The sequence below is a fragment of the Sporocytophaga sp. genome (genome assembly GCF_017745095.1).
In the GTDB taxonomy this organism is placed as follows: domain Bacteria; phylum Bacteroidota; class Bacteroidia; order Cytophagales; family Cytophagaceae; genus Sporocytophaga.
This window is the reverse complement of sequence record NZ_JAGHZZ010000008.1, coordinates 171,501-286,843: the sequence shown is the minus strand read 5'-3', so window position 1 is coordinate 286,843 and position 115,343 is coordinate 171,501. Positions and strand designations below refer to the sequence as shown.

Below are 115,343 nucleotides of genomic sequence, written 5' to 3'. Positions count from 1 at the left end.
AATACCGATGTCCTACAGGTGCTTAAAAACTTTGAAGAGCAGAAAATATTACATAGATATGAAACAGGGGAGGTAGATGACAATGGTTTCAGAAATCTTATCCGAAAGGAATTCGGAAGCCAGTTGTCCGATGAACAGATCGACAATGCCTGGAATGCATTGCTGCTGGATATCCCTCAGGAAAGGATAGATTTGATCTTAAGACTGAAAAACAGATACAGGATATTTATCCTGAGCAATACGAACGCGATTCATATTAAAGGAGTAAATGCTATATTGGATAAAACAACAGGTATCTCAAATCTTGACAAGATTTTTGAAAAGGTGTATTATTCTCACGAGGTCTTGTTAAGAAAGCCAGATGTAGCGATTTACGAATATGTGTTGAGGGACAAAGATTTAAAAGCCTCTGAAACAATCTTCCTGGATGATAATTTAGATAATATAAAAGCATCTGAAAGGGCGGGAATTACCAGTTTATGGGTAAATCCTCCATTGACGATTTTAGATTTATTGAAAGATGCATAGAGAAAAAATAAAGACATACCTGATTCAATTTTTCCTGTTTGTTACAACTTTAACCACTACAACTTTAGCAGGTTATACATTTACCTCTTCAAAGTCTTCAAGCTTTGAAGCAATCTTGCAGGGTTTGTATTTCTCAATCCCTTTTCTTGGAATCCTTACTATTCATGAGTTTGGGCATTATATCACAGCCCGATTATATAAAGTAAAAGTAACGCTTCCTTACTTCATACCCTTTTTCACTTTTATAGGCACTCTGGGAGCTTTTATAAAAATGAAAAGTAAATTGAGATCTAAAAAGGAGATCTTTGATATCGGTATTGCCGGACCGTTGGCTGGATTTGTTGCTGCTCTAATTATATTGTGTTATGGCTTTACACATTTGCCTCCTCGTGAACATATTTTTACTATACATCCTGAATATCAAAAATATGGTCTTGAATATGAAAAGTATGTATACAATCCTGAAAATAAGGATCCGGAAAGCATTTCTTACAAGATAGGTGATAACCTGTTGTTCCAGTTTTTTAAAAAATATGTTGCTGCCGATCCTTCATTAGTGCCAAATACATATGAACTGATTCATTATCCATTTCTTTTTGCGGGCTTTTGGGCTTTATTTTTTACAGCACTTAATTTGCTTCCAATAGGGCAGACAGATGGAGGCCATATTTTGTATGGACTGGTAGGCGCTAAAAGACAAAGGCAGATAACACCTGTAATTTTTACTCTGTTTGTCTTTATAGGTGGACTAGGAATTTTTTCTAATGATAATATTTTTGGAAGTTATGTTCCCTTAGGTTCATTTGAAAACTTTATAGGATTTGCACCTTTCTATCTATTTTTGCTCTATTTAATATTTTCAAAGGTCAGTGAAAATAAGATCACTAATTTTTTAATTGCTACAGTTGTTTTTACTCTACATTTCTTCCTAAGCATACTGATGCCATCTCTTCAGGGGGCTGTAGGCTATCTGGTATTCGCTTTGTTGTTTGGGCGTTTTCTGGGGATATACCATCCACCGGCTGAGATAGAAGAACCATTAAGTACTTCAAGAAAAATATTAGGCTGGGTAGCTTTGATTATCTTCATAATCTGCTTTTCTCCCCAGCCTATAATGGTTGAATAGTATTTTATTTGTTAAGTAGAACCTTTTTAACTGTCAAGGCATTGCCGTCAGTAAGGTGAAGTAGGTACAATCCATTGTTCAGATGACTGATATCCATCAGGTTTTCTGAGAAGACATAATTATCGTAAATCTGTTCAGCCATCACTCGGCCTGACAAGTCATATAAAGTAGCTTTTGATATTTTACCATAAATATTAATCAACCCTGTGCTTGGGTTTGGGAAAACATTAGCTTCAAGCTCTTGCACAGGAGGTTTATTCCCAACAGGAAATCCTTTTCCAAAGACTGGTCTAATCATGATAGTGCCTGGAGCCTTGTCAAAATTCTGCCACTCATTTCCAAGGTTCACAAACGTATGACTCTGGTTATCATTATTCTTATCAAAGCCAATTCCTAATTGATATGTATTCCCAAAATTCTGACGATATCCAACGTAGAAGGAATCAGTTAGCAATACAGGATTTGCAAGATGATACCTTTTGTATGTATTAAGACTTGTGTATTCAATGATAATATCTTGTGATGTTAGAACTTCTTCATTGTTTTTACCAATAGTTATGGATTTCCATACATTCAGCACCAGAGGCTGTTTGTCGAATGAGAGTCCAACTCGGGGAAAGTATATTTCAATATCCGTAATGGTATCAGGTTTGGTTAACCCGAATTTCAGTGCGAATCTAGATCCGGCAGAGTTAGATCCTACATAAAACTCAGCTGTGCCATCATCATAAGCATAATAATCAGATAATGCTGTGCTTTTGCAAATGCTGTCATTTACCCTGAAATCAATTCCATTCTCAATAGTATCTTTAGAATGTATTGCAAAGCATTGATTAATGAAAACAGGTTCAGTTGTCTCTGTTACATTGATATCATCAAGATCCCATGCAATTGTAGCCTGAGCAAAGGGGCCGATCAAAGCACCCTGCAAGTTTCTTGTCTGAAGAATGTTTTGAGTTGTTTTATCAATGGCATAACTCGTATATGTAGGAGTTCGAGTAATACCCAAGTTGTGAACACGAACATTGCTTGACGATGCTTTTGCACTTCCTCCACCAGCTACGAACTGATTTACCGGCATTGACTGATAATTTTTAAGCAAGGAGGTAGGTAATGTAATTGGAGCTGCGTCTGGATATAATGTATCGCTTTGAGTTCTGTTAGAATCCAAGATGATATAATCAATATTCCAGATATCGAAAGACCCGCTTTGTCTTCCGTAAGAAGTAAAGCGGAATTGGAAGCCACCATGAAAGAAGGAGGAATCTTTTATCGGAATAATTTTCTGAAAGAAATTTGATTTGTCTGCGATCGGAGGCTTATTAGACCAGACTGTCTTCCATTTCTCTTCCGCATTTTTAAATTCAAGTCTCAGTGAATCAATTTTATTGTCTGAAGGATCTCCGAAACCAGAGTTTTGCCAGTAGAAACTCAGCATGACAGAGTCTGCTGGGGTTAATGATTTAAGATTTATCGGTTTTGATGTCAGGTCGTCTGTTTTTCCCTCTGCAGTTGGTATAGAAAAGTTATAAGGCATTCCTTCTGCATTGAGGCCATCAAAGGTTGCAACTTTTACACTAGGAGGATTCATGGCATAATCCTGAGAGATAAAAGTGCCGCTACCCGACATCCATCTGGAAAGGTCGGGAGAAGTAGTTATATTCTGGGAAAAGTCTTCGAAGAAAGGTAAAGAGAGCGTATCATTAATAGCAGCCACTCTTAAGTTTTTATTTAATCCTCTTGAAGGATCGTATTCGAGGGGGCGGATAAAAATCTGCCCCCAAGTATTTTCATTGAACAGGAAAAAAGTAAAAAGAAAATAAAAAAATGGAGATCTTATAAAGCTTTTTAGCATATAGATAATTTTAATGAGTTATAGTAGTCGGTTGACCCGCTACCCATACATCAACGATTTCTCCGATTTTTAATTTTTCTCCTGCTGCAGGTTTTTGTCTGATTACAGTTCCTTCAGGCTCTGTAGATTCAGGATCAGATTTTTCCGAAATGGAAAGTCCGGTTCCGGAAAGTAAAACTCTTGCCTCATCAAGTGGCATTCCAATAAGATCAGGTATTTCTTTTTCTTCAGTACCTGTGCCATTTCCAACCATTAATGTTACTTTGGTTCCTTTTGATACTGGTGCTCCGTGCTCAATATGTTTTCCGTCAACTATTTGGTCTATTACCACATTTGAGTATGGGCTTGGTACATATTGTGTTCCGGCAAGAACAAGATCATAACCTTTAAGCATCATTTCAGCACTTTTCAAAGAAAGGTCTACAAGGTTAGGCATTTTAACCTTTGGAGGATTCAATGAACTAACAGAAATATAAATCTTTCTGCCATCTTTCACTTTTGATCCTTCCAGTGGGTGTTGGGAAAGTACAGTATGTGGCTTAGATCCGCTTACATAAGTAGAGTCATTGATCTGATATCTCAGATTTCTGGAAGAAAGAAATTCGTCAAGCTCGGCAACAGTCATTCCGGTTAGTTTAGGCACTGTTATACTTTCCCCATGCTTGGTAGCAGAAGGAAGATAGAAGTAAAAGAACATAGCCAACAGTCCGAAAAATAATGTTGCAATAATGATCACATGAATAACTATGTGCTTCCAGGAGTTTGCTTTAAAAATCATTTATATTAAAACTTTTCTGTTATTTCTTTCGATTCCGAATGTAAGTATTTTGTCAATGAAATCATAAGGCTTATAGCCATTGATCGCCGTCTGATGGAAAATACAGGTCGCAGGTGTCATACCTGGCAACGAGTTTACCTCTATAACTATTGTCTCTGCTCTGTTATCATCGTAAATTTTAACGAAAGCATCGATACGGGCATATCCCTGAATGTTAAGAATTTTTGCTGCTCTTTGAAGTTCAGCTCTCACCTGAGAAGAAATATATTTTTGAGCTTCAGGATCTTTGCTGTACCTGGCAGGTGTTATATTCTGACCTTCACCAGCAAGGAATTTTTCTTCAAGTGAAAGTACATCTCCTGTAGCCAGCGTTTCACTTGGCTCAAACATTTCATACTCAATTTCCCCGCTTGCATTAAATTTGGTTAGTAAACCTCCTGTAACTTCAAGGAAATGTTTTGCATTGCCTTTACTTACAAGATCTTCTATCAGAAAATAGTTTTTGCAAGGAAATTCTTCATTGTACTTCAGTTTTAAAGTTCTTGAAGACTCTGAATCTCTGAGATCATCCCATGCAAAGATCAATTTTGCATAAGCTGTCAATTCTTCAAGGTTATTGATCTTTTTTACAGCAGAGCTACAACCATCGTCAGCTGGTTTTGCAATAATAGGATATTGGAAAGTGCTTTCGATTTCTTTAATAAGGGTTTCATAATTATTAGCCCAATCATTTTTGAATACAAGTTTATGATTGGCAACCTTTACGCCATTCTCTCTGAGAAGTTTATTGGTCTCATACTTATTTATGGTGATCTGAGAGCTTTGTACTCCTGATCCATTGTATGGAACCCCGAATTTCTCAAGGTTACTTTGTACAACTCCGTCTTCTCCTGGTCTTCCATGCAATGCTATGAATACCGAATCAACTTTCTCCGCCAGCTCAGGATAACTGATTTCTCTCGGCTCAAGTATGGCATTACCAGCATATTTAACAGTGATATCTTTTGCCTCTGTGATCACTTTCTGAATCACAGGATGCTTGGATTTTGAATCTGCTGAAAGGACCTTATCTCTGATATCATCTGCATTGTCTTTCAACATGATGTTTACAGGGATGAGATAAAGCTTGTGAGATTCTTCATTTCCTGTAAGGAAAATCGGAACAGGCTCGTATTTCTTGCTGGAAGCTAGTTTCTCAAATATATTTCTTCCGCTTTCTACTGAAATATGTCTTTCAGAAGAATAACCACCCATGATCACTGCAACTTTTGTTTTCTCTGAAGCAGCAGTATTCAATCTATGAAGGTTTGAGTCAAGCGCATTTAATAATTGCTTAAATGCAAAAGTCTTCTTACCTGTTTTAATTCTTTCAGCAAGTGATGTCCTGATAATATAGGTCAGGAATTGAGATGGATTTAATCCTATCTCGGCAGCCTGATGGAAAAAGAAACTTGATGGAAGCATTCCCGAAGTAGTATTCGGATCGTTCAGGAAAATTTCTCCTTCCTGATTGATGAACCCATCCAGACGTGCATAAACGTTGAAGTTTAATTCATTGAAAAGACGCTCGCATGCTGTTCTGATTCCTTCGATCTGATTGGTGGAAATGTCAATCGGGGTAACTTTTCTACTCATACCTGGAAGGTATTTAGAGCGATAGTCAAATACGTCGTTACCTTTACGAATTTCTGTTGGAGGCAAAGCTACTGCTTTACCTTTATCGTCCTGCACTACAATACAGCTGAACTCTTTACCGCTGATGAAACCTTCAATTACAATTTCTTCTTCGTTGTCAAGGCTTTCAAGGATCAGAGTGGAGTCTGACTGACTGAAATGAGCGTTAAGATAGTTGTATAGATTTTCAGGATGGTTGATCTTATTACCGCTCATCATAACCGGCAGACCAATACCATCACGTATATCTGTTAATGTTCTTATGAAATTGATTTTGCCTTCTTCTGAAAGGCTTGTCCAGTCCTGTTTTGAAACAGGTTGTATGAAAAAGCTTCTGTAAACTGCTTTCTCAAATGCCTGATGATCTTCCTTGCTGATTACAGAGATTCCGATAGAAGATCCCTGGTAAGGAGCTTTTACCACAAATGGAAGTCCGAGCTCATTTCTAAATTGATGAAAAAAAGAGGATTTGTCTGATTCATTTAACCAATCTTCTTTTTTCAGATAAAGATTTCTCGGCCCCGGAAATCCTGCATTTTTCATCAGTTTCTTCTGAACGATCTTGTTGATTCCGATAGAAGAAGGAAGTATGCCTGATCCTGAATAAGGAATATTATACCACTCTAATAGTCCTTGAATGTTCCCGTCCTCACCGTATGGACCGTGAAGTGCGAGGAATGCAAAGTCAAAGAGTTTGGAAAATTCATCAGGTTGGATTCTTCTTCCTACCTGGCGGATAACGTTTTCTCTTTCCTCTATGCTTAAATCCCCCAGAGATTCAATATATATTTGAAATCCGTGTTGAGTAGGGGGAAGATGGTTAAACGGAGGGAAGAAATCTCTGATAGTACCTTTATATATATATTGCCAGTCCAGCAGTATAAAATCACCTACACTGTCAACAAAAACTGGAACAGCTTCAAATAAATTCTTATTAAGGTTGTCATAAACGGTACGTCCACCTGCAAAGGAAATTTCTCTTTCTCTTGACTGTCCGCCAAAAAATATTCCTATTTTCATGATATAATCCTTCTTTTTACCGGTTAAAGTATATTTTGGGTTTGTTGTATAAAAATTAATACCGACAGTAAAGCGGTATTATTGTTTTGTAATAAGTTGAATATCTACTAGTACACCGTTGAAGGCATTACTGCATGTGGGTCATCCGGAGCTGTGATATTAACCGCAACCACACTGGTAATTTCCGGAACAGCTTTTTTGATTGCCTCTTCAACTCCTGCTTTTAATGTCATAGTTGACATTGGGCAGGAACCGCAAGCGCCGAGAAGCTCAAGTTTAGCAACCATTTTTTCTGTTACTTCTATCACTCTTACATTACCTCCGTCAGCTTCCAGGTATGGTCTGATGCTGTTTAAAGCAATTTCTACTTTTTCAATTAATCCGGAGTTTGGTGCTGTAGTATTCATTTTATCTTATATAAGCCTTTTAAACTTAACGTTTTAAACTTTAATTTCTACTCTTTGAGTAGCTTCTGAACTTGCATTTCTGATTGCAACCTGTTGGGCCAATGTTTCTGCCAGTTCTCTGAATGCTTCTGCAATCACGTCATTTTGCATAGCTGCAGGCTTTCCATTGTCTCCACATTCTCTGATTCCCTGCACCAAAGGTATCTGTCCTAGTAAAGGAACGTTATTATTTTCGGCAAATCCTTTGCCTCCGTTTTCCCCGAAAATAAAATATTTATTATCAGGTAATTCAAGAGGGGTAAAATAAGCCATATTTTCAACAACTCCCAAAACAGGTACATTAATTTGTGGTTGTCTGAACATTCCTAATCCTCTCTGTGCATCTGCCAGCGCAACTTTCTGAGGTGTAGTTACAACTATGGCACCCGTTACGGATACTGTCTGTACAAGAGTGAGGTGAATGTCGCTGGTTCCAGGAGGCAGGTCTATCAAAAGATAATCAAGCTCTCCCCATTTGCAATCTGAAAAGAACTGCTTCAATGCTGAACTTGCCATAGGTCCTCTCCATACCATTGCATGGTCCGGAGGAGTAAGGAAGCCGATTGACATCAATTCTACACCGTATTGCTTTACCGGAATGATGAAGTTTTTACCATTTTCCTGAATCACACTTGGACGTACATCTTCCAGATCAAACATGGTTGGCATAGATGGTCCGAAAATATCTGCATCGATCAAACCAACTTTAGCGCCTAACTTGGTAAGTGCTATGGCAAGATTGGCTGTAACAGTAGATTTACCAACACCACCTTTGCCGGAGGATATGGCAATAATATTTTTTACTCCTGGAAGCATTGGACCAGCACTAGTTCTAGCCGATGTAACATCTGCAGTCATATGAACTTCAACTTTTGCATCAGCGGAAACAAGTTTATGGATTGCATCAATGCAAGAAGATTTGATAAGCTCTTTGAGCGGGCAGGCAGGAGTTGTTAAAACTACAGTAAATGAAATTTTATTTCCGTCAGTCTGAACATCCTTAATCATGTTCAAGGTAACAAGATCTTTTTTCAGATCCGGTTCCTGAACTGTAGATAAGGCTTTAAGAATTTGTTCTTTAGTAAAAACCATCAATTAATAATCCTTCTGTTGTATCTGTGCAATTTACTCAAAAATGCTCAATTGTCTTAACAAAACTATTTCCGAATAAGTTGTCTTTCCCCTTAAATAATTGAGTATTTATTCTTTTGGTGAAAATAATACTACATTATTTTTTACAGGAGGAATACTTTTAAGATAGGCGTACAGTGCCTTCAGGTCTTCTTCCTTCATTCCTGCATACATGGTCCAGGGCATATTTGTATTAAAACGACCTTTATGAACAATCATATTCCTTGCAGCTGAATCCGTGTAAGCTTTAAATCTTTTTACAAACTGTTCTTCTGTCCAGTTACCTATTCCTGTTTCTTTATCCGGAGTAATATTCGCCGATCTCACAATTCCACCATAGGGAAGAGGAAATTCAAATCCTCCGGCATCTGTCATACCTTCGATTTTACGTCCTTTATCTTGTTTGGTATGACAGTCAGTGCAGGCAGCTGCGGTATAAATATATTTTCCATAAGCAACCACATCAGTTGTGTCAGGAATTTTATGAAAATCAGGTTTTTGAGGAATGGTATTGATGATGAAGTTCATTGGGAAATCTGCTTTGGACTCAGGAGCTTGTTTACCTTCTGGTTTTAATGTTCTGAGGTAAGCAATTATACATTTGATGTCATCTTCATCCATTTTGCCGTAAGCAGGGTGGGGCATCACAGTAAATAAGGCTTTTCCGTCTTTAGAAACGCCACTTGTAATTGCTCTGAAAATTTCTCCGTCTGTCCAGTTTTCAAGGCCAACAGGTGAAATGTTTTGCGCATAAAATGTACCCGGAAACCCTAATTTCTGGTTGAATTCTGCCCCTCCACTGCCCAAGGTGCCTTCAACCATAGGACCGGCAAACTTATTCCAATCTCTTTCAGAGTGACAATCCATGCAAACAGATACATAGTTGGCCAGATATTTACCTCTCTCAACTTTCGCCGGACTCATATCTACTTTCATTTCAGGGGCAGGACCTACATTGGGTAAGGCAAATTTCATGTATATAAGTGCACCGATCAGGAGAATAAAAACTCCGGCAAAAATAAATAGGAGTACTTTAAAAAGTTTTATCATATAGTATTAATCTAGTTTAAAGATAATCAAACCAAGCCCAGGTTACTTTTCCACATTAAATTAAGGGAAAGTGTGAATAAACTGTTAGTAACATGTGGAATCTGAAAAAGTATCTTCATATACAATCAATTTGATCAATTCAGTCTTTTTATTAAAAATGTTAAAATGTTATTAACCGGATAATATAAAGTGTTGTTTCGATGCCTCAGTTAAATTTGTTAAATTTAATACCTCATAATTTTAAGGCAGAATGGCAGTTTCCAAGGAGATCCTCGACAAGATTAATGAAAGTATTGATATCGTAGAAGTTATCGGGGATTTTGTCACACTCAAGAAGAAAGGCCATTACTATAGTGCCTGTTGCCCTTTCCATAATGAAAAAACACCCTCTTTTGCAGTAACTCCAGCAAAAGGTATTTATAAATGCTTTGGTTGTGGTAAAGCCGGTGATGCCATCCGCTTTGTGATGGACATTGAAGGTCTGAGTTACATTGAAGCGATGAGGTATCTTGCCAAAAAATATGGTATAGATATACCTGAAGGGCCCACTAAAGATGTTGACTTTCATAAGCAAAATGAAAGAGAAAGCCTGCTGATCGTCCTGCAATATGCAAAGAATTATTTCCAGAAGATTTTACAGGAACATGATGAGGGCCAGTCTATTGGTTACAGCTATTTTAAAGAAAGAGGTTTTTCTGACTCTACCATTAAGAAATTTGATCTGGGGTATAGTCTGGAAGAGTGGGAAGGGCTTTTTAAACAGGCTGTAAAAGAAGGTTTTTCTATTGAAATGCTAGAAAAGGCCGGACTGGTTGTAAGGAAGGAAAATGCTAATGATAAAAATTCTGTAAGGCACTACGATAGGTTCAGGGCGAGGGTGATTTTCCCAATCCATAATGTGACAGGGAAGGTGATTGCTTTTGGGGCCAGGATTCTGAAAACTGATAAAAGTCAGCCGAAATACCTTAACTCACCTGAAACGGAAGTTTATCATAAGAGTAAAATCCTTTATGGGATTTATCAGGCAAAGCAATCTATCCGTCAGGAGGATAACTGTTTTCTTGTAGAGGGTTATACTGACGTAATTAGCCTTCACCAGGCCGGAATTGAAAATGTGGTTGCATCTTCTGGTACTTCCCTTACTGAAGACCAGGTACGACTCATCAGCCGCTATACCATCAACATTACCATTCTATATGACGGAGATATTGCTGGGATAAAAGCATCCATGCGCGGTATCGACATGATCCTGGAGCAGGGGATGAATGTGAATGTTGTTACTTTCCCTGATAGCGAGGATCCGGATAGCTATGTCAGAAAACTTGGAGGGGAAGAATTTAAGAAATATATAAAGGCTTCTAAAAAAGACTTTATCAGTTTTAAAACAGCACTTTTCTTAAAAGAAACGGAAGGAGATCCGGTTAAAAAAGCAGGAGTGATCAGGGAAATTGTAGAAAGTATTTCCAAGATTCCCGATGCCATAAAAAGGGCCATATTTTTTAAGCAATGCAGTGCCCTCATGGAGATAGAGGAACAAACCCTCATTTCCGAATATAATAAGATTGTCCTTAAAAAGAACCAGGAAAAGAAGCATGAAGATGCTCCTCCCCCTGACCTGCCACCAGATTTTTTCAATCCTGATTATGAGCTTTTTCAGGAAGAGAAAAAGCCTGAGATGACTTCCATTGAGGCACATGAAAGGGAAATATTAAGGCTTATCATAAATTACGCACCTATAAAACTTGAAGAATCGAAGAGATTGTATGAGTATGTGCTGGAACAGGTAGAAGATATTGATTTTCACACTGATATTTATAGGAGGATGCTCGAGATGGTTAAATCCGAGCATGATAATGGAAATTTGCCTGACAAAGGCTTTTTTATTCAGCACAATGATGAAAAAATAAGGAATGAAGCTGTGGATATGCTGGTCTCAAAATATGATTACAGTCCGAACTGGGAAAAGAAGTTTAAAATCTTTATAACCAAGGAAGAGGATAACCTCGCAGAAATTATTTATTCCTGTGTTTTAAAGCTTAAGAAGCTTAATGTGATGTTCTTGCTGGAGCAAAATAAGGAACAACTGAAAAATAATCCTTCGGAAGAAGAGCAAATTAGGCTGATGATGATCTACACAAACCTGAAAAAGGTTGATATGGAACTTGCCAAGATGCTTGGAAACGTAATCTCGAAATGACATTTAAATCATTTTTTGTATTATTGTTACTGTTAAATTGAATTTTTAACTCTGTCAGGTTTACTTTTGCAGAGTAAAGAGGTAGAAGGCAGCAAATTAAAATCAAAGGCTAAGACTTTTGAAGTTGTCCACACAGAAGCAGTAAATATTTAATTGAGGTTTACTTGAAAATTTTATTCATTAGTCCCCGAGTGCCATATCCTCCAACAGATGGAGGTGCAATTGCGATATACAACACTGTTACCGGAGCAGCAAGGGCGGGGCACGAAGTATATCTACTCTCACTTAACACACCAAAACATTTACAGGAAGGACCTGTAGTTCCTGGTTTAGTATATCAGGAAGCAGTTTTTGTGGATACCAGGTTCTCTTTTTTTAAAGCTGTTAAAAATATTATTAGCGGTAAACTACCTTACATAGCGGAAAGGTTTGTATCTGAAGATTTTTTACAAGCAATCGAAAGACTTTTGAAAAAAAATACTTTTGATATTATACAGTTTGAAGGGACCTATGTAGCCTGGTATGTTGATGTTGTAAAGAAATTCAGTAATTGCCCCCTTGTAATAAGAGCGCATAATGTAGAATATGTAATTTGGGAAAGGCTGGCAGAAAATAAGACCAATCCTATTAAGAGATACCTCTACAATGATATGGTAAAAAAACTCAAAGTACTTGAGAAAGATTACTATAATAAATTTGATGGTATTGCCTCAATCACATACGATGATGGAGAACGGTTAAGGGCGCTTGGAATTAATAAATCTATAAAAGTTGTGCCCTTTGGTGTGGGAATTGAAAAATTTCTTCACAAAGAGGAAGTTCCTAAAAAGCCTTTCACTATTTTCATGCTTGGCTCGCTTGACTGGAGACCTAATCAGGAAGCGGCAATTTGGTTTGTAGAAAATATTTGGCCAGAGTTAAGTAAAGCACTTCCTCAACTGGAGTTGCATATTGCCGGGAAGAATACTCCACCAAAAATTTATAAATTAAAGCAGGATAGAGTCTTTATTCATGGCTTTATAGAGGATTCGCTTAAATTTATGCAGGAATATGACTTAATGGCCGTTCCTTTACTTTCTGGAGGAGGCATGAGAGTTAAAATAATAGAGGGAATGGCTTTGCATAAAGCAATTATTTCCTCTGCAATTGGGGCTGAAGGAATTATGTGCGAAGACGAAAAAAATATCCTTTTGGCAAACACGAAAGAAGAGTGGATAGGGAAAATTAAAAATTATTTTAAAGACACTGAAAAATACCGCAATCTTGGGAATAATGCCGGACGTCTTGTAGAAAATACCTATTCCAATCAAGTAGTGACCAGAACATTTATCGATTTTTATAAACAACTTATTATTAAGAAAAAGGCATGAAAATACTAGTAGCGCTGTCCAGGTTTCCTTATCCGATAGACAAGGGAGATAAACTGAGAGCCTTCTATCAGATTCAGGGACTGAGCAAATATCACGAGGTTCACCTGGTTTGTATTGCCGATAAAACTCCGTCTCCTGCAGAATTTAATGAAGTCAAACAATATTGTAAAACTATTGAAGTAATAGAGTCAAGCAAACTAAAACGCTTGATCAATCTTGGCTTAGGACTTTTTAATAATCTTCCGTTTCAGGTAAATTATTTTAAGTCTTCAAGGATGAAAAATGTGATTGAAAAAGTCCTTAAAACACAATCGATTGATATGTGCTATGTACAGTTGGTGAGGTTGGTTGTCAATATTCCCTTCAGTCTAAATACAAAATATTATCTCGATTACATGGATGCATTGTCTGAAGGCATGTACAAGCGTGTGAAGTTTTCCAGATGGTATGAAAAACCAGTGGTAAAACTTGAAGCGAAAAGATTAAGGGACTTTGAAGCAAAAGCATTCTTTTATTTCAATGGTTATTCCATCATTACCGAGTCGGACGCTACTGCTTTTCCTTCTGATATTAGAAAAAGGATGGATATTATTCCTAATGGTATTTCCAGCGGATTTTTTAATTTCCGCTCTTTCCCGAAAGATAAAAGTTATGATATCATATTTACGGGAAATATGGGATATCATCCTAATATACAAGCATCGAAATACCTGGTAAATCAGATAATGCCCTTATTGAACAAACAAGATATAAAAGTTTGTTTATCGGGAACCAGTCCTTCACTTGAAGTTCAAAACCTTGAAAGTGAAAATGTGATTGTTACAGGTTTTGTTCATGACATCAGAGATTATCTGGCTAAAGCGAAAATCTTTGTAGCTCCGTTGTTTTCCGGATCGGGTTTGCAAAATAAGTTGCTTGAAGCGATGGCAATGGGAATTCCGACAATCACTACCTCTCTGGCTAATTCTGCTTTAGGAGCCAGACCTGGCCAAGAAATTATGGTTTGTGATGATGAGGAATCTTTTGTGAAAGCAATTCAGCATTTGCTTTCAGATCCTGACTACGCAAGAGAAATTGGTGCAAAGGGGAGGCTTTATATCCAGAGAAACTTTAACTGGGAAGTAAGTAATGACATGCTTGAAAAAGCATTTAGAAAAATATTAAATTAATATTCGCAGAATTTTAAATCTGCAAGCTCATATGTCAGAAAAATTAGACACAATAGAAGAAGCAATCGCTGAGATAAAAAAGGGAAATGTAATCATCGTTGTTGATGATGAAGACAGAGAAAATGAAGGGGATTTTATCTGTGCAGCGGAATGCATTACGCCTGAGATCGTCAATTTCATGGCTACCCATGGAAGAGGATTGATCTGTGCTCCATTAATAGAAGATCGTTGCGAGGAACTTGGTCTAGAGTTAATGGTAGGCAGAAATACTGCTCAGCATCATACTCCTTTTACAGTATCTGTTGATCTTTTAGGACACGGTTGTACTACAGGTATCTCTGCAAGTGACAGGGCCAAAACTATTAAAGCGCTTACTGATCCTTCCATAAAGCCTGAAGAGTTAGGTAGGCCAGGTCATATTTTTCCTCTGAAAGCTAAAACAGGTGGTGTTATCAGAAGAGCAGGGCATACAGAAGCCGCTATAGATTTTGCAAGACTTGCAGGGTTTCAACCCGCAGGTGTGCTTGTGGAAATCATGAATGAAGATGGTTCAATGGCAAGGCTTCCGGATCTTAGAAAGGTTGCTGAGAAATTTAAGCTGAAACTTGTCTCTATTAAAGATCTCATTGCTTACAGACTGAAAAATGAATCTTTGATAAAAAGTGAGATTGGGGTAAAAATGCCAACAGAGTTTGGTGACTTTGAATTACTGGCTTTCCGTCAGACCAATACGGAAGATCTGCACCTTGCTTTGGTTAAAGGAACGTGGAAAGAAGATGAACCTGTACTTGTAAGAGTACATAGCTCATGTGTTACAGGTGATATATTTGGTTCATGCCGTTGTGATTGTGGTCCACAGTTGCATAAAGCAATGGAAATGGTAGAGAAGGAGGGGAAAGGTTTAGTCCTTTATATGAATCAGGAAGGACGTGGCATTGGGCTTCTAAATAAGCTGAAGGCATACAAGCTTCAGGAACAGGGAAGAGATACAGTGGAAGCTAATCTTGAACTTGGCTTTAAGATGGATGAAAGAGATTATGGTGTAGGCGCTCAGATCATAAGAGAACTTGGTATCACTAAGCTTAAGCTTATTACCAATAACCCAGTGAAAAGAGCCGGTTTGATAGGTTATGGTCTTGAAATCGTTGATGTTGTTCCTCTGGAGATCAATCCTAACGCTTATAATGAACAATATCTCATGACCAAGAGAGATAAAATGGGACACAATATTCTTAATCCGAAAAAGAAATAAGCATGGCTACAGCAAAGAAGGCAGCTTCGAAGAAAAAGCCTCTGATACTCGTGTCTAATGATGATGGAATTTCTTTTTACGGAATCAGATTGTTAGTAGATATTATGAAGGAGCTTGGGGAAGTGGTTGTAGTAGCTCCAAGCGGTCCGCAATCAGGAATGGGACACGCTATTACTATCGGTAATACTCTTCGTCTGGACGAAACAGACATCTTCAAAGGTGTTAAAGCTTACGAATGCTCCGGGACTCCGGCAGACTGTGTAAAGCTTGCTAAAGACTTTGTTCTTAAAGGAAGAAAACCTGATCTGGTTGTTAGTGGAATCAATCATGGAAGCAATTCTTCTATCAGTGTACTGTATTCGGGAACAATGTCTGCCGCGATGGAAGCAGCGATTGAAGGAATGCCTTCGATTGGCTTTTCTTTGTGTGATTATTCTCCAAATGCGGAAATGGAGCATGGAAGAAAATTCATTAAGCAGATAGCTAAACAAGTACTTGAAAAAGGAATGCCGAAAGGTGTTGCACTTAATGTTAACATTCCTGCCAAATCCAAAGGAAAGATCAAAGGGATAAAAGTCTGCAGACAAGCCAGGGCCAGATGGCAGGAGAAATTCGAAGAGCGTAGAGATCCGAGAGGCAGAAGATATTTCTGGATGGATGGCAACTTTGTAAGCCTTGACAATGGCCATGATACGGATGAGTGGGCACTAAGTAATAACTATATATCTGTAGTGCCTTGTTCATTTGATATGACTGCTCATGAGACTTTAGCTGAGTTGAATGCCAGCTTTAGTAAGATGAAGAAGGCTTAAAGCTAAAAGTGGGTCAAAAATATAACCACATCATAAAGTTCTTCTGTAAATGAAGGGTTAGGATGTGGTAGTTTTTTTACACCTATGCGATTAAGAATCCCATCTGTTCTGAGGCCGGGTATGCTGCATATTTCATTGTTCTTGGTCTGATATTTCTTGTAACAAAGGTTAGAGGATAAAAGTATCATTTAATTAAACTCCAAACTGTCTCAGATGATGATCCATGTGTTTAAAGGTTGCAATACCCCTTTCATTAGTAGATATATTACCAAATGCAGGATGGGTTAAAGTCAGCTCTTTTTTTGTTTTCTGGAAATCTTTTTATCAGATTGATGAACTCAACTCTTTGCTCTTCAAAACAAGAACTATCTATCTTACCCTTTGTATTATGTGTCTCTTCACCTTTAATACCTTTTTTAAAATCAGGAGCAACATATAGTGCTAGGATCCTTAAAAGTAATTGCTTGAAAGTCGTTTTTTCATTACCTCTGCTTTCCTCCAGATTCTGCCTGTTACATGAGTTACAGTGAAGCAACATTTCTGTTGCATTCATTTCGCCCCAGAGGTTGGTACTGTTAGATTTCAACTGACCAGACCTGCTTATGACAGAGTTAGCAGCATTGATATCAAATAAATTCTTTTTCATTAAAAGTTATAGATGAATTAATATTTAGGCTTGTTTCCCTTTTTCATTTTACTCACCCACATATAAAGCGTCCAGATTACTGTAACCGCAAATACAATGATAAGGGGAAGATAATAACGACTAAAAAAGTCATGAAAGTATGAGCCAACAATTACATAAAATGAGGCTATACAAAGTTTGAAAGGAGCAAACTCTATATTTGACCAGGTCGTTTTTCTTGTAAAGAAGTTCATGTCAGTTTTATTTAGTTGGGATAATTATTATCTGAAATTAGAAGCAATACCAATTTGAGGAAAAACAACGTTCTTGATATAATCCATAATATGCAGTTCGGCCTCCAGAATTTTATCTTTTCTTTTTATAAGCTCTGGTCTTACTTCTTCGGCGATTCGTTGTCTTAGTTCATTTTCCTCATTACTATACTCTTCTGACTGAAAAGTGTTATCATAGAGAAGAACACAAATAGATTCGATTAAAATGTCAATTTTATGTTTTGGATATTTTTGTTCATCTATTGCTTTTAATGTCATTGGAAGGTAATCAAGTTTTGCAAGTAATAATTCTTCATCTTGCACCATAAATGTCAGGTTCAAATTATTTCCCCAGATATCCTATAACTCCTGATTCAATTCAGGGCCTTGCCAGCTTGTTGATTGACAATTTTTAGAACCGCATTTTGAACAATCTGCATTCCATATTTTCTGGTGATCAAAAAGATCAAAAGCAGCTTCTAATTTAGTCAGAGGAAATGAATCAATGTTTTTACAATCCTTGCAGGTTCTATCAATTTTATATTCTGCATTGCTGTTTAGATTGAACATAGTCCTGCGTTTGAAAAATTTAATCAGTCAGTTAAAATCCTTTTCATCATTAGAAGGATATTCCATAAAGCAAATAAGTCAGTGCCTTTGTCGGCATGCAAAATGTATTGATTACTTTTTTTGTCTGTAACAGTAAGTTGATGCAATTTATTTTTGTCATGATTTTCTGTTCCCCAACCCGTTGCGATCATTGAATCAATATCTGAAATATCAATATGAGTTGTAGTTAGATTGTCATTAAATATAACTTGTCGTGTGCAGATAAGAGTCCATTCCTTTGTCGGTTTGGTAAAAAATAATATAGGGGGGCCACTGTTTGTTTGATCTACGAAAGCTTTTAGGTCAAGCTGAAGATCACTATTAAGATCTTTAAAGTAGAATGATGATTTTGTAGGCAAATGATAACTATCAGCTTTCCATTTTATTCGATTGATTAAAAAGTCATCTGTTTTTTTCATTTGACAATTTCCTTCATAGGGCTGTAAGAGTTTGAAAAATGTAATTCAATCATAAAAAGAGAGCGTTTCTCAACGCTCTCTAAACTCAGTTATGTTTAATACTCTTCTATCTCAAATTCAGCATCTTTTTCCCAGATCTCCATTTCACAAGGCTTGCAGTTGAATTTGAGTTTATACTCTACTTCTCCGTGTTTCAGCACAAGAGGTTCAGATAGTTTTTCTCCCATTGTCTCTTTATTGTATTTCCAGCATTTACCTAATTCGTATTTCACACAATACTTTGTAACCATTACACGTGACTTGCCAGGATCCCACTGCAACTCGAAAGCTTTTTCAATATCTGTTACTCCATGCCTGTGATAAAATGCTCTGGCCATTTTATTGGACACATTGTATGTAAAATCAAGTTGAGAAACAGGATATGGATGATCTGTTTTGGTCATCTGGAATTCTTCGCGATGATATTCTTTTATTCGGACTTCCATCAATTCATCCAGAACGGTTCTTCTGATTTCATTGATTTTAGAGGTAGGTAGAAACCAGTTATCAGATAAATCAATGTTAATTTCATCGACAACGAATGGTGTGCTTCCTGCTTTGGAAAGATTTTTCTTAATACCTGAAATGGATTCTCCGCTTTTACTGATCTCTTTAGCAGATAGAATGGACGAGCTGCATGTGTGTCCGTCTTCGTCAACTGCAGTCAATTTGAATCCATCATTCGTTTCAGTGAATCTTAGCTTTACACTGATTTTTCTTACTGCACTATCTTCTCTTTCGACTATCTTATTAAACTCTGCATCTGAGTTACGGTAAATCATTGTGCCTTCTTTGATAGGCTTGAAGGTATTTGGAATTACTACATTATTCAAGATTACATTTACCTGAGCTCCATCTGCTTCACCTTGTTCATTTACAAAGTAAAGACCGTCCCCATTGTTTAACAGGTCTGAATTCTCAATGATGTATCCTTTTCCTCTTACTTCAATAAGTTTACCTATCTCTTGTCCTTGAGATTTGGGAGTTTCCCAGGAACCTATTCTTTCTTTTCTGTGATTCAGAAAATAGTCTGTATAGCCTCTGTTGAAGCTTCTGTCCATTTCCGGGACGAAATTATAAAACGTTTTTCCTGAAGAAGCTTTCTTAAACTTGTCATTGTTTTCCAGAAAGGCATCGAGCTTTTGTCTCAAGTAAGAAACATTGTTTTTAACATAGACAATGTCCTTCAGACGACCTTCGATTTTAAATGATGTAATACCAGCCTCAACCAGATTAGGCAGCTGCTCACTAAGATCAAGGTCTTTTATCGATAATAAATGACTGTTTTCTATCAGGGTTTCACCTTTTCCATCAAAAAGTCTGTATGGTAATCTGCAGTTTTGTGCACAAGAGCCTCTGTTGGCGCTACGTTCACCATTGGCAACACTCATGTAGCAGTTACCACTGAAAGAAACGCATAGGGCCCCGGATACGAAAAATTCAAGCTCTACATCCGTAGCATTTCGTATCTCCTTTATCTGGTCCAGATTTAATTCTCTAGCAAGTACGACTTGCTTGATTCCTGCATCTGCGAGGAATTTAACGTGTTTGGGATCTCTGTTATTTGCCTGTGTGCTGGCATGAATGACAATCGGAGGGAGGTCCATTTCCAGGATAGCCATATCCTGAACAATCAATGCATCTACACCGATTTCATATAGTTCATAAATAAGTTCTCGGCAGGTTTCCAATTCATTGTCATATAAGATGGTATTGAGAACGACATAAACCTTTGCCTTGAAAAGATGGGCATATTCCACCAATTGTGCTATATCTTCTACCGGATTGGTAGCATTGCTTCGCGCGCCGAACTGAGGTGCACCAATATATACTGCATCAGCACCGGCATTAATGGCAGCCATGCCCTGATATAAATTCTTGGCAGGAGCCAGAATTTCAACTTTCTTTTTCATATGAACTATAAATTTCCGCAAATTACCCCTGCTTTCCAAGTGAAGAGGGGAGTTTGAAGGTAGATCAGTTGAGAACAAGGGAAAAAGATTAAAAGTTGCTAAATTAACTTTTGAATTTATAAGGTTAAATTATGCTTAAATAAAAATCTGTAATTCAGTTTATTATGATATCTTTATTACTTGTATAATGATGCTAGAGCCTTGAATAACAATGAAATATATTTTACATAGAGGTTCTTCAAAACAATTGAAATCCAGGACGAGTTTAAACATGAAGACTTAACATTTTTAAATCGAGAAGGTACTCAGAAGTCTAGATGTCTTAAAAGACTGGAGTGTAAAAACTATCACAGCAGACAGTTATGATTCGGAAATATTTTTTTAAAATCTTTTTAGCATTAACATCTGTTCTTGTTTTATACTTCGGAGTATTCTTTGTACTTTCTTTAAACTATAAGCATCAGATCCATAAGTTTATTGTCAATTCCATTAATGATAAGATTAAAAAGCCTGTAAAGATCAAAGATATCGACTTATCGCCATTTTCAGGTTTCCCTTATATCTCATTAACACTTCATGATGTTGTAGTTCCTAAATCAGATTCAAGTGAGCGTCCATTATTAAAACTTAAGAAAATGGAGGTCTTACTTGGTCTCCACCGTCTCTTGTTTAAAGATTATAATATAACAGGAATAACGCTTTCAGATGGTATACTCGATGGTCGAGTTGATTCCTTGGGAAATAAAGATTTTGATATTTTTATTAAAAAAGATACTGTTGCTGAGAAATCTCATATTTCAGAAATTAAAATTGATAAAGTAAAACTTAAGAATTTTGAAATCTATTATGAGGATCAGTATAAATCAAAGTGTATTCATCTGATATTGAAGGATACAGAAAGCAGGGTGCATCTAGATTCAAATCAGGTTAATGCTAATTTACGCGGTTCTATACATTCTGAAGAAGTTACACTTCGTCCCGGAACACTCTTTCAAAATGCTGATTTGCTAGCTCATTTTTTAATCAACTATGATTTTAATTCTGAATTGTTATCATTTGATAAAAGCACTTTAGAGGCTAAAAATGATCTATATATTGTCAATGGTAATATTGATTTTTTAAATAAGTCTTTGATGTCTTTGAATATTAAAACAGAGAATGCCAGTGTACAGAACATATTCAGTCTATTACCTGCAAGGTGGACAAAAAGCATTGAAGAATTGAATGTTTCAGGAAAAGTCAATGCTGAGGCTTCTATTGCAATCAATCTGCTGCCAGGACATCAACCCAAATTCAATATAGATTTTTCAGGAAAAGGTTTTTCTATAGCGAATAAATTATTGAATGCAGATGTTCATGATATTTCTTTTCCAACAGCTAATCTGACTTCTGCAGATAGTCAGGGTGCAGAAAAATATAAAATCACTTTTACCGGTTTGAAAGGAGTGATTAACAAAAGTGATTCGATTATGGCGTCACAACTTGCGTTTGAAAACTTTGTTGATCCTGATTTGCATGCGAAAGTGAGCATCAAACTGAGGAGCAAGACACTGTTTGATCTTGTGCACTTTGATCAATATTCTGAAGCAGGAGGAAGCTTTTTCATAAGAGGAACTTATAATGGTAAAGTGAATTATCTATTGGGGAGAACTACTAAAACACCTGTAATTAAAGGAACAGTGAAGCTTCATCGTGTCAATGTGAAGCTGAATAAGGTTTACTTCCCATTTGATAATCTGAATGGTGAAGCTGAGTTTGAGAATGATTTTATTAAGATGAAAAGGCTGGAAGTGCAGTGTGGTAAGACAGATATGAAAGTGAATGGTATTGCCAGAAATTTATTTAATTCAGTTTATAATGACAAACCAGGTCTTGAATTGGATCTTAATTTTGTTTCTGAGCAATTCTACTTCAGTGATTTTACACAGTTCCCAAGGTCTAAGGTAAAGAATGAAAAAAGAAATATCCGATTGGTAGAAGGGAGTAAATTTATCTGGCCATATAATCTCCGCGCAACATTAAAAGGAAAAACATCCAGATTTCAAGCTCATAATTATCAGGCTAATGATATAGATCTGAGCATTCATATGGATAGTAAAAATCTTAGAGTATCAGAGTCTTTGACTTCATTTGGTGGAACAATGCGTTCCGTAACAGATTTCATTCCCAGAAAGAATCACATTCATTGCAATACAGATGTAAGAATCGAAAAGATCAGGATTGATAAGATATTCAGGGCATTCAATAATTTTGGCCAGGAAATAATTTTGTCAGACAATATCAGAGGAATTGTAAATGGAAAGTTTGATACTTATTTCAGAATGAATTCTGCTTTGGAGCTGGATAGTAATTCAGTTTATGTAAAAGGTGATTATGAGATTCATAGACTAGAAATGATCGATGTTGAGCCTATTATGAAATTATCAAAAGTGGGCTTTAAGGAAATGGATCTTCAGCGTGTAACTTTTGATAAAATTAAATCTTCTGTTATTATCAAAAATAATGTGATAGATATACCACGTACATTATTTGTGACCAACATCTTATATTTTTATCTGAATGCAACTATTCAGCCGGATGGAGAAGCTGAGTTTAAAATGCTTGTGCCGGTTAAGAATCTTAAGAAAAATCCGGATACCAGTGACTTAACGAATGATTCCAAAGCAGGATTGTCTTTGCCTCTGAAGCTTAAAGGAAAATCAGGAAAATTGAAGGTTTTGTAGATTTTTGTTTGTCTGATCTTTCAGTTTTTATATCATATTTTCATACCGTCGTCTATTATCATTCTCATATTCGGCGGGGCTTACATAAGAGATAATACTGATATTTGAATATTCATGGATAAACGAAAATATAATCTTATCATTCTATTTGATGCTATAAACATACATTGAAGCAGGAAAGAATTCATGCCCTTCATTTTTTCTGTCATGATCTCCGAGAGCTCCTTTATCTATGTATTGTGTTGTGAATTTACGCTTCTGATCATCTTTTTCAGGATAACTTATCTCTGGGTCTTCATATCTATAACCCCATAGAATAAAGGAAATCCAAATAAAATTATGTATCAGAAATATGAAGATCATTAACGGGATGGTGCACCCCAAGACCTTACTTTCCTGAAATCTTGCCGGAATCCAAAAAGCAATAGAAACTCCTAAAACAAATGGACTTGCTAAAAAAGAAATTAAAATTATCGTCCGCAACCAATCCCACGCAAACTCTATAGGAATCAAGTTTCTTAGATAAAAATACATTATTCCTATTATAAAATATAAAACTCCTAGAAGAGATAATTTGTTGTTCATTATCATTAAGTTGAGATCTGCAAGTTGATAGCTGGGGGCAGGTAATCTCTTTGTTTTATTGCTTATACGAAATGATAAGAAATTCTTTACAAGTTATCTGGTATAAATAAATAAAAATGGTTGTATCGATAGATTTAATCACCAATACAACCATCAAAAAAACTTAATACTTATAACTTACTACTTAGAACTCAACAGGTCTCTGGAATCCCCAGCTTACAGTTCCGTTGTTAATATCCTGAGTCATTACAATACTGAATTTTCCTGGGTTCCACATACATGACTTAGAATAGTGATTATATTCTTCTACGTTTTCCTCTTTACAGGTTCCGAATTGTTTATTGTAAAACTGTTGAATACCAAGATAGATATTAGAAGCCTTTTCGTAGTCGGCTTCGGAGATTGTATAAAAGTAGCTGTACAACGTATCGTTTTTAAGATTGAATTCCAGATCAGTTTTTTTGCCCATCAGATCAAGCTTTACGGATGCTTCTGAATAACCTTGTTTAGCGAGATCCGCGCTACCGCCTTCAGGACGAGAATCTTTCATTGTAGGAAATAATTCTTTGATTTTTTTTAAAGGAGTGCCAAGAGGTAACTCATTGATGACCATTAGATTCTTTTTGTCATCTTTTGTTAAACCTAGATCAATCACTTTTTCCTGTTCTACTTCTTCATGTTTTGGTTCCTCTTTAACTACTGTATCTTTTGGAGGAACAACAACAGTATCCTTAACAACCTCTTTAGTATCATTTTGAGCCTCTTCATGACAGGCAATTAGACCTACCATCAATAGACAGTGCAGGCAAATATTTAATTTAAGCTTCATTTTAAATACTCTTTTCAAAGTCCGAAAATAATGAATAAATCTTAAACAGGGTCTACGTCGCAGACAATAATCGAGTTTCTAAATGCAGTTTCCGCAAGAACTTTGTCTATAGCTTCCTTGATTTTATATTTTATAGCAGGGAGGTTTGATTTATTTCGCTCAAATTTCAGAATTATTTCTTCCAGGTAATAATTTCTTATTTTGTTAATTAAAGGTGGCTCAGGACCAAGAATTTGTTCTTTCGGAATAAAATACTTCAATTTTCCAAAAAGCCTGTCAGCGCCCTTAGAAGTGATTCCTGCATCAGGATCTTTGAACGTGATGCTAATGAGTCGGTAGAAGGGTGGGTAATGAAATTTTTCCCTCTCCGAAATCTCCGTATTGAAGAATCCTGAATAATCCTGCTGAAGCAATTTGCCTATTACAGGATGATTAATGGATGCAGTTTGAAGGATTACAGTTCCAGCCTTTTCTCTTCTTCCTGCACGGCCGCTTACTTGGGTGAAAGTCTGAAAAGCCTTTTCATGCGCTCTGAAATCCGGGAAGTGAATGAGTGAATCAGCATCAAGTATGCCTACGAGATTTACTCTGTCAAAGTCTAACCCTTTGGTTACCATTTGGGTTCCTACCAGAATGTCAATTTTATTATTTTGAAAGTCTTCAATGATCTTCTGGTAACTGTTCTTCTTCCGGGTTGTGTCAAGGTCCATCCTCTGGGTGATGGCATCAGGAAACAGAAGCTTGATATCATCTTCTATTTTCTCTGTTCCCAAACCTACAGTCTTTATTTTATTGGATCCGCAGGCCTCGCAACGCGTAGGAATGCTTTCATGACTTCCGCAGTAGTGACATCTCAGCTCTTTATGATAAAGGTGATAGGTGAGGCTTACAGCACAATTGTCGCATTTAGGAATATGTCCGCAATCTTCACAGGAAATATAGGGTGCATAACCTCTGCGGTTCTGAAACAAGATTACCTGATTTCTTTCATGAAGACTTTTTTCAATCTGATGAGTCAATAGGCTAGTAAAGTCACCATGAAGTTTTCTGTCTCTTTTTTCCTTTCTTACATCTACAGCAATCAGTTGAGGAAGTTTAGCATTTCCAAAACGTTGTGTTATTTCCACCAATCCCCATTTTTTATTCATTGCCTGAAAATATGATTCGACTGAAGGTGTAGCCGAGCCTAATAGAGTTTTAGAATGATGCATTCTAGCCAGCATCAGGGCTGTATCTCTTGCATGGTATCTTGGTGCAGGATCCTGCTGCTTGTATGATGTTTCATGTTCCTCATCGATAATGATCAGGCCAAGGTTATCAAAAGGAAGAAAGATGCTGCTGCGAACACCAACTACAAAAGAGAAGCGTCCTGAGATAATACCTCTCCACGTTTCTACACGTTCGTTATCCGAAAATTTGGAGTGGTAAATTCCCATCTTGTCTCCGAATATCTTGCGCAGACGCTGTACTATCTGTGTAGTAAGAGCTATTTCAGGTAAAAGATATAGAACCTGGCTGCCGCCACTTAATACATTTTTGATGAGCTCAATGTATATCTCTGTTTTTCCACTCCCGGTAATACCATGAAGCAACACGGCTTCTTTTTCACCAAATTGCTCAAGTATGGAATCTTTAGCGCTTTGCTGAGTTTCTGACAAGCGTACTTCAGTGAAAGTATTTTCTTCACTGTCTTCTTCAAATCTTGAAACTACTACTTCATATTCTTCAAAGATTCCACCTTTTACCAAGGATGTATAGGGAGAAAGAGAGCTCTCTTCGATCAGTTGGCTCTTGTTAATGCCATTGGCATTTTTGGCAGGGTTTTCAAGAAACCCAGTAAGCTTGATATACTTTAAAAGAAGATCAGTCTGCTTGGGCTTTTTCTCCAGCTTGGTAAACAGCTCCTGCATATTTCCCTTTTGGTCGTAAGGAGGACAGAGTCTTACCTTCTTTAATATTTTCGGAGTGAATTTTTCTTTTACTTCTTCAAAAACTAAGATGCGATCTTTCTTAATCAATGATTTGATTAGAGAAGAACCGCTTTTTTTTCCGACAATAAGACTCACTTCATCAAAGGTCAAAGCTTCCTTTTTCTCAAGCATTTCAATGATTAGAAGTTCCTTATCTGCAAAAGGTATTTTTTCTTCAAGGTCCTCAAAGTTAGGATTCAGTTGAATTTTTGATTCACTGCTGACTTTAAGTCCTGAAGGTAATGCCGCATTCAATACTTCTCCCGGATGACACATATAGTATTCTGCCATCCACTCAAAAAGCTTGAGCTGGAAGGCATTTACAGAAGGTGTGTCATCAAGAATCTCAATAATATCTTTAGCCTCATATACATCAGGCTCAATAGAATGTACTTTAACTATTATTCCTGTTAAAATTCTTTTCTTTCCGAACTGTACAATAACTCTTGATCCTATGTTTACTTTTTCCCTTTCTGTATCAGGGATATGATAAGTGAAAGGCCTTGGTAAAGGCAGAGGAAGCAGAATGTCTGCAAAGAGCCTGTCTTTTATATTTTCCTTATTAAACTCCACTTACAAATTAACTAGTTTTATTGATCTGTTTCCAGGCGTCGTCAACACTGGTGACTGGCCATTGACACATATTATTATAGCACACGAAAATTCTTGTCTGATCTCCAGTTGCTGGTCGATCAATCAACAGAGGGAGTTCACTTCTTGACGCAGTGCCAGCAAGGATTTTATTAGGATAAAATGTCTTATCGATTTCTTTTCTTAAGTTCAGGTATTCGCTTCCTGAGATAGCAATCTCTGCAGTAGGCTCAATCATTGAGGTTACAAGGCTAGCCCAATTGGAAACCCATGAAGGATCTGTTGTTATTAATTTTTTCATTTTGGAAGCCATGTTTTTTGCAAGATTACCCAAGTCGGATCTTTCAAGTAAGATGCCAAGTTTCCGTAGATTTTGGGCCATGACTGAATTAGATGCAGGAATCACGTTGTCGAAAATTTCTTTTTTTCTGGCAATCAATTTCTCTGCATTGTCAGAAGTGAAATAGAAAAGATTTTCTTCTGCATCATAGAAATGCATCACAACATGCTCAGTCAGTTCCTTGGATAAAGTTAGCCATTGCTCATCAAATGTAGCCTGGTAAAGAGAAATGTATGCATCTATCACCCAGGCATAGTCTTCCAGAAAGCCTTCCTGGCTTACTCTCTCGTCGTTGTAGGTTCTATAAAGAACTTTATCTTTTATGAGGTTATTTTTTATAAAAGAAGCATTTGAAAGAGCAAGTTGAAGATATTCATCTTCATCAAATGCTCTGTAAGCTTCTGCAAGTCCTTTGAGCATGATGCCATTCCAACCAGCAAGTATCTTGTCATCAAGGCCAGGGGAGGGTCTTTTACTTCTGGCTTGTAGCAAAGTCTTTTTCCAATATGCAACTTTTGTCTTTAGATCATCAAGGGGAGTTTCTGAATATTTAGCAATCATTTCATCAGTCACTGCCTTGAATAGTATATTCTGACCGTGTTCCCAATTCCCATTTTCGCTGAGGTTATAGTAAGCTTTCAATAAAAGGATATCATCAGGAATTAACTTTTCAACCTCATCTAAAGTCCAAGTATAAAACTTACCTTCTTCACCTTCGCTGTCTGCGTCTAAAGCTGAATAGAAGCCACCTTCGGGAGAAGTCATTTCTCGCTTCAACCATTCGAATGTCTCACGGACCACTTCTTTGTAGGTTGTATTTTTGGTTAAAGTATACACTTCAGAGTATAGCGCCATGAGCTGTCCGTTATCATACAGCATTTTTTCGAAGTGAGGAGCAAACCATTCCACATCGGTAGAATACCTTGCAAAGCCTCCGCCAATCTGGTCATATATCCCGCCTTTGGCCATTTCATCTAATGTAAGAACCAATTGCCTCAAAGCAAGATCATCCTTCGTCAGATGATAGTATCTGAGGAGAAAGAAGTACAATGTCGGCATGGGAAATTTGGGCTCTTTATCCATTCCACCAAGTGTAGTGTCGAATTGAGCTGACATGGCTTTGTAGCCAGCATTCAGATCTTTTATGCTGAAATCTGATTGATCTTCTGCTAATCCATACTTTTGCAGCTCTGAAGTATTCAATGAGCTGGTAAAAGAATCAGCGGAATCTTCCAGCGCCTTTCTTTGATCTTGAAAAGCTTTTAAAACTTCATTTAAAACATGCTTCCAGTTATCGCGGGGGAAATACGTCCCGCCGAAAAACGGCTTGGCATCAGGAGTAAGGAATACGTTTAGAGGCCAGCCTCCACCAAGGTTCATCTGCTGTATTGCTTCCATGTAGATGTGATCAAGATCTGGTCTTTCTTCGCGGTCAACTTTAATATTAACAAATCCGGCATTCATGATTTCAGCTACCCCGTCATCTTCAAAAGATTCCCTTTCCATAACGTGGCACCAGTGGCATGATGAATATCCGATACTTACTATAATAGGTTTATCTTCTTTTTTAGCCTGTTCCAGCGCTTCATTTCTCCAAGGCTGCCATTGTACAGGATTATATGCATGCTGCTTTAGATAAGGACTGGTTTCCTTAAGCAGCTTATTAGCTTTTTTAGTTGTCGTATCTCCCTGCATATCTCGTATGGCTTTTATTCATTAACAAAAATAAAAAGGAAAACGGGTCATAAAAGCTGTTTTTCCAAAGCCTTGATTTCAGAGTCTACTGAAAAAAGATTTTTAAATTTATTCAACTTATTGATCGTATCTCTGAGAAACTTTTGATGAGCGGCAGAATATGGATTAAATGCTTTGTGATTCAATGCCTTTTGAACCTGGTTCCATTCCACTAAAATGTTATTTGTTTCTTCTGAAAAGTAGCACTCAGAAAATTTTTCCCAGATATAATTTTCAGCCATTGAAGTTGGATGAATCAGGTCATCCTTGTAAAATCGGTAATCCCTCAGGTCATCCATCATTATTTCATATGCAGGAAAGTAAAATACGTCCTTAAATTTTTCAGTAAGCTGATGCACCGCTACCCTCAGAATGGATTTGCTGACGAAGTTTAAGGTGATTGTATCTTTTATGTGCCTCACCGGACTTACAGTTAATAGAATTTTCAGATCCGGATTAAATTTTTTAAGCTGTGGATAGACTTCCGAAAATGCTGAAACGATTTCTTCTGATGTCAAGAGGTTTTTACTGAAATATGAAGAAGGCTTTTTATGGCAGTTTGCAACAGCCTTATTATCCGGTAGTAGTTTGTATATGTATGAAGTACCTAAGGTAATAATGAGTAAATCTACCTTTTTAAGAAAGCCATTCGTTTCATTGATTTGCACTCTTATTTTATCCCAAAGTTCGTTTTTTGTAAGAGCAGAGAGATCAGAGTGGAAATCGTAGTTATACCATATGTCATCTTGCTGGATAAAATAATCCTGGCTAAGATATTGATTGTCAATAGAATTTTGGAGTAAGGAAAAAAGTGATAGCGGGTTAAAAATGGTCCCGAAGGGATTGACCAGACTTTGGAATTTGGCGTCTTTCAGTTTATTTCCAATTACCTCAGCAAAACAAGAGCCTGCTGTGAGTATGGTTGATTGATGGGAGAGCGTGAATCCCTGATTTTCTATCGTTAATTCAGTTCTTAGATTCATAGATGTATAAAAATAAAAAATCCCGGATAGCACTACCCGGGATTTTGAAATATTTTAAGTAAGTGCTTAACCAGCAACAACTTTGAATTTTACTTCATGTTTCACTTCTTTGTGAAGGTCAAGGATTGCAGAATACTCTCCAACTTCTTTAACTTCAGATTTGAAAGTGATTTTCTTTCTGTCAACATTGAAACCTTTGTCTTTCAGAGCGTCAGAAACCTGAAGAACTGTAACAGCTCCGAAGATTTTTCCGCTTTCACCTACTTTAGCAGGGATTGTAAGAACCAAAGCACCGATTTTTTCAGAAAGAGCGAGCGCATCTTTTTTAATTTTCTCAGCTTTGTGAGCAGCTTGTTTCAGGTTTTCCTGAAGCATTTTTTTGTTGCTTTCGCTAGCAATTACAGCAAGTCCTTTTGGGATAAGGAAATTTCTGCCGTGACCAGGTCTAACCTTTACAAGGTCATTCTTGTAACCTAATCCTTTTATATCTTCTTTTAATATTACTTCCATGGATCCAAGAGATTATTTTAGTGAATCAGTTACATATGGTAGTAAAGCAAGGTGTCTCGCTCTTTTTACCGCCTGAGAAACTTTTCTTTGAAATTTAAGACTAGTACCTGTTAACCTTCTTGGTAAAATTTTACCTTGTTCGTTTACAAATTTTAGAAGGAAGTTAGCATCTTTATAATCGATGTATTTGATACCTAGTTTTTTGAATCTGCAGTATTTTTTGCGATTCTCAACTCTGTTTACGGGCTCGTTTACTAGTGTCATTATGCTTTTTCCTCCTGTTTTTCAGCTGATTTCTTAAATTCACCTTTTCTTCTCTTGTTGTTGTAAGCAACAGCATGTTTATCAAGAGATACAGTCAAGAATCTCATCACTCTCTCATCACGTTTGTACTCAATCTCCAAAGTGTTGATTGTAGTAGGCTTCGCGTTGAATTCGATAAGCGTGTAGAAACCTGTAGTTTTGTGGTTAATAGGGTAAGCTAGCTTTTTCAGACCCCAGTTCTCCTCGTTAATGATTTGAGCACCCTGATCTTTCAGAACCTGCTTAAATTTTTCTACGGTATCCTTCATCTGAGCTTCAGACAAAACGGGAGTTAAAATGAATACCGTCTCGTAGTTATTTAATTCCATAATTACTTTTATGTAAAATGATAATTTTTAGGACCGCAAATATACTGAGAATTACCGGAAAACAAAAAAATCTTTAAGGGAGGTTTTATTGTAAAGTGCGTTTTGATGGTAAGTATTTGAAATATAGTATTTTTTACTGGTGTATAAATAGTAAACCCTGACAATTATCTCATCAGGGTTTGTTGCAATTTTTGCTTTAGGCTTTCAGCTTTCAGCTTTAAAACTTATTTCACCAGAAAACTCCCAGTTCCAATCTCTTGACTTTCTGTGTAAATGCGAAAGAAATAAATCCCCGGTCTCAACTCATTTCTTTGGATTGAAACTTCATCTCCCGAGCCATCTTTTTCAAGAAGTTTAATTCCTTTTGAGTCATAGATAGCTGTTTTAAATGAGTTCAAAGCAGGAGAGATCCTTATGACAGAAGATTCTGTGATTGGGTTGGGGAAAAGAATGATGGAATGGTTCGAAGTAACTTTTTGAGTTCCTGTCGTGATAGATTCTTTATACGTTTCCGTTACCTCTTCAGAACTGATCAGAGTAATGGCTCTGTTTGTGATAACAGGTTCATTGTAATCAAAGTAAATTGCTGCTCCATTGGATACGATAGTTTTATCCGCCAATTCATCTTTCAGGTCAATAGTGAAAGAGATAAAGCCTTGACTTAGCTCTTCGCTCTGGCTTTGGTAGGGGAGGTTGATGTTTTCGAAGATCCATTCGATGATTGTTGGATTGGTCTTAATAACCTCCATTGAATATTGATGACTTATTTTAATATTCCTAATTGTGCTTAATTCAAGACTTGAAGGTAATGTGTCAATTACCCTTATGAAATTTGCTTGCCAGGTTCCGGTATTTTGAAATCGAATCATGTACTTAAGTTCTTTCTTACTATTTACATAATCATCAAAATTTATTTTTGTAGGAAATACTTGTTTGTCATTAGGGTCAAAAGATCCTACAATATTAATTTTTGTGATGACTGTATCGTTAACCAACCTTGGTTTGAAACAGGATGTATTAGTGCTTACTGTTGATCTTATATAAGCTGATTCTCCTAACTGAGCATTACAAGAAATGGAATCTGTGATAGATATTTTTAATTCGCCATTGGGATCTACATTGCCTGCTTTAAATGAATACTTATTTCCACTTAAGGAAAAAGGTACAGAAGCGTTTTTAATGACAAATGCTGAAGGTACCTCTAGTGAAACCTCAACGTTTTCAGCTTTTGTGATCCCTAAATTACTGCAAACAATCGTTGAAACTCCATTGAAGCATCGGGCTTTATTTAAAGATATATTAGCATTTAAGATCAGTTTAGGACATAAATCTCTCTTAATGTAAAAATTATTATTGAGGGAATCTGTTTCCTTTTTATTAAAGGAAATAGTTCTGAAGGGATAGCATTCAGAGGTTTGATGTATTTCTACCATCGGGCTAATAGTGTATAGAACTCCAGTGTCAGCAGGGAAAGTGTATTCTCCTATATTATTGGTGAATGTAAAGTAGTTATGGGGTTCTATTCTTATGGCTATTCCTGAAATACCAGCATCTCCGGCATCTTGTAAGCAATTATTACTAATGTCATTGATTATTTTGCCTTTAATATAGTTCGGATAGATCTTGCCGTTTTTATCCCCCCTTGCAAACAACGTATAGCCGATATATCTTTTTTGTGCATAGGTTGTACATGTTGCTATGAATCCCCCATCGGATAAAGGTGTAATCGTTTCAATTTCACTAGTTTTAATAAGAGAGTTCCAAAGTAGATTGGCATCAAAATCTATTTTCGTAATATAGCAATCAATTTTGTCGGCTGAGTAGCCAGCAAAAATAGCATTGTCTGAGAAGGAGATACTATGAAATTTAGCTTTTGAAAAGACTTTTTTCGACCATAATGTATTTCCTTGTTCATCAAATCTAATAATAGTGCCGTCTGAAAATGCCGCTATTAGGTGACCATCAGCAATTGAATTTACAGATATAGCATTAGATAGTTTTTTAGTCCAAAGAGTTTCTCCTTTATTATTATACCGTATGAAATCACCATTGTTAAAGGCTGCAATGAAGCTGCCATCTTTAGTAATTTGGACAAAATTATAAAATGATCCCTCGTACTTTTTTATCCAAACTATATCTCCATTTTCAAAGATTTCAGCAGCTATCAGGTAATTATCTATGCTACCAACTACTAAGTAGCCAGTTGAAGTAGAAAAAACTTCGGCAATTGAAAATGAATATGATTTTGATGAAAGAATTTCACCCCCAGGATTTAGGATTGAAATACTGTTACCGGAGCGTCCGTATGCTATCACTATGTGCTTTTGAATATCTTCTTTAATAGTTGGGTTTGATTTTATAGAAGGAAGAGAAGTATTCCACAGAATATTTCCCAATGTATCTGTTTTTATTAATTTGTAAATTTGATTTTCAGAGCCAAGTATTAGGTACTTATTACTATCTGCTGGATAAATTTCGCTTCCATACAAAGAGGAAAGAGAATTAGAAAAGTTTATTGAGGAAAGAGTATTTCCTAATGAATCAAACTTGCAAAAATTATCTGGTCCAGTAGTTTTATAAATACTTAATCCCTCAAAATTTCCTTTTTGGTCGACTTTAATTGCTGGAAACATTCCTTGTTGATATTTTATGAATCCTTGTCCATTTACCCAAAATGGAATAAAAATCAATAAAAACAGTAGTACTCTTTTCATATAAAAATTAAATTATTTTTTTACTATGTACGAAGTTAAGGAAACGACGCTGCTTCGTTTCTTTTAAATCTTAATTAATCTTACTTTGAAAGCCATAAAAACACAAAACCCCGACGATCATCTCGTCAGGGTTCCTTTATACTTTTAGCTTTAAACTTTCAGCTCAAAAACTTATTTCACTAAGAAGCTTCCTTCTCCAATTTTATGTCCTTCTGAATAAACTTCAACATTATGTTTTCCTGGCTTGTAAGCACTACCTTTAACATAGGTGAAAACAACCTGAGGTTTTCTGTTGTCGAACAATACATCTTGTTTCAAGGTGTAAAAAATCTCTTTGCCTTCAAACTGGAAGCTTCCTCCACCTGTTCCTACATCAAACAATGCGCTTCCATCTGGCTCGATCACTCTCATAATAATCTCTTTTCCTTCCTGTTTAGCAACTTTGTTATCGCCTAAGTAGAATGAAATTTTTAGTTTATCAATGCTCTTAGCTTTAAACTCACCACCATCTTTAACTTTACCTTTTGCTGTGATAGCGTCTATTTGGAAACTTTCTGCTTTTAATACGCTGGCAATTGCCACTTTTTCAGCAAGTTCGTTTTGGGTAACTTTTAGTTTACTAATAGTGTCTAGGTTGGCAACAACTTTATTCTGGTAATCTTTAATGCTTGAATCAGCAACTGCTAGCTGAGCTTTAAGTCTGTCAACTTCTGCTGAAGCTTCACGGGCAATCTGATTTGCTTTGTCTATCTCTTTCTTGATTTTAATGTATTTGCTGTAATTAGCAGCACTTTCATTTTTCAGTTTTACACTTTCCGCTTCCAGACTTCTGATTTGTTCTCCAAGTGTGGCAGTATCCCCTCCAAGTCTTGCAATCTCCTGTTGTTTTAATTTCAGGTCGTCAATTGCTTTGGTCAACTCTGAAGTTGTGCTGTCAATTTTTGCGTTTGCTTCAACAATTTGTTGGTCCTTTACTGCAATATCATTGCTTTTATTGATATTGAGAAAAAGTTGTACGGCATTGATAGCCAATAAGATAATGATGAAAGCAATGATCAAGCCTTTTTTGCTTCCGCTTTTTTGCGTTTCTTTTGGTTCGTTAACTTCGGCCATGATTGTTGGTTAATAGGTGTCTTTTTTGTTAAAGTTTACGTTGTAAAATTAATTATATATTCAATTTTATCAATTTTTTTTTAAAAAAGGGCGTTAATTACAGCTAGATATGAATCTAAATAAAGAATTTTGGGATCAAAGATACGTCTCCAACGACACTGGTTGGGATGCTTCCAATATAACTACTCCGATTAAGGATTATTTTGATCAACTTGACGATAAAGACAAGAATCTCCGCGTTTTAGTTCCCGGATGTGGAAACGCTCATGAAGCTGAGTATGTTTTCCGTTCCGGGTTTAAAAATGTTTTTGTAGCTGATATTTCCGCTTTTCCCCTAGAGAATTTTAAAAAAAGAGTTCCAGAGTTTCCAGCTGAACAACTTTTGCATGTTGATTTTTTTCTTTTAAAAGACTCATTTGATATTATTATAGAGCAAACTTTCTTTTGTGCCCTGGATCCAAAACTGAGACCTGAATACGCAGCTAAAATGGCAGAGTTACTCAAACCCGGGGGCAGACTTGTAGGTGTTCTCTTTAATGATACCTTAAATAATGATAAACCACCATTCGGGGGCACAAAAGAGGAATATATTTCTTATTTTCGTCCTTATTTTGAAATAAAATATTTCGAAACTTGTACTAATTCAATTCCACCTCGTGCGGGTAGGGAGTTGTTTATTTATCTGATAAAAAAATAAAAAGTATATAATGATCAAATCCTTTTTGCCGGAAATCAAACATACTGATTCCGGAAACTTCTTTCTGATTGCTGGTCCTTGTGTGGTAGAAAGCAAAGAAAATGTCTTTGAGGTAGCTGAAAAAGTAATTGCTATTACTGAAAAACTTAAAATTCCATATATCTTCAAAAGCTCATTTAAAAAAGCTAATCGTACAAAAGGTGGTTCCTTTATGGGAATTGGGGATGAGAAGGCATTGGAAATCCTAGCTGAAGTAAAGGCTAAATTTGGCGTACCTGTAGTTACAGATATTCACGAAAGCAGTGATGCAGCATTGGCGGCTAAATACGTAGACATTCTGCAGATCCCGGCTTTCCTTTGTCGTCAGACAGATCTTTTGATTGCTGCTGCGAATACAGGAAAAGTTGTGAATGTGAAAAAGGGACAGTTCCTTTCCGGAGAGGCTATGAAATTTGCAGTAGACAAAATTATAGATGCTGGAAATAAAAAGGTAATGCTGACCGACAGAGGTAATACATTTGGATATACTGACTTGGTGGTAGATTACAGAAACATTCCAGCCATGAAAGAAACAGGAGTACCTGTAATTATGGACTGTACGCATTCACTTCAGCAGCCCAATCAGGCCTCAGGAGTTTCTGGAGGAAAGCCAGAGCTAATTGAGACAATTTCAAAAGCAGCAATAGCAGTAGGGGCAGACGGGTTATTTATCGAAACACACCCCAATCCAAGCGTAGCAAAATCCGATGGCGCTAACATGCTTAAATTAGATTATCTTGAAGATCTTATGATTAAGTTGGTGAGGTTGAGACAAGCATTGTAAGCAAAAAGCTCAAAGCAGGAAGCTAAAAGTAAATAAATCTAACTTTGAGCTTTCTGCTTTGAGCTTATAGCTTCAAAATAAAGTGCTGCTTCGGTTGCTCTTTTCTGAAAAACACCAGGCCAATGTCAAAGAGATCAATAGTGACCACCGTTCTAGGATCTTCTGTTATCTCCTTCCAGGCAAGTTCCATTCCGGGAGACCAGTGGATATCATCAAAAATAAAAAGTGTCTCATTATGGATGTTTTTGATGCACCATTCGAAATACCTTTTGGTGGCTTCATAGGTGTGGTTGGCATCAAAATAAGCAAAGTCTATTTTTTTGATTTTTTCTAACTGTGCGGGTAGTGTGTTGTCAATGTTTCCCTCTATTGTAATGATGTTATCTGATTTGGCAGATTTGAATAGTTTCTTAGCATATTCAGCTGTTTCATGACAACCCTCAAATGAATATATAGTGCCATGCTGAGATGCTTTAGATAAATACAAAGTGGTTAATCCTACTGAGGTACCAAGGTCTATCAAGGTAGAAGGGTGAAAATGATTGGTCAGCCTGAAAAGTAATTCTGAAATTTTGGAGCTTTTACCGGAGTTTTTTGCAATATCATAGACAAATCGCTCTTTGCTCTGGTTCACTTTAGAGCCAGCTCCCAGATCATTAATTTTAAGAGCTGTTCTATCAGATAAAAGATGGTATCGGATCTTATTCAGATCTTCAAAAGCATAATAATGCTTTTTCTTTTTTATGATATCTCTGTAGAGGTTAAAGACAAAAGGACTGTGAATTGAATGTTCGTCTTTGGATGAAAAAAAATATTTTAAATAACTAGTTATAAAAAAGAAAAAACGCTTCACTGAAAAAGTACTCTGTTAGAAAATTAATTTAGTTTATAAGGCACAACCATTACAAATTGCGGAATAACTGCTTTGAATTGCTTTCCGTCTACGATTCTTTCCATAAGATAAGAACCTTTCATTTTTCCCAACTCTGTTTTGAGATTACAACCTGACACATACTCATGAGCCTGGCCTGGTTCTATTACAGGTTGCTGTCCTACAACGCCTTCGCCTTCTACTTCTCTTATAATGCCATTTGCATCATAGATATACCAGTGTCTTTTAAGTAATTGCACTGTGTAATTGCTGAAATTTTCAATTCTGATTTTATAGGTAAAAACAAAATGAGATTGAGAAGGGCTGGAATACTCAGGCTGGTAAGAGGTAACCACGCTGACTTTAAGACCATCTGTGATTTCTGTTACCATATTTTTCTGAGTTTTGAAGTTTTGACTCTTAACTCTAAAGTTAAAGAGAAGTTTTTTTAAATCAATGATTTTGTTTGAAAATCTTTTAGGCTCTGAGCGCTACATCAAAGGCCCTTATTGATGGCTGATAATATCTGTTTATTAAAATTAATTAAGTACAATTTGTCTATTGAATAATCTGATTTTAAATTGAGACTCTAAAAATTTTAGGTTAAAATGGATGTTAAAATAGAGCCTTCCTGGAAGGCAAGAGTTTCCCAGGAGTTTGAAAAACCATATTTTCAGAATTTGGTAAACTTTTTAAAAGAGGAAAGGCAAAACCATACAATTTATCCTCCCGGAAATCAGATTTTTAATGCATTTGAGTGGTGTATATTTGATAATGTAGAGGTTGTAATTATCGGACAAGACCCATATCATGGACCGGGACAAGCAAATGGATTGTGTTTTTCTGTAGCTGATCATGTTGCCCTGCCTCCGTCGTTAAAGAATATTTTTAAAGAAATTAATAGGGATCTGGGCAAGCCGATACCAAAATCTGGTAACCTCGAAAGATGGGCCAAACAAGGGGTACTTTTGTTAAATGCCACTCTAACAGTTCGTGCAAATACGGCAGGGTCACATCAGAAAAAAGGTTGGGAAGAGTTCACTGATGAAGTAATCAGGATTTTGTCCTCAGAAAAGGAACATTTGGTTTTTATACTTTGGGGGGCTTATGCTCAGAAAAAAGGCAGTGTAATTGACCGTTCAAAGCACCTGGTGCTGGAATCTGCGCACCCTTCGCCATTTTCAGCTGAGAGAGGATTTTTTGGGAATAATCATTTTAGCAAAACAAATGAATATTTGAGGAAAATGGGCAAAAAGGAGATTGACTGGTAATTATTAAGTTGTAAGTAATAGGTTTTAAGTTGTAAGAAAGGAAGCTCAAATCTGGATTTAAAGTGTGGAGACTCACATGCTGGCGTCTCCTTATCCATAATCTCAGAATTTTAATTTTTAGGATTGGGGCTAGTTTTTAAAGATACCATAAAAAAATCCCGGATTTTAGGTCCGGGATTTTTTATTATTTAATAATGTTGAAGAATCTGTTCCAGCGTATCTTATCTGTGACACCTCCGTTCTGATCAAGTGAAAGCCAGATAAACAAGGCCTTTCCAACTATGTGATCTGCCGGCACGAAGCCCCAGTATCTTGAATCCAATGAGTTGTGTCTGTTGTCACCCATCATGAAATAGTAATTCTGCTTGAAGGTGTATTCTTTCGCTTCTTTACCATCAATAAACAACTTGTCATCTTCTAATCTTACGTCTTCCAGGTTTTCGTAATTTTTAATCGTGGTTCCGTATAGAATAATGTTTTCAGGTGTTAGCTGAATAGTAGCACCTTCTGCAGGCACCCAAAGAGGTCCGAAGTTGTCCTCGTTCCAGATAAATTTGGATGAGTTTGGAAATATTCTCGGCTCCGGATCACCTGCAGGTCTGATGATCGGCTCTACGCTTTTAATTCCCTGAAAACCTTTAAATACATTAGCTTGCTCCTCTGTGGTAAAGATATAGAACCCATTTTGAACTGGCTGATATTCCGTAACTCCATATTTTCTGAATTCTTTTGAAGAGAATACTTCCGGTGTTTCCATAAAATATCTGTATTGAGATTTTGGAGGATCTGTAACAGGTTTACCGTTAACAAAAACTTTAGCTTTTTTGAGGGTTATAGTGTCTCCCCCAATAGCAATACATCTTTTGATATAGTTGGTCTTCAGGTCAGTTGGATATCCTTCTTCCGGTGGCCAGTTAAATACAACAACATCATTGTTTTTAACCTTGCTGATACCAGGGAGCCTGTATTGAGGCAATTGTATCCAGTCCAGGTAGGAAGGTATATCTGTTCCCCATATTTTCTGATGCGTCAATGGCATCTGTAAAGGAGTTTTAGGGGTTCTGGCTCCATAATGAAATTTACTTACAAATAGGAAGTCACCTACTAGCAATGATTTTTCCATGGAAGGAGTCGGGATAGTAAAAGCTTCCATGAAAATCCACCTGATGAGGGTAGCAGCCACAACTGCAAATACAATTGCGTCAACCCATTCTCTGCTTTTGGATTTCTTTTTTTGTGGTTCTTTTTTCTTTTCCCAGAATTTTAAATTCATACCTTATATGATTTATTAAAAAATAATTTTCTCCTCTTAGTAACTGATTTTTAGCATATCATCCATGCCGAAAACACCTTTTTTACCTACCAGCCATTCAGCAGCTACTACCGCACCTTTTGCAAATCCTTCGCGGGAATGTGCTGTATGTGTAATTTCAATAGTATCAACGGGGGAATTATAATAAACAGTATGAGTGCCTGGTACCGCATCAAGTCTTTTGGATGTGATTCCCAAAAGATTTTTATCTTTTGTCGGTTGGTTTACCCAGTTATTGATTTTTGGAGTAGCATCGATAATGCCTTCTGCTAAGGTAATAGCAGTTCCGCTTGGAGCATCCAGCTTTTGCTTATGATGAATCTCTTCCATGCTTACTTCATATTCAGGGAAAGGATTCATGATTTTGGCAAGTATATTATTTAAATGAAAGAATAGATTAACTCCTACACTGAAATTTGAAGCATAAAAGAAAGCACTTCCATTTTTTCTACAAAGTTCTTCCAGTTCTTTTTTCTTTTCAAGCCAACCTGTGGTTCCGCAAACAACCGGTATACCTTGTTCTATGCAGTATTTTACATTGTTATATGCGCTCTCTGGCTGTGTAAATTCAATAGCAACGTCAACCTGATCTTTGGTTATTGAAGTAAGTGAACTATAGTTTTCAAGATCGATTTTGAAGGGAGCAGTGTGGTTACGACTTATGGCAATTTGCTCAATGGTTTTTCCCATTTTGCCATAGCCCAAAAGTAAAATTCTCATTTATTTTATAGTAAAGTTTAACTTTATTCCTCCTGCAAATTGGGAATAATTATAGGAATATAAAAGCGGATGCACAGATAAAGAAATATCTTCATTAATATCAAACTGCCTAAGGTGGGCATCCACATATGCATCTACAATGTTAAGAGCATAGACCGCTGTAGAAATGATTATAGAAAATTCAAGATCCCTTCTATAAGCATCCCTAGTTACCCTTAATTCATTATCACTAAAGTCTTCATAAGGGGTTCCTACCTGAGTTAAAGCATTTGTAGTATCAGTTGCCCTGAAAGCTACCCGACTGGCATAAGCTGTATTGAATTTGTTGTACTCAGTAGAATTGAAATTTATCCAATAAATAAGTGCAGCAGCCCCTGCATATAAAATAGGAGGTTTCCAGTATCTGCGATTATAAAACTGTCCGGCTCCCGGCAGAACGGTGGAAAGCAAAGCCGCTCTTCCTGGTCTGTAATTGTGTTTGGGTTTTGATTTTTTAACGGGTGCCTGAGAAAGGGTATCATCCTGGGCTGTGGCCCCCATTGTATTAAAAAAAGTTATAACGGTGATTAATACAATGGGTCTTACCAGCTTTAATATCATATCTAAAAATTTAATATATCTAATATCCGATTTAAATCATCAGCATTAACAAATGGGATCTTAATCTCGCCTTTGTTTTGTTTATCACAATTAATATTGATTTTTGTTCCGAAATGTGTAGACAATTTTGTCTGTATATGGACAATTTCCGGATTGAAATATGTCTTCTTGTCTTCACTTTTCGATTCTGAAACTTTTGCTTGGGAGGAAGGCTGAGATATTGATCTTACCAGATCTTCTGTTTTTCTAACTGATAATTCCTCTTCCAGAATTTTTTTGAAGATGCTGAGCTGATCATCGATTCTTTCAATGGTAATCAAGGCTCTTGCGTGACCCATGGAGATCCTGTTGTCTCTTACAGCTGCCTGAATGTCTGGCGGAAGTTTCAGAAGTCTTAAATAATTGGTAACCGTGGTTCTGTTTTTTCCCACACGTTCTCCTAGTTCCTCCTGCTTCAGGCTGCATTCAGAAATTAACCTCTGATAACTTAATGCAATTTCAAGAGCATTAAGGTTTTCTCTCTGAATGTTCTCAATAAGAGCCATTTCCAGCATTTGCTGGTCGTTAGCGGTTCTTATATAGGCAGTTATTTTAGGAATCTGAGCAAGTTTGGTAGCCTGAAGTCTTCTTTCTCCCGAAATTAACTGGTATTTCCCAGGTGAAAGTTGTCTTACTGTAATTGGCTGTATAATACCCTGAACCTTTATAGATTCAGAAAGCTCCTGAAGGGCTTCCTGGTCAAAATGAGTTCTTGGCTGATAAGGATTGACTTCAATGCTGTCAACAGGTATTTCGTTGATTGCACTTTCCGGCGCTTTTTCTACTACTTCTACTTTTCTTTCAGGTTTTGCGGTATCGGAATCCTGAAGCAGGGCTCCCAGACCTCTTCCTAAAACACTCTTTTTTGCTTGAGGTATATTTGATTTCTTATCGTTCATTGAAATCGGGTATTAACTTAATGCGACTTTATTTCTTTCAAGAATCTCCTGAGCAAGGTTCAGATAGCTGATAGCTCCTTTGCTTTCTGCATCGTGAGCAATCACAGGCAAACCAAAACTTGGAGACTCACTGAGTTTAATATTTCTAGGGATAATGGTTTCAAATACCAGATGCTGGAAGTGAGTTTTAACTTCTTCCACTACCTGATTTGATAATCTTACCCTTGGATCATACATTGTAAGTAGAATTCCTTCGATTTCAAGCGCAGTGTTAAGTCTGGTCTGGATGATCTTGATCGTGTTAAGAAGTTTTCCTAATCCTTCAAGTGCAAAGTATTCGCACTGAACCGGAACTAGTATAGAATCAGCAGCGGTCAAAGCGTTTACAGTGATAAGACCAAGAGAAGGTGAGCAGTCTATAACTATGTAGTCGTATCTTTCTTTGGCATTTTTTAAAGATTCTTTCATCTTTTCCTCTCTGTGATCAAGGCTGATCATCTCTACTTCAGCACCTACAAGGTCGATGTGAGCAGGCAGGAGGTCCAGATAAGCTACATTAGTGGTAAGAATAAGCTCATCAGCATTTATTCCGTCAACCATGCACTCATAAATACTTTTTTCAATTGTCTTTGGGTTAAAACTTAATCCTGAGGTTGAGTTAGCCTGAGGATCAGCGTCTACCAATAGGGTCTTAAATTCCAAAGCTGCAAGACTGGCAGCCAGGTTGATAGCGGTTGTGGTTTTACCTACTCCACCTTTTTGATTGGCAATTGCAATGATTTTACCCATTTAAATTAAAATAATTAAGTTTAACTGAATCTCCTATTTCCAATAAAATTAACGCTTTTTCGCCTCATTGTGCAATTATTTTTGCTTCAGGTAATCAATTTATATTTCAGATACTTGTCTGTTTTTTAATTGATTGATTTTCTTTACTTAAGAAAATCAGGCTGAATGAGGATTTTTATGCTTCGAAAATAATGCCGGAATTTAAATCCGGTATTTTTCAAACGAAGCTTTTACTTAGCGGTTGATGTTACAGACATCAATTTTCTTTCAAAATTTTGCTTTATCAAATTTTTAAAAGATATCCAATCTAGCATATTTTCAAAATTTCTGACAAAGTGATTTTTAAAATTAAGATAAAATGAAATTTAGGTAAGCTAATTGTTTATTTTATTATGCACATATTTTGCACTTGGGGGCTGTGGAAAGTATGTGGATAAGTGGAAGTTTGTTGGATGTTAGATAGTTAATTTGAGCTTAAAGCTTAAAACGGAAAGTTGAAAGTAAACAAATCTTCCCAATCTTTCTGACGAAAATATTCAAGGGATTTTAGATATTATTGAATAAAAAGATTTACTGACTATGAAAAAAGCAGAAAATCAAAATATAAGTTTTGACTTTCTGCTTTTTAACTATACGCCTTAAGCTTTTAGCTTTCCGCTTTATTTCTTCTTCTTCTTAATTTCTTCGTCTCTAGCCTTCATAGCTTCCTCTACTCTCTGCATCCATTTAGATTTTTTTCCTCCTGTAGTTGCAAATTTCTTTCTGTTTTCATCTAAAACAGCTCTGATTTTGTCTTCATCAACAAATCTTTTGATGATGAATTGCTGTGCAATAGAAACTAAGTTTGATACAAGGTAATAGAAACTTAAACCTGCAGGGAAGGAGTTAAGAACAAACATAAAGACTACCGGCATAATGTATGAAACTGATTTCATTGGTCCGGTAACTGTACTTACCTGATTGTTTACCCAGGTTAATAGGAGGGTAGAAAGAGTCATCAGGAAGGTAAATAAGCTGAAGTGATTTCCGTAAGTATCGCTTAGACCCCAGATATGAGTGTTCCACGAGAAGATAGAATCGTAAGTGGATAAATCATGCGCCCATAAGAATGGCTCTTGTCTTAGCTCTATTGAGTTCGGGAAGAAGTTGAACATCGCAAGAAGGATTGGAGTCTGTAAAAGTACAGGAATACAACCGCTTAAAGGGTTAATCCCAACTTTTTGGTATAACTGCATCTGCTCTGCCTGCACTTTCTGCATGTCATCGCCATTTCTTTCCTTTATTTCGTCAATTTCCGGCTTCAATACTTTCATTTTAGCCATTGAAATGTATGACTTGTAGCTAAGAGGAAATAATATAGCTTTTAATAAAAAGACGAGAATGATGATGATAACCCCGTAATTTCCTATAAATGTTTCAAAGAAATTAAATACAGGAATTACAATAAATCTGTTGATCAGGTTGATTACAGGCCAGCCCAGATAAACGTTTTTATCATAGTCTGGAGCAGGAACTGCTTTAAGTGTCTGATAATGATTTGGTCCGAAATAGAATTTATATTTTCCTTTTCCGGAAGTTAAATCATTATATGGCAATGATACTGAAGCTTCAAGATGCTTCAAACTTGTTGTATCACCTTGTTTCACATGGCTTTTAACAGCTCCATTTGAAAATTCATTCTCAGCTATAAATCCAGCGTTGAAGAATTTTTGCTTCATGGAAACCCATTTCATTGGCTCACTTAATGTAGCGCTTTCCGGATCATTAGAGGTTTCCTTTAGATGATCAAAGCCATCTTTTACTGTATAATAATTTACAGAAGTAGTAATTCTACTTTGTTTAAGGTCATATTCCACTTTTGGTGCATCTGCTCTCCAGTCAAAAGTTACAGGCTGGTTTAACAGAATACCTTGCATTCCGTCAAATTTCAGATCATAATTAACGAGATATCCTTCAGGTGCAATTGAATAAGTTTGGGAAATAGCATTTCCTGGAGATAAGGTAGCCTTGAAAATTATCTTTGTAGTATCTCCTGCCTTTTGAGTCTCAGCTTGATAAAATAGAGTCGATAAGTCAAGATTCCCAGTTTTAGACGCAGCAAGAAGGGAAATGTTGCTATTCTCTTCACTTATAAGATATAAAGGTTTTTTCTGGTCGGTTAAGTAGTGTTTCAAAAGTACGCTTTTGATTTTTCCACCTTTTGAAGAAAAAGTTACCTTAAGGTCTTTATTTTCAGCTACAACATCTTTTGCTTCTCCGGAAGCCAGATTTGCAAGTTCTCCATAGGCAGCTTTTAATTGCTGTTTTATTACCGAATCAGGAAGTTCTGCTTCTGATTTTTTGAGAATGACCTGAGTAGATTGTTGTTGTTGTGCGTTTGGTTGGGGTTTATCTTTTTGCCCGAAGTACATAAAGTACAATAGCATCATGGCAGTAATTAACACTATCCCCGTAACCTGATTCTTATCCATCTTAAATTATTAATTATCTAAAAATATTTTAGGTTATTATTCTGTTTTAGACTCCTTTTCTTTTGAAAACTCAATTGCTGCTTTTACAAATTTTACAAACAGCGGATGTGGATTTAATACTGTACTCTTCAGCTCTGGGTGAAATTGTGTACCGATATAAAATCTGTGATCCTTTAATTCTATAATTTCTACAAGACCAGTATCCGGATTTATTCCGGATGCAATCATTCCTGCTTTTTCAAACTGTTTCAGATACTTGTTGTTAAATTCATATCTGTGTCTGTGTCTTTCGGTAATTTTGGTTTTACCATACACATGATAAGCTTTACTTCCTTTGGTTATCTCACAAGGATAAGCTCCCAATCTCATAGTTCCGCCTTTTTTAGTGACGTTTTTCTGAGATTCCATCATATCAATAACCGGGTTAGGAGTCTTTTTGTCTAATTCAGCAGATGCAGCGTCTTTAATTCCCACAACATTTCTTGCAAACTCGATAGCCGCACATTGCATTCCAAGACATATACCAAAGAATGGAATATGGTTTTCTCTGGCAAATTTTACGGCTTGAATTTTCCCTTCAATTCCTCTTTCTCCGAATCCAGGTGCTACTAATATCCCATCAAGATTACCTAAAACAGATGGAATAGTTTCGGCAGTAAGATGTTCTGACTGAATCCATTTGATTTTTACCTTACATTCATTTTCTGCACCCGAATGTACGAATGCTTCAGCAATAGATTTATAAGCGTCAGGTAATTCTACATATTTTCCTACAAGACCAATCTGCACTTCATGGGTAGTATTTTTCAGTTTCCCTAGAAAATCTTTCCAGGTGTCGATTTGAGCTTCTCCTTTATGTGGAAGTTTCAGCTTGGTTAACACTCTTTCGTCCAGTTTTTCCTTTTTCATTAATAAAGGAACATCGTAAATCGTTTCAGCATCAAGTGATTCAATTACTGAGTTAACATTTACGTTGCAGAACAGGGCAAGCTTCTTTCTGATTTCTGCAGGGATTGGATGTTCTGAGCGACAAACAAGTATATCCGGTTGGATTCCTGATTCAGAAAGCTGTTTTACAGAATGTTGGGTTGGCTTGGTTTTTAATTCTCCTGCTGTTTTAAGGAATGGAACCAGGGTAAGGTGTATCACGAGAGTGTCATGAGGACCAAGATCCCATCTTAATTGTCTTACAGCTTCTATAAAAGGAAGAGATTCAATATCTCCTACGCATCCACCTATTTCTGTAATGACTATGTCGTAATTTCCTTTTTCTCCTAAAGCAAGAAAGTTTCTTTTGATCTCATCTGTGATGTGAGGAATAACCTGAACGGTTTTTCCTAAAAATGCACCTTCTCTTTCTTTGGAAATTACATTGTGGTAAATTCTTCCGGTAGTGACATTATTTGCCTGAGAAGTATTGATATTCAAAAACCTCTCATAGTGACCTAGATCAAGATCCGTTTCCGCTCCATCCTCAGTTACATAGCATTCGCCATGTTCATAAGGATTAAGTGTCCCTGGATCTATATTAATATAGGGATCAAATTTTTGAATGGTGACGGAAAATCCTCTGGACTGAAGCAGTTTCGCAAGTGATGCGGAGATTATTCCTTTTCCTAATGATGAGGTTACCCCTCCGGTTACAAAGATATATTTAGCAGAAGCCATAAGTACTAAAAAGACTCTATTTTACTTATGGGATACAAAGGTATATGTTTCGTCTTATAAATTTATACAAAACCCTTTTTTTGTGTATTATTTTTTTGAAAAGCTGAGAATCTGAAACTTTAATAAGAATATACCATGAATCCACCTTTTTGAAATGGAAATCCATCAAAATAAGTTCTATCATTCTTACTTTTTGATTATCTTGTGAAGTTGTTTTCTGCAAAAAAGGCACACCAAATCAATTGTTTAACGGATATATTTTGATAGGTTGGATTGTATTTATGCGTGAAAAAATATCATTTACCTGGAAAATTTGTGTTTTACTTTTATTGAGTCTAGGCTCTTTTGAGGCCTTAGGTCAGTGTGCTTTACCAGAATTATATGATTTAACCTATGCAAATCCCAGCTCTTCCCAAACGTGGGTCAATTGTATCGATAACGAAACTGATCCGGATATATACAATCTAGAGTTGATGTCTCCTTATGACATTCAGAATTATACCATTGATTTTGGTGATGGTTCTGCTGTAGTATCAGGTGTATTCTGGCCTTCCAATACTATTCTTTCTCACTCATTTGGTTTGGGAAAATTTACAATAACACTTTCCGAAACCAAAGCAGGCTGTACCAAGAAAACAATAACGGGAACTTTTATTAATGACAGGAAAGCGGGTGCAGCAGCTTTGCCGCCTACCATAGGAGCCAGTACCTGTGCCCCTAATATTCTAACCTTCAAAAACACTTCCACCAACACTTCGGCATTTACAAAATTTGAATGGTCATGGGGAGATGGGACTAAAGATCTGGTTGATGCTTCCAATGCGGGTCAGTTAATGTTGCATACTTACCAAAAAGGAACATCCAGTTGTAATATGATTGTCCGACTCACTGCGACAGGTTTGTGCGATGCATCATTTGCCAGTTACGGTCCTTTTAATTTCTGGGATACTGATTCTGCTATCATCAGTGCGTCTGTGCAGCAAATTTGCGGGGCAGATTCGGTGACATTTAAGGATGTTTCTAAATATAATTGTAATAATAAGCAGGCAAGGAAAATAAAATGGATTTCCTCTGATTTGGGAATTTCAACCCCATGGCTTCAGGCAACTCCTGTAAACAAGTCTCTTAAAGCTTATATTACCGGTGCTCCCGGTACCATTTATAATATCACGCTCCTGGATTCCAACTTTTGTGGAGTAAATCAGACTTCTATGAAAGTAGAAATCATTGATCCTCCTTTTTCTCAATTTAACACTTCAACTTCGGCTATTTGCGCTGGGGATTCAGTTTTTTTTCAAAATACTTCAACTGGTGGAGCAAACAGATTTAGATGGAATTTCGGTGATGGAACGGGCTGGGTAGAAAATAATAATCCTTCACTTTACCATAAATATAACACTGCGGGAAATTATACTATCAAAATGGCTGCAGTTCAGGACAAAGCTCTTGGCTGCTCTGATACTTCTACTTCATCAGTTTCCGTGCTAGGACTTCCACAAGCGAATTTTACTTTTGATAAACCTACAGGTTGTGGAAAGGCCTCTGTTCTGTTTAAAAATATTTCCACAAACGCATCTTCTTTTGCCTGGGATTTTGGTAATGGAATAACGCAATCGGGTAGTGGCCCATGGACTATTGATTTTGAACCTGGTTACTATAGTGTTAAGTTGATAGGGCGTAATAGTCTTAACTGTATTTCTGAAAGAAGTGCCGCAGTAATTGTTCCTCCGGATATTTCTTTTAATATTTCCTCTGACCCAGTTTGTCTGGGAGATATAAATGAGTTTAAAAATCTATCAGATCTATTGCCTGCAGTATCTTGTGCCACAGGATCAATTTTGAGAGAACAATGGGATAATATCACCGGAGCTGCGACTGTTGCCACACTTACAGCCAATGTTAACTTTCCGAATAAGCCGTCCCGAACTTCATTGCTAACCAATTATTTTGAAGGTCCTGTTAATATTGGGGATAATTATGGCTCCAGAATATATGGATTTATATGTCCTCCTGTAGACGGCATATATACCTTCTGGATCTCAAGTAATGGAGATTCTGAGCTTTGGCTTAGTTCAAGTGCAAAGGTTTCTGATAAAACAAAAATAGCTTATGTGTCTGGTACCACTACATTAAGACAGTGGAACAGATATATTTCTCAGCAGTCATTGCCAGTTTTTTTGAAAGCAAATCAGAGATACTACATTGAAGCACTGCACAAAGAAAGTAATCTGGATGATCATTTGTCTGTTGGATGGCAATTACCCGATGGCACTTTTGAAAGGCCAATTCCTGCAAAATATCTTAGTCCATATACGCCGGGAACAGAAATTACATCCTGGTCATGGACCTTTGGAGATGGAGCAGCTGCTTCGGTAAAAGAACCCGTTCATTTATATAATGCTCCCGGAAGTTACGAAGTAATCATTGAGGCTTCTACTGATATATGTAAGAGGAAAGACACAATTTATACTGTTGTTTCATCCTTGCCGGTTCCTTCTTTTGAGTCAGATAATTGGAATGGCTGCACACCCTTTGATGTTAAGATTGCGAACAAATCGCAAAATACTTTTGCATATGATTGGAGTTTTGGAGATGGCTCTCCGGGACTTGTTACTTCAGATAATTTAGATACGATCTCTCATACTTATTTAAATAAAGGGAGCGATGTTCTGGAATTTCCTTTGAAACTTATTGCCAAATCTGATAAGGGTTGTTTGGATACGTTAATACAAAATGTTACTGTTTATCCGGCTCCTGTATCTGATTTCTTGTTCACACCTCAGGTACCTCAATGCAGCCCTTCTATTGTAAAGCTATCTAATAATTCTTCTTTAGCTTCTTCCTTTAAGTGGACAATTCAGGGAAAAGATACTATTGTTAATTCAATGGAGTTCAATCACACTTTTGTGAACAAGACTGGAATAGTGAAGGATGAAACGGTATCGATCAGAGCTATTACGGATCATGGATGTTTTTTAGAAAAGAGTAAAACTATAATTGTATATCCTGAACCTGAGTTTAAAATTATAGCTAAACCTAAGGACGGATGCCATCCTCTAATAGTGGGTTTATCTTCCGAAGGAACACAATATAAGTTTAACTGGGATTTCGCTGATGGTTTTAGTTCCTCTTCATCAACACCCACACACATTTTTAAGAATATAACAGACAGAGATACTTTATTTCGAATATCACTTAATGCTTTATCTTCATTTAATTGCTCAGCAACTGTTTATGACACAGTAATTGTACATCCCAAACCCGAGGCTGATTTTAATGAATCCATTTCTTTCGGATGCAGTCCTTTATCAGTTAGCTTTTCCAATAGCAGTCAGAAGGCAGGATGGTACAAATGGGACTTTGGAGATGGCGTTTTGCTGGATACTTTGTTTGGAGATGTGTCGCACGTATTTGAAAATAAGACGGGTTTGGTTAAAGAGTTTTTTGTAAAACTGATTTCTGGTACTGATAATAATTGTGCAGATACTATGATTAGAAAGATTTCAGTTTTTCCTGAAGTTTATCCTGATTTCGTCGGGGAAATGGAAGGATGTAGTCCTTTCAAGACAAAGTTTGCACCGTCAGGTTCATTAATATCAAATTACAGCTGGGATTTTGGGGATGGCAGTTCTTCATTGGAAACATCGCCAGTGCATATATTCCAGAACCCTAATGGAACAGATACTTTGTTTAATGTTGTCCTGAAAGTTAAATCCGTGCATGGTTGTGATGCAGAAGTGGCAAAGTCAGTTGAAGTCTGGGGAGGTCCTGAAGCAAAATTCACAGTTGCATCAAGCATCATTCAATTGCCGGATTCTGCAATTTATATAACTAACAATAGTGTCGAAGGAGATTTTGATATTAAATGGGATTTCGGTGATGGGAACAATTCTTCTATTAGAGATCCTCAGGTTCACTACTATGGTTTCTATGGCACATATAAACTCAAACTTTCTTTAAATACAGGCAAGTGCACAAGCTCGTTTACAAAAGATATAAATGTATTACCGACTGCGCCAATTGCCAGCTTCATTGGTGAAGGGGAGGGCTGTTTGCCTTTAGAAATATCGTTTAATAATACATCTAAATTTGCAGAACAATATTTATGGGAATTTGGTGATGGTGAAACATCAGTACTTAAAAATCCAAAACATAATTATGGCATTGCTGGCGATTATTCTGTAAGGTTATTAGCAAAAGGATTGGGTGGTGAAAACTATCTTTTGAAAGATTCAATCATACATGTAAGACCTGTGCCGGTTGCTTATTTCATAGCCCAGCCAAAGATAGTTTTTATCCCTGATCCGATTTTTTTTAATAATAAATCTAATAATGCTATAAAATATACATGGGATTTTGGAGATCAGTCATCTTCTATAGAAGTCAGTCCTTCGCATGTATATAAAACATCAGGAAGATATAAAGTAAAGCTTACTGCTGAAAATGAATTCGGATGTGTGAATATTTATGAGTTGGACGATGCTGCAATAGCTGAAGAAGGAGGTTCAATTGAAATTCCGAATGCTTTTACACCAAATCACGGAGGGTCAAATGGAGGCAAAAAAGATGGAAGTGGGCTAAATGAGGTCTTCTATCCACGCTTACATGATGTTACTGAATTTTATATGGGTATCTATAATAAGTGGGGAGAAATGCTTTTTGAAACAAGAGATTCTTCAACTGGATGGGATGGATACTATAAAAATCAGCTTTGCCAGGAAGATGTATATGTGTACAGGATCAAGGTGAAGATGCCAAGTGGGAAGGTGAAGGAGTATGCTGGAGATATTACTTTGATATGGTAACGGAGCTTAATGCTTAAAGCGAAAAGCTGAAAGTTAAAAGTGTAAAGTAGTAAATTTGATGATTTTAAGTTTTAATAAATACTTCAAGTTTTTAAGACTTTCAATTTTAACAAAAGAAATAATAACAAAAACAAGAGGATTTAGAATGCCATTTGCTCAGTCATTTTTGAGCTTTAAGTTTTCCACTTTAAAGTTTAAGCTTTTTGCTTTAAGCTTTAAGCTTTTACCTTTCTGCTTTCTGCTTTCCGCTTTAAGCTTAACCACCTATGCTCAGGATACACAGTTCTCCCAATACTATGCTGCTCCGCTTTATCTCAACCCTGCTTTTGCTGGTGCTACTCATGAAAGCAGGGCGATGTTTAACAACAGATATCAATGGGTAAATTTGCCAAAGCCTTTTATTACTTATGCTGCATCTTTAGATCATAACTTTGAAAAGTTCAGAAGCGGTGTAGGGTTGATGGCTATGCTGGATAAAGCAGGAGCGGGCGCCTTAAAGTCGGCTTCTATAAGCGGTATGTATTCCTTTCGTGTAAATCTGTCGAACAAATTGGTTTTCAGGCCAGGGATACAATTTGGTTATGTTTCACGAAGTATCGATTATTATAATCTGACATTTGGAAGTCAGATTGATGGTGTGCCAGGAATACCATATGATGTAGCTGGTAAAAGTTCGAATATTAATTACTTTGACTTTGGTGCAGGTTTTTTATTTTATAATAATAAATTCTGGATGGGAATGGCATCCAGTCATATCAATCAGCCAGATCAGTCATTGAATACAGGAGGAAACAAACTTCCAATAAAAACAACACTTCACGGAGGGATAAAATTTTTTCTGAAAGAGGGTGTGCACAAGAAAAAATACGGAGAGCAAAAAGAAAGAAGCATTTCTCCGACTTTCGTGTACAAGCATCAGGAGCATTTTGATCAGCTTGATCTTGGATTATATCTCTGTTATGAGCCTGTTGTAACAGGACTTTGGTATAGAGGTATACCATTTAAACGATATAATCAGGAAAATTTTAATCATGATGCAGTCGTAGTGATGGTAGGAGTGAGAACAGACAGATGGGGGATTGGCTATAGTTATGATCTTACTATTTCAAGCCTCACTGCTACAACTTCTGCTGGAGCGCATGAGTTTTCATTGTCATATGTTTTTAAGACCAGGAAAATAGTACGAAGGAAAGATATGGTAATTCCTTGTCCTAAATTTTAACCAATTCAAAGGATGTTTATATTATAACTTTTCTTGATGGGCTTGTATTCCAGTATATTCTGAAAAATTCGACCAAAAAATAAGGAGTAAAAGGAGATACAAGTCTTTAAATTTGTAATTACTACCTATCTTTGAAAAAAATCACCAACAAAAAGAACCTAAATGAAGTCTGAGGAAGAGATTAACCTCTGTATTGAGCAGTTAAAAAAGGGAAATGTGATTGTGTATCCTACAGATACGATATGGGGATTGGGCTGCGACGCAATAAACACTGAAGCTATCAGGAAAATTTACGACATAAAGAAAAGGCCGGATGCCAAAGCAATGATAGTGCTCATTCATGAAATTGGTCAGTTGCATGACTATGTGGTGAATGTACCTGAAATTGCATGGGATCTGGTAGATTTTGCAGAAAGACCCTTGACAGTAATTTATCCGAAAGGAAAAAATGTAAGCCCGGATTTGCTTGGAGAGGATGGAAGTATAGCTATCAGACTTGTAAGAAATGATTTTTGCAATGCCTTGCTGAAAAAATTCAGGAAGCCAATAGTTTCAACTTCTGCCAATATAAGTGGCAATCCTTCTCCGATGAATTTTGCAGGTATAGATGAGGCAGTATTGAAACAAGCGGATTTTGTAGTGGATGTCAAAAATGGAGAAAATATGACATCAAATCCTTCAACCATTGTGAAGTTAGGTCTTGACGGGGAAATAAAATTTATCCGAAAATAATCCGGAGAATATTCGTTAATGAATTTTTCAGAACTTTTAAATGGTAACAAATTATTCAATATTGTTGCCGAAGCTTCCAGAGAACTTGGAGTGGACTCTTATGTCATTGGTGGTTATGTCAGAGATCTCTTGCTGAAAAGACCTTCAAAAGATATAGATATTGTGTGTGTGGGCAGTGGTATAACATTGGCACAGAAAGTGGCTCAGAAGATGGGTGATCTGCCGGTAGTTGTATTCAAGAACTTCGGAACGGCAATGATCAAGATGGAGGTTGGAGAGCTTGAGTTTGTAGGTGCTAGAAAAGAGTCCTACAACAGGAACTCAAGGAAACCTGTAGTTGAAAACGGAACTTTACAGGATGATCAGAACAGGAGGGATTTTACCATAAATGCACTTGCCATTAGTTTGAATGAAAACAATTTTGGTGAGCTGTTGGACCCTTTCAATGGAATGTCTGATCTCAAAAAGAAAATAATTAAAACTCCACTTGATCCAGGCATCACATTTTCTGATGATCCTTTAAGGATGATGAGAGCAGTGAGATTTGCCACCCAATTGGGCTTCGACATAGATCCTAATACCTTTCAGGCTATTATTGATAACAAGGAAAGGATCAATATAGTCTCATGTGAAAGAATTTCTGATGAGCTAAATAAAATTGTTCTGAGCCCTAAGCCTTCTTATGGCTTTAAGCTTCTTTATCATTGTGGCTTATTGGAAATTATTTTTAAAGAACTTACGGATCTTCAAGGTGTGGAATCTGTTGGAAACAGAGCACATAAAGATAACTTTTACCACACCTTACAAGTACTGGATAATGTCGCTGAAAAGAGCAATGACCTGTGGTTAAGATGGGCTGCTATTCTTCATGATATTGCTAAGCCAGCAACGAAAAGGTATGACGAAAAAATCGGCTGGACATTTCACGGGCATGAGGAATTAGGAGCCAGAATGACTCCTCATATTTTCAGAAAGCTTAAACTTCCATTGAATGAAAAAATGAAGTTTGTTCAAAAGCTTGTGCGTCTCCATTTAAGGCCTATTGCGCTGGTAAAGGAGAATGTTACAGATTCTGCTTTACGGAGGTTGTTGTTTGAAGCCGGCGATGATATCGATGCGTTACTGACCCTATGCCGTGCTGATATTACCTCCAAAAATGAAGTGAAGGTAAAGAAGTATCTTACTAACTTTAATTCTGTTGAGCTTAAATTAAAAGAAGTAGAGGAAAAAGATAAGTTAAGAAATTTCAAACCTGTTATTACTGGAGAGATCATTATGGATACATTTAATCTGACTCCCGGGAAAGTCGTAGGAGATATTAAAGACGAGCTAAGAGAAGCAATATTGGTAGGGACTATTAAAAACGAATTTGAAGAAGCTTATCAGTTTATGTTAAAGTTTGCTTCGGATCGATTTAATCTGCAACCAGTAAAATAGTAGAAGTCATTTCAGAGAATGCCAATGATTTTAGAAACTTCATTAAGGAAGTTTTTGGTTAGAATTTCTGTTCTGATACGGATTTCTTTTTCGCCAAATTCCTGTTCCTGTAGTACTTTGATGACCTCAATCATAGTCTGGGCATCTTCGGTTCTGATGCAGCATGCGGCCAGAGCAGGCGATAAGAGTACATTATCATTGGCCAAGCAAAATCTACCTCCAAATAATACGTGCAGTAATTTTAATTTAGTGCCAGTTTCAAATAGACTAAAAACAATATTGATATGGGCATTCGAAATCAATTCACTTAGAGATTCTTCTGAAGGATTGGATATTAGTTCTATAGTATGATCTGAAGCGAATCGCTTTAATTTTTCAGAGGGATTTTTTCCTGCTATAACAAGTGGAAGCAATATGTAAGGAGATAAGTTCTTAATCAGGTATAATGCAGCGATCTCATTTTCATTGACCGAAAGATTACCGTGGTAAAGAACATATTTACCTTTTCCCGTTTTTATGGAAACCTCATTTGCTTTAGAAAAAGCATTGACAAGCTCTACAGTTTTCGAAGGGAAGGCTTTTTTAAAATAAGTATACTCCAGTTCACTTATAGGGAGCAGCACATCTGCATATTTCAATCTTTTTTCGAAATGATATAGTTTGAAAGATTCGATGTGAAAAAATATTTTTTTCAATAAATTACTTTCTGATTTAGCTAAAAGCTTATAATAACGGTGCTCAATATTATGCAGTCTTACAATCTTCTTCCTGTCTTTTAAAGATGGGTGATTGAGCAGGTGAGTTGTGTGTATGCCTTCAAAAAAGATAGGATATTGATCTTGGAGGAGATTATTTAGTAATTCCTGATTGTTTCTTGAGGCCACTATATACGGTTTAGTTGAAAATATGGGTAAGACTGAAGACCGTTTATAATAGAAAACCTTTTCGCACATATCATCCAGTTGTCCTTGAGGAGTCCTTTTGGAAAAGTAGCAATGTAAAATGATTTTTATTCCTGCTTTTTTAAAATTTATAAGCTTATGATAAACATCTATAACTCCCCCATAATCGGCTGGGTAGGGGATATCAAAGGAGATCAAATGAAGATGTTTATCTTCCATTTATTCTAGAAAGAATTACTTTCCAAATTATCTTTTGAATCCAGCAGGACTCTGTCTTTGATTTTTAAGATTCTATTAGGGAATTTATTGATCAACTCATAGTTGTGGGTAGCCATGAGTACAGCTGTGCCACTATTGTTGATTTCCTTGAAAAGATTGAAGATTTCCTCAGCAACTTCTGGATCAAGGTTCCCTGTCGGCTCATCTGCAAAAAGGATCAGGGGTTCATTGATCAGAGCCCTGGCAATAACTATCCTTTGTTGTTCGCCACCGGAGAGTTGATGTGGTAATTTGAAGGAAGCAGCTCCCAGTCCAACACGCATTAATACTTCAGACAAGCGTGCTTTCATAGCAGCATTGTCTTTCCAGCCAGTCGCCTTCATTACAAATAGAAGGTTATCTGAAATATTTCTGTCATGAAGCAATTGAAAATCCTGAAAGATGATGCCAATCTTTCTTCTAAGGTAAGGGATCTTAGCTCTTTTAGTTTTGGTAAGGTCGTATCCTGCAACGTTAATACTTCCTTTTTCAAAGGGAAGATCAGCATATAATGATTTTAACAATGAACTTTTTCCGCTTCCGGTTCTTCCAATTAGATAAACAAACTCACCTTTGCTAATTTCAAATGAAATATTGTCCAGGATAAGTCTGTCTTCCTGATATATACTAAGATCTTTAACAGATACTACAGGTTCGGAGGAAAATGTCATTGCTTATATTTCCAGTTTTTGAAGTTTTCCAAAGGGAAGATCTTTTATTACTTCTTCCAAAAGTTTTTCTTTTCCTTCAAGCCCTGTTTTTTTGGGAAGTTTGACAGGGCGATCTGCCCGGAAATAAGCTACCAAAACGAAGTTTTCGTCTCTTAACTGAATGTAATCTGGAATTTTAGCTTTTCCTTTTACTTTAATAATGTACATTCTGCTGAACTTATTTCCGGCAAGATTCCTGATTAACCATTAAGTTTTTTGTGGTCTGCCAGAAACTTCTGCAAACCTATGTCAGTTAATGGATGATTTAATAAACTTGTAATTACGCTAAGTGGACAGGTAGCTACATCTGCTCCTATTTCAGCACATTTAATGATATGCATTGGGTGTCTTACCGAAGCCGCTAGTACTTCTGTTTGGTACCCATAGTTATCATAGATTTGGACAATCTGGCTGATAAGCTCAAGTCCATCAGTTGAAACATCATCAAGCCTGCCTATAAAAGGAGATATGTAATTAGCTCCCGCTTTTGCTGCAAGAAGTGCTTGTCCTGGGCTGAAGCAAAGTGTACAGTTTGTTCTGATGCCATTTTTAGAGAAATATTTTATCGCTTTGATACCATCTTTGATCAAGGGGACTTTTACAACGATTTTTTCATCGATTGTTACCAGTTCTTCTCCTTCTCTGATGATACCTTCGAAATCAGTAGCAATTACTTCAGCACTTACATCTCCGTCAGTAATATCACAAATAGCTTTATAGTGGGCAAAAACGTTATCTTTTCCTTTGATCCCTTCTTTGGCCATTAAACTCGGATTCGTAGTAACGCCGTCAAGCACCCCAAGTTCATGAGCCTCTCTTATTTCATTAAGATTAGCTGTGTCAATAAAGAATTTCATTATTTGAATTGTTTTTTACAAAGTGAAGGTACAAATCTAAGAATTAATTTCAACCTGAGTATAGGTTTGGAGATAGCCTTAAAACAAAAATGGCAAATCATATATCGCACCGCTCTACCGTCTACCCTTGCTTCCTTCCGGACCTGGGGGGGTTCAACAGGAGCTGGTCGTATAGATTTGCCGGTGCAAATGTATATGAATTAATATTAGATTCAAAAGCTTAAGACAAAATATTAATTTAATTAAAAAATAATTTTTATTTAAACTGAAATACAGATGATTGAGATAGAAAATATTTTTTTCGTTTGAAAATACAGATAAAAGGAAAAGTGCCGGAGACAGGAATCAGAATGAAACCAATTATCTCCGGCATAGGTGAGAAGGAAAATTATCTTACCAGTATATGCTTCATTGTTTTTATTTTCTTCAATGAAGTTGAAGTACCTTTTATTACTGATAATAAACTGTTTTCACAAAGGTGTATTTTTAGCTTTGTCTTCTGTTCCAATCTTTTGTCAAGACCTTTTAGATTACTGCCTCCACCTGTGATATGAATACCTTTTCTATAGATGTCTCCGGCAAGTTCCGGCGGACAAGTTTCAAGTGTTTTTATTACAGACTCTTCGATAACAGATATAGATTTTTCCATAGCAGAAGAAACTTCAGCATAATTAACAGTTACTTCTTTCGGAAGTCCCGTCATCATATCTCTTCCGATTACTGTAAAGTTTGCCGGAGCATCATCTAGCTCCTGAAGAGCAGCTCCTACCTCAATCTTGATTCTCTCGGCGGATCTTTCTCCTATTAAAAGATTATGACTTCTTCTCATGAAGTTCAGAATATCTTTGTTGAGCTGATCACCAGCAATTTTCAATGATTGATTGCATACTACACCGCATAGGGATATAACTGCAATCTCAGTAGTACCACCTCCTATATCTATTACCATGGAACCATGTGGTTCCTCAATATCTATTCCGATTCCCACAGCAGCAGCTATCGGCTCATGTATAAGGTAAAGTTCTTTCACACCTGCGTTTTCGGCAGAATCCCTAACGGCTCTTTTTTCAACTTCTGTTGCTCCGTAAGGAATGCAAATCACCATTTTCTGGGCAGTTTTAATTAAGGACTTTTTACCGTCAAAAATCATTTTGATCATCCCTCTGATCATTTGTTCTGCCGCATGGAAATTAGAAATAACACCATCCTTAAGAGGTCTTATGGTTTTGATGTTCTCCGGAGTTTTTTCATGCATTTCCATAGCTTTTCTGCCAAGGGCAACAAGTTCTCCCGTAATTGTATCTATTGCGATAATAGATGGTTCGTTTAGTACGACCTGGTCGTTTAGCATGATCAGGGTATTAGCAGTCCCCAGATCCATGGCAATTTCATTATGAAAAAGATTTCCGAATAAACCCATAATAATGGTTGGTTATTTATTTTTTGAAGCTTTGTTTGATCTGTCAACATCAATAGTGTTTTTAAAAGTTCATGATGTTTTAAGAAAAAATAAAGATTGGTTTATGATTTGTTAATAACCTTTAGCGATCTCTGTAGTTAAAATGACACTTGTCACATAAATACATTGTGAAAAATAATTATTCCACTCATGCAATTATTGTAAGGTTAAATCTGTTTGTTGAATTATATAAAGCATAACTTAACTCAGACTTTCCTTTTGTATTGATTAAGCAACATGAGATGAAATAAAATCACTGCATTCATTTGGAAAGAAGGTAGAAGTTTCTTTATTAGTACAATGAATTAATTAGCAATTATTTTATTCAGTATTAATAAGTTGTAGTGGATTATACCAAGGAAAAGTTGAACGAAAGAATTAATCCACGGAATTTTCAAACAAGATGAATTTTTTAAAAATATTTGTTGTTAAACCGGAGTAAGTATAAGTAGTATGGTAACAAGTCAAATGAAAAGGAATAATGTAAAGATCCAGTACAAATGTATTAGGACGCCTGATAACAAGCAGCTAAAAGAATTTAAGGAGAACCAGGTATATCGTGGAAGATCCTTTAATGACCTCTTTGAGGTGTCTACAGAATGGGCAAGTCATAAGCCGACTTTTTTGTTGGAGAAAAAAGATTTTGAAAAATATTTTGAGTTGCTGACACCAATAGAAGCAGGAGTATAACATTACTTCATGTTAAGAATTGAATAGAAAACCTGCCAATGAGCAGGTTTTTCTATTTTTATAATATAGTAGATTCCTTTGCTCCGAAATTTTCACTCTCAAACTTTTCTTGGTTTTAAGAAATCAACTTTTAGCTTTCAACTTTCTGCTTTACGCTTTTTTCCTGTATGTTTATAACTTGTTCCGGAAAGGATTTACTTTTTTTGGAAAAACCGGACAACTAATGTTAATTTTACATTATGACTGAAAAAATATTAATTCTGGATTTCGGATCCCAGTATACTCAACTTATAGCCCGCAGAGTCAGAGAGTTAAACGTTTACTGCGAAATTCACCCTTTCAATAAAATTCCTCCTGTTGATTCCAGTGTAAAAGGTCTAATACTATCAGGAAGTCCATGTTCTGTTCGCGAAGTAAATGCTCCGGATATAGATCTGACACCTTTTAAAGGAAAAATGCCTGTCCTGGGTGTTTGTTATGGTGCTCAATTAATGGCCCATAAAGCAGGCAATGATGTATTGCCTTCTAAAATAAGAGAGTACGGAAGAGCCAAACTTGTGAGCATTCACAATACAGACAAGTTGATGAAGGAAATCACACCTGATTCTCAGGTTTGGATGTCTCATGGAGATACAATCTCCGGTCTCAATGACAAATTTGAAATTCTGGCCAGCACAGAGTCTGTGAAGGTCGCTGCATATAAAGTTATAGGTGAACAAACCTACGGAATTCAGTTTCACCCAGAGGTGACTCATTCTCTTGAAGGTAAAGTAATTTTAAGAAACTTCGTTGTACATATCTGCGGATGTAGCCAGGATTGGACTCCAGATACTTTCATCGATTCTACTGTTGCAGAATTAAAAACTACATTAAAAAATGATAAAGTAGTACTAGGCTTATCTGGAGGAGTGGATTCTTCTGTAGCTGCCGTGCTTATAGATAAGGCTATAGGAGACAGACTTACTTGTATTTTTGTCGACAATGGCTTGTTGAGAAAAAATGAGTTTGAGGAAGTATTGGCATCCTACAAACATATGGGATTGAATGTGATTGGGGTTGATGCAAAAGAACAATTTTATTCAGCTTTAAAAGGCCTTTCAGATCCAGAGCAAAAAAGAAAAGCAATCGGAAGAGTTTTTATAGAAGTTTTCGATCAGGAAGCTCATAAAATATCTGATGTTAAGTGGCTTGGGCAAGGCACGATTTATCCAGATATAATTGAGTCGGTTTCTGTTAAAGGACCTTCTGCAACTATTAAATCTCACCACAACGTTGGTGGTCTTCCTGAAAAAATGAAGATGAAAGTTGTAGAGCCTTTAAAAACATTGTTTAAAGATGAAGTAAGGATAGTTGGAAAATCTCTTGGAATAGACAATACTATTCTCGGTCGCCATCCTTTCCCTGGTCCAGGTCTAGCAATCAGGATACTGGGAGACATCACTGCAGAGAAAGTTGCAATACTGCAGGAAGTAGATCATCTGTTCATATCTGGCTTAAAGAGAGTTGGAGAATATGATAAGGTTTGGCAGGCTGGAGCAATTTTGCTTCCTGTTAAATCTGTCGGAGTTATGGGGGATGAAAGAACTTATGAGAACGTAGTAAGTTTAAGAGCTGTAACAAGTACAGATGGTATGACAGCTGACTGGGCTCACCTTCCTTATGAATTCCTTGCGGATATTTCCAGTGAGATTATCAATAAAGTAAAAGGAGTCAACAGAGTAGTTTACGATATAAGCTCAAAACCACCTGCTACCATTGAATGGGAGTAAAATGATCAACCGGATGAAAAAAATCTCTTACGCATTAAGTTTTCTTATTCTATATTTTGTCTCCAATAATGTTTTGGGACAAACGGACTATCAGGGACAATTCCTGATTGGTAAAAACTTCCTTAAGGAAGGTAAATATCAACAGGCAATGGATGTTTTTCTGCCGTTGACTAAGGAAAGTGAAGAAAATAAATTCGAAGCTTATTCTGCTTATTACTATTCTCTTGCGGCTCTAAAAGTTGGCAAGCTGAACGAAGGAAAAGCTATGGTTATGCAGATCAAACAAAGATACCCGGACTGGGACAAAATAGAGGATGTGAATTACCTTTATGCAAACCTTTATTTTGAACAGCAGAGATATTTTCAAGCCGTAAAACTCCTTAGTACTCTTAATTCAAAGGATTTGAAGCAGGATGCGGATAAGCAGAAGAATTTCTATCTGCAGAAAGCTCCAATAGACACTCTCAAAAACCTCCAAAAGTTATTTCCAAACGATGAAGTAATAGCAAAGAATCTTGTTAACAGACTTTCTTATGCTCAGCTGAATGAGAAAGATAAGATGCTGCTGGAATATCTGAGACAGGAATTTAAATTGGAAAAGGAGACTGTTGAAGCTACCAGAGCTTCAGTAAAAAAGCCGGAATATCATGTAGCTGTACTTTTTCCTTTTATGGAGAAGCAATTGAGTCCGGAGACATGGGGCAAAAGCTACCAATATGTCTTTGAGTTGTATGAAGGGATGAAAATTGCAATAGATTCCTTGAAGAAAGATGGCGTTAGTGTTGTGCTTCATCCTTATGATACAGAAAAGGACGATTCAAAGGTTTCGCAAATTTTAAAATCTCCCGAACTTGTCAATATGGACCTTATTATAGGACCTATTTTTCCAGCTAACTATCCTTTGGTAGCTGAATTTGCATTAAAGAATAAGATATCAGGCATCAATCCTCTTTCCAATAATATTAAACTTGTAGAAGGAAATCCATATGTGTTTTTATTTCAGCCAAGTCTGGAAGCTCAGGCGGGTAGGGCTGCCGAAATGGCCGCGGCAAAATTCCCTGTAGAACCTATGGCTGTGGGAACAGGAAAGAAAGCTCACACCGCACCAGAAAGGAAAAATGTATATATATTCTTTGGTCAGGAAAATAGAGATTCATTGCTGGCAACAAGATACAAAGACAGTATTATACTAAAAGGATTTGCAGTGACTCAGTTTGAGAAAGTTGCAAAAGATAAGCTTAAAAACATGCAAAAGCTTTTGTCTGATTCTGCCAAGCTTTTAGGTGTCAATCATATTTTCATAGCTGCAAACGATCAGGTAATTGCTGCTAACTTCATCAGTCAAATGGAGATCAGCAAATTTTCTACACCTGTAATCACAAGGCAGGAATGGTTGCAGTTCCCTCTGCTTACCTTTGAACAGTTTGAAAGGAGAAATGTACATTTTATCAATCCAGACTATATAGATTATGATAGCTACGCAGTTCAAAGTTTCAGAAATACTTTTTTGAAAAAAGCTTATATCATCCCTGAAATCTATGCTTATCAAGGATATGATATGATGAGGTTTTTCGGGAATGCCTTAAAGAATTTTGGTAATGTATTTGGTCCTGGGCTCTCTGCACAGGGCTTTACTAAAGGTTATACCCTATATGGTTTTAATTTTACCAATTCGAATTCTAACCTGTTTGTTCCGATAGTAAAATTTGAGGGTAACAAAATGGTAGTAGCAAATTCTGTAGATCAGATTAAATAAGTATATGAGGACTGAAAAAAGCCACAAACTTTTTGAAAGAGCGAAAAAAGTAATTCCCGGTGGAGTTAATTCTCCTGTTAGAGCATTTAGAGCAGTTGGAGGAAATCCTTTATTTATCAAAAAAGCTGAAGGTGCTTACTTGATAGATGAGGATGATAATAAATATATAGAACTGATCAATTCATGGGGACCAATGATTCTTGGTCATGCCAATAAGGGTATTCAGGAAGCGGTTTGTGAAGCTGTTAAGGACTCACTTTCATTCGGAGCTCCTGGAGAAAGAGAAGTTTTGATGGCGGAACTGATCACTTCTATGATTCCTTCAATTGAGAAGGTGAGAATGGTTAGCTCAGGCACTGAAGCCACTATGGCTGCAGTCAGACTTGCAAGAGGTTATACGAACAGAGCCAAGATTGTTAAGTTTGAAGGCTGTTACCATGGCCACGGAGACTCATTTCTAATTGCTGCAGGAAGTGGTGCGATAACACTTGGTGTACCAGATAGCCCAGGTGTTACTCAAGGCGTGGCCAATGATACACTTACCGCTCCGTTTAATAATCTTAAAGCAGTTCAGGATCTTGCAGCTGCCAATAAAGGGCAGATCGCTGCTATTATCATTGAGCCTGTAGCAGGAAATATGGGACTTGTTGTGCCAGGTAGCGGCTTTCTGCAAGGATTGAGAACACTTTGTGATAACGAAGGCATTGTTTTGATCTTTGATGAAGTGATGACAGGTTTCAGATTATCTAAAGGAGGAGCTCAACAAATTTTAAATGTTAAACCTGACCTTACGACTTTAGGAAAAATAATCGGAGGTGGAATGCCAGTAGGTGCATATGGCGGGAAAAAGGAAATTATGGATTTTGTATCTCCCGCTGGTCCTGTATACCAGGCAGGGACACTTTCCGGAAATCCCGTGGCTATGGCTGCCGGCTTGGCAATGTTAAATTATCTGAATACACATCCGGAAATATATACCCATTTGGAAAAAATCACTGCCAGAATCTGTGAAGGTTTTGAGAAAAACCTTAATGAGCTTGGCATAAAAGGAACAGTCAACAGGATAGGCTCCATGTTTACATTGTTCTTTACTGATCAGAAGGTTATAGATTTTGAAACTGCTAAGACTTCTGATACAGCTCTTTTCGGCAGATATTTCAGAGCGATGTTGGAAGAAGGAGTTTATCTAGCTCCCTCTCAATATGAAAGTCTGTTTATTTCAACAGCAATTACAGAGGAACTGGCAGAAGAGATTATAAAAGCAAATTACAAAGCATTGAAAGCTGTGCTTCAAAATGCTTAAAAGAAATTAATAATATATTGAATATGAGAATTGCAATACTTGGCGGCGGGAATATGGGTACTACCTATGCCAAAGCCTTTGTTAGAAGTAATATTGTAAAAAAAGGTGACCTCCTTATCATAGAAAAACATCCTGAGAAACGTAAAAGCCTTAGAGAAGAGGGAGTCGCTGACCTTAAGGAAGAAATCAACGAAAGTTTGTCAAGCTACGACATTCTGATTGTGGCAGTAAAACCTCAGGATTTTAAATCTCTGGTACCGGATCTGATTAAAGTAATAAAGCCGAACCAGCTGATTATTTCTATCATGGCCGGAATTACTATTTCAACTATACAGACTCTTCTAAAACATGATAAAATTGTGAGAGCAATGCCAAATACTCCAGCACAACTTGGTTTTGGTATAACAGCTTTTACTGTTTGTAAGGATGCATCACTTGATCAGATATCTATTGTGGATACTTTGCTTGAAACCACAGGCAAGGCTATTTTTATGAAAGATGAAGAACTGCTAGATGCTGTAACTGCATTGAGTGGAAGTGGGCCTGCTTATTATTACTATTTTGTAAAGCATATGATAGAAGCCGGAAAGCAAATGGGAATGGAAGAGCCGGTAGCTGCTATGTTGGTGAAACAAACTATGCTTGGAGCTTTTCAGATCATGAGCAATAGCAAAGATTCTCTAGACGACATGATTAAAGCTGTAGCGTCTAAAGGAGGAACAACAGAGGCTGCACTGAATTCTTTTGAAAAATCCAATGTCGGACAGGATATTATTGAAGCTTTAAAATCAGCTGAAAAAAGAGCAAAAGAGCTTTCGAAAGAGTCAGCTTGATAAGCTTAAAGCGAAAAGCAGAAAGTTAAAGTAGTCTTTAGACCTTTGCTTTCTGCTTTTAATTTTTAATACCAATGAACCATTTTTTTAGGCAGAAGACTTCAGTGGATTGGGAGAATAAATCTCTTATAAACTTTTAACTTTAAGCTTTCTACTTTTAACTTTTTAATAACTTTTTGCTTTAAGCTTTCTGCTTTAAGCTTCATATCTCTTGATTAATAGTCTATTATCCCATCGAAATCCCTTCCTTATAACTATTTGAATTTTTCCCTGGTTAGATTTATAAAGTCGGTAACAATGAAAAAGCAATGGGGAGTTCTGCTGATGTTCATGGTGATGTACTCAGCGGTCTATGCACAGGAAACGAAGAGTAATAAAGCTAGTGGGCCGGTGAAAGACCTGTGCGTAAAAAGAATAACTCAAGTAAAAGATAGTGTCAATACTGGTTTACATAATATAGCTTACCTGAGTGCGACAAAGATCAATAGTAATATCAGATATGACTTTGAGGCAGAGCCTCAGCAAAATCTTGATGCAAAGAATATTTACTTTAAAGATACTTCTACTGTTTATGTAGAAGAAGTGAAAAAGCTAAAAATGCTTCAATGGCCTTTCCAGAAAAGACGTGGAGAAAGAGAGGGTTCGGCAAGAAGGGTTCGGTATGAAAGAGAAGGACAAGGAGAGGCCAGCAGGGACATGCAGGGAGATGAAGAGGAGTGTATTTAGTTGAGGCGAGTGTTTCTGTTGCAGAATTTTCCGGAAAGTATTGCAGGCTGATTGTGGGGAAGAGCTTACCGGAAAATTCTTTCACTTCATAAACTAAGGAAAAACAAAGGCTGTTTTTCCTTAGTTATTTATAAGAGTAGTATTAGTTGGTGATTAAACGTGAGAGATATGAGAGTAGGAAAATCGCTATTAATGATAATGATGGGCATAGGATTCTCATCTGTATCCATAGCCCAGGAAGATGATCAGGATCTGCAGGGAAGAGTTCAGTACGAAGAAAGAGAAAGTAAGCCGACTGTTAAAGGTAATCCTTCAAAGCCTGAAGTTGTGGAAGGTGAAATGGAAATGTCTACTTCTATGACAAGGTTATTTGAAAATAACCTTGCAGATCCGGAACAGGAAGTGGAAGTATTAAGAGTAATTGAAGACAAGGCTTTTATCCAGTCTTTATCAGGAGAAAATGAAATGCCAAAGGACTTTGAATATAAAGATGATAAGTTTGTATTGAAGTATAAACGTTCAGGAGACGAGGAGAAAATAAAAGCTGAGGGTGATCCTTCAGAGTTTGTTGCCAAATACAATGCATTCAGACAGAATCAGGGAATGACACCTGAAACAACTTCGGCAAGCAATGATCAGAATCTATATGCTGAGCCAGAAGAGGTGAATACTTCTACTAGAGGAGTTGATGCTAAAACAAGAGCAAGAAATTACGAACCTCAACAAACTGAAATTGTCAGAATTGGCGTTCCTATGGAGTCCGCAGAAGCTTGTCCAATGAATAATAACTCTGTTATGATACAAAAACAGATTAAAACCAAGCGCAGTTGTCCTGGGCATTCGATGAATAAGGGAAGAAGCTCTACAGAAGAATATAATTACAATTCATCTGGTAGCAAAATGAAAAGGGATAAGGAAGGATATAAATCCAATTAACAGGGCTTATTGAATAAAGACTGAAAGTCCGGATTATTTTTCCTGACTTTCAGTCTTTATAAATTCATTTAGTGAATTATTATTGTTTATTAAGATTCTCAAGATGTTTTACTAATTTACGACATAATGCATGCATCTCATCTGCCATAACATCATCACCTGTTGAGGTTTTAACAGTTTCAGCCATTCCTCCGATTGCTTCAATAAAGAAGCGCTTCATTTCATCTACAGGCATATCTTTTTCCCAAAGGTCTATACGCATAGTCGATTGTTGCTTCTGATCCCAGATATTGAGGCTAATAGCTTTTGCTTCAGAAAGATTTCCCTGAGGGCTATCTGTAGCGTCCCATTTAATCTTTTCTGGAATATTTTCACTGTCAAGCTCAACTACAAATTTAATCTCTGATTTTTTCATTAATTATATTCAGGTAATTTTTTCTTTACTCAAATTTACTTTTAATTTATAGGATTTCCATTACTTCTTATGAAGAAAATACTTTGGCTGTGCCTTACTCTCATCGTCACCTTTGTTTTATCCTTTTGCCTTCCTGAAGAAAAATCAGATGCATATACAATAGCATTTTATAACGTTGAAAATCTTTTTGATAGTCAAGATGATCCTGATGTGAATGATAATGATTTTCTTCCCCGTGGTAAATGTCATTGGACTCAAAAGAGATATGAAAAAAAACTTAATCAGATTGCAACTGTGATAAGCAAACTTGGCGACAATGATGGACCAGAATTGCTGGGTATGGCTGAAATAGAGAATAGCCATGTATTAAAAGATCTTATTAATATCTCTGCTGTTTCGGGAACATATGGTTTTATTCATTTAGAGTCCTGTGATAATAGGGGGATTGATGTCGCACTCCTTTATAAAAGGAAAATATTCAAACCCTTATACCACAAACTTTATTCTCCTAAAAACATGGAAGGAATAAAGTCAGGATTGAGAGAGCTTTTATTGGTGAAAGGAATATTGAATAAGGATACAACATTTGTGCTTGTGAATCACTGGACATCCCGAAGGGCAGGTGTAGAAAAGTCTGAAAGGAAAAGAATAATCATGGGAATGTTAGTCAGAGAATTGTGCGATTCACTCTTCAGGAACAATAAAGAATCTGAAATTATCGTGATGGGAGATTTTAATGATACTCCACATGATCCCAGTATTACGGAAGCCATAATGGCCAAGGGGAATGCAAAGAAAATGGGAGGGGAAGACCTTTTTAACGGATTTGGAAATATTGATGCATTAAAAATCGGTTCAACTAAATATGGGAAAAATTGGTTGACCTTTGATCAGATAATGATGAGTAAAGCATTTTATAAAAAGCATTATAAAAAGAACTCTTCGGAAATTTATCATCCGGAGTGGATGCATTATAAAAGTAATCTGAGTAATGGACCTTTCAGAACCTTCTCTGGGGCTAAATATCAGGAAAATGGCTTTAGTGACCATTTTCCTGTATTTATCAATTTCAAATAAACTAGAAACCTAGTTCTTTTTTCATTTCCTGAAATCCTGTTGGATTGTGTGCATTTACGTCACATCCCAGAGAATTAGCTTTGGCTGTGATGTTTTCCACTCTACTTTGATCTGATGGGTGAGTACTTAAGAACGCAGGAGTACTAGAACCTGAACCTGAAGCCAATAGTTTTTCAAAGAAGCCGGCAGCGCCGTCTGCTTCGTATTCAGCAGGGTTTTGACAAAGGTATTGCACTGAATAGTCATCAGCTTCAGCTTCATCATTACGACTGAATTTTAATGTAAGTAAGCCTTCAGTCAGCTGTCCCAACATTCCCGGGTTCTGACCTAACACCAAACTGAATAAGGTTTCAACACCGTATTGCTTGCTCATCTGAGATGTACCATGTCTTCTGTCTGCATGTGCCATTTCATGTCCCATTACTCCAGCAAGGTGATCTTCCGAATCAAGGTATTTAATAAGACCTGTATATACATACATATAGCCACCAGGAGTTGCAAAAGCATTTAAAGTGGTATCATCTCTGATGATGGTAACTTTCCATGGAAAGTCGTCCTTGTATTTCAGTTTTCCAGAGGCCAGTATGTAGTCTCTGATATGCTTGAGTCTAGCGTAGGACTTAGGATATTGAGCTTCATTTAATACCACCATTCCTGAGGTGTCAGAGTTAATAAATGCATCCATCTGAGCCCCCAACTCTTTGTCTTTACTAACTGGAAAGATATTAATTTTTGCGTCCTTGTCTTTTTTACAGGAAACAAAAATGACAAGAATAAAAATGGATAACAGAAATCCTTTTTTCATACTCATATATTTTATTTTGAATTAAGAATTATGATAAGCTTTATTATGATTTTCAAGAATGGCTCTGGATTGCTTTTCGTCCTTTTTAAGCTGAACTATTAACGCATCAAGGTTAGGAAACTTTGCTTCGAATCTTAAAAATTCCAGGAAAGCAACTTCTACTGTTTCTCCATATATATTTTTATTGAAGTCAAATATATGGACTTCCATGCTTCTTCCTTTGCCTTCAACAGTCGGATTGAATCCGAGACTAAGCATGCCTCCGTATTTTTTACCATCTACCTTCACAAGTACAGTGTAAATGCCATCAGCAGGAAGAATTTTTTCAGGATCTTCCACTTCAATATTAGCAGTAGGGTAACCAAGTTCTCTACCAAGTTTTTTACCTTCTACAACTTTACCTTTAACACTGTAAGGGCGTCCGAGTAAGGTTGTTGCTTTTGAAACATTGTTCTGAGAAAGTGCTTCTCGAATTGAAGTTGAGCTTATGGCATTGTGCTCAATGTCTTCTCTTGGGATTTCTTCAACCTGAAATCCTATCTTGGAGGCATTTTCTTTCAAATATTCAAAGCTGCCTTCTCTGTTTTTGCCAAACTTATGATCGTATCCGATTACAAGTTTTTTAGTGCCTATTTTATCAATTAGAATTTTATGTATAAAATCTTCTGAAGATGTAGAGCTGAATTCTTTTGTAAAAGGAATGAGAAGAAGGTGATCTATGCCGCAGGAAGCGATCATTGCAATTTTCTCATTAAGGGTAAGCAAAAGCTTAAAAGAGCCAGCATCTTGGAGTACTTTTCTCGGATGGGGCCAGAAGGTTATCACTACGCTTTCTCCATTTTCTTCATTTGAAGTTTCCTTAAGACGGCTCAAAATCTTTCTATGTCCGAGATGAACGCCGTCAAAGGTACCAATGGTGACAACGGCATTCGGCAATTTTGTGAACTCATCGAAAGAATTATAAACCTTCATCTCCTTGTTTCTTTCCTGCTAACTTAAGAAAATCTTCTAATTTGTAGGATTTATCTATCGTGAATTCTCCTATTCTTGTTCTTCTCAATTGGGCAAGGTGGGACCCAGCTCCTAGTTTTTCTCCGAAGTCTCTTGCTATACTTCTTATATAGGTTCCTTTAGAGCAAACGATATTGAATTCAATAATTGGGAAATCGATTTTTTTTATTTCAAAGCTTTTGATGAAAACTTCTCTTTCTTTCATCTCCACATTGATTCCTTTTCTTGCGAGTTTATAAACCCTTTTGCCGTTTACTTTAATCGCGGAAAAGCTGGGAGGGACCTGCATTTGCTGGCCCAGGAATTCAGAAGCTACCCTATGTATATCGGCTTCCGTAATATGAGAAATGTCAAACTCCTGATCAAATTCTGTTTCAAGATCACAAGATGGGGTGGTCTTGCCAAGGCAGATCTGGCCTTCATATTCTTTTTCCTGTCCCTGGTAAGTCTCTATTTCCTTTGTCTTTTTACCAGTACAAAGTATCAATAGACCTGTGGCCAGAGGATCAAGTGTTCCTGCATGACCTACTTTCTTCATCTTGAATGTATTACGGATTTTCCTGACTACATCAAAGGATGACCATTCGTAAGGCTTGTCAATAAGAAGCACTTCACCTGCTTCAAAATCAAATGTCATTTATTGTATTTTTAAATCGACTCCGAGAGCGAGTAATATTAGCAGAATTAGGCCCAGAGCGATTCTATAGTACCCGAAAACTTTAAAACCATATTTGGTTACAAAGCCTATAAAGAATTTTATTGCAAGCAAAGCCACAACAAATGCTACTACATTCCCAACTACCAGAATGTTAAGGTTTGAAGCATCAATTGCTTTATAATCTTTAAGAAGCTTATAACCTGATGCAGCGAACATGGTAGGCACTGCAAGGAAAAAGGAGAATTCTGCTGCAGCCTTTCTGTTAAGATTTTGCGCCATTCCTCCTATGATTGTTGCAGCTGATCTACTTACTCCGGGGATCATGGCGAGGCATTGGAAGCAGCCTATAATCAATGAGTTTTTATAAGATAGATCCTCAAGAGATCTTCCTTTTAATGGATTGAAAATTCTATCAACAAATAGAAGGAATATTCCTCCCAATAAAAGAGACGAAGCAACAACTATCACGTTTTCAAGCAATCGGTCAATATAATCTCCAAGAAGAAAACCTACTGCTGCAGCAGGAAGAAATGCTACGAACAACTTATAATAAAAGTCAAGCGAAGTGAAAAATCTTTTCCAGTAAAGGATTACAACAGAAAGTATTGCTCCGAACTGAATCTGTACAGTGAAAATTTTTGTGAATTCCTGCTCATTAATCCCCATCAGGGCGGAAGTAATGATCATGTGACCTGTAGATGAAACTGGCAAAAATTCTGTAAGTCCTTCAACAATGGCCAGGATTATGGCTTCTATGAAATTCATTCTTTTTTACCTTGCTTATAAAAGATTGCTACAAACTGTATTATAAAACCGATTAACAGGAATGTCGGACCAATTGTTAAGCCCAGGGTTCCGAAGCCGTGAGGTTGGTCGTCCTTACTCATTGTTATAAATCCGATAATAAGAAAAGCAATGCCAATAAGCATGATGATGTAATTGGCTTTTGAAAAAACTAGTTTGTTCATGGTTATTAATATAATTCGTCTAAAGACATTTTAAGATATTTATTAACAGCTCTGAAAGAGGAGATAAGTCCAATAAATATACCTGCGGCAATTAGTGCTCCAAATACAATAGCTATGTTTTTGGTTTCTCCTAATTGAGATAATTCCGGGATTTCCCTATAAGCATATTGTTGTAACAGGAATAGAAGTCCTGCTGCAATAATACCGCTGAAGAAGCCCTGAAATGTAGCATGCAATAAGAATGGCCCTTGTATAAAGGAGCGCTTGGCTCCTACCAACTGCATACTTCTAATAAGGAATCGCTGACTGTAAAGCGCGAGTTTTATGGTGTTATTGATTAGAAGATAAGTAGCAAACAATAAAATCAATGAAAAAGAAAGCATAATCAATGCAATGATTTTTATGTTGCGGTTAATTGTATCTATTAAATTCACAGGATAATCAACTTCAAATACACCGGTCATTGACTTAATTTCCCCAGAGATTTTTTTCATTTTGGTTTCTTCAAAATACTTGGAAGAAATTTTAACCACCAGAGAAGGTCTTAATGGGTTTTCTGTTAAAACTGCAGAAAAATCTTCTCCTGTTTCCTTAATGAATCTTTTAGCAGCCTCTTTCTGAGAAATATATTCAATTTGCGCTTTTCCTTTTTTCTTCAATACAAAAGGCTTTGAGGAAATGGCATTTTGCAAAGAATCCATCATGTCCGGGGAAAGGTTTTTGTCAAGATATACATGAAGTTCCAGATTTTCTCGGATTACCGTACTTAATTTTTTTCCATGTAAAAAGACAAGAGCAAATAAGCCGATAACAAAAAGCGATAATGTAATACTGAACACTACAGTAAGGTAAGGATAGCTCCCTAACTTCTTTTTTCTTTTTTTGATTTTTAATGGCTTATTCATAACTAAGGTGAGCAAATTTACTAGAATAAATCTTATTACCGAAGTTAAGAATGAGGCTTTTTAACTTTATTTATAGAAATTTCCCAAAACACCTTCAGAAATAAGAGAGGCTAAAAATAAAAGGACTTTATTCCTTCTTGTTTGTCATGGGAATAAAGTCCTTTATGGTAGTAAAAATTATTTTTTTAAAGACTCCAGTTGCCTTGTGATGTCTTTATCATGAATTTCCTGAAGAGGAGCAATATCGATCTGATTTGATTTCAAGGAGAAATAGCTTCCATCATATTTCAGATATAATTCTCTGCCTCCTTTGCTGTTCAGCTCAAGGATTTCATATGGCTTTTCATCAAATTTTCCATAAAGGAAAAGTTTGTTGCTGAAGAATTGATAGTGGAAGTCCTTGTTTTTCTTCTGTGTTATTTTTACAGTAATGTTGTCAAGTTTTGCGGCATCGCTTCCTTGTATATCACCTTTTTGAGGTTGTACAGAATTTTCTGTATTAAAATCTTCACTTTCGAAATCAGAAATGCTTGGTTCTGAAGTGTTAGTAAGAATTTGAGGGTTAGTAGTTTTGGTAATTGCTGGCTCAGGACGTTTTTTCAACTGAGCAATTCTGGATTCCCTCTTTATTTCAAATTTATTTTCAGTTTCCAATGCTGGAGCAGTGGAAGATGTTTCTGAAGTAATGACCTCTGCTTCTGTTTGCGGAGTAAATACCTCATCCGGAGTATTCTCTATTTGATGTTCTGAAGATTGTTGAGTTAAAACAGGTTGATCTACAGATTTATTGAATAGAGTGAAATATAGAGTTGTGCTAAGTAACAATGTCCCTACAATGCCAGCTGCTATTTTAAGGCCGGTGTATGACGATGCAGTTGAGACATTGATATTGTCCAGACGCGCTTTTAATTCAGCTTTTCGCTGACCTTTCAGGTGGTTGATGATGTCCTCCTGAAGTTTAAGCTCATTACTAACTAAAGGATCTTTAGTCATGTATTCTTCGAACATGAGCTTTTCGGTCCCAGAGAGTTTCCCCGAAAGGAAATCGTCTATTTTGTCCTGACTGTAAAAGTTGTTGTCCATATTAGTCCAAAAAATCTTTAGCGGTATATAAAGATTTAATTTTATTATCTAATTCTTTTTTACACTTGTACTTTTTTGTCTTTGCTGTATCAGCATTGGCAAAACCAAGTTTTTCAGCAATGTCGTTCATTGACAGATCGTCGAAATAATAGTATGTCAGAATTTTCCGACATGTTTCTCCCAGATCTTCAATGCACTTATTTATGATATTTGCTCTTTCCTGTTTATCAAGGTCATAAGTTTCGCCTTTTTCAACCGGCTGTTCCCCTGTGAGCCTGCTTTTTCTTTCAAGCTCTTTTCTCCAGAGGTTCTGGCATATACTGTATATGTAAGTGCTAAGTTTGGAAGATAAAACAAATTCCGGTGAATATGCTTTTTGCCAGACTACAATCAAGGCATCCTGAAATATGTCCTTGGCTTCTTCTTCAGAACCATTATTCCTGATGATCATTTTGACCATCATTTTATAGTTCTTTTTATAAAGATAGTCTAGTGCAGATTCATCACGTTTCTTTATCTTCTCTAAGATCTCACTATCTTTCATAGTTTATATACTTTATATAAGCATATTGTAACCTGCTTTAATTATAAATATAGGAAAAATTAAGGGTAAATCCTTGAATTATTTAATAATTAGAATATTAGGCTAAAATAATTTTTGTCTTGCTTTTGTACAAATCTGCAATTTTTTAATTTACTAATCCATGATTAATTTTTGTTTAGACAAAAAAGTAACTGGGATCAGGTCAATTATTATAACTCAATTATTAAAAAAAAAATATAAACATATTACTATTTTTTGAGGTTAAATAATTGATCCAAATTTCTAACCCCCTAATTCTATGCAAAATCTAAAATATAAAATTCCGGCGCTTTATAATTTTTTAAAGCAGGATATAAAAGCAAAAGCTTTAAAACTTGCTTATGGTTTAATAGAGGAAGGATTTGAGAAAGATTTATGTTTTGAGGTGGCTTTAGTAAAAGCAAATCTGACAATGGCAGACATTAATAAAATTCAGAAATATTCCATACACCTGATCCCGCATAATTCTGGCTGGGGTGTATGTGATGTTGATGCTAAGCTATTGTTTGTGGAAGAAAGTAAATCATTGGCTTTGGCCAGAGCAAGAAAGCTTGCAAAAAGTGCTAAGATTAAGATGTTTATTCATAATGTGGATAAAACACTGGACTGCGAAAGTTTTGAAGTTAATTTTCCTGTTTATACAAAACCTCCTGTAAGAAATGAATATGCTGAAAGATGGAAGGTGAGGGTAAGGTCTGACAAATAAACTTGAAATCTGGAATTATAATTATAAAAAAGCAGCTTCGCCCTCATTTTAAGGCGAAGCTGTTTTTTTAATCTCTAAGTTTATCTAAAAGTTGGTTAAGAATTTTGGCATCTTCAATTGTGATAGAATTGAAGACCTTTTCATATTCATGAAAATTTTTATCGATTTCCGCAAGTAGATCCAACCCCTTTTGTGAAATTAATATATTCACAGATCTTCTGTCTTCTGCAGATGGGCTTCGTTCAAGCAACTCTTTTATTCTTAATCTTTCTACCAAGCGTGAAGCATCAGACATCTTGTCGAGCATTCTTTCCTTTAATAAATTTATTGTAGATGGATTGGGGTATTGCCCTCGCAGAATACGAAGAATATTGAATTGCTGTGGAGTCAGATCATAATCCTTCATAAAGTTTCTTGTCCGTGCATCAAGCCAATTGAAGGTAAAAATGATATTGACGGCGGTTTTTTGGAATTCATTCCTGAATTCTTTTTGTTTTATTTCATCTTCTAACCTCATATTCCAAAATAAGAAAATTGGAAGAACTTCTGCAAATGCTTGATTATCTAATTTTTAGATATTTTTGTCGAATTGAGGATAAATGTAAATGGATATAAAAATTACATCTATAATAAACGGGGTAAAAGGTAGCGCAGGAGGGGAAATAAGAAGAACTTAGCTTTATTTTAATAAAGGAGAAAGAAAGTTTCTTGTTTCTCCTTTATTAATTTCTTGATTAAGCTTGTTTTGTATGATTAAGGAATTCAGCTTTAACCGCATCCAACTTAAATTTGCCGGAATAATGGGCTGTTACAGTTCTACTGCTAGTATCACTGACTCCTCTGGAGGCAACACACAGGTGGCTTGCATCCATGATTACTGCGATATCTTCAGTTTCCAGTGTTTCTTTCAAATCATTGGCAATTTGAACTGTAAGTCTTTCCTGTACTTGTGGCCTTTTGGAATAATACTGAACAATTCTGTTTATTTTGGAAAGCCCTATAACCTTGCCTGAACTGATATAGGCAACATGAGCTTTTCCGATAATAGGTACAAAGTGATGCTCACAATAAGAATAAAAGGTAATATCCTTTTCTACGAGCATTTCATTGTACTTAAATTTATTGTCAAAGAGCTTTATTTTGGGTCTGTTTTCTGGATTTAGCCCACTAAATACTTCTTTAATGAACATTTTAGCCACTCTTTTTGGGGTACCTTTTAGACTATCATCATTAAGGTCCATACCCATAATAGTCATTATTTCTCTGAAATGATTTTCAATGAGCTGCATTTTAACTTCATCGCTCATTTCAAAGGCGTCTGATCTTAAAGGTGTTTCATAAGACCCAGGTACATGGTCATCTCCAATCTCCTCAATAGTCAGGTCTTTAATCAGCTGGGTATTCAACAAAGTTCCTTTCTGTTTCATATAAAATTACCTTAAGATCGTACTTTTTATCTATTTTATCCCTGAGTTTTGTCCAGATTACCATCGCAATATTTTCGGCAGTTGGATTGAGGTTTTTAAATTCCTCAGTATCAAGATTCAGGTTTTTATGGTCAAATTTTTTAATTATGTGCTCTTGCGCCAGATCACTTAAAAATTTCATGTCTATAACATATCCTGTTATAGGATTAGTTTCGCCAGTGACCTTAAGAATTACCTCATAATTATGCCCATGAAAATTCGGATTATTACATTTTCCAAATAAAGCGTCGTTGTCTTCATTAGACCATTCGGGAACAAATAGCCGGTGAGCGGCATTAAAATGTTCTTTTCTGTAGACGGCAGTTTTCATGTTTAACAGTTATATGAATTTACGCAAAATATAAATACAATTTAAATCTCAGGATCCCGGAATCAGGAAAAACGTTATTTTGTTCCTATCTTTAACAAAATGTTAGATTAGAATCAAATAATTGTAATTATTTTGGATTCATAAAGATACTCTAATTAATCTTTATTAGCTTCATGCGAAGAATTTTTTTTGGTTTTTATAAAAAAAACTTCAATAAAATTCTTTTAGTTTCCATTAATTCCTAAATTCACAGAATAAAATTTGGTTGGCCGTGGATATAGAATCAATTAAAATTAAAATAAACGAATACCTTCAGAAGGATCTGAAGTTGTTCACGACTTCTTCTTTTCAGACTCATAGTATTGTACTTTTGCATATCCTCAGCAAAATTGACAATACTATACCTGTATATTTTATAAATACAGGATATCATTTTCCTGAGACTATAGAATACAGAGACCAGCTGGCGGAATTAATGAATTTGAATATTCAGGAAGTAAGTGCATTTACTCCGCGCCATATGCAGAAAGATGCTAATGGCCGATTACTTTTTGCCTCAGATCCTGATTTTTGCTGCTTCTTGAATAAAACGCAGCCGCTGGAGCCAGTTTTAGCAGAGAAAGATGTCTGGATTAACGGAGTACGCGGTGATCAGAGTGCTGTGAGAAAGGCTTTTAAAGTAGAAGAGAGCGCCCCGCACAATACAGTACGTTTCCATCCAATGCTGGATTGGACAACAAAGATGATTGAATTGTATATTAAAGAACATAAATTACCAAGGCATCCTCTTGAGGCAAAAGGCTATCTTAGCATTGGCTGTGAGCCTTGTACAAGAAAGTTTGATCTGGAATCTTACTCGAGAGAGGGAAGATGGTTCGGCCTAAAGAAAACAGAATGTGGTTTAAATACTGATTTAATAAATAAGCAATGAACGTATTAGTAACAGGTGGGGCCGGCTACATTGGGTCGGAGCTGGTTTATCAGCTTAGCCAGGATAAGAATGTAGAGAAAGTCATCGTATATGACAATCTGGGAAGAGAAAATTATAATCTTTTTATCAGCAATAGAAATAGAATTGCAGGAGATAAAGTAAAGTTTGAGTTTGGCGATATTCTTGATACCAGAAAAATTAAAAAGGTTCTAAAAGACATTGATGTTGTTTATCATTTGGCAGCACGAGTTTCCACTCCTTTTTCTAATATTGATTCTCACTTTTTTGAACAGGTTAATAACTGGGGAACGGCAGAGCTTGTATATGCTGTAGAGGAAACAAAAAGAGTTTCTAAATTTATTTATCTGAGCAGTACTTCAGTTTATGGTTCATCTAAAGATCTGGCAAAGGAAAGTACTGAGCCCAATCCTAAAACTTTCTATAGTATTTCTAAATTGAGAGCGGAGCAACATGTACAACGTCTCAGTAAAAAAATAGAAACAGTTATCCTAAGAGGTGGAAATGTTTACGGATATACTCCTGCTATTCGCTTTGATTCTGTTATCAACAGATTTATGTTCGATGCCAATTTTAACAATAGGATTTCGATTCACGGATCTGGCAAGCAATCAAGATCATTTATTCACGTGAAAAAGGTTGTTGATGCATTGATTCAGTTAAGAACATTAAAAGTACCATCTGATATTTATAACCTGACTGATAAGAATGTTGAAATATTAGATCTCGTTGATATTTTGAAAGAAATATACCCTGATCTTGAGTTTCTTTTTATCAACCAACATCTCGCACTCAGAGAATTAAAGGTAAATCCGGATTCTAAGCTGGATGCTTATTATAAAATACAGGAAAGTGATCTGAAACAGGAATTACTCGAATTTAAAGACAAGTTTGCATTCAATTCACTTTCGTCAGTTACAGCGGGTTAATTAACCCGCTTTTTTTTTGACTTTGCATTAAAACATTGTCTTGTGATTCAATAAAGTTTTGTTCAATCTTGAAGATAACCATAACTTTTTCTGGTAAATTTTAATTAGGAAAAAGTGATACCTCATGTTTTAAAATATAAACATAGATATTACTTTCGCTCAAAATACTTGGAACTGAGAGAGATGTTCCTGAAGTAAAATGGAAAAGATAATTTCTATAACACAGCTAGACTCTGAAGTCTCACCTGGAAAGCCTTCGGCAATTTCCAGGAGCTGGGATAATGAGATTATTTATTTCATCTTGCTGGATCGCTTTCATGACGGATTCCAGAGAACTTCAATTAATTCGAGAATAGGTTTTGGTGATGAAGAAAAACTTAAATCCTTTTGTGGCGGCAATCTCAAAGGTGTCTTACTCAAACTTGATTATATAAAGGCTTTGGGGTGTACTGCTATCTGGTTAAGCCCATTTCTAGAAAATGATAACAAATATCATGGTTATGCTATCCGGAATTTTTTAAAGGTTGATCCTCGGTTTGGTACGCTGGAAGATTTGAAGTTGCTGGTAAATGAATGCCATAAAAAAGACCTTAGAGTAATGATGGATGTGGTGGTGAATCACTCCGGAGATACATGGTCATACAAAGAAACCTCCACTCCATATGATAACGGCAAGGTCTATACATTTGGAAACTGGAAGTCTCGGGAATGGCCTGTACCGATAGAACTAAGAAATCCCAATTTATATAATAAAAGAGGTAGTATCATCAATTTTGATGAATATCCTGAAACACTCGAAGGCGATCTATACGAATTGAAAAGCTTCAGAAATGATGATACACCTGAAGCAAGAAAGGTTTCGGATTTATTGGCAGCAATTTATGTCTACTGGATAAAGGAAACAGGAGTGGATGGCTTCCGCATAGATGCCGCTAAGCATTTTGGAGTACCAGCCTTGAACTCGTTCATTCAAAGCATAAAAAAATATACAGAACAGTCAGGGCAACACGAATTTTTTATTTTCGCTGAAGTTGCAGCTGGAGATGATTTGGCGGAAGAATTTTTGAATGAAATTCCGACACTAGACGCTGTTATTGATTTTCCTCTTCATTTCATTTTGCCTGAAATGATAAGAGGAAATGTATATCCTGATCAGTTGCAAAAGTTGATGACTTATAGAAAGAAATTTTCCGATGGAAAGCCAAAAGTTACTTTCCTCGACAATCATGATCAGTTGGGGCAGGAAGTGAAAAAGCGTTTTGCTACAGGACTTTCAGAAGCACAGTTTGAGCTTGGAATAGGATTTTTATTCTGCCTACCAGGCATTCCATGCTTGTATTATGGAACAGAACAAGGCTTGTCGGGACGTGGGAAAACAGATGATGCGGTCAGAGAAGCCATGTTTTCTCTTGATAATCAATTCGAAGATATTTTTGGACAGGACAATTTTTACTTTAAAAAAATTCAGGAGCTTAGTAGCATACGAAAGCAATATACAGCGTTAAGCAGAGGAAGATTTGAAATGTTGGAGGTTATTGAATTAACAAACGAAGTAAAATACGGTAATAAAAAAAGTATATTAGCATTTTCAAGAACCTATGAGTCTGAATTGATGCTGATTATTTGTAATTTTTCTTCAAACAAAAAGATTAAGGGACTCGTAAGACAAGGGAAGGAAAGGTATGCAGGAGGATTCGAAAATATCAAAAGCAATTCTTCAAACCACAGATTTTTCGAAGTAAAGACAGAAGAAAAAGACTCGGGCATAACCGTTGAGTTGGAGCCATTAGAAATTTTGATCTTAAAAAAAATTAATGGAAAATAATAGTAATAGTTTTAAAGGTAAGAACCTGCAAATATTAATTTCATTTGGTGTTCTTTTTCTGATGTGGGGTTTTATCACCAATCTTAACTTTGTTTATAAAGATTATTTGGCCTACATCTTTAATTTAAATTATTCACTTTCTACACTTATTAACCTTACCTTCTTTACAACTTATCTGGTTGTATCATTGCAAGCAGGAAATCTAATCTCAAAAATCGGGTATAAAAAAGGAATCATGGTAGGATGGGTGCTTTCCTGCCTTGGATGTTTTACCTTTTTTCTTGCAGTTTATTTCAGAAACTTTGAATGTTTTCTTGCTGCCCTATTTATGCAAGCTGCCGGTATCACGATTTTACAAGTTGGAGCAAATCTCTATATTGTACTCTGGAAGAACATACTATTAAAGGCAAATATAAAAACAGCCGCAAGTCGACTTGTATTGATGCAGGCCTTTAATTCTCTTGGAGCATTTCTGGCTCCTTTTCTTGCTTCCCCTATTTTATGGATGATGATTGATCTTCCGTCTGAATCCAAGAATATGATTTCAAGCGCTGATAGGTTTTTAATAGAAGCTCCATATGTACACTATCCATATTTATTTGTTGCCATCGCAATGACTATGTATGCGATATATCTGTTTTTTGTAAAAATACCACAGATTGATACATCTGGTATTGAGCCTGCGAATAAAATGCCGCAGATTAGAAGACGCCACGTGATGCACTTTCCTCAGCTTAGATTGGGAGCTTTTGCAATATTTGCATACGTTGGTGCAGAAGTGTCATTGGGGAACTATTTAACAGATTTTTCAAAAGATACAGTAATCTATTACTGGGGTGCTGCAATGGTTGGCCGTTTTGTCGGTAGCTTTTTGTTGCATCAAAGTAGTCTCAGAAAGTCTGTTGGTATTTGTGCCGGAATGTCTATTCTGTTGGTTGTGTTATCTGTAATAACAGGTGGAACAATCTCTTTCTGGATGATAGTTGCAGTGGGGTTGTTTAATTCAATACTGTTTCCTGCTATATTTACCCTCGGAGTAAATGGGCTTGGAAAATTCTCAGAAGATGGATCATCTGTTCTTATTATGTCTATTGTGGGAGGTGCAATCATTCCGTTCAATGTAATTAACTTCTCATATGTAAGTTATAAGATTGCGTTCCTGATAGTGATTGTATGCTACTTCTACATCGCGCTGTATGGGCTAAAACTGTCTAGGTTCGACAGGATAGAAGAAAAAGAAGAGCTTCAACCACAAAAAATTTAAACATTTTTATAGCTTATTTTATTTTAAAATATATATCTTAATTATTATGATTTATAACTTTTTTTTATCGACGTTGCATGGGTCAAAAGTTGAATACTCAAAGTCTTAATTTTTTAAAATTAGGTCTGATTTATAATTCATTTCCAGGAAAAATAAATTTTATGTACAACAGAAAACTTGTGAAGAAGCAGCTGGATGCTGACTTTTTCGGAGTGTTTGCAGGTGAAGATATTGAGCCTGGAGAAATAGTCTTTAGCAACTGGAATGACAGTTGTGTGAGGCTTTCAAGAAAAGAGGTAGATGCTCTTCCGGAACCTTATAAAACTATCTTTGAAAAATATTCTACAGAGATTGAAGAGTTCGTTTATGTTGGTCCCTTTGAAAATGAAGATGTAACACCCCAAATGGATTACTTCATCAATCATAGCTGTGATCCTAACGCATGGATGATCAATGATGATGATGTAGCTGCAAGAAGGTTTATCAAAAAAGGAGAGCAGGTTACCATTGACTATGCTACGTTTATAGTGAATGAATTTGAAAGCTCTAGAATTAAAAAGTGCCTGTGCGGAAGTAGTCTTTGCAGAGGTAAGCTTGGCAAGCAGGATTGGTGGCTCATGAAAGATATATATCGCGGTCACTATATCAGCTGGATTGAAGAAAAAATAAGAAATAAAGAAAATAATATGAGCAAAGTTTCTTAGTCTTTGTACTTTGTCATATTAAACTGTCCCATCTTGTTTGTTTTATAACACTTGCAGGATGGGATTTATTTTTTTGTGTAGAAAATTTTTATTCTTGCAATGCTCAACCTTTTATAGGCATGATATCCATTTTCTCAAATATCAGTACAAAATTTGATCTGTTTGATTGTAAGTGTTTTCTTCTTGTTAGATCCTTTTCAATTGCACTTTCCTGATTTTTTTCGTGGTATGAAACCCTGAAACAGTTGTCTGGCCTTTGCTTTAAGGTGGGAAAGTCTATTAACTTTGTATAGTATTACTTTGTTGTAATCTATTGAACTTTAATGACTTGTTAATTTAAATTGTTGATGATGGTTGATTTTACGAACGAGAAGCTATGGAAAACATTAATTATTACTTTATTAATTTTGAGTATTCACACTGCTGCTAGTGCCCAGGAGGTTCTAAAGGGCAGGATTGCAGATGACAAAACTGGTGAACCACTCGTAGGCGCCGTTTTAAAAATCAAAGACACTGAAGAGGGCTCAGTGACTGATATTGATGGAAATTATGAGTTTATTACAAGTCATCCTTTTCCATTTACTCTAGTTGTAAAATTTGCAGGGTACGAACAAAAAGAAGTAGAAATCTACGAAGCTTTAGATGAAGATTTGAGCATCAAACTTAAAAATTCTTCTCTACTGAATGAAGTGGTTGTCGTTGGTTACGGTACTCAGAAAAGATCAGATGTGACGGGATCGGTTGCGACAGTTTCGGAAGAAATATTAAAAACTCCTGTTACATCAGTTGATAAACTTCTTCAAGGTTCTGTAGCTGGGGTTCAAGTGACTCAGTCTTCTGGCCAACCTGGAGGATCAGTAAGTATCCGGATTAGGGGGGGCAATTCAATAAATGGAGGAAATGAGCCTCTTTATGTAATTGACGGATTTCCTGTTTATAATGATAATAATGATGCAAATGCTGGAGTAACTGCAGGGCCTAGCATTAATGCTCTGGCAAGTCTTAACCCAAGTGATATCGAATCGATAGACGTTTTGAAGGATGCATCCGCAACCGCTATCTATGGGTCGAGAGGAGCAAACGGGGTTGTAATCATTACAACTAAAAAAGGAAAAGCAGGACAAAATAATATTTCATACGATAGTTATTACGGAGTTTCTCAAGTGATTAAGACTCTCGATGTGCTTACTGATGCAAAGCAATGGGCTCAATTGAGGAATGACGCCCGCATTAACTCTGGTAAAACTCCGTACTATACACAAGGGCAGATAGACAGCATGTCTGGCGGAACTGACTGGCAAAAAGAAGCATTCAGACAAGCTGGCTTTCAAAATCATCAGGTTACCTTCCGGGGGGGGGATGAAAAAACAAGATTTTCAATTTCAGGAAATTACTATAAACAAAATGGTGTGTTGGAGAATACTGATTTTAAAAGGTATTCAGGAAGGTTTAATCTGGAACATAATTTTTCTCAGAGGTTTAGAGTTGCAGCCAACCTTACCGGAAGTCAAACCAGTGCTCAGACTGTTAATGACCAAATTGTCAGATTTCTTCTGTTGATGCCTCCAACAGTTCCTGTAAAAGATGCCAATGGAAACTATACCTATCAAAGTGAATTTGAGACTCCGCTAGGCAATCCTATTGCTACTTTAAAAAATATAACTAACCGAACTAATACATTCCGCTTGCTCGGTAATATATATGGGGATTATACGATTACAAAAGGCTTAACAGCGAGAGTTTCGATAGGGACTGACCTTATCAATAATAAACAAAACGTATACATACCTTCTACAATCTATCAGGGTGCTAATTCTAATAGTACCGGAACTGCAGCTATAGGAGCTAAGTTTACCAATACATGGCTGAATGAAAATACATTAAACTATTCAACTAATATTGGGAAAAATCATAAACTCAATGCCGTTGCCGGTTTTACTCAGCAGTATTATAAGACCGAGTCAGTTACTGGGGGCTCGCAGCAGTTTGTTTCAGATGCTTTAACTTATAATGACCTTTCAACAGGGGCAGTTTATACTAAGCCAACTTCCAATACTTCTGATTGGGGCTTGCAGTCTTTCCTTGGTAGAGTAAACTATTCATACGCCCAAAAATACTACCTCACTATTACAGGTAGAGCAGACGGATCTTCTCGTTTTGGAAAGAATAACAAGTGGGGCTTTTTCCCATCTGCGGCTCTTGCATGGAATATCAATAGAGAAAGCTTCCTTGCTTCCAACGACTATATCAGTAATTTAAAACTGAGATTAAGTGGAGGTCTTACTGGAAATCAGGAAATAGGTTTATATCAATCTTTATCTACATTATCTACCAATACATATTTTTTTAACAATCAGACAGTCATTGGTTTTTCCCCAAACAGGATAAGCAATCCGGACTTAAGCTGGGAAAGAACAAAGCAATTTGATGCAGGTGTAGATATAGCTATTCTAAATAACAGGGTTGATTTGACTATTGATGCATACTATAAGAAAACAAGTGATTTGCTCCTAAACGTACCAATTCCATATACAACAGGTCAATCAACAGCTCTTCAAAATTATGGCGTTGTATCTAACAAAGGGATAGAGCTTGCTTTGACTACTCAAAATGTAAAAACAGAAAAGTTTAACTGGACAACAAGTTTTGTTTATTCATTGAACAGAAACAAAGTGGAAAGCTTGGGAGACGGTGTAGATTATGTTATCTCAGGACAAAGCATTGCTAAAGTAGGACAACCTCTTGGTTCTTTTTATGGATATAAATCTATCGGTATTTATCAGACAGGTGAGGCAACCCCCGGAAATATAAAATATGCTGATATTAATGGTGATGGCCAAATTACTCAGGATAGAGACCGTGTAGTAATTGGAAATGCTCAGCCGAAATTCCTTGCGGGGCTTACCAATAATTTTTATTACAAAAATTTTGATGTAAGTATATTCTTCTATGCTTCTTATGGAAATAAGGTTTTCAATCAGAACAGACAACAGCTGGAGCAGCTAACAGGACAGCAAAATGCGTCTACTGCAGCTCTGGATAGATGGACAACTTCTAATCCAAGTACTACAATGCCTAGAGCTTTTTTTGAAGATGCGACAACAGTTGTATCAGACAGATTTGTAGAAGACGCATCATTTCTAAGATTGAAAAACATCGTTATTGGTTATACATTACCTGCTAAGCTGACAAATAAAGCTCATATCGGCAAAGCTAGATTCTATATCGCTGCTCAAAATATTCTTACACTGACGAAATATACAGGATATGATCCTGAAGTAAGTAAAAATGAGCAGACTACACTTACTCAAGGTGTTGACTATGGTGTATATCCAAACAGCAAATCATATCAAGTAGGATTAAATGTAACATTCTAATTTAAGCTCAAAGCTTAAGTTAGAGTACCAAACAAACTACAGAAAAATTAAAGTTTAAATTTATGAAGGTTTTAAATTACACATATATATTATTATTGCTTGCGGCTTTTGTATCATGCAAGAAGCTTGAGGAAAAACCAGCATCTTTATTTACCACGGACCAGTTTTACAAGACCAAAGAAGATGCGATTGCAGCCGTAAACAGCATTTACAATGGAGCACTAAATAATGGTGGTCTAACCATGTATAACCGCTTAATTCACCTTGGTGTGGAGATCATGTCTGATGATGCCATTGCGGGTCAAAGGGTAACAAACGCTGATGTACGCTCCATAGCTGTGTTAAATCATTCTACAACAAATGACAGAATTGATGAGCTTTGGAAAGAACATTATACAGCTATAAACAGAGCAAATATTGCCATTGATCGCATTCCTCTGATTGATATGGATCCGACGTTGAGAGACAGACTGGTCAATGAGGCTAAATTTCTTCGCGGTTTGCTTTATTTTAATCTTGTAAGACTTTGGGGTGAAGTACCATTGGTGCTTCATGAGGTTACCTCTTTGGATAACTCTTCAATTCACGTGGCAAAATCTCCGGTAGAGGCGGTTTATACTCAGGTTATAAATGACCTTACTGATGCTGAAAAACTACCTCCTGTAATGGGAGGAGCTGATGCAGGAAGAGCGACAGGAGGAGCTGCAAAATCAATACTTGCGAAGGTTTATCTAACAAGAAAAGAATGGGAAAAAGCAGCAGCGAAAAGTCTTGAAGTGATCAATGGCCCATATGGTTATGATTTATTTGAGGATTATGCGGACGTATTCAGGGCTGAAACAAAGAATGGGAAAGAGCACATATTCTCAGCGCAATTTAAATCATTTGTAAACGGACAAGGAAATCGTCTTGCTTCCTCAGCAACACCTGTGGGAATTCCCGGGATTGCAGCTGCAGGAACTGATGAACCATTGCTTCCTTCGACTTATGCACTTTATACTGCAAATGACAAACGTCGAGATGTTACTTTTTTTACACAGATTGTAAGTCCTACAAACGGAAAGTTATATAAATTCGATCCTAAATTCTTCAAATACTTCGATCCGTCTACAATTACTAATCCTACGGAGTCCCCAAGGAATGTTCCTGTAATTCGCTTTGCTGAAGTGCTTTTGATTTATGCAGAAGCAGTGAATGAAGCAACAGGACCTGGAGGAGCTTATGAAGCAATTAACAGGGTTAGAAAGAGAGCTGGCCTGGATCCTCTTTCAGGTTTGGATCAAAGCAGCTTCAGAGAAGCTGTATATCTTGAGCGTAGATTGGAGCTTATGTTCGAGTTCCAACGTTGGTTTGACTTGATAAGAACTAAGAGAATGATATCTGCTCTTCATGCTGTTGGTAAAACAAATGCATCAGAGAAACATTATCTGCATCCTATACCACAAAGAGAGATCGACTTAAACCCTAAGCTTGAACAAAACGATCTCTGGAAATAAGTTTTCATCGAACCTGTTTTAATTAATCCGAATGGCATTCACTAAAAAAGTTGAATGCCATTTTATAATCTATTACGACCTTATGAAAATAAAATACTTTATCATACTTGTATTGATATTCTTTTTAGGAATCAACGCTGAATTGGCTTTGGCACAAAAGAATAGTCCCAATATTTTATTCATATATATGGATGATCTCGGCTGGACAGACGTCGCCTCAGGAAGCAAGTTTTATGAAACTCCGAATATAGATAAGCTTGCTTCTGAAGGAATAAGATTTACTCAAGCTTATTCCTGTGGTCCTAATTGTGCTCCCAGCAGAGGCTCACTTATGACAGGCTTATATACTCCACGTCATGGAATATATACAGTCGGTACTGCAGAAAGAGGAGACTCTTCCTTGAGAAAATTAATTCCAGTAAAAAATAATACAGTATTGGCTTCGTCTTTTGTAACTATTGCTGAAGAACTTAAAAATGCTGGATACAGCACCGGCTTGATAGGTAAATGGCAATTAGGTGAAAAGAAGCATCAAACAGATCCGAAATCCCAGGGATTTGATTTTGTAATCGGGGGAGCAGGAGGGACGTCATCTTATTTTTATCCATATGCCATGAAGAAGGACAAGCAACCATTTGAAGGCATTGACAGCGGAAAGGAAGGGGAATATCTTACAGACCGTCTTACAGATGAAGCAATCAAATTTATTAATAGCAATAAAGAAAAACCTTTCTTCCTTTATTTGTCTTATTTCGCGGTACATACACCAATACAAGCCAAGGATTCTCTTATAGCAAAATATAAGGCAAAGCAAGGGGCTGAATATCACAACAATCCTACTTATGCTGCTATGTTGGAAAGCGCAGATCAAGGTGTTGGAAGATTACTTGAAAATCTTAAGAAGTTAAACCTTGAAAAAAATACGCTTGTAATTTTTTATTCCGATAATGGAGGATATGGTGGAGCTACTTATCAGTATCCATTAAAAGGATCAAAGGGGATGTTATATGAAGGTGGTATAAGAGTGCCTTTATTTGTTCGCTGGCCAGGAAAGATAAAATCAGGAAGTCAATCTGAAATACCTGTTATTGGTATTGATTTTTATTCCACATTGCTTGATGTCGCTAATATCAATAAGCCACTTACGACTTCAAAGCTTGATGGACAAAGTTTTGCACCGATTTTATTTAATAAACCATATAAGACCAGAGATGCTATATACTGGCATTTCCCTGCTTATCTGGAAGGATTTTCAGCCGATAAAAGAAATAAAGATCCCTTCAGATCAAGGCCGGTAAGCGCAGTCAGATCGGGAGATTATAAGCTTCTTGAATTTTATGAAGATAAAAGAATTGAACTTTATAATATTAAAGAGGACATAGGAGAAACTAATAATCTCGCACAGAAGAATCCTCAAAAAGCACAAGAGTTGTATGAAAAGCTAGATAACTGGAGAAAGCAAGTGAAGGCTCCGATACCTGCATCTGCTAATCCATGGTATGTAAATCACGAATAAATTTGAAATTATGAAAGTCAGATATGTAAGCCTTTTGTTGATTGCTTTATTATTTTCATTCAACAACTCTTTTGCTCAGGCAAAGAAGAATAATACTCCTAATATCATACTTATCCTTGCGGATGATATGGGAAAGGAATGTCTTGGTACTTATGGTGGTACTTATAAGACTCCCAATTTAGATAAGCTAGCTTCTGAAGGTTTGAAATTTAATTATGGATTTTCTCAGCCTCTCTGCACGCCATCAAGGGTGCAGATTATGACAGGAAAATACAACTATAAGAATTATGTTGAGTTTGGATATCTTGATCCCAAACAAAAGACATTTGCACATCTTGTGAAAGATGCCGGTTATAAAACCTGTATCGCAGGCAAATGGCAATTAGGAGCAAATAATAAGTTACCTGCTCATTTTGGCTTTGATCAGTATTGCTTGTGGCAGCTTGTATATCCCAGAGATCAGGGAGAACGTTATGCAAAGCCTCTGATAGAGCAGGATGGAAAGACATTAAGTTCTACTGATAATGATTATGGCCCTGATATATTTACGAACTATATTCTTGATTTCATTGAGAAGAATAAGGATAATAAATTTCTAGCATATTATCCAATGGCTTTGGTCCATGACCCTTTTTTGCCTACACCTGATAGCAAGAGCTGGAAAACTGGGCCCGAAGCAAGACACAAAAGAGATACAGCAAATTTCAGAGACATGGTTGCATATACTGACAAGAATGTAGGGCAGATCATTAAGAAACTTAAAGACCTTGGTATTTATGAAAATACTGTGATCATTTTTACAGGCGACAATGGTACAGGAAAATCTGTAGTGACACAGCTGAAAGATGGTTCATACATTAAAGGTGGAAAAGGACTTACTATAGATAGAGGGCATCATGTTCCACTAATTGTTAATTATGGCTCTAACAGATACAAAGTCCATCAGACTGATGATCTAGTGGACTTTACAGACATTCTTGCAACAATAGCAGATGCTGCTCAGGTTAAGGTACCGGTTGATTGGAATACTGATGGAAACAGCATTTTCCCTCAAATCAAAGGAGAGAAGGGGAGTCCTCGTCAATGGATATTTTCCCATTATACTCCAATACATTCAAAGGAATCTGACAAGCACTCTGCAAGGTTTTTCCGCAATCATAGGTATAAACTCTATCATGATGGCAGGTTTTATGACCTTGTAAAAGATATTGAAGAGACCCAATCGATTGGAGAAGGACAGGGAAGTCCTGAGGCTGAATCGGCGAGGAAATTGTTTAAGGAAGAGTTTGCAAAACTTCCGGCATGGAAATTTGGTGATCCAGGACAACCAAAATATGTATTGCCTGGTCTTGAATCTCAAAGAACTTCTGAAACTAAAGGTGAATAAAAACTCATTTTCCTCTCTGAGAAGAAATTAAGGCGACTCCTTTTAGAATGAAAAACCTATCGTCATCCCTTAGAGATGATAGGTTTTTCATTTTTAGTGGTAAGGTTTTCAAATAGATAAACTTACCAATTGTCAATGCTCTTAAGTTATATATATTTGTATACCTATCCGATAGACTTTCTATAATAAAGTGTTTAATTATTAAAAAACTGCCGAATGAAAAAACGCTATACCACTTTTAATTTAAAGTATCTTTTATTAGCCTTCTCCTTAATCCTGATAGCACAGGGTATAGCGGTCGCGCAAACTGTAATTAAAGGACGAGTTGTGGATGATAAAACTGCAGAGCCTGCAGTGGGAGCCGTAATTCAGATTAAGGGAACTAAAGAAGGTACTATTACAGACATAGATGGAAATTATGAATTAAAGACTGAGCATTCTTATCCATTTACTTTGGTGCTTCAATATTCAGGGTATGAACCTAAAGAAGTTGAAGTTTATGAGGCACCTGAGGAAGATTTAAATATCCAGTTAAAGAGCCGTCAATTACTTAACGAAGTAGTGGTGGTAGGTTACGGAACACAAAAGCGAAGTGATTTGACAGGGTCTGTTGCTACTGTTCCTGTTGAAAGCCTTAAACAACCTGTTAGTTCTGTAGAGCGTCTGTTACAAGGTTCTGTTGCTGGTGTTCAGGTGACGCAATCTACCGGACAGCCAGGAGGTGGAACCTCAGTGCAGATAAGAGGAAATAATTCAATCACAGCAGGTACAGAGCCGCTATATGTAATTGATGGTTTTCCAATTTATAATGATAATTCAAGTAATGATGCGGGAGTAACGAATGGTTCGAAGATAAATCCGCTATCAACTATTAATACATCAGATATTGAATCCATAGATGTTCTTAAAGATGCTTCTGCCACTGCCATCTATGGTTCAAGGGGAGCAAATGGTGTTGTGATTGTAACAACCAAAAAAGGAAGCTATAATAATTCTTCTATCAATTACGATGGGTACGCTGGCGTACAGAGCGTTGTCAGAGAGATACCTCTGATGAATGCAAAGGAATGGGGAGCTCTTAGAAATGATGCTCTTGTTAATTCAAATAAATCAAAACAATACAGCGATGCACAACTAGACAGTTTGGGAGAAGGTACAAACTGGCAAAGGGCTGCATTCAGACAGGCAGCTATACAGAATCACAACCTATCTGTTCTTACTGGTAATGATAAAACAAGAGTAGCAATTTCGGGTAACTATTTTAAACAAGACGGTGTCTTAATAAACACAGACTTTGAAAGATACTCCGGAAGGTTAAACCTTGATCATGAATATAGCAACAGATTAAGAATAGGTTCCTATATCACTGCAAGCCAGATCTCATCAAATGTGGCACCTCAGGCGGTTGTTCCTGCATTATTGCTAATGTCTCCAGCTGTGCCAATCTATAATTCGGATGGTTCATTTGTGCAAAGAAACCTTTTTGAAGGTGTTTATGGGAATCCTATCAATACACTAAAAAACCAACTGAATGAATCTAAAACAGGACGTTTCCTTGGAAACGTTTCTGGAGAATATAAAATCATTGAAGGGCTTATATTTAAAGTACTTGCCGGAGCTGATGTACTTAATAATAAACAGAACAGATATTTACCATCAACTGTTTACGAAGGGTCTGGCTTTAGTGGATTGGCTCAGGTGGGATCTATATTCTCTACCAACTGGTTGAATGAAAATACAATCAATTACACACGGAGGATTAAAAATGTACATAACCTGAATGTCCTTGCAGGTTTTACCCAACAGGAATCTGTGACGAAAGGCTCTGTTTCCGGTTCAAGCGGTTATGCAACAGATGCATTTGAATATAACAATCAGGAGGCAGGTAATGTGGCATCCATCAGATCAAGTGGATTTGCACCTTCTCCTTCTTCTTTTGCAAGCAGATGGGCTTTGAGATCTTTCCTGGGAAGGGTTAACTATGGTTATAGAGATAAATATCTACTGACAGTGTCTTTAAGAGCGGATGGTTCTTCTAAGTTTGCGCCAGGACATAAATGGGGCTACTTCCCATCTGCTGCGGTTGCATGGAATGCAAGTAATGAAGACTTCCTTTCTCAGATTAAAAACCTTGGACATTTGAAATTTAGATTGAGTGCAGGACTTATCGGTAATCAGCAGATTCCTTCTTATCAGTCATTTTCTCAATTGGCTTACTACAGATATAACTTTGGCAATAACACCGTTTCAGGTTTTGCACCAAGCTCTATTGCTAATCCAAACCTGACTTGGGAGAAAACAGCTCAGTATGATTTTGGAGCTGACCTTGGTTTGTTGAAAAACAGAATTGTAGTTGCTGCTGATATTTATTACAAAAGGACAACAGACTTGTTATTGAACGTGCCTTTGCCATCCACGTCTGGTCTTTGGAATATCGTAGTAATTAATGGAGCACTTTCTACTCCTAACCCTCAGGTATATCAGAATTATGGAGCAGTAGAAAATAAAGGTTTTGAACTTGCAGTGACAACAAAAAACCTGGTAGGTAAATTCCAGTGGAATACAAGCTTTGTTTACGCTGTAAACAGAAACAAAGTTTTAAGCTTAGGTAACGGCATCGATCAGATCATTCCCAACAGCGCATTGCCTTCGATCGCTGCAGTTGGTAAGCCAATCGGTTCTTTTATAGTTTATCAGACTGATGGTGTAATACCTATAGGTACATCTCCTGATAAAGCATTGACTCCTGCTGCAAATAAGAATCCTGGTGGTCAGCAATATAAAGATATTAATGGTGATGGTAAAATTACACAGTCAGGTGACAGAGTGATTATTTCTAACCAGCCAAAATTTATTGCAGGTCTGACCAACAGTTTCAGCTATCGTAATTTTGACTTAAGTATATTTTTACAAACATCTTACGGAAACAAACTTTACAATCAAAACAGAGCAACACTTGAGCTTGGAACAGGATATACAGGAGCATCTACTACGCTTCTTGACAGATGGACTCCAACCAATACCAATACAGATGTTCATAGTGCATTCCAGGATCCTTCTGCAACAATCTCTGACAGGTTCATCGAAGATGCTTCTTATATCAGACTTAAGAATCTAACATTCGGATATAGCTTTCCAGAACATCTTGTAAACAAGGCAAAGATCAAAAACATCAGAGTGTATGTGTCATTACAGAACTATCTGACCTTGACAAAATATACCGGATATGATCCTGAAGTTAGCAGTAACGGACAGTCTGCAATTGATCAGGGTGTTGATAATGGCGCTTATCCGAATAGCAAGACATTCCTTGGAGGCCTTTCATTCTCCTTTTAATAATCAGAATACCTTTTAAATCACCAACGAAATGAAGAAGTCGATATATATATTATTAGGATTTGCAGTTACTGTTTTTTCCTGCGCTAAACTTGAAGAGGTACCAGAGTCCTTTATGGATGCCAATCAGTATTATAAAACTCCTGCAGATGCAGTTACAGCTATAAATTCAGTTTATTTTCTGTTGAATGCGGGAGGTAATGCAGTTCAAACTCCATATAATACTTTGTTTAATACAGGTATGAATTTTATGGGAGATGATGAGAATCCGGGACCGGGAGCAACCAACCCGGATGTCCGTTCTCAGTCTGTACTAGGCCATGCATCTACAGGACTACGTGTTTTGCAAATCTGGCAGCAGCATTATTCTGGAATCAAAAAGGCAAACATAGCTATTGAAAAAATTCCTGGAATTGATTTCGGATCAAATACAAAGTTAAGAGAAAGACTTATAGGAGAAGCTAAATTCCTTAGGGCTCTGTATTATTTCAATCTTGTAAGGCTTTACGGTGGAGTACCTTTAATCTTAAAGGACCTTGCTACTCTTGAAGAGGCACATTCTCAACCCAAAAGAAATACTGTTGAAGAAGTTTATGCACAGATTGAAAAAGACCTTATAGAAGCTGCAACTGTTCTTGATAATATTGCTGGAGGGGCTGACGCTGGCCGTGCAACAGCGGGAGCTGCAAAAGCTCTGTTGGCAAAAGTATACCTTACTGAAAGAAAATGGGAAAGTGCTATCGCAAAAGCAAATGAAGTGATCACTGGTCCTTACGGTTATAACCTTATTCAAAACTATTCAGAAGTTTTTCTTCCGGTTTATAAAAATGGTCGCGAACATATCTTTTCTGCTCAGTTTAAAGCACTATCTCAAGGTCAGGGAAATAACCAGGCTCCAAGGTCAGTACTGACAGGTATTCCAAAAATAGTAGGTTCTTATGCAGATCAGGTAGTATTTTATTCTGTACCTGATGCAACTAAGCCGGGTGGGGTGGATAAATTTTTCAGTGTATATAAATTGTATAGTAAAAAAGATAAGAGAAGAGATGTTACGTTCGTAACGAGATTTCAAAGTCCAGAAGATGGAAAATGGTACGGAAAGCTAAATGATGCTAAGATTCCAGGTGATTCAATTCCATTCTTTAACAAATATTGGGATCCAGCAAATATATCAAACCTTTCAGAATCCGGTGCAAATGTGCCTATCATAAGATTCTCAGAAGTTCTTTTGATCCTTGCTGAAGCTGAAAATGAATTGAATGGACCTTCAGGAATTGCTTATAATAATATTAATAAGGTAAGAAACAGAGCTGGACTTCCGAATCTAACTGAAGGACTCGGTCAACATCAGTTCAGAGATTCATTATATCTTGAGAGAAGACTTGAATTTGTATTTGAATATCAAAGATGGTTTGATCTGATAAGAGAGCGTGATGCTTTTGGAAATGGTATTCTGGAAAGCAGCCTGCATAAAGTTGGAAAGACTAATGCGAGCGCGAAACATTATCTGTTTCCGATTCCACAGCAGGAGATTGACCTGAATCCAAATCTGGAACAAAATCCAGGTTGGTAATCAAGAGTAACTGTCTTATTTATTTTATCATAAACTATTTATGAATATTAAAGGGATTTCAAATAAACTGAAGCCTGTTACAGGCCGCATAATTATGGGGATGGCAATCAATTGCCTTATCCCCATTATCTCTTCTGCTCAACAAGATCCTTTGAAACCTTTTACGGGAAAGATAGGCAATACCCTTGAAGGAACAGAGCAGGTATGGCCAGAAAGAGTGAAGGCCCCTAAAGGTGCTCCTAACATAGTATGGATACTTCTCGATGATGTTGGCTTTGGAGCTACATCGGCTTTCGGTGGGCTTATTGAAACTCCAACATTTGAATACCTTGCCAATAATGGTTTAAGATATACAAACTTTCACACTACGGGCTTATGTAGTCCTACAAGAGCTTCTTTATTAACAGGCAGAAACTCTCACTCTGTAGGAATGGGACATCATGCAGAACTGGGAATTGGAACGCCAGGATATAACGGTGATATTCCTTTTGAAGCAGGAAGTGTTGCTGAGATCTTTAAGGAAAATGGTTACAATACATTTGCTCTTGGAAAATGGCATGGACAGGTTTCAAAAGATCAGACTGTCTCAGGCCCATTCAACAGATGGCCTACGGGCAGAGGGTTCGAACATTTCTATGGTTTTCTTGGAGGTGCAACAGACCAATGGCATCCCACTCTTGTAGAAGAGAATAATTTTATAGATATAGAGCCTAATACCAAACATCTGAATCAACTTTTGGCAGATAAGGCGATAGCCTATATTGCAAATCAGAAATCAGCCAATCCTGATAAACCATTCTTTCTTTACTTAGCTCCGGGAGCAACTCATTCACCTCATCAGGTTGCTAAAGAATGGAGTGATAAATACAATGGCAAGTTTGATAAAGGATGGGATGCATATCGTGAGGCTGTATACAAGAGACAAAAAGAGCTAGGTTATATTTCTAAGAATGCAACCTTACCCCCAAGACAAAATGGAATCAAAGCCTGGAACTCTTTAACTCCTGAAGAGCAAAAGGTATTCACTCGTTTCATTGAAGTTTATGCAGGATTTTTATCTTATACTGATTATGAAATCGGAAGAGTTGTGGATTATCTGAAGCAAATAGACCAGCTAGATAACACTGCTATATTTCTTGTAGTTGGTGACAATGGAGGAAGTAAAGAAGGCACCTATACGGGAACTCTGGGAACTGCGGATAAATCAAAAGGAGATGATATATCTCATCTTTTGGCCAATATAGATAAAATAGGAACAGAACTTACTTCTCCTAATTATCCATTGGGCTGGTCACAGGCAATGAATACTCCCTTCAGATATTGGAAAAGCGATGCCAATTCAGAAGGAGGTACACACAATCCTTTGATAGTACATTATCCTAAAGGGATCAAGGAAAAAGGTGTTATCAGAGCACAGTACGGACATGTAACGGATATTCTTCCTACCACAATTGAACTTGCAGGAATTAAAGTGCCTGAAGTGATCAATGGCTATAAACAATTACCATTCCATGGGACAGCCTTTAATCATACTTTTGAAAATGATCAAGCTGATACAAAACATACTGTTCAGTATTTTGAATTACACGGCGGAAGATCCATTTATAAAGATGGATGGAAAGCCTCAGTGTATCATCCTAGAAATACCTTTGGAGAAAATGGCAATACAGACCCTAACTTTAGTCCTCGGCCTTTTTCAGAAGATAAATGGGAACTCTATAACCTTATAGATGACCCTACTGAAATAAAAGATCTTGCAACTAAGTATCCTGATAAGCTTAATGAATTGAAAGCATTATTTGATACAGAAGCTAGAAAGAATAATGTATACCCATTAAGAGATTACAGAGCAGGAGTTCCTGAGCCAGAGGTGAGAAAGAAATCTGTGATTTTCCAAGGGACAACTGATAAGACAAAAGTGAATATAGGCAAGAAAGCACTTCAGATTACAGTTCATGTGGAAATACCAAATGAAGTACCACAAGGAGTTGTATTTGCCAGTGGAGGTTATACAGGAGGAAATGCACTTTTCTTTTTGAATGGAAAACTTCATTATACTTTAAATGACGGAGTAAAAGAAATCACTTTGATTGCTGATAAACAGCTGCCTCCAGGAAAAGCTACTATCAGAATTGAATATCCTGATCTTACTTCAGTTTCAGTTTATATAAATAATGAAAAGGTTGGGAGTCAGAATTTCAAATCCAGGAATAGTTATCTCAGCTCTGCTGCAAGTGAAGGTATTAGCGTTGGGAAGGATCTCAATGTTCCTGTAACGAAAATTTATAAAGCACCGGCACCGTTTAATGGCTTGGTGTCAAAGATTGTCATTGATCAGGCGGTTGAGGAAGTCTCCTCAAATGAAGAGAAAGATAAATAAAAAGAACAGGAGATTCATCGATGAGATATAGAATTTTGTTGCTGATGGTTCTTTCTTTTTTGGTGATTGATCTATATAGTCAATCAGCCATTAAGGGTAGAATCATTGATTCATTAAACAGAAAGCCAGTAGAGTTTGGCAATGCTACTATTTATAATAGCAATGAGAATTCACTGTTAGATGGCCGGCTAACTGATAGCACCGGCTTATTTGAATTTAAAAATCTTAAAGCAGGACTTTATTATATTAAAATTGAATCCATTGGATACAAGTCGAAAACTATTCAAAATGTCTCAGTTGAAAAGTCTGCTTCCACTAATCTTGGAGATATTTTAATTGAAGAAGATGAAGCTTCTTTGAAAGAAATTGTGGTAAACGGTCAACAGCAAAATCCTTTCAAACAGGTTTACAAAGCAAATCAGTTTGAAGCTGCAAAAGGAGGAACTGCTATTGATGTTTTAAAGAACATGCCATCCATAAGTGTCAATGCAGAAGGAGAGATAAGGCTAAGAGGTTCTTTAGGATTTTTGATTCTTGTTAATGAAAAACCTGTTCAAAGCGATTTGAAAACAGTGTTAAGTCAGATTCCTGCAAATGCAATTGAGAACATAGAAATTATTACATCTCCTTCTGCTAAATATGATGCGGATGGTAAAGCTGGCATTATCAACATCACTACCAAAAAAGGAGTGGATGATGGAATATCTTTCACTACAAATATCCAATATGGATTACCAAGTATAAATGATTTCTCCAATAAAGAAAAACCTTCAAGATATGGTATTGATGGAACTTTGAACTACAAAAAAGGGAAATGGGATTTGTCTATAGGGGGAAGTTATCAGGAAAATGATATTGCAGGAAGAAGAGAAGGTGATGTAAATACAACTATTGATAATAGGTACACATCATTCCCATCTGTTGGAGAAAGAAGCTTTCAAAGATCTAATTATTCTGCAAGAGCATTGGTCGGTTATTCATTTAATGAAAATAATTCATTTAATGTCGGATTTTATACAGGCCAAAAGGTACAATACAGAAGGGCCGATATTACCTATCATAACATTAAATGGGATGTTAATACGGAGCAGCCCTTAAGTAATATTGACTATTATAATTCAAACCTTGTAAAGAAACAAGGTAACTTCTCTCTTGCAAATATTGATTACACTCATAAGTTTAAGAATAAATCAGTATTGACTTTTTCAGGACTTTATGAATACGCTGTTCTTGATGGCTATACCAAGAATCTAAATACCGGACTTAACAATTATACAGATACAATGGATTATGTTCTTAATACAGGAAACAGTCCGATAAGTGGTTTAAGAGGAAGAGCTGATTATAGTCTCAACATTGGAAAAGGTAAACTGGAGTCAGGTTATCAGGCAAGATTCCAAAGGCAAACAGGAGCTTACCTCTATCAAAATGCAATACTCGGTACTGGTCAATATAGTGTAGTACCTGAATTTAGTGCAGATATAAGAGTACTTAACTACATTCATAGTTTATATACACAATATTCAGGTAAGGCTGATAAGTTAAATTATGTTGCCGGAATCCGTTATGAGTATTCTTTCCGTGAGTTTAATGCTGATAAACTTACAGAACCTTATAAGCTAGACTTATCAAGTTTATTTCCTTCTCTTAATCTTGTTTACACTCTTAATAGCAGTTTAAGAGCAAAGGGAGGTTTTAGCCGAAGAGTACAGCGTTCCACCAGTAATGAGTTGAACCCATACCCTGAGCGGGAGCACTCTGAGACCCTTGAACAAGGAGATCCTCAAATACTTCCTGAGTTTGTAAATCTTTCTGAGATAGGCCTTATAAAGGATTTGAAGAATGCAGGCTCTATATTTATTACTGTTTATAATCAGGATATAAAGAATGTTGTAAACAGAGTAAATAGTGCCTACAATGATACTATTCTGAACAGGATATATACGAATGCCGGAAGAGCTTATTTATGGGGTATAGAAACTGGTATAAATATCAAGCCAGTTAAATGGTGGTCGGTTTATCTGAGTGGAAATATATACAATTATAGGATAAAAGGAAAATTGTTCAGTAATACTGTTGAAGTTAGAAATTCGGCTATTGCTTATTCTATCAATACTAATCACAATTTTCAGTTTAGTAAATCCGTGTCTTTGCAGTTTAATCTAAACTATTTATCTCAAAGGCCAACCGCACAGGGCGAAGATTCAAGATTTATAAGTCCGAATCTGTCATTGAAAAAAACTTTTTGGGAAGGCAGGCTTTCAGCATCATTGCAATGGCAGAATATTGGCCTTGGTGCAATCAAATCTAATGAACAGAGGATAACTACGAGAGGTACTAATTTCTATACAACAACTAATTACATACAGGAGAAAGATGTATTTCTGATTAACATCAGTTATAGTCTTTCTCAGGCTTCTAAAAAGGTGAAATTACCATCAAGTGAATTTGGAGAAAAAGAATTTTAACGCATAAAAATATAAGCTATGAAAAACATGTTCAGATTAGCACTCACATTAGCAATTGCTGTTATTTATTCTGGTTACTTACAGGCTCAGGATGATAAGAGGGTGTCCATTACTCTTAAAGAATTTGAAGACAAAGTAAATAAAGAAGGTGCAAAAGCGCAGATAATAGATGCTCGTTCTTTTGAAGAGTATCAACAAAACCATTTAAAGGGTGCAATAAATCTTAATGCATCTGATGATACTGACTTTCAGAAGCAAATAGGCAAGTTAAAAAAGGATAAACCTGTATTTGTATATTCTATTGCTAATGGAAGAAGTAAGGCACTGAGCAAGAAATTACAATCTAATGGATTTTCAGAAGTATATGAACTTCCAGGTGGTTTTAGTAATTGGGTAGGATCTGGAAAACCGGTTGAGAGTACTACTGGAAGTGGTCTTACTTTAGATCAATATAAAAAGCTTATTCATTCTGAGAATGTAGTACTGGTAGATATCGGATCTAAATATTGCGGAGCATGCAAAAAGATGGTTCCTGTTATTGATTCTCTTTCTCTCAATCACCCTAAAGACCTTAAGGTAGTCAAAATAGAATTCTTTGAAAACAAACAGTTAGGAATAGACCTGAAAATAAATTCTTTGCCTACTGTTATTCTATATAAAGATGATAAGATAGTATGGCAAAAATCTGGCGTTAGCTCAACAGCATTATTAGAGAAGGAATTACTTTCTATACAGAATAGATCAGCGTCATTGACGCCAGTTAGCGGGCATTAATTGTATTTAAATAATCTTTTAATAAAATGAATAACCACCTTATATTTAAAGGAACTGCATTTATTGCATCTCTTTTTTTATCTCTGCCTTCTTTTGGTCAATACAGTCCTGAACAGAAGTTTGAAGGAGAGATAGGGAAGACTATATCAGAGTCGGTACCATACAAAGTTCAATTCAATAAAAAAGCTTCACCAGATGCTCCTAATATAGTCTGGATCTTAATTGATGATGCCGGATTCGGAGCGACAACCCCTTTCGGAGGTTTGGTTGAAACGCCCAATATTGAAAGGATTGCTAATAACGGTCTGAGATTTACTAATTTTCACACTACTGCAATTTGCTCTCCGACAAGGGCTGCACTGTTAACCGGTAGAAATCATCACTCTGTCCACGTTGGTTTGTTGACACCTGCTGCAGTTGATTTTCCGGGCTATGATACGCGTATACCATTTGAAAAAGCTACAGTAGCTGAGATATTAAGAGAGAATGGTTACAATACTTTTGCATTAGGTAAATGGCATTTAACACCAGTTGTCGAAAATTCTCAGGCAGGTCCATTTAATAGATGGCCTACAGGTAGAGGTTTTGATCACTTTTATGGATTTCATCCGGGAGCTACAGATCAGTGGCATCCTGAACTTTGGGAAGACCAGACAAAGTTGAGCTTAGAGCCAAATACCAAGCATTTAAATCAGTTGCTGGCAGATAAAGCAATTAAATATATTGCTAATCAAAAGTCTTCCAATCCTGAAAAGCCTTTCTTCCTGTATCTGGCGACTGGTGCTACACACTCTCCTCATCAGGTAGCTAAAGAGTGGATAGATAAATATAAGGGTAAGTTTGATCTTGGTTGGGATGAGTATAGAAAGGTAGTAATTGAAAGGCAGAAGAAATTAGGAATCATTCCTGCCAATACTGTACTGCCTGAACGAAATCCGAATGTGAAGGCCTGGAAAGACTTGTCTGAAAAGGAGAAGAAGGCTTATGCTCATTTCATGGAAGTATATGCTGCATTTTATTCTTATACGGATTATGAAATAGGAAGAATTGTAAACTACCTGGAACAAATAGATCAATTGGATAACACGCTGATAGCAATCGTTCTGGGTGATAATGGAGCTAGTAAAGGCGGAACTCAGACTGGTACAGTCAATCCTCAGATCAATAGATTAAAAGGGGAGGAGCATATAGATGCTATATTAAATGCCCGTGATATTATTGGTACTGATGAATCAAGCACTGACTACCCTATAGGCTGGGCAATGGCTGCTAACACTCCTTTCAGGTACTGGAAGGCAGATGCCAATACAGAAGGTGGTACCAGAAATCCATTGATCATTTCTTATCCTAAAGTCATTAAAGATAAAGGCGGTATCAGGCATCAGTACGGACATGTTATTGACGTATTGCCTACAACTCTTGAATTAGCAAAAGCGGAAGTGCCTGAAGTGATCAACGGATATAAGCAAAAATCTGTCGAAGGAACAAGTCTTGCATACACTGTTGAAAACGCCAAAGCAGCTTCTCGTCACACTGTACAGTATTATGAAATTGCCGGATCCAGATCTATATATAAAGATGGATGGAAAGCAGGAGCTCATCATGAAATAGGAGAAACAATTGATATAGGTGATGGAGCAGATGCTTCAGGGCGTAAAGTTGATTTTAGCAAAGATGTTTGGGAATTATATAATCTGAATGAAGATTTTAATGAGAGGATTAATCTTGCTGCGAAATATCCTGAAAAGCTAAAAGAATTACAGGCTCTGTTTGACGAAGAAGCGAAGAAGTACAATGTATTCCCATTAAAAGATTTTACAGTACATAATATGCCTGCAGGCAGAAGTATTTACGGGAAATCCTCTGTAGTTACTTTGTATCCGGGCGTTGATCATCTTGTCGGAGTGAGCAATCCTTTATATGAAGGTAAATCATTCAGTGTCAAAGCTGAAGTAGAATTAATAACAGGTAAGGAAGAAGGAGTTTTATTTGCTCTGGGAGGTGAGAAAGCTGGAGTAAGTCTTTTCATAAAAGAAGGTAAGCTGCAGTTTGCTCATAAATCTCTCAGCCAAACTATTCACTTGGTTTCAGATAAACCACTTCCTAAAGGAAAATCAGTCTTCAGGTTTGATTACAATTTTAATGGAGTAGATGCTTCCGGAAATGCTGGAACTGAAGCTCTGTATATCAATAATGAAAAAGTAGCTGAAAGAAGTTTTACTAAAAAAGAAGCAGCAGTTTTTGCCGGAAGCAAAATTGATGGTACTGATGTTGGAAGAGATCTGATAGCACCAGTTTCGGACAGATATCAGGTGCCTTTTGAATTTAATGGAAAGTTGAAAAAGGTTATCATTGAATTTGTGCAGAAGGATAAGATTACTATCAGCGAAGAGAAATAATATTCAACCAGCTTAAAGTTGATAGTTATAAGTCATAAGTAGGTTAAAATGTATAAAGCCTATGAGGGGTGCTTTATGTCATCATAGGGTATGTCCTATGTTTGTGAGAAAAGAAAGATAATAAAAATAGGCAATTACAAATTGTAATATCAAAATATGAAATTTAAAAGAGTACTACCACTATATTCAATAATCAAAAGGACTCTCCTGCTGGTTATGTGCACATTTATTCTCGGAACAGTCTCTGCAACTGCTCCTCCAGATAAATCTAAAGTAAATAAAAAGTACAATGTCCTATTCATAGCTGTGGACGATCTTAATAATGATTTAGGGTGCTATGGAAATACCTTTGTAAAGTCTCCGAATATCGACAGACTTGCTACGAGAGGTGTGCGATTCGATAAAGCTTATACTCAGTTTCCGCTATGCAGTCCCAGCAGATCATCTTTACTAACCGGTACAAGACCTGATGTAACAGGCATCTATGAATTGCAAACGCATTTCCGTAAAAATCTTCCTGATGCAGTTACGTTACCTCAACTATTTAAAAATAATAATTATTTCAGTGCTCGGGTAGGAAAGATATATCATTACGGAGTGCCAAACCAGATCGGTACAAATGGCCTTGATGATTCAATCTCATGGAGCAAAAGGGTTAATCCGATAGGTAGAGATAAAGCTGAAGAAGCACAGATAAAAAACCTGACGCCTGAAAGACACCTAGGAAGCGCTTTGTGCTGGAGGGCAACAGGAGGTACAGATGAGGAACAAACGGATGGTTTAATTGCTACAGAGGCAATTAAAATTATGGAAGAAAAAAAGAATGAACCATTCTTTCTTGCTGTAGGATTTTTCAGGCCGCATACTCCATATGTAGCTCCTCAAAAGTATTTTGATTTGTATGACGAGAACAAAGTGCCTTTAGCTATAGAAAAAGAAAATGATCTCGCAGATGTTCCTGAAGCTGCTTTGTTTACCAAGCCTTCTCATTGGGGACTCGACGAGCAAAAGAGAAGAGAGGCTCAAAAAGCATACTATGCAACTGTATCATTTATGGATGCTCAGGTTGGAAGACTCCTTGATGCTTTGGATCGCTTGAAACTATCAGAAAATACTATCATTGTTTTATGGAGTGATCATGGCTATAATCTTGGTCAGCATGGACAATGGATGAAGCAAAGTCTTTTTGAGAACTCAGCAAGAGTGCCATTAATCATATCTGTTCCAGGACAAGGAGGTAAAGCTTCATCTAGAACGGTTGAGCTTCTGGATATCTATCCTACGCTAGCAGAACTGTGCGGACTTCCTGCTCCAAAATACTTACAGGGAAAGAGTCTTACTGCATTATTGAAGAATCCTGCTGCAACATGGGATAAACCTGCTTTTACTCAGGTAAAAAGAAAAGACTTTATGGGAAGAAGCATTCGTACTGAAAGATGGAGATATACAGAGTGGGATGAAGGTAAGGCTGGTATTGAACTGTATGATCATCAGAATGATAGTAATGAATTCACGAATCTTGCGAATGATCCTAAGTATTCGGAAACAGTAAAGGAGCTTTCGGTAAGATTAAGGAAAAATTATACAACCAATACATCTGAAGTAATTATAAAAGAATAACCCAATTTAAATGAAAAATACTAAGACCACCATTGTTGCAGGCATTGGTCTGCTTACATTAATTTTTGCATTCAAAAATATTCCTGACAATAAGGGATCAAAAGAAGCTGCAAAACAGGAACCTAAAAAAGCTACAGGTCAAAGTGCTTGCGAGGCTAAGACTGGAAGAGCTGCCTTGCTGGCTCAAAAGGTAAAATCATCAAAATATGATTTGGGGAATCTTTTGACTAAAGGAGGTTTGGTTTCTGTTAACAGAGATGTCGTTGCATCTGAAGATAAAAGCCATAGTGCTATAAAGGTCAAAGAGAAGGATGGAGAAGGTGTTGTTTGGATAAAAGGAGTTAAATTTTCAAAAGGAACAATAGATGTGGATCTTAAAGGTAAAGACGTTTTTCAGAAAAGTTTTATTGGAATTGCATTTCATGGTGCGGATGACAAGACTTTTGATGGTATCTATTTCAGGCCTTTTAATTTTAAAACTCCTGATTCTGTAAGGCATATTCATGCGGTTCAGTATATAAGTCATCCTGAATTTACATGGAAAAAGCTTAGAGATGAAAAGAATGGACAGTATGAAAAATCCGTAAAACCTGAGCCTGATCCCAATAACTGGTTTCATGCCAGAATCGAAGTGGGAGACAAAGAGGTAAAGGTATTTGTTAATAATGCTGCTAAACCATCATTGGTAGTAAATAAATTGAATGACAGAAAGACTGGAACAATAGGTCTGTGGACGGGCGAAGGTTCAGGAGGAGAATTTGCTAACTTAAGCATTACTAATAACTAGTTAAGTGATTTTAAATTCTGTTAAAGTCAAAAGGGGGAGTTTGGACTAATTCCGTCAGTTAAATTAATTTAAGAATATGAGTAGTTGTACGAAAACCAAGATCCTTCTTGGTTAATAGGATTTAATTTGTTTAAATATTTACTTTGTCTATAGGATAAGTATAGTAAATGTTTTATGAATCTTAATTTGACTACTACTTTCCTTTTGACTCAGAATCACCAAATTATTGTTATAATGAATACATCCAGAACCATACTTCCCATTATCCTCCTACTTCTATTTTCTGCTTGCCAGAATAGTAATACACAAAAGAAAGATGTTCAGGTAGAACAGAAAAAATATTCTCAGATAAAGGCCGAATCAAAAATGGTTTGGATACCAGGCGGAAAGTTTAATATGGGCTCTGATAACCCTGATTTCCCTGATGCTCAGCCTTTGCACGAAGTAACAGTAGATGGCTTCTACATGGACGAACATGAAGTTACAAATGCTGAATTCGCAAAGTTTGTGGAAGCGACGCATTATGTAACTGTTGCAGAACAGCCTCTGAATCCCAAAGATTATCCTGGTGTTCCTTCAGATCAGTTAGTTCCAGGATCAGCAGTATTTACCCCTCCAAACGGACAAGTACATTTAGATGATGCATTGCAATGGTGGACATATGTTCATGGCGCTACCTGGAATCATCCTTTCGGTCCATCATCATCTATTAAAGGAAAAGAAAATGAACCAGTTGTTCATGTTTGTTATGAAGATGCTGTGGCATATGCCAAGTGGGCAGGAAAGAGATTGCCAACTGAAGCAGAGTGGGAGTTTGCAGCCCAAGGTGGAAAAGGTAATAACAAATTTTATTGGGGCAATGAGTTAAAACCAAATGGTAAATGGAGAGCAAATATTTATCAAGGAAGCTTTCCTGATAACAATACTCTTGAAGATGGCTATGCTGGTGTTGCACCAGTGAAGACTTTTCCCGCAAATCCATATGGTTTGTATGATATGGAAGGAAATGTTTGGGAATGGTGCAGCGATTACTATCGCCCAGATTATTTTGCAAAAAGCCCTAAAGTAAATCCTAAAGGACCGGAAGATAGCTTTGATCCTGATGAGCCGACAGCAGTCAAACGTGTTCAAAAAGGAGGTTCATTCCTTTGCAGTGATCAGTATTGCATAAGATATAAAAGCGGCAGCAGAGGCAAGGGAGAGATTACCAGTGCTTCCAATAATCTTGGCTTCAGGTGCGTGAAAGATAAGACAGCAGCAGATAAAAATTAATCAATTAGTATATTAAATATGAGTAGAGTTAGCGTAGGAGTAATTTTCATCATTTTAAGTTTATTCTCCAGTGCCCTATTTGCAGGGCCTGGAAAAAAAGAAAAGCAAAACCAACCTAATATATTATTTATTTTATCCGATGATCATAGCGTACCTTTTCTGGGATGTTATGGTTATCCCATAAAAACTCCAAACCTTGATAAACTTGCTAAGGAAGGTATCCTATATAAAAGGGCTAATACAACAGCACCTCAATGCGTACTTTCAAGAGCAGCTATCATGACTGGAAGATCTACGCTTGATATTCGTATGACGCGTTTTACTGCACCATTATCTGCAGATGTTGTTTCATATCCTGAATTATTAAGAAAAGGTGGTTATTACACTGGTATATGCGGAAGAAACTTTCATTTAAATGGTGCAAGAAATACTGCAGTATCAGAAGAGGTGTTTGATAAATATAATCTTGAGACTTTTAAGAATCGAGTAGATTATTTAAAGACTACAGGAAATATTGATAGTATTTATTATCAGTATAATGACTTTCTAAATTCAGTTCCAAAAGGAAAGCCATTCTTTCTTCAGTTGGGTTACACAGACCCTCACAGAATCTTCAATGCTAAAGAGTTTGAACCAGATCCTGATACTATTAAAATTCCTGAAGGATGGCCTGATACCAAACTGTTAAGAAAAGACTTCGCCGGATACCTGGGAGAAATTCAGCGTCTTGATCATGAAGTAGGAAAAGTTTTTGAAGAACTGAAAAGGAGAGGGCTGGAAAAGAATACATTGGTTGTATTTATGGGGGACAATGGTGGAGCACTTGTCAGGGGAAAAGGTACATTGTATAACACCGGATTAAATATCCCTTTGATCATGCGTCATCCGGACCTTATTAAGCCAGGTCAGGTAAGTAATATTTTAGTGTCAGGCGAAGATATCGCTCCGACTTTGTTACAGGTTGCAGGCATTGTTGCACCCCAAGAATTTACTGGTGTGAGTATTGTTCCTTCATTCCAAGATAAACCCTTTCAGGCACATGAATACATCTATGCTGTAAGAGGGGCTCATGGTTCAGGCCTTCCGACCAATACAGCTCATTTCGACCTTGGTAGAACAGTTATATCCGATAAATATAAATTAATCTACAATGCATTATGGCAGTTGCCTTATTATCCTGTAGATTTCTCCGGACAGCCTTTCTGGCTTGAGCTTCAGCAACTTCATAATGAAGGAAAGCTTGAAGAAAAATGGGATAAACTTTTATTCTCAGAAAGAAGATCAATGTTTGAGCTTTTTGATGAACAAAGTGATCCAAATGAATTCAACAATCTTGCAGGAAAGCCTGAGTATAAAGAAATAGAAGAAAAACTTAAAGGAAAACTTCAGGAGTGGATGATCCTTAATGAAGATTATCTGCCTCTTCCTGTAGCACCGAGAGCTAAGTAAGTTGTAAGTTATAAGCTGTAAGTTTTAAGAGAGAAGCTTAAAGCTTAAAGTAAAAAAATCTAACCACTGTAGTATTAATATTTAAGGTAGAGACGCCATGCTGGCGTCTCCCTGTATATCAGGGAGCATTAAATACATCAAGAAAGCCCTATGTTTTAAAGCATATAGGAAAATATTTAAGAGCAATTTTCCATAATAGTTTCATTGATCCAATTTTCACATAATGAGTTTGAGTACATTAAAAAAAGCGATTGTTTTAGTTATCGCATTAGTTTCATTTTTATATAACAATGAGATCCAGGCACAAACTACTGGTAAGTATAATGTGCTTTTCATAGCCATTGATGATATGAATGACTGGATAGAACCATTCGGAGGATATAAAGGAATTATCACTCCTAACCTTAATAAGCTTGCGAAATCAGGAGTGAGATTCGAAAAGGCTTACTGTTCTGCTCCGGCTTGCAATCCTTCGAGAGCCAGTTTACTTACTGGAGTGCGTCCTGCTAGTTCGGGCGTCTATCATAATGATCAGCCATGGAGGCCAGTATTAAAAGATGCTGTGACCTTGCCTCAATACTTTACAGCGAATGGTTATGAAGTAGAAGCTGGAGGGAAAATTTATCATAACAGTTATAATGATGATGCTTCCTGGCCTGTATATCATGGTGTTCCTAAAGATCCGGAGCCGGCTTCAACACCTGTTAACGGGAAATCAAATTTTGACTGGAGCCCTTTAAATGTAAAGGATGAAGATATGGGTGATTATAAAACTGTATCCAAAGGGATTGACTTTCTTGAGAAGAATCATGAAAAACCATTCTTCTTAGCAATGGGTTTTACAAGACCGCATCTTCCTTGGTATGTTCCTCAAAAGTATTTTGATTTATATCCATTAGATAAAATTACTTTACCACCAGTTACACAAAATGATTTATCAGATATCCCTGCTGCAGGAGTGAAAATAGCTAAGCCTGATGGAGATCATAAGTTTATTGTAGAATCAGATCAATGGAAAAAAGCTATTCAAGGCTATCTTGCAAGCAATACTTTTACTGATGGTCAAATTGGTAGATTGATTGATGCTCTGAATAAAAGTAAATACAAAGACAATACAATTATTGTACTCTTTGGTGACCATGGCTGGCACTTGGGAGAGAAGGAGCATTGGAGGAAGTTTGCACTTTGGGAAGAGGCTACAAGAGTTCCATTTATTATTGTTGCACCAGGTCTAACAAAAGCTAATACTGCCGTGAACCGTACAGTTAGCTTAATGGATATTTATCCTACATTAATAGACCTCTGCAAGCTTCCTTCAAAATCTGGACTGGAAGGTAATAGCATAGTGCCTTTGCTAAAAAATCCTGAAGCATCATGGAATCATCCTTCTGTTACGACGCATGGACTTGGTAATCATTCTGTAAGAAATGAAAGGTTTAGATATATCGTTTATGAAGATGGAACAGAAGAGTTATATGATCATGATACAGATCCTCAAGAATGGAAGAATCTTGCCAATGATCCGAAGTATGCAAGTGTTAAAAAGGATCTGATAGTTTTTTTACCAAAAGTTAATGCTCCTAATGCGCCTAGACACAAAGGGGCAGGGAAGGAATAATTAGTTTAAAAAATAAAGAAATGAAAAAGATATACTTATTTTCAGTCCTGGTACTCAGCCTGATTTTTGGAAAGGCTAATGCTCAATCAAATGTAAAGAGCACCAAACCTAATATCATCTTTATTTATACTGATGATCAAAGATATGATGCATTAAGCGTTGTTCAAGATGAACAAGGCTCTAAGGCTCGTTTTCCATGGTTTAAAACACCCCACCTAGATAGAATTGCGAATGAAGGCGTGCGTTTTAGAAATGCATTTGTAATCAATTCTCTTTGCTCTCCAAGCCGATCAGCGCTACTCACGGGAAGGTATAACCATTTGAATGGAATTGCCAATAACCATACAAACTTCAAAGATACTCTTGAAACATATCCTGTGTTGTTGCAGAAGGTTGGTTATAAAACAGCATTTTTTGGTAAATGGCATATGGGCAAAGAAACTGGAAAGAGACCTGGATTTGATTACTCTGTAAGCTTTATTGGTCAGGGACAATATTTCGATTGTCCTCTTGAAGTAAATGGCGTTAGCAAGCCTACTATAGGTTGGGTGGATGATGTAACAACAGATTTTGCTCTCGATTTCATAAAAGGTAATAAAGAAAAATCATTTGCTCTAGTATTAGCATATAAATCGGGTCATGGACCTTTTCAGCCACCTGCAAGACATACCAATACTTATGCAGATGTTGAATTGATAAAGCCATCCAATGAACACCTGGAGACTCCATATAAAAACAAGATTGAGTCGAAAAGAAAAAATCAGAACGTTGCTCAGAACAAGAGCACATCATGGACAGATAATAATGAGAAGACAATCAGAGGATACTTCGGAGCTTTAAAAGGAATTGATGAAAATGTTGGAAGAATCCTTAATGTCTTGGATTCATTAAAGTTAACTGAAAATACTGTTGTAATCTTTTCAAGCGATAATGGCTTTTTCTTTGGAGAGCATGGCTTAGGTGATAAACGCGCTGCTTATGAAGAGTCTATGAGAATTCCTCTTCTGGTTCGCTATCCTGCAAGATTTCCAAAAGGAAAGACAATTGACAAACTTGTTTTGAATCTTGATCAGGCACCATCTATACTCGAGTTGGCAGGTGTTAACGTACCCAAGTCTTATCAGGGAAAGAGCTGGGTTTCACTTATAGAAAATAGAGCTAAAGACTGGAGAACCTCTTTTCTTTATGAATACTTCTATGAAGATGGTACAACAACTCCTACAATAAAGGCAGTTCGCACAGAGACAAGCAAGCTTATTGTTTATCCTGGACAGGATGAATGGAACGAGCTGTTTGATCTTACAAAAGATCCAACCGAATCGGATAATCTTATTAATAAAAAGGAAGCGGTTAGGTTAAAAGAACAACTTCAGGAAGAGTTATCAAGACAGGAGAAAGCCTCTGGCTATGTAATACCATCTTATGCTGATGAGAGACCATTGGATCAAAATGGTAAATATATTCCTCCAAAGCCAATGGATGTACAGTAAGTTTTAAGTAGTTAGTTTTAAGTTAAAAGTTTAAAGCTGAAAGCGTAAAGTAACAATTGTAAGGGGTACCCCCTTGTAGAGACGCCATGCATGGCGTCTCTCTATCCACAAGGCAAGGGCTTGTCGATGTATGAAACTCTTCTCACTCTGGACAAGGACTTTGATTAGGATATATGTCACCATTTCATTTTTGAAAACTTAAAAATCAACCAATTATATGAGCAAAAGAATATGGTTAATTTCAGCCGGATTGGTGCTGGCTGGCGGTGCAATTATTTTTAGTTCACTTAGGGACAGTGAAGAAATTAAAGAGGAAACGATTGAAGCTGTTGCAGGTAAACCTAATATTGTCTTCATCTTTGCCGACGACTTCGGACAGAATGTTCCTTCTATAAATGGCAATAAGTATATTCAAACACCAAATATAGATGCTATAGCCAATGAAGGTGTAAGATTTAAACAGAACTATGTTACTGCCCCAATCTGCTGCGCATCCCGCGCTGCTTTGCTTACAGGAAGATATCAGCAGAGATTTGGTTCTGAGTTTCACTTGCACTATCCATCATTTTCAGCTTATACTGCTGACAGTGTAAAATATGTTAAAAGTTTACTAGAGCAGAATATAGCTCCTGATGAGAAAACACAAGGAGTTCCATCAACCGAAATAAACTATGCGGAATTGCTGAAGACGAATGGCTATACAACAGGTATTATCGGTAAATGGCATGCCGGTTTTTATGATGGTTACAGACCTCATCAGCGTGGCTTCGATTATAGTTGGGGCTGGTATGGAGGTTCTACACTTTACTATACGGACGAAAATGATCTTGAGAAAGTAACCTTTAAGAATAAAGAAGGCTATCATCATTATGAATCTAAAACCAATAAATATCAGTGGAAGAGAGATCCTATTGCTACTGGTATTTTCAAGAACGGAGAACTTATAGATGAAAAGGAATACCAAACTTCAGCTATAGCCAGAGAAGCAGTTAATTTTATTGACAAAAATAAAGACAAGCCATTCTTCTTATATGTTCCTTTTGGGGCAATCCATACACCATTGCAGGCTGTAAAGCAAGAGTATGATAAATTGACAAACATAAAAGATGAGCAGCAGCGTATTTTGCTTGCTATGACTGTAAGTCTTGATCAGGCAGTAGGAAGCATTCTAGATAAATTAAAACAAGAAGGTTTGGATTCTAATACCATCATAGTGTTTTCCGGAGATAATGGCTCTACTTATCATAGACTTAATCACAATGGTACTAAGGAAGGTATCACGTTATATGATGGGAGTTATGAGAATATAAACTATCCTTTGAAAGGTGGCAAATTAACACATTATGAAGGCGGTATACGTACTCCTCTATTTATAAAGTGGCCTGGGAAAATTAAAGCAGGTTCAGTCTATGAAGCTCCTGTAAGTACCCTGGATTTATTCCCGACTTTTGCGGCTGCCACAGCTACAAAGCTTCCGGGCGACAGAAGTTATGATGGAGTGGATCTTTTACCATATATAACAGGAATAAATAAGAATAAGCCTCATGAGACTTTATACTGGAGAAATGGTTTTGTAAAGACTATAAGAAAAGGCGATTATAAATTGCTTGTAAATGAAAATGACAAGACAGTATTTTTATATGATCTTAAAAATGATCCATATGAAAAAGAAGATCTTTCTTCAAAGTTAACTCAAAAGGTAGAAGAGCTTAAAAAAGATTATCTGGCTTGGGAAAAGGGATTAGGCCAACCAAGATGGAAATCTCCTAAGATAACTAAGATTATTGTGGAAGGTAAACAGGTTTCTTTTCAACCGTAACGTAATTATAAGGCTATTTATGACTTGATGAAAGTCTGAAGCCATTCTTGAGCATCTGAAATCCTGGTAAATAATTTTACCGGGGTTTTAGGCTTATTAAATTTGATATAGATTTTGCCCATCACTTCCTGTATTTTTGAACTGATAATGATAGCAGTAGCCATTGTTGTTTTATTTGAGGGACCCGCAAAAAAAGATCTGGCTTCAGTAGTGACATATTCAATTTTAGAGAAATCAGCGATAATCAGAGTTGGGGCATTTTTTGTGAATTTCTCTCTTTCCTGAATAGATTTCTTAGCTGCTTTAAGGTCTATAATTGCTCTCTTTTTATAATCAACTAAAAGCATTTTACCCAAATAAGACAGCGATATTAGACTGTTCTCAAAAGTTGCAGTGTTATTCATACTTATCAGTTAAAAATTGACCGAATAATTAGCTGTATCAGTGCTTGTCTTATTCTATCCGGTGAAATTAAATAAGATAGTCAGCCTTTTAAAAGTTCGAATAAAAATAAAAGGTTGCTAAGAATTATACGTCTCGGCAACCTTTTAGTTGAAACTTAAGCAATTTCTTCAAATACCATTTGAAGGTGCTGAGCGATCATTTCTGCAGATCTTCCTTCAATGTGATGTCTTTCAACAAAATGTACCAATTCTCCGTTTTTGAAAATTGCCATTGATGGAGACGATGGAGGATAAGGAAGGAAATATTCTCTTGCTTTTTGTACGGCTGCAGTATCTACACCTGCAAAAACAGTAGCCAATACATTAGGCTTAACATTACTTCTGCTTACTGCAAGCTTTGCCCCTGGTCTTGCTGCACCGGCAGCGCAACCGCAAACAGAGTTTACAACAAGCAGCACAGTGCCTTTTTCATTTTTAAGCAACTGATCTACCTGTTCAGCTGACTTTAATTCCTGAAATCCGGCAGTGGTTAGATCTGCGCGCATTGGCGCAACTAATGCTTCTGGATACATATCTTTAAGCTATTGGATTAATGATTTTTGATTTGTTAAAATTGGTTATTAACCTTATGAATATTGAGCATTTGCTCATACATAATTCTATAAAAAGCCCAACTCAAGTTTGGCAGCCTCGCTCATCATATCCTGATGGTAAGGTGGGTCAAAAGTTAGTTCTACACTTACATCATTGATCCCTTCAATTTCCCTGATTTTCTGCTCAACTTCTCCAGGTATGGTCCCGGCGCTAGGACAGGAGGGAGAGGTAAGGGTCATAACAACGTGTACATTGTTTACCGGAAAAACATTGATATCATAAATTAATCCTAATTCATAAATATTAACGGGAATCTCAGGATCATAAATCGTTTTGATAGC

Annotated in this window: 97 protein-coding genes and 1 other RNA gene (2 of these 98 cut by a window edge); 46 read left to right on the top strand and 52 right to left on the bottom strand. The window is 36.6% G+C overall.

Translation table 11 applies throughout. The features are described 5' to 3' along the window. Positions 1 to 528, top strand: partial view of an HAD family phosphatase gene (locus J7604_RS14375; protein ID WP_293897027.1) — the 3' portion only. It extends 99 nt beyond the left edge of the window; only the last 528 of its 627 coding nucleotides appear in the window; the start codon falls outside the window, past its left edge; the stop codon is at positions 526 to 528. Beyond that, entirely contained in the window at positions 521 to 1,654 is a 1,134-nt protein-coding gene (locus J7604_RS14370) for a site-2 protease family protein (RefSeq protein WP_293897026.1), read from the top strand. The genes J7604_RS14375 and J7604_RS14370 overlap by 8 nt, the downstream gene beginning before the upstream one ends. 4 nt (positions 1,655 to 1,658) lie before the next feature. Here J7604_RS14370 and J7604_RS14365 read toward each other — a convergent pair whose 3' ends face one another. From J7604_RS14365 to J7604_RS14340, 6 genes are all read right to left on the bottom strand, one after another. After that, entirely contained in the window at positions 1,659 to 3,509 is a 1,851-nt protein-coding gene (locus tag J7604_RS14365) for a T9SS type A sorting domain-containing protein (protein WP_293897025.1), read from the bottom strand. 10 nt (positions 3,510 to 3,519) lie between these two features. Beyond that, positions 3,520 to 4,287 carry a PASTA domain-containing protein gene (locus J7604_RS14360; protein ID WP_293897024.1) on the bottom strand — a complete coding sequence of 256 codons (768 nt, stop codon included), beginning with the start codon at positions 4,285 to 4,287 and terminating at the stop codon, positions 3,520 to 3,522. Beyond that, entirely contained in the window at positions 4,288 to 6,981 is a 2,694-nt protein-coding gene (locus J7604_RS14355) for a D-alanine--D-alanine ligase (protein ID WP_293897023.1), read from the bottom strand. Positions 6,982 to 7,088: 107 nt separating this feature from the next. After that, complete coding sequence (locus tag J7604_RS14350; RefSeq protein ID WP_293897022.1) at positions 7,089 to 7,388, bottom strand: NifU family protein; 300 nt, start codon at positions 7,386 to 7,388, stop codon at positions 7,089 to 7,091. A 33-nt stretch (positions 7,389 to 7,421) separates the two neighbouring features. Then, positions 7,422 to 8,519: an Mrp/NBP35 family ATP-binding protein gene (locus J7604_RS14345; protein ID WP_293897021.1), complete on the bottom strand. Its 1,098-nt coding sequence runs from the start codon at positions 8,517 to 8,519 to the stop codon at positions 7,422 to 7,424. A 108-nt stretch (positions 8,520 to 8,627) separates the two neighbouring features. Further along, positions 8,628 to 9,608 carry a c-type cytochrome gene (locus tag J7604_RS14340; protein WP_293897020.1) on the bottom strand — a complete coding sequence of 327 codons (981 nt, stop codon included), beginning with the start codon at positions 9,606 to 9,608 and terminating at the stop codon, positions 8,628 to 8,630. Positions 9,609 to 9,858: 250 nt separating this feature from the next. Between J7604_RS14340 and dnaG the strand changes: the two genes are divergently transcribed. The 5 genes from dnaG to surE all read left to right on the top strand — a co-directional run bounded on the left by dnaG (position 9,859) and on the right by surE (position 16,408). Next, a complete protein-coding gene (gene dnaG / locus J7604_RS14335) occupies positions 9,859 to 11,805 on the top strand; it encodes a DNA primase (RefSeq protein ID WP_293897019.1) in 1,947 nt (648 codons plus the stop codon). 164 nt (positions 11,806 to 11,969) lie between these two features. Then, a complete protein-coding gene (locus tag J7604_RS14330; protein ID WP_293897018.1) occupies positions 11,970 to 13,175 on the top strand; it encodes a glycosyltransferase family 4 protein in 1,206 nt (401 codons plus the stop codon). Next, entirely contained in the window at positions 13,172 to 14,344 is a 1,173-nt protein-coding gene (locus J7604_RS14325) for a glycosyltransferase (RefSeq protein WP_293897017.1), read from the top strand. The genes J7604_RS14330 and J7604_RS14325 overlap by 4 nt, the downstream gene beginning before the upstream one ends. Before the next feature lie 31 nt (positions 14,345 to 14,375). Further along, complete coding sequence (locus J7604_RS14320) at positions 14,376 to 15,596, top strand: bifunctional 3,4-dihydroxy-2-butanone-4-phosphate synthase/GTP cyclohydrolase II (protein WP_293897016.1); 1,221 nt, start codon at positions 14,376 to 14,378, stop codon at positions 15,594 to 15,596. A 2-nt stretch (positions 15,597 to 15,598) separates the two neighbouring features. After that, a complete protein-coding gene (surE, locus tag J7604_RS14315; protein WP_293897015.1) occupies positions 15,599 to 16,408 on the top strand; it encodes a 5'/3'-nucleotidase SurE in 810 nt (269 codons plus the stop codon). A gap of 265 nt (positions 16,409 to 16,673) precedes the next feature. Here surE and J7604_RS14310 read toward each other — a convergent pair whose 3' ends face one another. The 6 genes from J7604_RS14310 to J7604_RS14285 all read right to left on the bottom strand — a co-directional run bounded on the left by J7604_RS14310 (position 16,674) and on the right by J7604_RS14285 (position 20,285). After that, a complete protein-coding gene (locus J7604_RS14310) occupies positions 16,674 to 17,054 on the bottom strand; it encodes a hypothetical protein (protein ID WP_293897014.1) in 381 nt (126 codons plus the stop codon). Between the two features lie 17 nt (positions 17,055 to 17,071). Further along, positions 17,072 to 17,287 (bottom strand): hypothetical protein, encoded by a 216-nt coding sequence (locus J7604_RS14305; protein ID WP_293897013.1) that lies wholly within the window; start codon positions 17,285 to 17,287, stop codon positions 17,072 to 17,074. Positions 17,288 to 17,314: 27 nt separating this feature from the next. After that, positions 17,315 to 17,632 carry a hypothetical protein gene (locus tag J7604_RS14300; RefSeq protein ID WP_293897012.1) on the bottom strand — a complete coding sequence of 106 codons (318 nt, stop codon included), beginning with the start codon at positions 17,630 to 17,632 and terminating at the stop codon, positions 17,315 to 17,317. A gap of 33 nt (positions 17,633 to 17,665) precedes the next feature. Continuing rightward, positions 17,666 to 17,875, bottom strand: coding sequence for a hypothetical protein (locus J7604_RS14295; RefSeq protein WP_293897011.1), 210 nt, complete (start codon positions 17,873 to 17,875; stop codon positions 17,666 to 17,668). 23 nt (positions 17,876 to 17,898) lie between these two features. Beyond that, positions 17,899 to 18,333, bottom strand: a complete 435-nt coding sequence (locus J7604_RS14290; RefSeq protein ID WP_293897010.1) for a hypothetical protein — start codon at positions 18,331 to 18,333, stop codon at positions 17,899 to 17,901. 95 nt (positions 18,334 to 18,428) lie between these two features. Next, positions 18,429 to 20,285, bottom strand: a complete 1,857-nt coding sequence (locus J7604_RS14285; protein WP_293897009.1) for a U32 family peptidase — start codon at positions 20,283 to 20,285, stop codon at positions 18,429 to 18,431. 362 nt (positions 20,286 to 20,647) lie between these two features. Here J7604_RS14285 and J7604_RS14280 point away from each other — a divergent pair, with 362 nt between their 5' ends. Then, entirely contained in the window at positions 20,648 to 23,008 is a 2,361-nt protein-coding gene (locus J7604_RS14280; protein WP_293897008.1) for a hypothetical protein, read from the top strand. Between the two features lie 144 nt (positions 23,009 to 23,152). Here the strand turns inward: J7604_RS14280 and J7604_RS14275 are convergent, their stop codons facing one another. The 10 genes from J7604_RS14275 to J7604_RS14230 all read right to left on the bottom strand — a co-directional run bounded on the left by J7604_RS14275 (position 23,153) and on the right by J7604_RS14230 (position 35,009). Then, positions 23,153 to 23,593, bottom strand: coding sequence for a hypothetical protein (locus J7604_RS14275; RefSeq protein WP_293897007.1), 441 nt, complete (start codon positions 23,591 to 23,593; stop codon positions 23,153 to 23,155). 184 nt (positions 23,594 to 23,777) lie between these two features. Beyond that, complete coding sequence (locus J7604_RS14270; protein ID WP_293897006.1) at positions 23,778 to 24,422, bottom strand: hypothetical protein; 645 nt, start codon at positions 24,420 to 24,422, stop codon at positions 23,778 to 23,780. Positions 24,423 to 24,463: 41 nt separating this feature from the next. Continuing rightward, positions 24,464 to 26,965, bottom strand: a complete 2,502-nt coding sequence (priA, locus tag J7604_RS14265; protein WP_293897005.1) for a primosomal protein N' — start codon at positions 26,963 to 26,965, stop codon at positions 24,464 to 24,466. A gap of 7 nt (positions 26,966 to 26,972) precedes the next feature. After that, positions 26,973 to 29,018 carry a thioredoxin domain-containing protein gene (locus J7604_RS14260; RefSeq protein WP_293897004.1) on the bottom strand — a complete coding sequence of 682 codons (2,046 nt, stop codon included), beginning with the start codon at positions 29,016 to 29,018 and terminating at the stop codon, positions 26,973 to 26,975. Positions 29,019 to 29,065: 47 nt separating this feature from the next. Further along, the gene (locus tag J7604_RS14255; RefSeq protein ID WP_293897003.1) at positions 29,066 to 30,040 is read right to left on the bottom strand and encodes a GSCFA domain-containing protein; all 975 of its coding nucleotides are present in this window, start codon (positions 30,038 to 30,040) and stop codon (positions 29,066 to 29,068) included. Between the two features lie 66 nt (positions 30,041 to 30,106). Then, positions 30,107 to 30,550, bottom strand: a complete 444-nt coding sequence (gene rplI, locus J7604_RS14250) for a 50S ribosomal protein L9 (RefSeq protein ID WP_293897002.1) — start codon at positions 30,548 to 30,550, stop codon at positions 30,107 to 30,109. Between the two features lie 12 nt (positions 30,551 to 30,562). Then, positions 30,563 to 30,814: a 30S ribosomal protein S18 gene (gene rpsR, locus J7604_RS14245; protein WP_028979359.1), complete on the bottom strand. Its 252-nt coding sequence runs from the start codon at positions 30,812 to 30,814 to the stop codon at positions 30,563 to 30,565. Next, the gene (gene rpsF / locus J7604_RS14240; protein ID WP_028979360.1) at positions 30,814 to 31,182 is read right to left on the bottom strand and encodes a 30S ribosomal protein S6; all 369 of its coding nucleotides are present in this window, start codon (positions 31,180 to 31,182) and stop codon (positions 30,814 to 30,816) included. Before rpsF ends, rpsR begins: the two co-directional genes overlap by 1 nt. 224 nt (positions 31,183 to 31,406) lie before the next feature. Further along, positions 31,407 to 33,896 carry a PQQ-binding-like beta-propeller repeat protein gene (locus J7604_RS14235; RefSeq protein ID WP_293897001.1) on the bottom strand — a complete coding sequence of 830 codons (2,490 nt, stop codon included), beginning with the start codon at positions 33,894 to 33,896 and terminating at the stop codon, positions 31,407 to 31,409. Between the two features lie 171 nt (positions 33,897 to 34,067). Continuing rightward, positions 34,068 to 35,009, bottom strand: coding sequence for a hypothetical protein (locus tag J7604_RS14230; protein ID WP_293897000.1), 942 nt, complete (start codon positions 35,007 to 35,009; stop codon positions 34,068 to 34,070). Between the two features lie 109 nt (positions 35,010 to 35,118). Here J7604_RS14230 and J7604_RS14225 point away from each other — a divergent pair, with 109 nt between their 5' ends. Both J7604_RS14225 and kdsA read left to right on the top strand, forming a co-directional pair. Further along, positions 35,119 to 35,706, top strand: a complete 588-nt coding sequence (locus J7604_RS14225; RefSeq protein WP_293896999.1) for a methyltransferase domain-containing protein — start codon at positions 35,119 to 35,121, stop codon at positions 35,704 to 35,706. Positions 35,707 to 35,716: 10 nt separating this feature from the next. Beyond that, the gene (gene kdsA / locus J7604_RS14220; protein WP_293896998.1) at positions 35,717 to 36,529 is read left to right on the top strand and encodes a 3-deoxy-8-phosphooctulonate synthase; all 813 of its coding nucleotides are present in this window, start codon (positions 35,717 to 35,719) and stop codon (positions 36,527 to 36,529) included. Positions 36,530 to 36,593: 64 nt separating this feature from the next. Here the strand turns inward: kdsA and J7604_RS14215 are convergent, their stop codons facing one another. Next, positions 36,594 to 37,382, bottom strand: a complete 789-nt coding sequence (locus tag J7604_RS14215) for an O-methyltransferase (protein ID WP_293896997.1) — start codon at positions 37,380 to 37,382, stop codon at positions 36,594 to 36,596. Between the two features lie 23 nt (positions 37,383 to 37,405). Further along, the gene (apaG, locus tag J7604_RS14210; RefSeq protein ID WP_293896996.1) at positions 37,406 to 37,792 is read right to left on the bottom strand and encodes a Co2+/Mg2+ efflux protein ApaG; all 387 of its coding nucleotides are present in this window, start codon (positions 37,790 to 37,792) and stop codon (positions 37,406 to 37,408) included. A gap of 216 nt (positions 37,793 to 38,008) precedes the next feature. On the opposite strand from apaG, the gene ung reads away from it, so the two are divergent. Next, positions 38,009 to 38,671 (top strand): uracil-DNA glycosylase, encoded by a 663-nt coding sequence (gene ung / locus J7604_RS14205; protein ID WP_293896995.1) that lies wholly within the window; start codon positions 38,009 to 38,011, stop codon positions 38,669 to 38,671. 184 nt (positions 38,672 to 38,855) lie between these two features. On the opposite strand, the gene lepB is transcribed toward ung, so the two are convergent. From lepB to J7604_RS14170, 7 genes are all read right to left on the bottom strand, one after another. After that, positions 38,856 to 39,944, bottom strand: coding sequence for a signal peptidase I (gene lepB / locus J7604_RS14200; protein ID WP_293896994.1), 1,089 nt, complete (start codon positions 39,942 to 39,944; stop codon positions 38,856 to 38,858). Between the two features lie 36 nt (positions 39,945 to 39,980). Then, complete coding sequence (dapB, locus tag J7604_RS14195; protein ID WP_293896993.1) at positions 39,981 to 40,703, bottom strand: 4-hydroxy-tetrahydrodipicolinate reductase; 723 nt, start codon at positions 40,701 to 40,703, stop codon at positions 39,981 to 39,983. Further along, complete coding sequence (locus J7604_RS14190) at positions 40,704 to 41,303, bottom strand: DUF5683 domain-containing protein (RefSeq protein ID WP_293896992.1); 600 nt, start codon at positions 41,301 to 41,303, stop codon at positions 40,704 to 40,706. It abuts the gene before it with no gap. 2 nt (positions 41,304 to 41,305) lie between these two features. Then, entirely contained in the window at positions 41,306 to 42,241 is a 936-nt protein-coding gene (locus tag J7604_RS14185) for a ParB/RepB/Spo0J family partition protein (protein ID WP_293896991.1), read from the bottom strand. A 12-nt stretch (positions 42,242 to 42,253) separates the two neighbouring features. After that, complete coding sequence (locus tag J7604_RS14180; protein ID WP_293896990.1) at positions 42,254 to 43,030, bottom strand: AAA family ATPase; 777 nt, start codon at positions 43,028 to 43,030, stop codon at positions 42,254 to 42,256. A gap of 659 nt (positions 43,031 to 43,689) precedes the next feature. Next, positions 43,690 to 45,501 (bottom strand): membrane protein insertase YidC, encoded by a 1,812-nt coding sequence (yidC, locus tag J7604_RS14175; protein ID WP_293896989.1) that lies wholly within the window; start codon positions 45,499 to 45,501, stop codon positions 43,690 to 43,692. 36 nt (positions 45,502 to 45,537) lie between these two features. Then, on the bottom strand, positions 45,538 to 47,169 hold the full coding sequence (locus J7604_RS14170) for a CTP synthase (protein ID WP_293896988.1): 1,632 nt from the start codon (positions 47,167 to 47,169) through the stop codon (positions 45,538 to 45,540). A 281-nt stretch (positions 47,170 to 47,450) separates the two neighbouring features. On the opposite strand from J7604_RS14170, the gene J7604_RS14165 reads away from it, so the two are divergent. The 4 genes from J7604_RS14165 to J7604_RS14150 all read left to right on the top strand — a co-directional run bounded on the left by J7604_RS14165 (position 47,451) and on the right by J7604_RS14150 (position 55,365). Beyond that, complete coding sequence (locus J7604_RS14165) at positions 47,451 to 51,974, top strand: PKD domain-containing protein (RefSeq protein WP_293896987.1); 4,524 nt, start codon at positions 47,451 to 47,453, stop codon at positions 51,972 to 51,974. A gap of 145 nt (positions 51,975 to 52,119) precedes the next feature. Further along, positions 52,120 to 53,196 carry a type IX secretion system membrane protein PorP/SprF gene (locus J7604_RS14160; protein WP_293896986.1) on the top strand — a complete coding sequence of 359 codons (1,077 nt, stop codon included), beginning with the start codon at positions 52,120 to 52,122 and terminating at the stop codon, positions 53,194 to 53,196. A 162-nt stretch (positions 53,197 to 53,358) separates the two neighbouring features. Then, complete coding sequence (locus J7604_RS14155) at positions 53,359 to 53,928, top strand: L-threonylcarbamoyladenylate synthase (RefSeq protein WP_293896985.1); 570 nt, start codon at positions 53,359 to 53,361, stop codon at positions 53,926 to 53,928. A gap of 18 nt (positions 53,929 to 53,946) precedes the next feature. Then, the gene (locus J7604_RS14150) at positions 53,947 to 55,365 is read left to right on the top strand and encodes an HD domain-containing protein (protein WP_293896984.1); all 1,419 of its coding nucleotides are present in this window, start codon (positions 53,947 to 53,949) and stop codon (positions 55,363 to 55,365) included. Positions 55,366 to 55,376: 11 nt separating this feature from the next. Here the strand turns inward: J7604_RS14150 and J7604_RS14145 are convergent, their stop codons facing one another. The 6 genes from J7604_RS14145 to J7604_RS14120 all read right to left on the bottom strand — a co-directional run bounded on the left by J7604_RS14145 (position 55,377) and on the right by J7604_RS14120 (position 59,512). Next, the gene (locus J7604_RS14145; protein WP_293896983.1) at positions 55,377 to 56,486 is read right to left on the bottom strand and encodes a hypothetical protein; all 1,110 of its coding nucleotides are present in this window, start codon (positions 56,484 to 56,486) and stop codon (positions 55,377 to 55,379) included. Between the two features lie 5 nt (positions 56,487 to 56,491). Beyond that, on the bottom strand, positions 56,492 to 57,196 hold the full coding sequence (locus J7604_RS14140; protein ID WP_293896982.1) for a cell division ATP-binding protein FtsE: 705 nt from the start codon (positions 57,194 to 57,196) through the stop codon (positions 56,492 to 56,494). A 3-nt stretch (positions 57,197 to 57,199) separates the two neighbouring features. Beyond that, positions 57,200 to 57,403: a hypothetical protein gene (locus tag J7604_RS14135; protein WP_028979379.1), complete on the bottom strand. Its 204-nt coding sequence runs from the start codon at positions 57,401 to 57,403 to the stop codon at positions 57,200 to 57,202. Positions 57,404 to 57,435: 32 nt separating this feature from the next. Further along, positions 57,436 to 58,092 (bottom strand): fructose-6-phosphate aldolase, encoded by a 657-nt coding sequence (fsa, locus tag J7604_RS14130; RefSeq protein WP_293896981.1) that lies wholly within the window; start codon positions 58,090 to 58,092, stop codon positions 57,436 to 57,438. A gap of 86 nt (positions 58,093 to 58,178) precedes the next feature. Next, positions 58,179 to 58,276: signal recognition particle sRNA small type (gene ffs, locus J7604_RS14125), an RNA gene on the bottom strand. Positions 58,277 to 58,480: 204 nt separating this feature from the next. Next, positions 58,481 to 59,512, bottom strand: coding sequence for a rod shape-determining protein (locus tag J7604_RS14120; protein WP_293896980.1), 1,032 nt, complete (start codon positions 59,510 to 59,512; stop codon positions 58,481 to 58,483). A gap of 507 nt (positions 59,513 to 60,019) precedes the next feature. Between J7604_RS14120 and J7604_RS14115 the strand changes: the two genes are divergently transcribed. From J7604_RS14115 to J7604_RS14085, 7 genes are all read left to right on the top strand, one after another. Next, entirely contained in the window at positions 60,020 to 60,241 is a 222-nt protein-coding gene (locus tag J7604_RS14115) for a hypothetical protein (protein ID WP_051312982.1), read from the top strand. Positions 60,242 to 60,480: 239 nt separating this feature from the next. Continuing rightward, positions 60,481 to 62,010 (top strand): glutamine-hydrolyzing GMP synthase, encoded by a 1,530-nt coding sequence (guaA, locus tag J7604_RS14110; RefSeq protein WP_293896979.1) that lies wholly within the window; start codon positions 60,481 to 60,483, stop codon positions 62,008 to 62,010. Positions 62,011 to 62,023: 13 nt separating this feature from the next. Then, complete coding sequence (locus tag J7604_RS14105) at positions 62,024 to 63,766, top strand: hypothetical protein (protein ID WP_293896978.1); 1,743 nt, start codon at positions 62,024 to 62,026, stop codon at positions 63,764 to 63,766. Positions 63,767 to 63,770: 4 nt separating this feature from the next. Further along, positions 63,771 to 65,069, top strand: coding sequence for a glutamate-1-semialdehyde 2,1-aminomutase (hemL, locus tag J7604_RS14100; protein WP_293896977.1), 1,299 nt, complete (start codon positions 63,771 to 63,773; stop codon positions 65,067 to 65,069). Between the two features lie 23 nt (positions 65,070 to 65,092). Next, on the top strand, positions 65,093 to 65,902 hold the full coding sequence (gene proC, locus J7604_RS14095) for a pyrroline-5-carboxylate reductase (protein ID WP_293896976.1): 810 nt from the start codon (positions 65,093 to 65,095) through the stop codon (positions 65,900 to 65,902). 297 nt (positions 65,903 to 66,199) lie between these two features. Continuing rightward, positions 66,200 to 66,628: a hypothetical protein gene (locus tag J7604_RS14090; protein WP_293896975.1), complete on the top strand. Its 429-nt coding sequence runs from the start codon at positions 66,200 to 66,202 to the stop codon at positions 66,626 to 66,628. Positions 66,629 to 66,796: 168 nt separating this feature from the next. Then, on the top strand, positions 66,797 to 67,564 hold the full coding sequence (locus J7604_RS14085; protein WP_293896974.1) for a hypothetical protein: 768 nt from the start codon (positions 66,797 to 66,799) through the stop codon (positions 67,562 to 67,564). 79 nt (positions 67,565 to 67,643) lie between these two features. On the opposite strand, the gene gldC is transcribed toward J7604_RS14085, so the two are convergent. Further along, on the bottom strand, positions 67,644 to 67,979 hold the full coding sequence (gene gldC / locus J7604_RS14080) for a gliding motility protein GldC (protein ID WP_293896973.1): 336 nt from the start codon (positions 67,977 to 67,979) through the stop codon (positions 67,644 to 67,646). 69 nt (positions 67,980 to 68,048) lie between these two features. Between gldC and J7604_RS14075 the strand changes: the two genes are divergently transcribed. Beyond that, positions 68,049 to 69,056: a hypothetical protein gene (locus J7604_RS14075; protein ID WP_293896972.1), complete on the top strand. Its 1,008-nt coding sequence runs from the start codon at positions 68,049 to 68,051 to the stop codon at positions 69,054 to 69,056. A gap of 1 nt (position 69,057) precedes the next feature. On the opposite strand, the gene J7604_RS14070 is transcribed toward J7604_RS14075, so the two are convergent. The 8 genes from J7604_RS14070 to J7604_RS14035 form a co-directional block, all read right to left on the bottom strand. Beyond that, positions 69,058 to 69,861, bottom strand: coding sequence for a M48 family metalloprotease (locus J7604_RS14070; RefSeq protein ID WP_293896971.1), 804 nt, complete (start codon positions 69,859 to 69,861; stop codon positions 69,058 to 69,060). Between the two features lie 21 nt (positions 69,862 to 69,882). After that, positions 69,883 to 70,833, bottom strand: coding sequence for a bifunctional riboflavin kinase/FAD synthetase (locus J7604_RS14065; RefSeq protein WP_293896970.1), 951 nt, complete (start codon positions 70,831 to 70,833; stop codon positions 69,883 to 69,885). Continuing rightward, on the bottom strand, positions 70,820 to 71,509 hold the full coding sequence (gene truB, locus J7604_RS14060) for a tRNA pseudouridine(55) synthase TruB (RefSeq protein WP_293896969.1): 690 nt from the start codon (positions 71,507 to 71,509) through the stop codon (positions 70,820 to 70,822). Before truB ends, J7604_RS14065 begins: the two co-directional genes overlap by 14 nt. Continuing rightward, positions 71,510 to 72,295 (bottom strand): undecaprenyl-diphosphate phosphatase, encoded by a 786-nt coding sequence (locus tag J7604_RS14055; RefSeq protein ID WP_293896968.1) that lies wholly within the window; start codon positions 72,293 to 72,295, stop codon positions 71,510 to 71,512. After that, entirely contained in the window at positions 72,292 to 72,498 is a 207-nt protein-coding gene (locus tag J7604_RS14050) for a DUF3098 domain-containing protein (protein ID WP_293896967.1), read from the bottom strand. Before J7604_RS14050 ends, J7604_RS14055 begins: the two co-directional genes overlap by 4 nt. A gap of 5 nt (positions 72,499 to 72,503) precedes the next feature. Continuing rightward, the gene (locus J7604_RS14045; RefSeq protein ID WP_293896966.1) at positions 72,504 to 73,403 is read right to left on the bottom strand and encodes a permease-like cell division protein FtsX; all 900 of its coding nucleotides are present in this window, start codon (positions 73,401 to 73,403) and stop codon (positions 72,504 to 72,506) included. Positions 73,404 to 73,580: 177 nt separating this feature from the next. Then, complete coding sequence (locus J7604_RS14040) at positions 73,581 to 74,486, bottom strand: hypothetical protein (protein ID WP_293896965.1); 906 nt, start codon at positions 74,484 to 74,486, stop codon at positions 73,581 to 73,583. Between the two features lies 1 nt (position 74,487). Next, positions 74,488 to 75,030, bottom strand: coding sequence for a sigma-70 family RNA polymerase sigma factor (locus J7604_RS14035; RefSeq protein WP_293896964.1), 543 nt, complete (start codon positions 75,028 to 75,030; stop codon positions 74,488 to 74,490). 298 nt (positions 75,031 to 75,328) lie between these two features. On the opposite strand from J7604_RS14035, the gene J7604_RS14030 reads away from it, so the two are divergent. Further along, positions 75,329 to 75,775, top strand: coding sequence for a hypothetical protein (locus J7604_RS14030; protein WP_293896963.1), 447 nt, complete (start codon positions 75,329 to 75,331; stop codon positions 75,773 to 75,775). Between the two features lie 67 nt (positions 75,776 to 75,842). Here the strand turns inward: J7604_RS14030 and J7604_RS14025 are convergent, their stop codons facing one another. The 3 genes from J7604_RS14025 to J7604_RS14015 all read right to left on the bottom strand — a co-directional run bounded on the left by J7604_RS14025 (position 75,843) and on the right by J7604_RS14015 (position 77,572). Beyond that, positions 75,843 to 76,292 (bottom strand): MarR family transcriptional regulator, encoded by a 450-nt coding sequence (locus tag J7604_RS14025; RefSeq protein ID WP_293896962.1) that lies wholly within the window; start codon positions 76,290 to 76,292, stop codon positions 75,843 to 75,845. Positions 76,293 to 76,509: 217 nt separating this feature from the next. Next, a complete protein-coding gene (gene folE, locus J7604_RS14020; protein WP_293896961.1) occupies positions 76,510 to 77,202 on the bottom strand; it encodes a GTP cyclohydrolase I FolE in 693 nt (230 codons plus the stop codon). Then, entirely contained in the window at positions 77,162 to 77,572 is a 411-nt protein-coding gene (locus tag J7604_RS14015; RefSeq protein WP_028979400.1) for a 6-carboxytetrahydropterin synthase, read from the bottom strand. The genes folE and J7604_RS14015 overlap by 41 nt, the downstream gene beginning before the upstream one ends. A 271-nt stretch (positions 77,573 to 77,843) precedes the next feature. On the opposite strand from J7604_RS14015, the gene J7604_RS14010 reads away from it, so the two are divergent. From J7604_RS14010 to J7604_RS13905, 22 genes are all read left to right on the top strand, one after another. Beyond that, positions 77,844 to 78,503: a phosphoadenylyl-sulfate reductase gene (locus J7604_RS14010; RefSeq protein ID WP_293896960.1), complete on the top strand. Its 660-nt coding sequence runs from the start codon at positions 77,844 to 77,846 to the stop codon at positions 78,501 to 78,503. Next, positions 78,500 to 79,450 (top strand): NAD(P)-dependent oxidoreductase, encoded by a 951-nt coding sequence (locus J7604_RS14005; RefSeq protein ID WP_293896959.1) that lies wholly within the window; start codon positions 78,500 to 78,502, stop codon positions 79,448 to 79,450. Before J7604_RS14010 ends, J7604_RS14005 begins: the two co-directional genes overlap by 4 nt. Before the next feature lie 199 nt (positions 79,451 to 79,649). Continuing rightward, positions 79,650 to 81,275 (top strand): alpha-amylase family glycosyl hydrolase, encoded by a 1,626-nt coding sequence (locus J7604_RS14000; RefSeq protein WP_293896958.1) that lies wholly within the window; start codon positions 79,650 to 79,652, stop codon positions 81,273 to 81,275. After that, positions 81,265 to 82,539 carry a glucose/galactose MFS transporter gene (gene gluP / locus J7604_RS13995; protein WP_293896957.1) on the top strand — a complete coding sequence of 425 codons (1,275 nt, stop codon included), beginning with the start codon at positions 81,265 to 81,267 and terminating at the stop codon, positions 82,537 to 82,539. The genes J7604_RS14000 and gluP overlap by 11 nt, the downstream gene beginning before the upstream one ends. 161 nt (positions 82,540 to 82,700) lie before the next feature. Continuing rightward, positions 82,701 to 83,243 (top strand): SET domain-containing protein-lysine N-methyltransferase, encoded by a 543-nt coding sequence (locus J7604_RS13990; RefSeq protein ID WP_293896956.1) that lies wholly within the window; start codon positions 82,701 to 82,703, stop codon positions 83,241 to 83,243. 407 nt (positions 83,244 to 83,650) lie between these two features. Beyond that, complete coding sequence (locus tag J7604_RS13985; protein WP_293896955.1) at positions 83,651 to 86,620, top strand: TonB-dependent receptor; 2,970 nt, start codon at positions 83,651 to 83,653, stop codon at positions 86,618 to 86,620. Between the two features lie 62 nt (positions 86,621 to 86,682). Next, the gene (locus J7604_RS13980) at positions 86,683 to 88,116 is read left to right on the top strand and encodes a RagB/SusD family nutrient uptake outer membrane protein (RefSeq protein WP_293896954.1); all 1,434 of its coding nucleotides are present in this window, start codon (positions 86,683 to 86,685) and stop codon (positions 88,114 to 88,116) included. A gap of 31 nt (positions 88,117 to 88,147) precedes the next feature. Next, positions 88,148 to 89,632 carry a sulfatase gene (locus J7604_RS13975; RefSeq protein WP_293896953.1) on the top strand — a complete coding sequence of 495 codons (1,485 nt, stop codon included), beginning with the start codon at positions 88,148 to 88,150 and terminating at the stop codon, positions 89,630 to 89,632. A 10-nt stretch (positions 89,633 to 89,642) separates the two neighbouring features. Next, positions 89,643 to 91,019: a sulfatase-like hydrolase/transferase gene (locus tag J7604_RS13970; RefSeq protein ID WP_293896952.1), complete on the top strand. Its 1,377-nt coding sequence runs from the start codon at positions 89,643 to 89,645 to the stop codon at positions 91,017 to 91,019. Between the two features lie 216 nt (positions 91,020 to 91,235). Then, positions 91,236 to 94,355 (top strand): TonB-dependent receptor, encoded by a 3,120-nt coding sequence (locus tag J7604_RS13965; RefSeq protein ID WP_293896951.1) that lies wholly within the window; start codon positions 91,236 to 91,238, stop codon positions 94,353 to 94,355. A 31-nt stretch (positions 94,356 to 94,386) separates the two neighbouring features. Beyond that, a complete protein-coding gene (locus J7604_RS13960; protein ID WP_293896950.1) occupies positions 94,387 to 95,928 on the top strand; it encodes a RagB/SusD family nutrient uptake outer membrane protein in 1,542 nt (513 codons plus the stop codon). Positions 95,929 to 95,968: 40 nt separating this feature from the next. Continuing rightward, positions 95,969 to 98,308, top strand: a complete 2,340-nt coding sequence (locus tag J7604_RS13955; RefSeq protein ID WP_293896949.1) for an arylsulfatase — start codon at positions 95,969 to 95,971, stop codon at positions 98,306 to 98,308. A 20-nt stretch (positions 98,309 to 98,328) separates the two neighbouring features. Next, positions 98,329 to 100,776: a TonB-dependent receptor gene (locus tag J7604_RS13950; protein WP_293896948.1), complete on the top strand. Its 2,448-nt coding sequence runs from the start codon at positions 98,329 to 98,331 to the stop codon at positions 100,774 to 100,776. A gap of 18 nt (positions 100,777 to 100,794) precedes the next feature. Then, on the top strand, positions 100,795 to 101,550 hold the full coding sequence (locus J7604_RS13945) for a rhodanese-like domain-containing protein (RefSeq protein WP_293896947.1): 756 nt from the start codon (positions 100,795 to 100,797) through the stop codon (positions 101,548 to 101,550). A gap of 26 nt (positions 101,551 to 101,576) precedes the next feature. Next, the gene (locus J7604_RS13940; RefSeq protein WP_293896946.1) at positions 101,577 to 103,949 is read left to right on the top strand and encodes an arylsulfatase; all 2,373 of its coding nucleotides are present in this window, start codon (positions 101,577 to 101,579) and stop codon (positions 103,947 to 103,949) included. A gap of 156 nt (positions 103,950 to 104,105) precedes the next feature. Continuing rightward, positions 104,106 to 105,569, top strand: a complete 1,464-nt coding sequence (locus tag J7604_RS13935; protein ID WP_293896945.1) for a sulfatase — start codon at positions 104,106 to 104,108, stop codon at positions 105,567 to 105,569. 10 nt (positions 105,570 to 105,579) lie between these two features. Next, positions 105,580 to 106,356, top strand: coding sequence for a family 16 glycoside hydrolase (locus J7604_RS13930; RefSeq protein ID WP_293896944.1), 777 nt, complete (start codon positions 105,580 to 105,582; stop codon positions 106,354 to 106,356). A gap of 234 nt (positions 106,357 to 106,590) precedes the next feature. Further along, entirely contained in the window at positions 106,591 to 107,628 is a 1,038-nt protein-coding gene (locus J7604_RS13925) for a formylglycine-generating enzyme family protein (RefSeq protein WP_293896943.1), read from the top strand. A gap of 18 nt (positions 107,629 to 107,646) precedes the next feature. Further along, on the top strand, positions 107,647 to 109,077 hold the full coding sequence (locus J7604_RS13920; protein WP_293896942.1) for a sulfatase: 1,431 nt from the start codon (positions 107,647 to 107,649) through the stop codon (positions 109,075 to 109,077). Between the two features lie 229 nt (positions 109,078 to 109,306). Further along, positions 109,307 to 110,695 (top strand): sulfatase, encoded by a 1,389-nt coding sequence (locus J7604_RS13915; protein ID WP_293896941.1) that lies wholly within the window; start codon positions 109,307 to 109,309, stop codon positions 110,693 to 110,695. Positions 110,696 to 110,715: 20 nt separating this feature from the next. Continuing rightward, positions 110,716 to 112,185, top strand: coding sequence for a sulfatase (locus J7604_RS13910; RefSeq protein WP_293896940.1), 1,470 nt, complete (start codon positions 110,716 to 110,718; stop codon positions 112,183 to 112,185). Between the two features lie 217 nt (positions 112,186 to 112,402). After that, a complete protein-coding gene (locus tag J7604_RS13905; RefSeq protein WP_293896939.1) occupies positions 112,403 to 114,004 on the top strand; it encodes a sulfatase-like hydrolase/transferase in 1,602 nt (533 codons plus the stop codon). 17 nt (positions 114,005 to 114,021) lie between these two features. On the opposite strand, the gene J7604_RS13900 is transcribed toward J7604_RS13905, so the two are convergent. The 3 genes from J7604_RS13900 to J7604_RS13890 form a co-directional block, all read right to left on the bottom strand. Next, entirely contained in the window at positions 114,022 to 114,408 is a 387-nt protein-coding gene (locus J7604_RS13900; protein ID WP_293896938.1) for a hypothetical protein, read from the bottom strand. Between the two features lie 155 nt (positions 114,409 to 114,563). Beyond that, on the bottom strand, positions 114,564 to 114,980 hold the full coding sequence (locus tag J7604_RS13895) for a BrxA/BrxB family bacilliredoxin (RefSeq protein WP_293896937.1): 417 nt from the start codon (positions 114,978 to 114,980) through the stop codon (positions 114,564 to 114,566). An 87-nt stretch (positions 114,981 to 115,067) separates the two neighbouring features. Further along, positions 115,068 to 115,343, bottom strand: the 3' portion of a protein-coding gene (locus tag J7604_RS13890; RefSeq protein ID WP_293896936.1) for an SUF system Fe-S cluster assembly protein. The gene runs 63 nt beyond the window's last position; the window shows 276 of its 339 coding nt (coding positions 64–339); its start codon lies beyond the right edge, outside the window; it ends in the stop codon at positions 115,068 to 115,070.

Bases quoted from the DNA above. Each gene is read 5' to 3' on its own strand.
- J7604_RS14370 (WP_293897026.1), top strand. From the start codon at position 521: ATGCATAGAGAAAAAATAAAGACATACCTGATTCAATTTTTCCTGTTT.
- J7604_RS14365 (WP_293897025.1), bottom strand. From the start codon at position 3,509: ATGCTAAAAAGCTTTATAAGATCTCCATTTTTTTATTTTCTTTTTACT.
- J7604_RS14360 (WP_293897024.1), bottom strand. From the start codon at position 4,287: ATGATTTTTAAAGCAAACTCCTGGAAGCACATAGTTATTCATGTGATC.
- J7604_RS14355 (WP_293897023.1), bottom strand. From the start codon at position 6,981: ATGAAAATAGGAATATTTTTTGGCGGACAGTCAAGAGAAAGAGAAATT.
- J7604_RS14350 (WP_293897022.1), bottom strand. From the start codon at position 7,388: ATGAATACTACAGCACCAAACTCCGGATTAATTGAAAAAGTAGAAATT.
- J7604_RS14345 (WP_293897021.1), bottom strand. From the start codon at position 8,519: ATGGTTTTTACTAAAGAACAAATTCTTAAAGCCTTATCTACAGTTCAG.
- J7604_RS14340 (WP_293897020.1), bottom strand. From the start codon at position 9,608: ATGATAAAACTTTTTAAAGTACTCCTATTTATTTTTGCCGGAGTTTTT.
- dnaG (WP_293897019.1), top strand. From the start codon at position 9,859: ATGGCAGTTTCCAAGGAGATCCTCGACAAGATTAATGAAAGTATTGAT.
- J7604_RS14325 (WP_293897017.1), top strand. From the start codon at position 13,172: ATGAAAATACTAGTAGCGCTGTCCAGGTTTCCTTATCCGATAGACAAG.
- J7604_RS14320 (WP_293897016.1), top strand. From the start codon at position 14,376: ATGTCAGAAAAATTAGACACAATAGAAGAAGCAATCGCTGAGATAAAA.
- surE (WP_293897015.1), top strand. From the start codon at position 15,599: ATGGCTACAGCAAAGAAGGCAGCTTCGAAGAAAAAGCCTCTGATACTC.
- J7604_RS14310 (WP_293897014.1), bottom strand. From the start codon at position 17,054: ATGAAAAAGAATTTATTTGATATCAATGCTGCTAACTCTGTCATAAGC.
- J7604_RS14305 (WP_293897013.1), bottom strand. From the start codon at position 17,287: ATGAACTTCTTTACAAGAAAAACGACCTGGTCAAATATAGAGTTTGCT.
- J7604_RS14300 (WP_293897012.1), bottom strand. From the start codon at position 17,632: ATGGTGCAAGATGAAGAATTATTACTTGCAAAACTTGATTACCTTCCA.
- J7604_RS14295 (WP_293897011.1), bottom strand. From the start codon at position 17,875: ATGTTCAATCTAAACAGCAATGCAGAATATAAAATTGATAGAACCTGC.
- J7604_RS14290 (WP_293897010.1), bottom strand. From the start codon at position 18,333: ATGAAAAAAACAGATGACTTTTTAATCAATCGAATAAAATGGAAAGCT.
- J7604_RS14285 (WP_293897009.1), bottom strand. From the start codon at position 20,285: ATGAAAAAGAAAGTTGAAATTCTGGCTCCTGCCAAGAATTTATATCAG.
- J7604_RS14280 (WP_293897008.1), top strand. From the start codon at position 20,648: ATGATTCGGAAATATTTTTTTAAAATCTTTTTAGCATTAACATCTGTT.
- J7604_RS14275 (WP_293897007.1), bottom strand. From the start codon at position 23,593: ATGAACAACAAATTATCTCTTCTAGGAGTTTTATATTTTATAATAGGA.
- J7604_RS14270 (WP_293897006.1), bottom strand. From the start codon at position 24,422: ATGAAGCTTAAATTAAATATTTGCCTGCACTGTCTATTGATGGTAGGT.
- J7604_RS14260 (WP_293897004.1), bottom strand. From the start codon at position 29,018: ATGCAGGGAGATACGACAACTAAAAAAGCTAATAAGCTGCTTAAGGAA.
- J7604_RS14255 (WP_293897003.1), bottom strand. From the start codon at position 30,040: ATGAATCTAAGAACTGAATTAACGATAGAAAATCAGGGATTCACGCTC.
- rplI (WP_293897002.1), bottom strand. From the start codon at position 30,550: ATGGAAGTAATATTAAAAGAAGATATAAAAGGATTAGGTTACAAGAAT.
- rpsR (WP_028979359.1), bottom strand. From the start codon at position 30,814: ATGACACTAGTAAACGAGCCCGTAAACAGAGTTGAGAATCGCAAAAAA.
- rpsF (WP_028979360.1), bottom strand. From the start codon at position 31,182: ATGGAATTAAATAACTACGAGACGGTATTCATTTTAACTCCCGTTTTG.
- J7604_RS14235 (WP_293897001.1), bottom strand. From the start codon at position 33,896: ATGAAAAGAGTACTACTGTTTTTATTGATTTTTATTCCATTTTGGGTA.
- J7604_RS14230 (WP_293897000.1), bottom strand. From the start codon at position 35,009: ATGGCCGAAGTTAACGAACCAAAAGAAACGCAAAAAAGCGGAAGCAAA.
- J7604_RS14225 (WP_293896999.1), top strand. From the start codon at position 35,119: ATGAATCTAAATAAAGAATTTTGGGATCAAAGATACGTCTCCAACGAC.
- kdsA (WP_293896998.1), top strand. From the start codon at position 35,717: ATGATCAAATCCTTTTTGCCGGAAATCAAACATACTGATTCCGGAAAC.
- apaG (WP_293896996.1), bottom strand. From the start codon at position 37,792: ATGGTAACAGAAATCACAGATGGTCTTAAAGTCAGCGTGGTTACCTCT.
- ung (WP_293896995.1), top strand. From the start codon at position 38,009: ATGGATGTTAAAATAGAGCCTTCCTGGAAGGCAAGAGTTTCCCAGGAG.
- lepB (WP_293896994.1), bottom strand. From the start codon at position 39,944: ATGAATTTAAAATTCTGGGAAAAGAAAAAAGAACCACAAAAAAAGAAA.
- dapB (WP_293896993.1), bottom strand. From the start codon at position 40,703: ATGAGAATTTTACTTTTGGGCTATGGCAAAATGGGAAAAACCATTGAG.
- J7604_RS14190 (WP_293896992.1), bottom strand. From the start codon at position 41,303: ATGATATTAAAGCTGGTAAGACCCATTGTATTAATCACCGTTATAACT.
- J7604_RS14185 (WP_293896991.1), bottom strand. From the start codon at position 42,241: ATGAACGATAAGAAATCAAATATACCTCAAGCAAAAAAGAGTGTTTTA.
- J7604_RS14180 (WP_293896990.1), bottom strand. From the start codon at position 43,030: ATGGGTAAAATCATTGCAATTGCCAATCAAAAAGGTGGAGTAGGTAAA.
- yidC (WP_293896989.1), bottom strand. From the start codon at position 45,501: ATGGATAAGAATCAGGTTACGGGGATAGTGTTAATTACTGCCATGATG.
- J7604_RS14170 (WP_293896988.1), bottom strand. From the start codon at position 47,169: ATGGCTTCTGCTAAATATATCTTTGTAACCGGAGGGGTAACCTCATCA.
- J7604_RS14165 (WP_293896987.1), top strand. From the start codon at position 47,451: ATGCGTGAAAAAATATCATTTACCTGGAAAATTTGTGTTTTACTTTTA.
- J7604_RS14160 (WP_293896986.1), top strand. From the start codon at position 52,120: ATGCCATTTGCTCAGTCATTTTTGAGCTTTAAGTTTTCCACTTTAAAG.
- J7604_RS14155 (WP_293896985.1), top strand. From the start codon at position 53,359: ATGAAGTCTGAGGAAGAGATTAACCTCTGTATTGAGCAGTTAAAAAAG.
- J7604_RS14150 (WP_293896984.1), top strand. From the start codon at position 53,947: ATGAATTTTTCAGAACTTTTAAATGGTAACAAATTATTCAATATTGTT.
- J7604_RS14145 (WP_293896983.1), bottom strand. From the start codon at position 56,486: ATGGAAGATAAACATCTTCATTTGATCTCCTTTGATATCCCCTACCCA.
- J7604_RS14140 (WP_293896982.1), bottom strand. From the start codon at position 57,196: ATGACATTTTCCTCCGAACCTGTAGTATCTGTTAAAGATCTTAGTATA.
- J7604_RS14135 (WP_028979379.1), bottom strand. From the start codon at position 57,403: ATGTACATTATTAAAGTAAAAGGAAAAGCTAAAATTCCAGATTACATT.
- fsa (WP_293896981.1), bottom strand. From the start codon at position 58,092: ATGAAATTCTTTATTGACACAGCTAATCTTAATGAAATAAGAGAGGCT.
- J7604_RS14120 (WP_293896980.1), bottom strand. From the start codon at position 59,512: ATGGGTTTATTCGGAAATCTTTTTCATAATGAAATTGCCATGGATCTG.
- J7604_RS14115 (WP_051312982.1), top strand. From the start codon at position 60,020: ATGAAAAGGAATAATGTAAAGATCCAGTACAAATGTATTAGGACGCCT.
- guaA (WP_293896979.1), top strand. From the start codon at position 60,481: ATGACTGAAAAAATATTAATTCTGGATTTCGGATCCCAGTATACTCAA.
- J7604_RS14105 (WP_293896978.1), top strand. From the start codon at position 62,024: ATGAAAAAAATCTCTTACGCATTAAGTTTTCTTATTCTATATTTTGTC.
- hemL (WP_293896977.1), top strand. From the start codon at position 63,771: ATGAGGACTGAAAAAAGCCACAAACTTTTTGAAAGAGCGAAAAAAGTA.
- proC (WP_293896976.1), top strand. From the start codon at position 65,093: ATGAGAATTGCAATACTTGGCGGCGGGAATATGGGTACTACCTATGCC.
- J7604_RS14090 (WP_293896975.1), top strand. From the start codon at position 66,200: ATGAAAAAGCAATGGGGAGTTCTGCTGATGTTCATGGTGATGTACTCA.
- J7604_RS14085 (WP_293896974.1), top strand. From the start codon at position 66,797: ATGAGAGTAGGAAAATCGCTATTAATGATAATGATGGGCATAGGATTC.
- gldC (WP_293896973.1), bottom strand. From the start codon at position 67,979: ATGAAAAAATCAGAGATTAAATTTGTAGTTGAGCTTGACAGTGAAAAT.
- J7604_RS14075 (WP_293896972.1), top strand. From the start codon at position 68,049: ATGAAGAAAATACTTTGGCTGTGCCTTACTCTCATCGTCACCTTTGTT.
- J7604_RS14070 (WP_293896971.1), bottom strand. From the start codon at position 69,861: ATGAAAAAAGGATTTCTGTTATCCATTTTTATTCTTGTCATTTTTGTT.
- J7604_RS14065 (WP_293896970.1), bottom strand. From the start codon at position 70,833: ATGAAGGTTTATAATTCTTTCGATGAGTTCACAAAATTGCCGAATGCC.
- truB (WP_293896969.1), bottom strand. From the start codon at position 71,509: ATGACATTTGATTTTGAAGCAGGTGAAGTGCTTCTTATTGACAAGCCT.
- J7604_RS14055 (WP_293896968.1), bottom strand. From the start codon at position 72,295: ATGAATTTCATAGAAGCCATAATCCTGGCCATTGTTGAAGGACTTACA.
- J7604_RS14050 (WP_293896967.1), bottom strand. From the start codon at position 72,498: ATGAACAAACTAGTTTTTTCAAAAGCCAATTACATCATCATGCTTATT.
- J7604_RS14045 (WP_293896966.1), bottom strand. From the start codon at position 73,403: ATGAATAAGCCATTAAAAATCAAAAAAAGAAAAAAGAAGTTAGGGAGC.
- J7604_RS14040 (WP_293896965.1), bottom strand. From the start codon at position 74,486: ATGGACAACAACTTTTACAGTCAGGACAAAATAGACGATTTCCTTTCG.
- J7604_RS14035 (WP_293896964.1), bottom strand. From the start codon at position 75,030: ATGAAAGATAGTGAGATCTTAGAGAAGATAAAGAAACGTGATGAATCT.
- J7604_RS14030 (WP_293896963.1), top strand. From the start codon at position 75,329: ATGCAAAATCTAAAATATAAAATTCCGGCGCTTTATAATTTTTTAAAG.
- J7604_RS14025 (WP_293896962.1), bottom strand. From the start codon at position 76,292: ATGAGGTTAGAAGATGAAATAAAACAAAAAGAATTCAGGAATGAATTC.
- folE (WP_293896961.1), bottom strand. From the start codon at position 77,202: ATGAAACAGAAAGGAACTTTGTTGAATACCCAGCTGATTAAAGACCTG.
- J7604_RS14015 (WP_028979400.1), bottom strand. From the start codon at position 77,572: ATGAAAACTGCCGTCTACAGAAAAGAACATTTTAATGCCGCTCACCGG.
- J7604_RS14005 (WP_293896959.1), top strand. From the start codon at position 78,500: ATGAACGTATTAGTAACAGGTGGGGCCGGCTACATTGGGTCGGAGCTG.
- J7604_RS14000 (WP_293896958.1), top strand. From the start codon at position 79,650: ATGGAAAAGATAATTTCTATAACACAGCTAGACTCTGAAGTCTCACCT.
- gluP (WP_293896957.1), top strand. From the start codon at position 81,265: ATGGAAAATAATAGTAATAGTTTTAAAGGTAAGAACCTGCAAATATTA.
- J7604_RS13990 (WP_293896956.1), top strand. From the start codon at position 82,701: ATGTACAACAGAAAACTTGTGAAGAAGCAGCTGGATGCTGACTTTTTC.
- J7604_RS13980 (WP_293896954.1), top strand. From the start codon at position 86,683: ATGAAGGTTTTAAATTACACATATATATTATTATTGCTTGCGGCTTTT.
- J7604_RS13975 (WP_293896953.1), top strand. From the start codon at position 88,148: ATGGCATTCACTAAAAAAGTTGAATGCCATTTTATAATCTATTACGAC.
- J7604_RS13970 (WP_293896952.1), top strand. From the start codon at position 89,643: ATGAAAGTCAGATATGTAAGCCTTTTGTTGATTGCTTTATTATTTTCA.
- J7604_RS13965 (WP_293896951.1), top strand. From the start codon at position 91,236: ATGAAAAAACGCTATACCACTTTTAATTTAAAGTATCTTTTATTAGCC.
- J7604_RS13960 (WP_293896950.1), top strand. From the start codon at position 94,387: ATGAAGAAGTCGATATATATATTATTAGGATTTGCAGTTACTGTTTTT.
- J7604_RS13955 (WP_293896949.1), top strand. From the start codon at position 95,969: ATGAATATTAAAGGGATTTCAAATAAACTGAAGCCTGTTACAGGCCGC.
- J7604_RS13950 (WP_293896948.1), top strand. From the start codon at position 98,329: ATGAGATATAGAATTTTGTTGCTGATGGTTCTTTCTTTTTTGGTGATT.
- J7604_RS13945 (WP_293896947.1), top strand. From the start codon at position 100,795: ATGAAAAACATGTTCAGATTAGCACTCACATTAGCAATTGCTGTTATT.
- J7604_RS13940 (WP_293896946.1), top strand. From the start codon at position 101,577: ATGAATAACCACCTTATATTTAAAGGAACTGCATTTATTGCATCTCTT.
- J7604_RS13935 (WP_293896945.1), top strand. From the start codon at position 104,106: ATGAAATTTAAAAGAGTACTACCACTATATTCAATAATCAAAAGGACT.
- J7604_RS13930 (WP_293896944.1), top strand. From the start codon at position 105,580: ATGAAAAATACTAAGACCACCATTGTTGCAGGCATTGGTCTGCTTACA.
- J7604_RS13925 (WP_293896943.1), top strand. From the start codon at position 106,591: ATGAATACATCCAGAACCATACTTCCCATTATCCTCCTACTTCTATTT.
- J7604_RS13920 (WP_293896942.1), top strand. From the start codon at position 107,647: ATGAGTAGAGTTAGCGTAGGAGTAATTTTCATCATTTTAAGTTTATTC.
- J7604_RS13910 (WP_293896940.1), top strand. From the start codon at position 110,716: ATGAAAAAGATATACTTATTTTCAGTCCTGGTACTCAGCCTGATTTTT.
- J7604_RS13905 (WP_293896939.1), top strand. From the start codon at position 112,403: ATGAGCAAAAGAATATGGTTAATTTCAGCCGGATTGGTGCTGGCTGGC.
- J7604_RS13900 (WP_293896938.1), bottom strand. From the start codon at position 114,408: ATGAATAACACTGCAACTTTTGAGAACAGTCTAATATCGCTGTCTTAT.
- J7604_RS13895 (WP_293896937.1), bottom strand. From the start codon at position 114,980: ATGTATCCAGAAGCATTAGTTGCGCCAATGCGCGCAGATCTAACCACT.